Here is an 89,053-nt window from a genome sequence, read left to right as displayed (position 1 = left end):
AGTTAACGTAATGACAAAGTCGCTTGGTAATTAAGGTACGACAGAATCGCTTGGTGATCACAGAACAAATGGACGAGGAAGCGATTGACCGGTTGACAAAAATTGCTCAAAGACAGTGGAAAAGAACACTCGATGACCAAGCTGGCGTATCTTGGATAGAAAAACAACGCGCGGGTGAGCGTCAGCCACTGCCTGTTATGGAGCCGATATTAAGCGATAAAAGAGTTCATGAAATCCCTTGGGCCCAAGGAGAAAGTCCACAAGATATTTGGACAGAAAAATTCATTCTGGAGCCTGGAAAACTAAAATACCATCGTGGCGAGCTTTACAACCTATCCATTCGTTATGGAACCTTGAATGATGAGGAGCGTTTTATGATCAACGACCACATCATCCAAACGATTTCAATGCTAAGTCGTCTCCCCTATCCAGAGCATCTCAAGAATATTCCCGACATCGCAGGAGGGCACCATGAAAGGATTGATGGCAAGGGCTATCCCAGAGGTTTAAGTGAGGAACAACTCTCAGTACCGGCTCGTGTCATGGCCATCGCAGATGTTTTCGAAGCGTTAACATCCAGCGACAGGCCATATAAAAAAGCGAAGAATCTTGCTGAATCACTAAAGATTATGACCCATATGGCAACATCTGGGCATATTGACCCTAAACTCTACCTTTTGTTCCTTGAACACGAAATTGATCAAGAGTATGCACGAAAATTCCTCAAACCAGATCAAATCGTGCCAGTCGAGCGAGAAGATTATATTCACACGGTTAAAACGTATCTGAAATCGTCATTCTAGGTGATGCTTGATAGCAAATTGGGTATTTTTGAGAGAATATACGCGATCATATCTGGTATCGCACATCGAATACGCCAATAATCAGTCAATATTTAATCGATTGCCTTCACAAAGGTTGATGTATGTTCAATAGTCATGGACAATACGCTGCCTAATTGTGATTTATCTCATGGCTCGAAATAATTCATTTCTGGCTATCAGACTTATAGGCATGACCGATTATCAATTTTGAATTGCCGTTGGTAGGGTTGGCTCTCTGAGTTCACTGTATGAACGACATATGATAACTACCTCGTTTCTAAGGGAAAGATGATGGTAATACCAGAAAACAGCAGCATCGTTATTTTTGGTGCTTCGGGAGACTTGACGTATCGTAAGTTGATCCCAGCTTTATATCACCTTTATGCGAGTAAGCAGCTTCCAGAAAACTTCGCCATCTTAGGTGTCAGCCGCACGGAATATAGCGATGAGTCTTACCGTGAAAAACTGAAGCGTTCACTTCAGGAAATGGAAAAAACTGAGCCTGCAACACTCGATGCGTTTATCAACCATCTACATTACCAAGCTATCAACACGTCGGATACTGCAGACTACAGGAAACTGGTCACCCGCCTCGACCAACTTTCACAGCAGTATCATTTTGACCAACGTAATACTCTTTTCTACCTTGCCACTCCGCCTAGCCTATACAGTATTATTCCTGCCAGTTTGGCAGCACATGGCCTCAATAAGGAAGAAGATGGATGGAAACGTCTAATTATCGAAAAACCGTTTGGTTATGATTTAGAGTCGGCCCAGAAGCTCGATAAAGAAATCCACGGACATTTTGAAGAACATCAGATCTACCGCATTGACCACTACTTAGGCAAGGAAACGGTGCAGAATTTATTGGTGTTTCGTTTTTCTAATGCCATGTTCGAGCCATTATGGAATCGCAACTTTATTGACTATGTGGAAATCACTGGCGCAGAATTTCTTGGTGTCGAAGAGCGTGGCGGATACTACGATGGTTCAGGCGCTGTGCGTGATATGTTTCAAAACCATCTACTTCAAGTTCTTGCTATGGTGGGAATGGAACCACCAGCACAGATCAACGCAGACTCAATGCGTGACGAAGTGGTCAAAGTGCTTCAGTGTCTTAAACCTCTCGATGAAACTGCACTCAGAAATGATTTGGTGCTTGGCCAATATACAGAATCAGAAGTTCGCGGCCAGCACTTGGTCGGGTACCGTGAAGAACAAGGTGTGGCGGACGATTCACGCACAGAAACTTACATCGGCCTGAAAGCCTATATTAACAACTGGCGTTGGAATGGCGTTCCTTTTTATGTTCGTACAGGTAAAAGACTGCCGACTCGAGTCACCGAGGTCGTTATTCACTTCAAACAAACGCCGCACCCTGTGTTTGGTCAGAATGCTCCTGAGAATAAACTCATCATTCGCATTCAGCCTGACGAAGGAATCCAGATGAGCTTTGGCCTGAAGGAGCCGGGAGCTGGGTTCAAAGCAAAAGAAGTGTCTATGAACTTCCATTATGCTGATCTGCCTGAGACACAAATGCTAACGGCCTATGAACGTCTTCTTCTGGATGCGCTCAATGGGGATGCCACGCTTTTCGCTCGAAGTGACGCCGTGGAAGCATGTTGGCAATACGTACAGCCAATTCTAGACTTCAAACAGGACCCACAGGCCCTATTTGGTTATGCTTGTGGAACTTGGGGACCGAAAGAATCGGACGACCTTTTGAAACGTGACAATAGAGCTTGGCGTTTCCCTTGTAAGAATTTAACCGATACGGATTACTGTGAACTATGATCAACCATAAGATCTTCGATACAGCACAACAGGTTGTTGAAAGCCTCGCAAACGATGTAAAAGCGCTTAGCGACCTCGACCGTCCAGTGCACATATCACTGTCTGGTGGTAGCACACCCAAGATGTTATTTAAATTATTGGCGACCGACACGTATTCATCGTCAATTAATTGGAAAAATCTTCATTTCTGGTGGGGAGATGAGCGCTGCGTCGCCCCTAGTGACGCAGAAAGCAACTATGGTGAAGCCAACACTCTGCTTTTCAGTAAGGTTGATATCCCCGCTGAAAATATCCACCGTATTCGTGGCGAAGAAAACCCAGAGCAAGAAGTAGAAAGATTTGCCAATGAGATGATCGACGTTATCCCAGTCAAAAATGGCACACCTATTTTTGACTGGATACTACTTGGCGTAGGTGCAGACGGTCATACCGCATCTTTGTTCCCGGGCCAAACCAACTATGAAGATGAAAAGTTAGCAGTGTTAGCTTCTCATCCTGAATCAGGCCAGATCCGCGTTTCTAAAACCGCCAAGGTTTTGCAAGCAGCAAAACGAATTAGCTACCTTGTGCTAGGCGCTGGCAAAGTAGAAATCGTTCATGAAATTCATACCATTCCTGCCGCTAAGCTGCCCTATCCTGCAGCGAAAATCCAGTCACAAGCTGGTGAGACGGAGTGGTACCTAGATTCTGACGCAGCAGACAAAATCGCGTAACGCGAGCGTCCATTAAAAATTGGAGAAAAATAATGAAAGGTGATATCGGTGTTATAGGCCTAGCAGTAATGGGGCAAAACCTTATCTTAAACATGAATGACCACGGCTTTAAAGTCGTGGCTCACAACCGTACTGCTGCTAAAGTAGATGAATTCCTCCAAGGGCCAGCAAAAGATACGAATATTGTTGGTGCATATACACTTGAAGAGTTAGTCGAAAAACTAGAAATGCCTCGCAAAGTCATGCTCATGGTACGAGCCGGCGATGTGGTGGATACCTTCATTGAAGCACTTGTTCCACTTCTGGACAAAGGTGACATCATTATCGACGGTGGTAACACCAACTACCCAGATACTAATCGCAGAGTCGCCACCCTAAGAGAAAAAGGCATCCACTTCATAGGCACAGGTGTTTCAGGTGGTGAAGAAGGCGCGCGCTTTGGTCCTTCAATCATGCCTGGCGGTGCACCTGAAGCTTGGGAAGCCGTCAAACCCATCTTCCAAGGTATTTCTGCAAAAACTGAGGCTGGAGAGCCATGCTGTGACTGGGTTGGTAACGACGGCGCAGGTCACTTTGTTAAGATGGTTCACAACGGTATCGAATACGGTGACATGCAGCTTATCACTGAAGCCTATCAGTTTATGAAAGATGGTTTGGGTATGTCTTCAGACGAGATGCAAGCCGTCTTCTCAGATTGGAACAAAACAGAACTAGATAGCTATCTAGTCGAAATTACAGCCGATATCCTTGGCTATAAAGACGAAGATGGTGAGCCTCTGGTTGAGAAAATCTTAGACACAGCTGGTCAAAAAGGAACCGGAAAATGGACTGGTATCAATGCCCTAGACCTTGGTATCCCACTCACTCTTATTTCTGAGTCTGTGTTCTCGCGCTGTTTGTCGGCACTCAAAGACCAGCGCGTACAAGCAGAAACGCTTTTTGGTAAAACAATTACCCCAGTTCAAGGTGACAAGCAAGAGTGGGTAGACGCACTTCGTCAGGCGTTACTTGCATCTAAAATCATCTCTTACGCTCAAGGCTTTATGTTAATGCGTGAAGCATCTAACGAGAATGGCTGGGAACTGAACTATGGTAACGTCGCTTTGATGTGGCGAGGTGGCTGTATCATACGTTCTGCATTTTTGGGCAACATCCGAGATGCGTATGAAAAAAATCCTGATCTTGCTTTCTTAGGCTCGGATGACTATTTCAAAGATATTCTGCAAAACAGCCTAGCAGCATGGCGTAAAGTAGCCGCAAAATCTCTAGAGACTGGTATCCCTATGCCATGTACGACTTCTGCCCTTACATTTCTTGATGGTTACACAACGGCTCGTCTGCCTGCAAACCTACTTCAGGCCCAACGAGACTATTTCGGTGCTCACACATATGAGCGCATCGATCGTGAACGTGGTGAATTCTTCCATACAAATTGGACAGGGACAGGTGGCGATACGGCGTCTACGACTTACGACGTATAAATTCGCACTCCGACAATACAAACAGCCAGTATCACTGGCTGTTCTTTGTTAGCGTGAGCGCTTAACTTTGTACATTTCTTTATCGGCTCTTTCTATCCGCTCTTCTATCGACAACTCACAATCGTATTTGTGGCAACTGACACCACAACTAAATTCAATATTATAGGGCTTACCACTCTCTTGGTTTACTTTTGCCATATTGTCACTAAATCCAGAGAGGCTAGATTTGACCATTTCTGGAGTCGTATCAGACAAGAGTACAACAAATTCATCTCCACCCCAGCGCCCAACGACATCAGATTCTCGAAACCACCCGATAAGTTCCATGGCAAAAACTTTTAACACATGATCGCCCTCATGGTGCCCATATGTATCATTAATCGGTTTAAACTTGTTTAAATCAAAAACAATAATAGAACTATTGTGCTGCTTGCGCTTACATACCTGAAGAACCTGCTCTGCCAATGAAAGAAAACCTCGACGGTTAGAAATCATGGTCAATTCATCCAAGGTTGCCATCTGGACTGATTTGATCTCCTGCTCAATCATTGCACCTAGGTCTTGTAGAAGCTGACGATCCTCTGAATCCAAGTCCCTAGGCTTGCTGTCAATCAAGCAAAGTGTGCCAATATTGAGCCCCTGTCTAAGCTTAAGTGGGCAGCCCGCGTAAAAACGAATGTTAGGCGTATTCACTACCATAGGGTGATCACAAAACCGCTCATCACAAACAGCATTAGGAATAATAAATAGCCCATCACTATTAATCGCATGAGCACAAAACGACGTTTTTCTCTCTGTTTCTTCGACGTCAATGCCTTGGACAGACTTAAACCATTGGCGGTCTTCATCAATGAGGCTGACTAACGACATAGGGACACCAAACATGCGTTTGGCCATTCTGGTAACACGATCAAATCGCTCTTCATGAGCGGTGTCTAAAATGCCCAATGCTCTGAGCGCATGCAAACGTTCTGCCTCATTGTCCGGTATTTTCGGGGGTTTCATCACGCCTCCTCAGCTACACCTAAAGCAGCAATATGCCCGCAATAACATTAGCCAATTTCTCAAAAACAATAACTAAAGCTTAGTCCATATTGCAAGAAACAGGGGAACAGGGCTTAACCCACAATTGCATGCCTTGTAAAAATACAAAGAGGACAATGCGGCATTGAAACCACTACTTTATCGCATGGGTAATAAAACGCCGAATTTCATCATTTTGTATTGGCGCACGAAAAGAAGGCGTAATCTTAACTGGTGGAACAAAAATTCCTTTGTCCACTAAACGCTTTATCTCTGGAAGATGAATCAAGGCAGTTTTTCCGCAAAGCAAACTCATAAAATCGTCTTCTTTTTCATAAGTGTTCAACACCTCATGAAAACCTTTAAGGTAGAGATAATCCTTGGTGAAACCGCCACCTCGGTAGACTCGTGCTGTGATGGTAAACGCCAAATTATCATCAACACCATACTCCTCTTTCAGCATCATAAAGGTGGTTCTAAATGACTTTTCTTTGATCATTGAGTTCACCGCCAACACCCGAAGAGCAAGTATTTTAAGCCGTTTGATCGAGAGATGCCCTGCGAGATATTCACTAAGAATCGCCATTCCCTCTTGAGTCATGGTATTGACTGGACAGCCAATTGACAAAATCCTTAACGGCTGAGCTCTTGCATTGAGCGACGTTACCAGATGCACGCCTAGTTCATGGTGGGCAAGAGCATTCGCTTCAATCAATGGAACATTTGCTGTGACATTAATCTTTATAGAAGTGCCAGAGACAAGCGCGTTGGCAATCATATTATCATCAAGCACTAACTTATATTCGTAACCTTCATTTTGAGCAAATGTTTCCATAATAGACTGAATACCTTGAGCATCGATCAAAGTATTGTCATCATCCTCTGAATCAGGTAGATGAAGGATAAAGTTAGCGTTACGCATGTCTTTTTCGCTGGGTTCACCAAAGTATCGTAATGAGTTATACAGAAAATCTCTTTGACCTATGGTTTGTAGTTGATCGACTTTGTCAGCATACGATGCGATGACATCTTCATAGATTTTATGCAGATCGGGATCGCTAATGTCTTCAACGGGAAGGTTGTATAACGCACGTTTAAAATGAAACGCATTACACGGAACCTCCTTATACTCAAACTGAGGTTCAACCGAGTAGTTTTGCCTAAAGAAGTTTTCTTTTTCCTGTTTGTAATTCACTGGACTCACAGCATTCAGGATATCAATATCCTTTACCAATTGAGACAGTGATTCATCAACCAAAGCAACCTGTGTGAAGTCTACAGGGTCTGTGTTAGCGCCGTATTTTTTAGTCACTAGAAAGTCCTCTATGGGCCGCTTCGATAAACGAATTAGCTTACTATTTCAGTCAAATAACAATAAATTCAGTATGCTACCATTTCGCAAATTCGACAACCTCAGAGAGCCCAACGAAAAAACACCGACAGTATTTATACCTATACTAACCTTACAATATTGTTCATTTGGACATCTATAATGAAAAAGTCAGAAGCTATGCGAAAAGCTAGCGTAATCTACGGTGTGGATTTTCAAAGTAGTAATACGCATTTTTCAAAGATAAACAAATCACTGCCCGTATGGTGGTTGGAAGTATCACTTAAAAAAGTGAATAGTACAAAAATCCAAAATCTATTTTTTCTGCTGGAAGATGGCGATAGTATACATTTACTAAATATACCCACTAAATTCTTGCGTAAAAATAAGTCTGGTTTCTACACACGCAAAGATAATGACAAGGACCACATCTGCTTTAGGATAGATGTGAAGTCTTATCGGGAGCTTATGGGAACTAAGAGACAAATGATGAAGGAATTTATGGTTCTGCCACCCTCAGCATAAACCACCAAACGTCGTCTTCTTTGCTACTATAAGGATTTTAACATCCAGATGGAGACTTTAAGTAGCTATTATTAAACAATAAATTCAACATACATAAAATCAGTCCTCTAGAATTTTAGTCCGTATATTCAAGGCACACCTTTACTTTTGTGCGAATATTTCATTCTCACATATAATTTAAAGATCACGTATGCAAATGGTGGAATATAAATGGACTTTATCGAACGTATACAAGCACTATCAAAAAAATCTCACAAGTGTCTGATAACCTCGCTACTGAAGAAGCTACAAAAAATGCGTTAGTCATGCCTTTCTTACATTCTGTTCTGGGCTATGATGTTTTCGACCCAAATGAGGTCATTCCTGAGTTCACAGCAGATACGGGAACAAAGAAAGGAGAAAAAGTGGATTATGCTTTAGTAAAAGATGGGGCGATCCAGATACTTATAGAATGTAAAAAATATAGAGAACCACTGTCGACTAAACATGCCAATCAACTTTTCAGATATTTTTCAGTAACCAATGCAAGAATAGGCATATTAACTAACGGAGCAAAGTACCAATTTTATACGGATTTAGATGCCCCCAATAAAATGGATGAAAAACCCTTTTTGACACTAGATCTTGAAAATCTGGATGAGCATCTCGTTCCAGAGATTAAAAAACTAACTAAGTCTTCGTTTGACGTTGGGTCTGTTGTGGACGCAGCTGGAGAGCTCAAATATTTGAATCAAATAAAAAAAGTACTTCACGAACAGTTTAGTGAGCCAGAGGAAGACTTTGTAAAATTCTTCACATCTAAAGTGTACGAAGGCGTTCAAACAGCCAAAGTGAAAAGTCAGTTCTTAGAAATAACAACTAAAGCGTTAAAGCAATTTCTTAATGATAGCATTAACTATCGTCTGAAATCAGCTATTGGTGAAGAATCCAAAAGTTCTGAAAAGGTCGAACTTTCTGACTTTGCACAAGACGTAACCGATGATGTTACAGAAAACTCAAAAATACATACTACCGAGGAAGAAATCGAAGGTTTCAATATAGTTAAAGCGATAGTGAGACAGAAGGTTGAAGTTCATCGTGTGTATGCCAGAGATACGCAAAGTTACTTTGGCATTCTCTTGGATGACAATAATCGTAAGCCATTGTGTCGCCTTTGGTTTAACACTAAACAAAAGTACATTGGTCTTTTTGATGATTCGAAGAACGAAATTCGCCATCCAATAAATAGTGTTGATGATATTTTTAACTATTCACAGCAGTTACAAAATACCCTTACTTTCTATGATTAAATAACTCATAAGGGAGGTAATGTTAAAAAGCCGCCTCTCAATATCTTTATATTATTATATAGATTAATATTTTAAGTAAGACTTAATTGTATTTGTCACATATAATTTAACCAAAAAATGATATAGTCTTTAAATTAATCTATCGTATAGGATATATATGTCACAAAATGTCTCAATGAGGTGCTCAGGATATTATAATAAAAACTCAGACACTCAAAAAGCAGGAATTGATGCATGCTTACCATGGCTTCTCAATTCGATAGATAGCCCTTCATTTATTTGTCAATTTAATAGCAACCACATAAGCATTATGGATATAGGAACTTCAGAAGGGTCTAACTCTATTTATGCTTTTAAAAAAATAGTCCATTCAATAAGGAATAATACTGACAAAACAGTTTCTTTATACTTTTCAGACTTACCAACCAATGACTACAACCAGCTAATTTTGACATTATTTCCTCAAGGAGAAACAACGTTCTCTCAAGACAATATTCATACTTTTGTTAGTGCAGGTAATGCGTTCCAGGCTTTAATGCCTCCTGAGTCAGTACATATCGCAACTACTTACAATGTACTGGGATTTTTGGAAAAGACACCGGAGGCAAAGATACCGAATCATATTTTACCAATGCCACCAAGCACGTTGTCCCAAAATAAAAAAGCCAATCTCACTGAAGAGCAAAGACTGCCATTTAAGCTCGAAGCAGCAAAGAATCTTGCCGACTTCTTACATCATAGATCAATAGAGCTGTCAAAAAACGGAAAACTGTTGATTCAGACTTTTGGTAGAAATGAGAATATATCCTGCAGCGATGGAATTTATGATGTCTTGGCAGATGCTATTCTAGACTGTATTGAAGTCGGTTTTTTACCCTATGAATTCTATCAGTCATTAGTATTTCCTGTATATTTTCGGAGTATCGAAGAGCTACTTGAGCCTATTAAATACGATTCCGTGCTAGGAAAAAAGTTTGAAATCGAACATTTTGAATGTAAGGAAGTTGAAGTCCCATTTAATAGAGAGCTCGATAGAACTGGTGATTATGTTTTATGGGCTAATCGGTACACTTCTATGCTACGAGCTTTTTCCGAAACTTTTCTATATTCAGCCATACAGGGTTATCTTTCCGAGAATGATAAATCCCATGTGATCGACCACATTTATTCTAACGTGACCAAAAGGCTCATATCCTCACCTACTCAATATCCCTTTCGATACATAACCATTGCAGCTCTGCTAACGAGAAAATAACCACCTTGGATGGATTGCAAAAGACTAAAACAAGTAGGCTTTCGTCATTAGCTATCCATCTTAAAAGCTTCCTTGCGTAGGTGGTTTAGCGAGCATGATGTGAGGGGCCCATTATTGAGTTCCAAAAGATGTGAACAAACTACCAAACTCATTACTTGATGTGTTGGCAGTAATTTCGTTAAAGATCGCCTTAGGCTTGCTACTGAAATCTATAAGATTTCAACATTTATCCTCTAAATTTTTACATTCATTGAAGTTAAAAAATCACCCTATTTCTTTTTGACTATATACTTAATAGGTAAATTGGTTAGCTGATATGTTTGCGTAAAAAACTCTAACAGCAGCGACAAACTAGCCACCAACAACGTCGGTCAATTTAATCCTACAAGGAACGGATTGTATGAATATTGACAACACTATGAAACTCGTGTTTGGAGTTATCGCTATTGGCATCATCATAAGTGTCGCTACAGTGTTACAACTCAATGGATTACTGCAAAAAGTGGATGAAATGGCAACGATTCGTTACCAGTCTTATCAGGCAGCAGATGAGCTGCGACAAAGTTCTGATGATTTGACCCGTTTAGGACGAACATATGTGTTAACGGCCGATGAAGCATATGAAAAAATGTATATGGATATTTTGGCAATTCGAAACGGTGAAAAGCCGCGGCCAAAGAACTATCACACCATATATTGGGATCTTGTCATTAACTATGGACAGAAACCTAAAGCCGATGGAGAAAAAATTTCCCTGCAAAAGAGAATGGAAAACCTTGGCTTTACCGAATCCGAATTCAAACTGCTTAAACAGGCTCAGCAAAATTCAGATGCCTTGGTACAAATGGAAGTAAAAGCCATGAATGCAGTCAAAGGGTTATATCCCGATAGCTCAGGCAACTACACTCAAAAGGGAGAACCTGATTTAGCAATGGCAGCAAAGTTACTGCACAGTAAGGACTATCATCGTGAAAAAGCAAAAATCATGGAGCCCATAGAGACCTTTTTCCAACAGCTTGAAACGCGAACCAATCGCCAGTTTCAAACGGCAGCAAAAGAAGTCCAAACTACCGTTCTGATTGGTAACATTTCTTTGGTTGCTGTATTTATTATCGCCATTATTGGCTATGTCACAGTCAACCAAAAAGTCGTAAAACCTATTGATCAGATGGCAAAGTTACTGCAAAAAGTGGATAAAGACTCCGATTTAACATTACGTGTGAGTGAGAATAGTAATAATGAACTTGGTGTTATTGGCAGTACAATCAATAAAGTGTTGGTTAGCTATGCCAAAACCATCAGTAAAATCACTCAGGTTAACTCAACAATAGCGAACATCTCAAAAGCAATTCAGACGGTCACTCAGAAGAACATTGATATGGCTCGCCAACAAAATCAAGAAATGGAAATGGCAGCGACAGCGATGGAGCAGATGACGACAGCGCTCTCCAATGTAGCAGAGAACACCAGCACAGCAGAGCAGTATGCGGGTAGTGCCGAGAAAGAAGTCTCTACAAGCAAGTCTGTGTTTAACAAGACAACCAGTGAATTTACTCAGTTAGAGGGAGAGTTTACAAACACTTCTCAGATCATTCAGCAGTTAGCCGATGAATCAACTAATGTTGGTAACGTCTTGGACGTAATAAAAGCCATCGCAGAGCAAACCAACCTCCTAGCCCTCAACGCCGCAATCGAAGCGGCTCGCGCAGGGGAACAAGGTCGTGGATTTGCGGTGGTCGCCGATGAAGTCCGCTCTCTCGCTCAACGCACTCAAGACTCCACAGGAGAGATTGAAAGCATTGTAATGACATTGCAAGATAAAGCGAAAGAGTCAACGGGCACAATTCATAGTGGCGCAGAAAAAATGCAGTCTACGCGCTCTAACATGAGTATCGCTGACCAAGCCTTAAACACCATTCAAGGATCGGTAATAGAAATTCACAAGTTGAATACATCGATTGCAGCCGCTACGCAAGAGCAGTTGACCGTAAGTGATGAAATCTCCGGTAACTTGGCAACCATTAAAAACCTATCTTCAGACATGAATGACGCAATAAATCAACTAGGGCCAATTGTAGGCGATCTGCAATCTAGCGTTGGAGAACTCAATCAGGTGATAGCCGATATTCGAACATAGCGGTGTCGTGCAGGAGCAACGTAAGCATCTGAGTACCCTATATATTCATACCACTAGAAAGCTACCGCCATGCAAATTTGGCGGTTTTTTTATTGATATTAGGATCTCGGATATATCCTTGGAATATAGCAGCAATACACGTCTGGAAAACTACTCGTCAGTCTCTTGAACAATACAGTTTCTGCCCTTTGCTTTCGCTTGATACAATAACTTGTCTGCCCTATTTATTGTCTGCTCTATCGTTTCGTCTCGGCGATGAAAGGCGATACCAACACTAAGAGTGATAGAAAACTCTTGTTGGCCATGTTGAAAAATATGGCTGTTTACCGCTTGGCAAATTCGTTCGGCTAAAAGAAGGGGGGTGTCCGCATTCGATGACAATGTCACGGCAACAAACTCTTCTCCTCCATAACGAACACAAATATCGTCAGGACGCGCATTTTTTCTTATCTTTAACCCAGTCTGAGCCAACACCAAGTCACCTTGTGCATGTCCAAACTCATCGTTGACCTTCTTAAAATGGTCGATGTCCATAAATATTACCGACACAGATAGGTCTTGCTCTCGTTCAATTTTTAGTTGTAGATCATCTACCGTCTCATTTAAGTATCGACGGGTATATAAAGAGGTAAGTGGGTCTTTTATTGCCCTATCTTTGAGTTCAGCGAAGAGTCTTCGAGTGAGAAACAAAGAGGCGAGCGCAAAGAAAATAGCAAAGGCAAACGCTGCACCGATCACTCGATACCCATAATTTTGGATTTCCTTCTCAAGTTCATCGGTATAGAGACCGGTACCTATCACCCAGCCCCAAGGCTCAAAGGAAGCAACATAAGAAATCTTGGCGACGTTTTCTTCAGAATTCGGCTTAGGCCAGTGATAATGTACTAAGCCCCCTCCTGCGTTACTGACTCTAATAAATTCATTAAACATCTGCACACCATATGGGTCAACAAGGCCGCTGACATTGGTACCAACATACTTATCCGCATACGGATGCATGAGCAATATCCCGTCACCATCATTAATCCAATAATACCCATTGCGACCAAACCTCATGGCGCGTAATATGTCGATTGTTAATGCTTTTGCCTCTTCAACGGACACCAGCCCTTCAACTGAACGAGAATATTGCTGCCTCACGACACCAAGTGCTACATCGGATAGCTGCTTAGATTGACTTTGTTTTAAATCTGTCAGAGAGATGCTCAATCCATTGAAAAATATACCAAGAGATAGTGCTACCCCTAGCAAGCTTAAGGCAAAGATTATCTTTAATCTGCGTCCATGCTTTAAATCATAATATGAATCCATAACCATCAACTACTATCGAGACATTTTCCAGAACACAGGTTCCACAGAGACTTTTTGATAACATCATAAATAAAGAATAGTCGCGCGCTGATTTTCTGCATAAGATGCTGCAAGAAACACGTCCTTTTTCTTGCAATTTGAGTTGGTCTTATATTGGAAGATCGTAATTGTTCTGAGGGCGGTAATGCGGTTTACAAGCACTACTGCCTGAAGAGTTACACTTTAGCTTCCACAATTGCTGTATATATGATGACATCAAAAGCCAATAATCCAACCAAACTGAATCACGCCTTTGATCTCTAACTATTTAATAAAAAAATAAAAATATCATGAATGCCCGTAGCGATTAATAAACATTCAAAATAGCCTTGGTAACATTTTACTTCGTGATTCAGATCACCGTGTTGTATAAATTACGTGATAATTATTAACAAAATATATAGCCTTTGCGACTCCGTGAAAGACAAAGGTAACGAGCAAGTGAACGACATTCAAAATACGTTAACCGCTAAGACCAGACAGTGGACACTCCATGATACACAGTGGGTGCTTAGCCTGTTTGGCACCGCAGTAGGTGCAGGCATCTTATTTTTGCCCATTAATTTAGGCATAGGCGGAATGATTCCACTAATAATCATGACCATACTCGCCTATCCAATGACCTACTTGGCACACCGTGGATTTACCCGTTTTGTGCTCTCATCGCAAAAACCTAACGCGGATTTTACCGATGTAGTGGTTGAACATTTTGGTCCTATCGCCGGACAGTGTATATCGCTGCTCTATTTTCTCTCCATTTTTCCAGTCTTGTTGATTTACGGTGTCGGTCTAACCAATACCGTTGATAGCTTTATGGTTAACCAAGCAGACATGGTTGCTGTGCCACGTGTTTGGCTGTCTGGTATTTTAGTGGCAGGACTGATAGCAATCATGTTGGCAGGTGAAAAAGTCATGCTCCGTGCGTTCTCACTCATGGTTTATCCACTCGTTGCCATTTTGTTATTCTTGTCTGTTTACCTTATCCCCAGTTGGCAAGTTCCTGAATTAACCGTCACTTCAATGTCCTCTTTGACGAGCACTTTATGGTTAGCCACACCCGTCGTCATTTTTGCCTTCAGCCATGTCGCAGCTCTATCGTCATTCGCCCATGTTCAGCGTCGACACTATGGCAAAGAAGCCACACCAAAATCAGAAGAAATCGTGCGTCGCACGAATATAATGCTGATTGTGTTTGTAATGTCATTTGTTATTTCTTGTGTACTTGCACTATCTCCGGAGCAATTAGCGCAAGCTAAAGCACAGAACGTGTCCGTTTTGTCTTATTTGGCCAACGCTACAGATAATCCATTCATCGCAACACTTGGACCAATTGTCGCGTTTATTGCCATCACATCTTCATTCATAGGTCACTTTTTGGGGGCGAGAGAGAGTCTAGTTGGCATGTTGACTAAAAGCACAAAATTGTCTTCACGCCAAGCACACGCATTATGTGTATTGTTACTATTTTCCAGTATTTGGGCCGTCTCCATTATCAACCCAAGTATTTTGGGCATGATGGAAGCATTATCCGGCCCAGTCATTGCGATGATTTTATTTATCATGCCGATGATTGCCGTCTATAAAGTTAAAAGCCTACATGCATACAGAGGTAAGCTATCCACTTTCTTCGTGCTGGCTACCGGCACCATAGCGGTCACTGCGTTAGTCTATAAGTTAGTGCTATAGAACGCTAAAAGACCAATATATTAAATACTAAGTAAATAACGAGAGTCGTCTATTTAGGCGACTTTTTAACATTATAAGGTGTGGTTTTATGTGATTAGACAATCGTAGGCATGCTTAAAAAGCGACCGGAGTAGTTACGTAAAGGCCATTGGGCAAACACTCTTCATGTTGTACGCAAGCGTTGATATAGCGTTAGATAGGTGTATGAGATAATTTAGAAAATTTGGAGCGTGCAGCGGGAATCGAACCCGCATCATCAGCTTGGAAGGCTGAGGTAATAGCCATTATACGATGCACGCTTCATCGCGGAAGCAGGACTAATATGCCACAGTAATATGAAAAGAAAAGACTTTTTTTCGTTATATTGTCTCGTTTGCTTGCTTTGTGCGCAAAGTGGCAATTTTTCAACCTTTAAAATGCCTATAGGCATTGCTCGCGAGCCATATTGCATACAACTGCTCGATCTTTTCCTTGAGCTTTAGCCTGATACATTAGATGGTCAGCATCCGATAACTGGATTTCATTGTGTGCAGAGGGATAGTACGCGCATCCTAAGCTCAGCGTTACCTTGTATGGTGGCTGGCCACCAAAATCGATGTTTCTAACTAAATCACAAATAGCATGAGACAACTCTTGTACCCTGAGCTCATCTTGGTCGTTCATAACAAGCGCAAATTCTTCACCCCCAATGCGCCCTAACAGTTGATCCGAACCGACACACGCTTGAATCGTTTTAGCCACTGTTTTGATCACATCGTCACCAACTTGGTGTCCGTATGTGTCATTGATCATCTTAAAATCGTCAATATCAAAAACCATAACGCAGAGATCACCTGAGTTATCAAGATGCTTTTGAAATTCTGCAACAAAATGTCTCCGATTACTCAAACCCGTCAGATAGTCGGTTTCAGACAATTTTTTTAACTCCTCGTTCGCTTTAGCAAGCTCTCGGGTTTTCATCCGTACCGAATACCTTAATGCAAAGATATATAAAATGACGCCAAATAAGGCAATGACAATAAGGGCTGGGGCCAGAAAAGTAGGATAGACAGTGTTAATATGCATCCAGCGGCTAAGGATTCTTTTCTTTTCACTCTCTGTTATGGCGTCCTGACCTTTTATTACCAATTCCTGTAGTGTTTTGTTGCCCTCTTTAACTGCCGCTCTAAGATCTCCGGAATAGAGATTTCTTACGCCCACAAACGCATTCGTCCTATTACTGGTGAGAAGGTAAAAATTACCCACTTGTAAATCGGCGACAAAGGCTGAAATCTCTCCTTTGAACGCCGCATCAATCATTTTTTGGTTGTTACTAAATACTGCCAGTGTAAGATTTGGGTAATTCTTGCGCGTGAATTCCTCTTCATACCCACCCATAACCACCCCAACTGAGTATTCGTGATTACCCAACATAAAGTTGTTTAGGTCCAAACCTATCAAATCTCGACTAATATACATTTGCGTATCGATTGTGATAATCGAAGGAGTGTAATCAAGGTAAGCTTCTCTGCGCTCAGACCAGAGCAACCCTGCGTGTATGTCTGCTTTTCCTGTTTTAACCGCCTCCAGTGACTCATTCCAATCGAGCAATAAAAATTCAATCTCGATATTGTTGTGCTTGGCAAACAGTTTCCAGTAATCGATAAGAATACCAGCAGGCTGCTGATCATCATCTAAATAAGAAAAAGGTTTCCATGCCTTGGAATTCGTTACAATAAGCGGTCGCAGTTCTGGTTCCGCTTGTTTCGCCAATAAATCTGCCGAAAAGAACAGGATGCATATTAGCAGGGTAACACGTCCCATCAGGTTATCCTTGTGCCATAATTTCTGTGTATTGAGTGACTGAACCCACGTATTTATTCCAAGCCTTTGTACGCTACTTTGTCTCAAATATTGATATTATTAATATTAGACACTAAACACCTATACGCCAGCTCGTTGAATTTCTAATACCGATACCGTTCAGACAAGCACCCAGTTTGGCTGAGCTAACGCCCATCCACTCATGTAAAAAAGTGATTTCAATCACTTCAATATTGGGTATAATCCGCGCCCATTATGCGTTGTGTTGATAAACACAAGCTTAATTTGAACCAAGTAACGATAACGTTGACCTCTCATCGGTAGAGGTAAAATGAGAAGAAAAATGAGCAAGATTGATAAAGCGACACGAATACTATTAGCAGGATTCTGTATCAACCTCTGTCTTGGTATTTTATATGCCTGGAGTGTATTCAACAAAGCCTTAGTGACCAAATCAGGCTGGAGTGCGGCTGAAGCCTCCTCACCCTATGCTATCGCCACCATCACTTTCTCAGCTTGTCTTCTTATCGCCGGGATCCTTCAAGACAAAATGGGGCCACGCAAAATTCTTATTCTTGGAGCAGTACTTACAGGGTTAGGCATGATAGCGTCTGGCTTTGCGAGCTCACCAATGACGTTAAATATCACATTTGGTGTAATAACTGGTGCGGGAATCGGCTTTGGTTATGCCTGTCTTTCTCCGTCAGCAATGAAATGGTTCCACTCGTCGAAAAAAGGGATGGTTAATGGCCTCATCGCTGCGGGTTTTGGTCTTGCCGCTATTTATCTTGCTCCTCTAACTTCAACCTTAATCGAAAGTATGGGTATTCAAACAAGCTTTATTATACTTGGTATTGGCATACTCGCTATTGCAGTCCCTCTTGCGGCCACCATCAATAATCCACCAACTGATTACGTACCAGTATCGCCTAACAGTCGGACTGGACAATCAGCCGTGAGAAATACCGAAACTCGTGACTTATCTTGGAAGTCAATGCTGAAAACTCCCCAATTTTATTCGCTATGGATTATGTATGCTTTTGCCGCATCCGTAGGTTTGATGATCATTGGCAACATCACGACTATCGCAAGTGTACAGGCAAACTTACCTAACGCAGTGTATCTTGCCTCTATCCTTGCGATATTCAACTCCGGTGGCCGAGTTGTCGCAGGCATACTTGCAGACAAAATAGGTGGAATCAGAACCTTACTGATCGCTTTTGTCCTTCAAGGAATCAATATGGTCATGTTTGCCACCTTTGATAGCGAGTTCACATTAATCCTAGGTACAGCAATTGCGGCTGTGGGTTACGGTACCCTGCTGGCGGTGTTCCCAACTCTAACCGCGGAGTTTTATGGCCTTAAAAACTACGGAACTAACTATGGCGTGTTATACACCGCATGGGGAATCGGTGGAGCCATAGGTGCTGCCGTTGTGGGTTTCTCGATGTCCAATGGCGACAGCTATAACCTCGCTTACACCATCTCAGCTTTCATGATGGCTACTTGCATTGTTTTAGCTTTGTTCACAAAGCCATTATCACTAGCTAAACTTGGACGACTAAAGAACATCTGACCTAAGTTTAAATTTTCTATCAAAGGCTTAACTCAATAGTTAAGCCTTTTTTGTTGTCTGAAACAGCATGTAAAATCTGTTCAAAAATACCTAATTGATTGACTTTAAGTGGTGATTTATTTGCTATTTAAGTATCCTTCTGCTGCAATTATCGGACTTGTTTAGGCAGCTATTTTTCTCATGAATATACGTAAACTCCTCATACTTTCTTTTATTACAATATTTGCAGGCTGTGCGACATATGCGGGGTTTAACTATGATCAATTGTTTGGTGATGCCTATCCCAGAGAGAGGCTAGTGGGCACATCTTCACAGTCTAGTGATTTCTATCTTGATGAAGTTAAACCCATTATTGATAACCGCTGCGTGGTATGCCACGCCTGTTACGATGCTCCTTGCCAGCTCAAACTTTCCTCCACTGCAGGTATTGATCGAGGGGCGAGTAAAACACTCATTTACCAAGGTACACGCCTTACAGCGGCTACGCCGACACGGTTATTTGAAGATGCTCAAAACACTGCTCAATGGCGAGATTTTGGTTTTTATCCGGTACTCAATGAGCGTCAACAATCTCCGGTCGCCAATATAGAAGCAGGGTTAATGGCAAAGATGTTGATTCAAAAACAAAAACATCCCTTGCCAGAACAAGCACAACTTGAAGGATTTGATTTCGCTGTTGACCGAGATCAACAATGCCCCACTATCGAGGAATATAGCCAGTATGAAAGCAAGTACCCTGAGTGGGGAATGCCATATGGAATGCCCAACCTAACGCCAGAAGAATATTCAACATTAATATTATGGCTGCAAAACAATGCTCGTATGAATGCACCTTTATCGTTGACCTCAGATCAGGAAACCTTAATCAAAAACTATGAGCAATTCTTGAACCAGAATTCACGTAAAGCTCAGCTAATGGCAAGGTATATCTATGAGCATCTGTTTCTATCGCATTTATACTTTTCCGATCTTAACGAAAGTACACCACGATTCTTTACGTTAATCCGCTCAGCGACACCTCCAGGCCAACCTGTTGAGCGAATCTCAACTCGCCGCCCATATGATGATCCTAAAGTCGAGACAGTTTACTACCGATTAATTCCTGTCGAATCAACCATTGTCGATAAAACGCACATGCCTTTTGCACTCAACAAACAACGCCTATCCAATTGGCAGCAATGGTTTATTGACGCGCAATACGATGTCTCCGCACTCCCCGACTATTCTGTGGAAGTGTCAGCTAACCCCATGACCGCGTTCATCGATTTACCAGTGAAAGCGCGGTTCAAATTTATGCTCGATAACGCGCAAAATACCATCAACGCTTATATCAAAGGCCCCGTATGCCGTGGTCAGTTAGCTTTAAATGTGATTAACGATCGCTTTTGGGTTTTCTTTTTGGACCCTGATAAATCAGATATACCTGAAGTCAATGAGTTTTATCGATCTCAAGCAGACAATTTAAGACTCCCCGGAGAGCTAGAAAGTAACACAGTACCGATTACAAATTGGGTCGTCTATTCACGTCAGCAAGCCCGCTACTTAGAGGCTAAATCGGACTTCATCAACAAGTGGTTTAAAGACGGTCAAAACTTAACAACCGATGTCATTTGGACAGGCAATGGCACCAATCCAAATGCAGCACTAACGGTATTTCGCCATTTTGATAGCGCGTCCGTCGTTCAAGGCCTAGTCGGTAAACCACCTAAAACTGCATGGATACTTGACTATGCGCTTATCGAGCGTATTCACTACCTACTTGTGGCTGGATTTGATGTTTACGGTAACTTTGGTCACCAACTAATGACACGTATGTTCATGGATTTTCTCCGTTTAGAGGGCGAAAGCAATTTTGTCGCTTTGCTCCCCAAAGACATGCGTCATGTTGAACAATCAAGCTGGTACCAAGACCAAAGTACTCAATTGAGTGACTTCCTACAACGCAACGTTAAACCTTTTAATCAACCAAGTCAGGTGCCCTATCAGACCGACCAACCTAAACAAGAGCTGTATGACATACTAAAAACTCAGCTTTCTCCCGTTTTAAACCATCGTTACGCTATAGAACAAACCGGCCTTTCTCTAGAGCATGAAAAACTTCTCAGAACCATTGATGACCTGAGAGGTCGCGGCGTCGCATATTTCCCTCAGATTGTAATATTGCTCATTGAATCGCAATCAGGTGAAAGCCAAGTATTCACATTATTACACAACAACGCTCATACCAATATCTCAAGCCTGTTCGATGAACAAAACAACAGAGACTACGATAATGATGATTTTACCTTGGTGCATGGTGTTATCGGCAGCTACCCTGGCGCATTTTTATCCCTACATGAAAAACAAATTCCTCTACTTGTAAAAATGATCGCGCAAGTCAAAACGGAGCAAGACTACGTTAAGTTATTGGATAAATTTGCAATCCGAAGAAGCTCGGCAAATTTTTGGTCTTTTAGTGACAAAATTCACCAATGGTATAGGAAAGATCAACCTGTAGAATTTGGCCTCCTTGACTATAATCGTTTTGAGAATAGGTAAAACTATTCGGCCAAGCGTTTTAGAACGCAGGAGGTAGGGCATGAGTATTCGAGATAGTATGCGAGCTATCGAGCAGCAGATATATATTGCTTGCTCAGAGGGTGATTACGACACTGTCCAAATGCTTGAGTATCAATTGGAGAGTCTGCGAAGTCAAACTGAGCATCCACTCGACGATGATTCCTATGCACCTGAAGAAAGTAAGATATCCCCCGAAGACCTTTGGTATTGACCACTAAAGCCCCGTAAAGTACGGGGCTTTTTTTGGTAACACTCTCTACCTAAAAACACTGGTCAATATAGAGTTTTTAGAAGAAATCAATATCCGAGCGACCAAGCTTATTCTTCTTTTTGCCTGAGTTTTCTTTTTTAGTTTTATCTTTATCAGCTAGGGTGGCTTGATTTTGAGACTGAACATCAGGTGTGGACGTCTGCCCATCACCGTTTTCTTGCTCAACCAAACCAGCATTGCAGAGCACTACGTAAAACTCTTGGTTAAACTCAAACACATCACCATCGTACATTTTACGCCGCTTACGAGTTTCAAGCTCACCGTTTACTGCAACATAACCTTCAGCAATAAGGTGCTTGGCTTCACCTCCACCTCCGACCAAATTGGCTATTTTAAATACCTTGTACAACTCAATAGGTTGGCTAGATACCTCAACCCCTATCGCTTCAACCTCAATTTCTTCAGGATTTTTGTCGTCTTCTGTCATATTTTGCTTCAATTAAACGGCGAAAAAGCAAAGTCTAATGCCTATCTTGCCATAAATAAACTAAAGTTATTCATAGAAAGAGCGCATCAAAGGGACCCGCTTTGCTCAAATGGACACTGATTACACTTTTGCTTTCGTGGCAAGCGAATGCGTTTGAGCCACCCATCAAAGTGTTGGTTTATGGCGACGACGCATACCCTCCGTATAGCTACGTAGAGGACGGCATTGCCAAAGGCATCTACAGTGACATACTTAGGCGTGTGTTTAGGGACATGCCCGCCTATCAAGTCAAAATTGTTCCCATACCATGGAAACGTGGCTTGAAAATGCTTGAGTCAGGGAGAGGGTTTGCTTTATATCCTCCCTATTACTATGCCGATAAACGACTTTACATATCACCCTATTCAAAACCTATTTTGAATGAAGAAGTCGTTGTTTTTTGTAATACCGACAGTGTTAAAGATAGACCGCTTGGTAAATGGCCTAGCGATTATTTAGGGCTGACTATTGGAGTAAATGAAGCCTTTGCTCTTGGTGGAAACGAATTTTGGGATGCGGTTAAAGCTGGAAAAATCACCATATCCGAAGCCAAGGGCAGCCGACTGAGTTTGATCAAGCTGTACGAAAAGAAAATAGATTGTTATATGAACGATCGGTTATCCATCTTGTGGGAAATAAAACGTATGACCAGCGACGGCTTGCTCCCAGAAGGTTGGCAACTGACATTAGGCGCAGTCGTCAGCGCTGAGCAAGGCTACCTCGGTTTTACCACTATTCAGCCTGAGCAGTATCCCTATAAAGATGATTTCGTTAAAACCTTTAACTCCATACTCACTAAATTGGAAGAGACTGGGGAACTTGAAGGGATTGTAAAAGCCTACCTAGAACAAGACCTGTAATAGTGCCCACCTTCTTCATTTTCTGTCAGACTCTTAAAAACTGGAAAGCTCAACTAATTGTCTCGTGTATGCATGTTGAGGATTTTCAAATAGCTGATCAGTTCTTCCACTCTCTACAACCAATCCGTCTTTCATTACCATTGTATGGTGGCAAAGCGACTTCACAACATTGAGATCATGGCTAATGAACAGATAGGTTAAACAATACTTTTGTTGAAGCGATTTCAAAAGATCAAGTACTTGAGCTTGAACCGTCCGGTCAAGAGATGATGTTGGCTCATCGAGCAAAATGAATTCAGGCCTAAGCACCAAAGCCCTCGCTATTGCAATCCTTTGTCGTTGGCCTCCTGAGAATTCATTGGGATACCGATAACGAGTTTCGGGGTCTAAATCAACATCTTCCATCGCATCACAAATCATTGTATCGACGGTTGTTTCATCGAGTTCACCATGATGAACATACAGACCTTCACCAATCACTTGAGCAACAGACATTCTGGGATTTAGCGCTGAAAATGGGTCCTGAAAGACAACCTGCATTTTGCTACGGTACGGAAGCATGTCTTTTCGCTTAAGCCCTTGCAACTCCTTTTGCTGATAACAGATAGAACCTTCTGAATTCACCAAACGCAAAATCGCCATACCTGTTGTGGATTTTCCAGATCCACTTTCACCCACTATACCTAATGAATGTCCACGTTTAAGATTAAAGTCCATATCAGTTACTGCTTTGATATGTGAGACAACCCTTTTAAACAACCCGCCTGTGACAGGGAACCATACTTTAAGCTTATCGACTTGTATCAAGCTCTCAGAACCTTCAGAAACATCGACAGGTACACCCCGAGGATCGGAATGGATGAGTGTTTGTGTATAAGGATGCGCTGGCTGAGAAAAAAGAGAGTAACAATCGGCCTGCTCAACTAACTCTCCGTTTTGCATGACCGCCACTTTGTCTGCAATCCGGCGAACTATGCTCAAGTCATGCGTAATGAAGAGCATCGCCATACCTAACTCATTTTGTAAGTCTCTCAATAATTCCAATATCTGTGCTTGAACCGATACATCGAGTGCAGTGGTTGGTTCATCAGCAATGAGCAGCTCTGGTTTATTTATCAGGGCCATAGCAATCATTACCCTTTGCCTTTCACCGCCCGATAGCTCGTGAGGATAGGCATTGATCTTCACTTTGGGGTAGCGAATACCCACTTTCTCCAACCACTCAATGGCAACCTCTTCGGCTTGGGTTTGACGGACACCACTGTGTATCGCTAACGTTTCAGTCAATTGCTTGCCCACTTTATGCAGTGGGTTAAGCGACACCATGGGTTCTTGAAAAATCATTCCTATACGCTTACCTCGTATTCCTCTTAGTTGGCGTTCAGAACAATTAAGTATGTCTATACCATCAAAGTTGATCGAACCGTCAAGGTAATGAGAGACTCCTTTAGGAAGCAGTTTGAGAATCGCATTGGCCGTAACGGATTTACCAGAACCACTTTCTCCAACTAACGCCAATGTCTCGCCTTTCGCTATAGTAAAAGAGACCTTTTTTGTCACTTGCTGTATATTTTTCCCAACACCAAAGCCGACCGACACACCATCCAATGCAAGTATTTCTTTCGTCGTCATAGTTATCTACCTTGATGATGAGGGTCAAAGGCATCTCGCACCGCTTCACCAATAAACACTAATAAGGTGAGCATGATTGACAATACCAAGAAAGCGGAGAAGCCAAGCCAAGGCGCCTGCAAGTTAGCTTTCCCTTGTGCTAGCAATTCACCAAGAGAAGGTGAACCTGCAGGGAGACCAAAACCAAGAAAGTCCAATGACGTTAATGTTGTGACTGATCCCGAGAGAATAAAAGGCATCATGGTTAAAGACGCAACCATGGCATTGGGCAGCATATGCCTTCTCATGATTCGGCTATCATTTACACCCATAGCAAGCGCTGCCCTAACGTAGTCGAAGTTTCTGCAGCGCAAAAACTCAGCCCTCACAACACCAACCAAACTCATCCAACTAAATAGCACCATAATACCCAGCAACCACCAAAAGTTCGGTTCCACGAAACTCGATAAAATAATCAGCAAAAACAACGTTGGCATCCCAGACCAAACTTCAATAAATCGCTGACCAAATAAGTCAAGCCAACCGCCATAATAACCCTGTGTTGCCCCCGCAATAACCCCAATTACGCTGGAAACTACTGTAAGAACGATGCCAAACAAAACGGAGATACGAAAACCGTAAATGATACGAGCCAAGACATCACGACCTTTGTCGTCTGTACCAAGCCAATTTACGCTATCAGGCGCTGAGGGCACCGAGCCAGAGATGTTATAGTTTATTGTGCTGTAGCTAAATCGTATGATCGGCCAAATCATGTAACCTTTTTCTTTAATAAGATCTACAACATAGGGGTCTGTGTAGTCAGCTTCCGTTTCAAATTCCCCCCCAAATACGGTTTCGGCGTACTGAGTCGTGATAGGGAAATACCATCCACCATCGTACTCAACCAAGATGGGCTTATCATTGGCGATAAGCTCTGCAAATAAGCTGATAACGAAAAGCACCAAAAAAACACTTAGCGACCAAAAGCCTCGTTTGTTCGCTTTAAACCTTTGCCATCGAGCCTGATTTAACGGATTAGCGACTTTATTTTTTTGCATCTAGCGGGCCTCAAAATCAATTCTGGGGTCGACCCAAGTGTATGTTAGGTCAGAAATAATGCTCAAAATTAGCCCTAGTAAGGTCATGATATAGAGAGAGCTAAACACCACAGGGTAATCTCGCTGTATCGTCGACTCAAACCCCAGCAAACCAATTCCTTCTAATGAAAACATCACTTCTATTAGCATTGAACCTGTGAAGAAAATACTGATAAATGCTGCAGGAAAACCAGCGATAATAATTAACATGGCATTACGGAAAACATGCTTATAAAGAATGCTCCTTTCATCTAGACCTTTCGCTCTTGCCGTCACGACATATTGCTTATTAATTTCATCCAAAAACGAGTTTTTCGTTAACATACTTAAAGTGGCAAACCCACCTATTACCATCGCAAATATCGGCAAGGTTAGGTGCCAAAAATAATCGAGGATCTGCTCGTACCATACCAACTGCGCAAAGTCGCTTGACACTAGCCCTCTCAAAGGGAACCAACTAAAGTAATTACCACTGGCAAATAAAATAATCAGTATGATCGCAAACAGAAAACCAGGAATTGCGTAACCGACAATAACCACTGCACTCGACCATATATCAAATCTTGAACCATGATGAATAGCCTTCAGGACGCCTAGTGGAATGGAGATAAAGTAGATGATCAATGTGCTCCACAGCCCCAAAGAAATAGAGACTGGCAATCGCTCCACAATTAAGTCAATGACATTTCCACCCTTAAAAAGACTCTGGCCAAAATTAAAAGTGGCATAATCTTTAAGCATGTTTATGTAACGCTCAAGAATTGGCTTATCAAAACCAAACTGCTTTTTGATTTCTTCTACTACCTGAGGGTCGAGGCCCCTTGAGCCTTTATACCCACTTGGACTAACGTCCTTACCGAGATCAAGGGACACCTCACTCCCACCGCCAGCAAAGCGTTCCATAATACCAGAGCTATTTCCTTCAAGCTGAGCAATGGCTTGCTCAACAGGACCGCCCGGTGCAATCTGAATAATAAAAAAATTAATCGTTATGATCGCCCACAAAGTCGGGATCACTAACAACAATCGGCGAAAGATATAAGCAGTCATCTATACCTCTCAAATTTAGCGACGTTTTTCAGGTAGCTTGGCAGCTTTGTCTTTAGAAACCCACCAAGTATCAACACCAAGGTCGTACTTTGGTATAGTTTCAGGGCGTTCAAACTTATCCCACATAGCAACACGATATGTACTTACGTGCCATTGGGGAATAATGTAAAAATTCCATTGTAATACTCTGTCGAGAACACGTCCTAATGTAAGCAAAGCATCTGGATCTTGTTGCTTTTGTGCAATTTCTGAAGTGAGACTATCAACCACAGGGTCCATGACTCCAGCATAATTATAAGTTGAATCTATATAATTGGAGTTCCATATGATCATCAAATTAGGGCTTGGATAGGGGTTGGCAGAATACCCCCTAGAGATCATATCAAAATCTCTATCTCTCAATCGCTTTGTGTATTGCGTAGTATCGATAGTGCGGATTTTCATATCAATACCCATTCGCTTCATATTTTTTTGTAGCGGTATGGCAATACGTTCATCGGTTGGGCTGTAAATCATCAATTCAAAACGAAAAGGTTCACCTGTCTTGGTGTTAGTTAACACTTTATCTTTTAGTTCCCAACCCGCTTCTTTTAACAGTTTAAATGCCGTTCTCATCTGAGCACGAATGCGACCAGAACCATCCGTTTTAGGTGGCTGATACTCTTGAGTTAAAGCTCGTGAAGGAATTTGATTTTTAAACCGCTCCAAGACTTTGATTTCTTGCTCTGTCGGCAAACCTTTCGCTTCATAGTCCGTATTTTGAAAATAACTTCTGGTTCTAGAGTACTGACTATAGAACATGTTTTTATTCATCCATTCAAAGTCCATTGCGTAGCTCAATGCTTCACGCACTCGGACGTCTTTAAATAATTCCCGCTGAGTATTAAAAACGAACCCCTGAGTGCTCTCTGGTTTTTGATGTGGAATTTCCTGCTTACTTATGTACCCCTTGTCAAAGTTAGTACCAGTATAGGAATTGGCCCAAAATTTTGCTGATGTTTCAAGACGAAAATCGAATTCACCTGCCTTAAACGCCTCGAGCATAACGGTATCATCACGATAGTAGTCGTATTGAATTTGCTTGAAGTTGTTACGGCCGATATTGACTGGAAGATCCTTCGCCCAATAATCCTCTACCAACCCATAGGTCACACTTTGACCAACCTTATAGTCGATGATTTTATACGCTGAGCTGCCCACTGGAGGAGTAGAGAGTGGCTCTGAAAAGGATTTATCTAGCCAAAAATGCTTGGGTAAAACAGGGGTTGATTGAGCAAAGCTAAACATTTTTTCACGATTTGGGGTTGCCATCTCAATGCGCGCCGTATACTTATCTTTCGCCGTTACTGACTTGATATCTTTGTAGTAGACACGGTATTGAGGCACACCTTCGGTCATGAACTTATCGAAGGTAAAAGCAACGTCTTCAGCAGTAATCGCTACCCCATCATGAAAGCGAGCCTTAGGATTGATGTCTAATTCAAGCCAAGTATAGTCATCAGAGTATCTCACTTTTTCAGCAATTAACGGGTAATAAGCATCAATTTCATCACTGGGAGAATACATTAAAGAGTCATATAACTCCCCTGTTGCTGCTGCAGGAACACCTCGAGATGCATAACGATTAAAGTTGTCGTAAGTCCCAATCTGACCATAGGTAATCTTGCCATATTTGGGGGCATTGGGGTTTACATAATCAAAGTGGGCAAAGTTGTCTGGGTACTTCGCTTTACCAAATCCTACCAAGCTGGTTGTTTCAATAACTTTGGCGTGCCCAACAGAACTTATGCTAGCGAGTATCACTCCTAAAATAAAGCGGCGTATTTGCGTCATAGGCAACATGCTTCCCAACCTTAGCTTATTATTAACAATTCAAACACTTAGATAAGTATAGGCACTTATACAACACCTATCGAAATACTCGCAACAAAAATGTGCTCTCAAGCCAATAATAAAATATGCTAAATGCCCTATGTGGTTTACATCATTTCCTTAGCAATCAAGTGTAGAAGAAATGTTTCTCGTTCAATACTCATGCCTTTTTGGGGGCTGTTAGCAATGGTCTCTTCATTGTGAGCAATCGCTTTGTGAATATTGACCCACATCGCTTCCATACCATTTTTGATCTCGTAGTCTTCATAAGATGGCTTTCCAAGCTTACGATCAACCTTACAGGTGTAACAATATGAGTGCATGTGTATTACGTCAGCCTCAGGTTTGTGCCATGGCCGAAACTCTTCATAAATGCCAAATGGCTTTATATTGTGGATATTTTGAGCGCCAGTTTCTTCCTTTAACTCTCTCACCATCGCAGAAATAATGTCTTCCCCATGATCGATACCACCGCCTGGGATTGTGTAGTCTTGATACCGATGGGTATAAAGAAGTAGAACCTCCTCTCCATCAACTACAATTGCTCTGGCCGCTATTCTCTGGATAATCGTTTTATTACCCAAGTGGTCAAGCTCAGGATGGATAGATGTTTTTAAGTGTCTCATTGTGATCTTAAGTAGTGATCTATTTGAGTCGATTCTACCATAACAATCAAAGCGTTATTTAAGCGAGTTTGAAGCGATGAATCATTGATATCAAATTATCTGAAACACGGTCAAGCTCAGTACTTGCACTCGCCATCTGAGCAGACTCCGCCGAAACCGACGATGCCATATCACTAAGACTAACCATATTTCGGTTCATCTCGTTGACAGTGAGCGATTGTTCTTCTGCTGCAGTCGCAATATGCTGATTCATTTCTTCGATGGTATGCACTTCCTGATTAATCTTGTTAATTGCAGAACCAGCTTGGCTTGATAACTCAGAAGCATTTGTTGCTTGAGCGGTACCATGATCCATGACTTTCACTACATTTTCTGCACCGACTTGGAGCTTCTCTACGATATTCTGAATCTCCAGTGTAGATTCATGTGTTCTTAACGATAGGCTCCTAACTTCATCAGCAACGACAGCAAAACCTCGCCCTTGTTCACCAGCCCTTGCAGCCTCAATAGCCGCGTTTAGCGCCAATAAGTTCGTTTGTTCGGCAACGCCTCGGATTACTTCGAGAACGGTATCAACATTACGAGCGTCTGAAGCCAATTGTTGTACGACTTGACTGGCGGACTGTATTTCCGCAGCGAGCTCATTTGCGCCATTCACGTTCTTATCGATGATTGCATGGCTCAAATTCGCTTCTTTCGCCGCCAGTCGACTCGCGTCATTCGCCTCTACCGTCCGTGCTGCTACTTCCTCAACAGTCGCCAGCATCTCCGTCATCGCACTGGCCAAGGTTTCCACATCGGTTCGTTGCTGATTGAGACTATGGTCGATATGCAGCGCAGACCTTGATAGTTGTCCAGCTGCACTCGATACTTCACTACCGGCATCACTGATATTGAGCATGATATCCTGAACTGATGCGACAAATTGGTTAAAATACTTGGCTAAATCCACCAACTCTTTACAGCCACTTTCCTCTAAGCGCTGCGTCAAATCCCCCTCTCCTTTGGATAAGGTTTGCATGGCTTGTACTGTGCGTTTTAGCGGCGCTGTGATAGTTTGGATAAAAAAGCCGATTGCTATCGACAACAGAATTAGAATACCTATGGCATAACTGATGGACGCTATTTCTGATTTATGCGTATCTTCTTTCAAAGCGAGCATATTCATACCAGAGCCAATCATCCAACCCCATGGTTGAAAAATAGTCGCATAACTTGTTTTAAGATCGGCCGTTGTAGAATCGGGATTTTTCCAATAGTAATCGACGAATCCACCACCTTTTTGAGCCAATGCATACAAATCTTGTACAAAGAAACGTCCTGTACTGTCCTGAAGCCCAATAATGTTTTTGCCGATAAGTGATTCCACGCCCGACGCAAGTTGTACACCTTCTCGACTTACTACAAAGACGTAGTTATTACCATCAAATCGCATCTCTGATATTGTTTTAAGCGTGCGTGACTGCGCCTCACTTTCCGAGATAATACCTGATTGATACTCTTGATAGTGGTGCTTTGCGACACCGGTTGCGGCTTCAACAAGCGTTGATACACCACGCTCGTAGTTCTCCCGCATATGCTCGCGAGATTTTCCGATATTTAGGAATGTATTCGCTAATAGCCCAATAGCAAATAAAACTAATATGGACCATGCACGTGTCGCAATGGACACTTCAGATAGCTTTTGTGTGATCATGCTTCAATACCCTAGCCAAAGATTAAACACTTATAAGCTCCCAACTACGACACTCACATAACTAACTGATAATAAAGCCAAGAGCAATTTTATTAATCTCTAATAATTTAGCAGCAATTTTTGATCTTTACGGGCAATTTGGATGAAATTTATGCGCTTTTTCTATTAGTAACAAAAGCAATATTACAACCATAGGTGGAAACTCACTTTTTATTCGGATTTATGGCTTTTTATCACTAAGGGTTTATGAGACTTTGATCTGATTTTTATTGCCTTTTTTAAGTCTTTGATACGGTAAAATCGGGGCAAAGGATAATATCTTCCTAGGTTAGACGGACAGATATCCATAAGTGTTCACAGCAAAAATCAATTACTTTGCAAAACGCTGGGCCTTGCTGAAAACAACAACACTACTATCTCACCGCGATTAAAGCCCTTTATTCTTCCCAAATAACTCAACAGATGAGAATCCGCTCTTAATTAGTTCTTTAACTTTGTGCAATTTCACGTTTCAATATGGCTAGTTTTTTCCTCACAGAAAATTTCGAGGTTCATATGTTAGATGTCGCCCTATTCAGTGCTAAGTCTTATGACGAAGTATCTTTTAATAAAGCCAACAAACCCTTTGGCTTCAAACTCCATTTTCATGATTTCCCGCTCACGAAGAAAACCGCCAAGATGGCTCATGGCTGTAAAGTTGTCTGCGCTTTTGTCAATGACGATTTGTCAGCGCCAGTACTAAAAGAGCTATCTTTGCAGGGTGTGGAGCTTATTGCCATGCGATGTGCTGGGTTTGATCGCGTCGACCTTACTGCGGCAAAAACCCTTGGCATACAGGTAGTGAGAGTACCTGCTTACTCTCCTGAATCTGTTGCTGAGCATACTGTTGGCTTAATGATGTGTCTGAATCGACGTTTTCACAAAGCATATCAACGAACTCGAGATGCGAATTTTTCTCTTGAGGGCTTGGTTGGTTATAACTTTCACCGCAAAACCGTAGGAGTGATTGGTACTGGCAAGATAGGCATTGCTACCATGCGTATTCTTAAGGGGTTAGGTATGACAATACTCTGCCACGATCCCTTCGAAAATCCCTTAGCGCTGGAACTTGGAGCGACCTATTGCAGTAAAGAAGAACTTTTTGAAAAAAGTGACGTTATCACACTGCATTGCCCAATGTCCGAAGAGAACTATCATCTTTTGGATAGCTCTGCTTTCGATAAGATGAAAGATGGTGTCATGATCATTAACACAAGCAGAGGTGGTCTATTGGATGCGGTAGCAGCTATTGAGGCACTCAAAACGGGCAGAATTGGTGCATTAGGACTTGATGTCTACGAAAATGAAAAAGACCTATTTTTCCGCGATAAATCCAATGACATTATTGTTGATGATGTCTTCCGTCGCCTCTCTGCCTGTCACAACGTTCTCTTCACCGGTCACCAAGCTTTCCTAACTAACGAAGCTCTCGGTAATATTGCCGACACCACTCTCGACAATATTGATACGTTCCACCGCAAGAAAACATCAGGAAATGAGCTAATCAACGGATAAGAAGTTGGGCTTTCAACAGAAAGCCCAGTTCACTTGCGTTTATTATTTTCGTAATGCGTTTAGTTTGGCCTGCGCGATACCAAATATGGTATCAATGGGGTAGCTACCTTCATCACTCGGCTCTCCAGCAGGCCTTCCCATAAACAATTCGATGGCTTCCGTCACATGGTCAATCGCCCATATATGGAATTCTCCACGTTCTATGGCTTTAACAACATCAGGCCTTAACATGAGATTATGCATGTTCGCTCTGGGAATAATAACACCTTGATTATTATCACGCCCCTTGATCCCACACACATCGAAAAAGCCTTCGATTTTTTCGTTCACACCACCAATCGGCTGAGCTTGGCCAAATTGGTTCATAGAGCCTGTAATGGCCATGCTTTGGCAGTTAGGTTGCCGTGAAAATGCTGAAACGACTGCGCAAAACTCAGCCATACTTGCGCTATCTCCATCAACACCACCGTATGATTGCTCAAAAGTGATGGTCGTTTTCAGTGGTACCTTGGCGGTCTTGCCAAAAACAGAGGACAAATAAGCTGTCAGTATCATCACCCCTTTTGAGTGAATACTGCCTCCCAAATCCACGCTACGTTCAATATCAATCACTTCACCATCACCGTAGCAGGTCGTCGCAGTAATCCGGTTAGGCGCTCCAAACATATATTCGCTAGTACTCAGCACTGATAATGCGTTAACTTGACCAACAGCGTTACCATGTGTTTGTAATAGTGTCGTACCGTTGATAAAACCTTCCATCACACTATCTTTCAATCGGCTAACACGAAGTTCTTGGTTGGCAAGCGCTTCTTCAACATGACTCGCACGGATCATGTTTGAATTTGCTTGACGCGCAACATAGTTTGACTCTCTGAGCAAATTGGCAATATTTGCTGAGTGCAAGGATAACTTGGTTTGATCCCCAGATAACCGAGAACTGTGCTCAATGATACGGGCAATGGCCTTTTTGTCACAATGTAGCATGTTGTTATCATTAACCACACTTGAAATAAAACGTGCATAATGCAGCTCGGATTCAGGACTTCGCGCCATTTCATCTTCAAAATCCGCTGTGACACGAAACAATTCGCTAAACTCAGGATCGTAGTGTTGAAGAAGCTGATAAGTTCGATAATCGCCAAATAGGATTATTTTTACATCCAGAGGTATTGCTTCTGGATCAAGCGATACAGTGCCGGTCAGAGTGACCTCTTTTTCTAACGAAGTAAAACTTATCTTTCGTGCTCTTAAAGCACGCTTTAAGCCATCCCATACGTAAGGCTGCTCCAACACTTTCTGGGCATCAATCATCAATACGCCACCGTTGGCTTTATGCAAACTACCTGGACGTATCAATGAAAAATCTGTGAACACTGTGCCTTTAAACGTTGCGGTTTCGATGTAGCCAAACAATCTATGATAATTGGGATTCTCTTCTACCACGATAGGAAATTCATCCGTCTTACGGCTTACAAGAACGTTAACCTTGTAGCGTCTGGGCAATTTTTTATCTAGCGATGCGGTAGCAACTTCGGCCTGCTCACCACTTTGCTCAAGAAAAATATCTGCATTATCGACAATATCTTGCTGCAAATCCGTCAAATACGTTTTGATAGTTGGGTAGCCGGAGTAGTCTTTTTTTAATTGTTTAATGAAATGGGTGATAACATCAAGAGTGACATCATCATTGAGTTTTTTAATCTTTTCACTATACGCCTCTTCCCACTCTGTGAGCTGTCGAACCATATCGCGCAACTTGATTTCAAGTTCGTCAATCGTCGCACCAAAATACTCTTGTTCCTTTTTGGTTAACTCTTCAAACGATTCTTCGGTATGCATCTCTTCACCATTCATAGCAACAAATTGATAGTCACCCTGAGTGGTAATGGTTAAGTTGATTCCTTTCGCTTTTGCTTCTTTTGTAATAGCAGCTAATTCAGCTTCTTGTTTCTGAGCCAACTGATTTTTGAGCTTATCTGCACGACTGTAATAAAGCTCATTATCAAAGGCTAACGGAATAGCATTCACCAACTTTGACATTAACTTTTCAATGTCATGTTTAAGCTGACTGCCAATACCTCGAGGAAGAGCCAGTACCTTAGGTGTCCGAATATCCTCGAAATTGGCGACATAACACCAATCATAAAGCGCTTTTGCGTCATGTTGATGGCGATTTAGATAACGCATAATCATAGTGCGTTTACCTAACCCATTTTGGCCGATAGCATAGATGTTGTAGCCCTTTTCTTTTATGGACATCGCAAATTCTACCGCCTTCTGCGCGCGCTCTTGACCAACAATTTCATCAATAGGAGCCAGCTCTTTCGTTGACTTGCATGGCAGCATTTCTAGCTGAGCAGCATGATACAGCTGGCTTGATTCAAGCCTTTGAATTGCCATCTCTATTTTCCTCATCGTTGTATTTTTTCTTTATAAGTTCCAAGTGTAGGCTAGTTTTATTTATATTTTAGTGACTTAGGCACATTCAGGGTTCAAGTGGCGAAATATCACTCAATTTCTCTCATAAACAACAATTAAATGATAATTATTTGCATTAGCGAATCAATTGCATTTAAATAGTGTCAGTAACAACTTTGGTGGAGTGAATAGAATATGGATCTACAACAGTGCTGGACCAACTATCTAAAAGCGGAACAATTACTCGAGCATGGTCATTGGTCACAAGCCCACCATTTGTACGATCAGGTACTTACCCATTTACCGGGCCATATTCAAAACGCCCTTAATGATGAAAACACTAAGCCATGTCAATTTGGTTGTCTACTGAGAAGCTTAAGAGATTCAGCAATATCACAATCAGAGATATTAAACAAAATGGGGCAGCATCAAAGTGCATTCGACGTTCTCAACCAAAGTTATGCTTTGCTGCAGTTTATATCCATTGAACCCTTTGAACTCATTGAAGCCACTCACACAATACTGGACAAAGGTTGTAGCGATCTTTTGTCACACATGGGGGCCTTTTGCAACGCCCAAAGAAATGCACAATGGATGTTAGAATTTGAGCATGTACAAAAGGCTCATCATCATTTTACCTCATTGAAGAGTTATGGCGGTTCTAAAGGCTACTCTCATTAAAAATATAAATAAAAAGGAATTTACATGTCACCAAGGCCGATTCTTGAGGTGCACAACCTCTCAGTGAATTTTAAAACCAATGATGGTATTGTCGATGCCGTCAAGAATGCCAGTTTCGAACTATTTGAAAGAGAAACTCTCGCGATCGTCGGTGAGTCAGGAAGCGGTAAATCCGTCTCAACAAATGCGGTAATGCAACTGCTGCCAAAAAACGCCATTGTTGATAGCAAATCACAGATTATATTTGAAGGAGAGCCTTTACTGACCAAATCAGAGCAGGCTATGCAAACCATTCGTGGTGACCGTATTGGGATGATATTCCAAGAGCCAATGACCTCACTCAACCCCTTTATGCGAGTAGGTATCCAAGTGGCTGAAGCCATCATGTGCCATCGTCCCGTATCACGCAAACAAGCAAAACAAAAAGTATTAGAGTTATTTAATCTCGTTCACTTACCTAATCCTCAGCAAGGATACAGCAAGTACCCCCATGAATTTTCCGGTGGACAGTTGCAACGCATAATGATCGCCATGGCTTTGATCAATGAGCCAGACATTCTCATTGCGGATGAACCAACCACAGCACTCGATGTCACCGTACAAGCTGAAGTACTCAATTTAATCAAAGAAATACAGGCCAAAATGGGGATGGCAATTTTGTTTATTACCCATGATCTCGGTGTCGTCAAACACCTTGCCGACCGTGTCATCGTCATGTGCAAAGGAGAAGTCGTCGAGCAAGGACAATGTCATCATGTCTTTGCTAACCCCGAACATGACTATACAAAAATGTTAATAGACTCCGTTCCTAAAGGCAACAAAGACCCTATTGAGCTTGGTGCTCCATTACTGCTGAAGGCAGAAGACGTGAGCGTTAAATTTCTCATCAAGAGCCACTTTATTCCAAGCAAAAATCAATATTTTGAAGCAGTAAAAGGCATATCTCTTGAACTCAAGCAAGGTGAAACACTGGGTATCGTTGGCGAATCGGGATCGGGGAAATCCACCCTTGGACGTGCTCTTATCGGGCTCCTACCATCAAAAGGTTATATCACCTTTAAGGGGCAAAATATGGAAACTCTGCTCAGCAAAGAAAAATTTGCCCTCAAAAAAGACATTCAGATGGTCTTTCAAGACCCTTATGGCTCATTGTCTCCGCGTATGACGGTTGGGGATATCATTACTGAAGGGTTAACGGTCCACCAGCCTCAATTAAATCACTCAGAACGAATGCAAAGGGCTCGAAGAGCTTTGGAAGAAGTTAGGCTCGATCCTCACTCAATTAACCGCTATCCACACGAATTTTCAGGTGGTCAACGTCAGAGAATCGCGATCGCTCGCGCGCTGATCTTGGAACCTTCATTTATTTTGTTAGACGAGCCGACTTCGGCTTTGGATAGATCTGTGCAGCTCACCGTCATTGATTTACTCAAGGATATTCAGAAAAAACACAACATTGGTTTTCTGTTTATCAGTCACGATCTCAGTGTTGTGAAAGCGCTATCTGACCGTGTTTTGGTGATGCAAAAAGGAACTGTCATGGAACAAGGAACCGCAGAAGAGATTTTCCACTCACCTAAACACGATTACACCAAAAAGTTGATTGAGGCGTCTTTTGACCTAGACCCAAAAGAGACCGAAGCTGCATAGGCAATAATGGCCTTAATAGTATTGAGCCGAAGTGTTAGCACCTCGGCTTTTCATCCCAAAAGAGAGCCTAAAAGTAATGCGAAATTTCAAGATACCGAGTGCGAATATGTTCTATCAGTAACTTAATCTTGTTTGGAGGCTGCCGAGTATATGGATATATCGCATATATACCCAATCGTTTGCCCACTAATTCAGGGAAGAGATCAATCAGCTGACCATGACGAAGATCATGATAGACCAAGCACCTAGGGACATAAGCAATGCCATGACCACCAATTGCTGCCTTTCTCAATGCTATCGCGTTATCCGTTGAAAAACTCCCCGACACTTTAACAATATAATTTCCCGAAGGGCCTTTGAACGCCCAGTCAGTTGCACCGGTTGTCTGATACGCATATTGCAAACAGTTGTGACCACTTAAGTCTTGTGGTTTGAGCGGTCTTCCACAGCGAGATAGATAAGAAGGTGAAGCACAAACAACCCATTGCGAGTCTATGATGTGGCGCGCAATTAGGCTTGAGTCCTCGAGGTATCCAGTACGAATCACTAAATCATACCCCCCATCGACAAGATCAACAAAGCGATTATCAAGTGACATATCTATCTTTAGATCTGGATACAGATTACAAAATTCGGCCACAGCGTCTGCCAACACCAACTCACCAGATATACAAGGCACAGACATTTTTATCCGACCACTGATGCTTTCTCCAAAACCGGCTACCGAGTCCATGGCTACTCGAGCTGCTTGCTTCACACTTTTTGCATTATGATTCAGAGCCTTACCTGCTTCAGTGAGGGTTAGCTTACGTGTGGTTCTATATAAAAGTTGAGTTCCTGCTTCTTTCTCCAAACGTGCAATTCTTTTGCTAACTACTGAATTTGTAAGGCTATTTACCTCAGCTGCCTTACTAAAGCTACCCAACTCAGCCACTTGAGAGAAGAGAATAATGTCATCGACTTTCATAATATTATGCAACTTTTGGAATAAATTTTTTTCATTATTTCCCTGTATCAGCAAAAAATAAAGCGTTAATTTCACTGGGAATTAACACAAAAATCACATTTCAAAACCCTGGAAGATTCAAAGAGTCCCAAGGCCTGTTTGTACGAGGATGTACTTATGAATGAAACAACACTGGCCTTGGTGGCCTTTTCACCAATAGTGGTCGCTGCACTTTTATTGGTTGGTCTAAATTGGCCAGCCAAACGAGCTATGCCTATTTCTTTTGCTCTCACGGTCGTCATCGCGTTTTTTGTTTGGAACATGTCAACGACGAGAATCCTCGCCTCAGTGCTACAAGGCATCGTCATCACTGTCTCCGTTCTTTGGATTGTCTTTGGCGCCATATTTCTACTCAATACCTTAAAACACACAGGCGCTATTTCTACGATCCGTAACGGCTTTACTAACATCTCTCCCGATCGTCGAATACAGGCCATCATCATAGCGTGGTGTTTTGGCTCCTTCATCGAAGGAGCGTCGGGATTTGGCACCCCTGCCGCCATCGCCGCTCCACTTCTTGTCGCTATCGGTTTTCCCGCGCTAGCGGCAGTACTCATGGGCATGATGATACAATCAACACCGGTATCTTTTGGTGCTGTGGGTACCCCTATAATCGTCGGTGTCAACAAAGGACTCGATAGCCACACTATCACACAATCATTGATTGAGAACGGCTCCAATTGGGAGAGTTACCTACAACAGATCACCTCGAGCGTTGCCATTATTCATGCCTGTGTCGGTACATTCATGCCTGTACTAATGTGTGTCATGCTCACTCGTTTTTTCGGTAAAAACAAAAGTTGGACGGAAGGATTAGATATCGTCCCATTTGCGCTTTTCGCAGGGTTATCTTTCACTATTCCGTACGCATTAACCGGGATTTTTCTTGGCGCTGAATTCCCATCATTAATAGGTGGCATGATTGGCTTATGTATTGTGGTTTATGCTGCGAGAAGAGGTGTTTTGGTACCTCGTTCCACATGGGACTTTGAAGATGAGTCAAACTGGCCCAAAGAATGGTTAGGCGCGCTAAAAATCAAGCTTCATAGTCAAGACCGAAGGCCAATGAACATCTGGCTCGCGTGGTCTCCATACATTTTGCTCGCGCTGGCTTTGGTCTCAAGTCGTATAAGTAGCGATTTTAAAGCTATGCTCACGAGTCTCAACTTATCCTTTGATCAGATTTTAAATCATCCAGATATCAGCGCCTCAATTCAGCCACTCTATTTACCAGGAGGTATTTTGGTTATTGTCGCTATGATAGCGGTGCTCATTCAATCTCAGAGTCCTAGACCTTTAATAAAGGCTTGTGGCGAATCAAGCAAGACCTTAGTCGGGGCTGGCTTCGTACTGTTGTTTACGATTCCCATGGTAAGAGTCTTTGTCAACTCGGGGATTAATGGCGCAGAACTCGCAAGTATGCCAATGACTACAGCCAATTTTGCCGCAAACTTAGTCGGGGATGCCTTTCCTGCTTTGAGCGCTTCAATTGGGGCACTTGGCGCCTTTATTGCTGGTTCAAATACAGTGTCAAATATGATGTTCGGCCAGTTTCAGTTTGAAGTTGCACGAACCCTATCTATATCGAGTGTGATTGTCGTCGCCTTGCAAGCCGTTGGAGCGGCAGCGGGTAACATGATCGCCATCCACAATGTCGTTGCAGCATCCGCAACTGTCGGTTTGCTGGGGCGAGAAGGAGCAACACTGCGTAAGACCATTTTGCCCACGTTATATTACGTTACTCTCACTGGCATTATTGGGCTCGTTGCGATCTATGGCCTTAATGTCACCGATGCACTCATGGTAAAAAATTAATTTTGCTCAAATAATGACCCATTCATATGCCAAGCTAGGACTGCCATTTATGATCATTTCATCTGCAAACGACTACCGAAAAGCCGCCAAAGCGAAACTGCCCCCCTTTTTGTTTCACTACATCGATGGTGGTTCATACAACGAACAGACATTAAGAAGGAATTGCGAAGATTTAGCCACCATTGCACTCAAACAAAGAGTACTGAAAGATATGTCTACGGTGACCTTGGACACTGAGTTGTTTGGTGAATCCTTTTCGCTACCCATTGCCCTTTCTCCGGTCGGATTGACCGGCATGTACTCTAAGCGGGGTGAAGTTCATGCAGCACTTGCTGCGCAGAATAAAGGGATTCCTTTCACCATGTCGACCGTCTCAGTCTGTCCTATCGAAGAAGTCGCCCCCAAACTTCAAAGACCGATGTGGTTTCAGCTTTATGTACTAAAAGATCGTGGATTTATGAAAAACGTCCTTGAACGGGCTATAGACGCAGGTGTCAGCACATTAGTATTTACTGTCGATATGCCAGTTCCTGGCGCTCGTTATCGCGATCTTCATTCAGGAATGAGCGGGCCTAACGCTGCAATGCGCAGAGTCTTTCAGGCGATGCGTCATCCAGACTGGGCATTTAACGTAGGTCTGATGGGAAAACCCCATGACCTTGGCAATATCTCTACCTATAGAGGGAAACCCACCAAGCTTGAAGATTACATAGGATGGTTGGGTGAAAACTTCGATCCATCTATTTGCTGGAAAGACCTAGAATGGATTCGTGACTTTTGGCCAGGACCTATGGTGATAAAAGGTATCCTTGATAAACAAGATGCCAAAGATGCCGTCAGTTTTGGCGCAGACGGCATCGTAGTTTCCAACCATGGTGGACGTCAACTTGACGGCGTTTTGTCGTCTGCCAAAGCGTTGCCATATATCGCCGAAGCGGTGAAAGGTGATGTAAAAATATTCGTCGATTCAGGGATACGTTCGGGGCTTGACGTCGTCAGAATGCTAGCGCTAGGCGCTGATTGCACCATGTTGGGCCGCTCCTACATTTATGCACTCGCTGCCCAAGGCCAAGCTGGTGTTGAACATTTACTCGACCTCTACGAGAAAGAAATGAGGGTCGCTATGACGCTCACTGGCGCAAACCATATCAATCAGTTAAGCCATGATTGCTTAATGCAGATCTAATCATTGAATAATGTTTCAAATACTGGCTGAGGTTATGACTCTCAGCCTTTTATCACGATAATCATAATGAAATAAAAGTATGACTTTAAGCAAAGGCGATCACACTACCAAAATGTAATGCATTACAGGTGCACTAAGGGTACATATGATACTTGTGACAACCCAACAAGAAACAAGGAACTGGATATGGAACTCGAAATGTTCGTCTGCGATGCATTCACCACTCAACGCTTTAAAGGCAATGCTGCTACAGTCGTTCCTGTATGCGAGTGGTTGTGTGATGAAGTAATGCAAAATATTGCCTCAGAGAATAACTTGTCAGAAACCGCATTTATCAAGCCTACGGGTGCAAGCCGATATGCCATCCGTTGGTTTTCACCAAGTTCAGAAGTTGATTTCTGCGGTCACGCAACCCTTGCCGCTGCATTTAGTCTCTACCAATTTTTTGACTTAGAAGGAAAGATTCTATTTGATACCCTCCAAGTCGGTACTTTAGAGGTAGAAAAAGACCTATCGGGCCGAATTCTCATGACTTTCCCTAATCGATTCCCAGTCGAAGCCGAATGTCCAGCCGAAGTCTTTGAAGCCTTATCTATTCATCCTGCTAAGGTACTGAAAACGCCACAGGCCTACTTCGCCATCTACCATAACGAAGAGGACGTCAAACACGTTCAAGTACGCAGAGACTGTTTGGAAAAACTGGCTCCGTTTGACCTCATGGTCAGTGCGAAAAGTCGAGACTATGACTTTATATCTCGTTACTTCTGGCCTGATGTCGGCGACTGCGAAGATCCTGTAACAGGGTCTGCGCATGCATCTCTTGCACCGTTCTGGGCAAAAGAGTTAAAGAAAAACAGTCTAAAAGCCTATCAAGCCTCAAAGCGAGGAGGCGTTGTATATTGTTATGTCGCGGATGATCATGTGATCGTTTCTGGTGACGCAACCCTGTATTCTCGTGGAAAAATTTTTATATAGTTTCAACCGATTAAGCTAAGATAAACCAACGGGGACAGAGACTAAACATCAAAATAGGTCGAATGTCCTCATTGACCGTGTTAACTTCACTCAATGTTTGAGAAATGCAACCAGAGTACACGCCCTCCTCCGGTTATATCGCCAATATCAGGCCAAATACCGATGACTTATACCTCATCCAAGTCGTCAAGTGGTTCATCCGTGTTCTTGTTATAGATATGAGCCTTTTGCTGCTCAATGAGCACGATGGCCGAGAGTGGGCTGACAGAGTGTACTTCGCCTTTTCGATAAGAAACAGGTCGTTTCCAAGCTCCATCTTTATACTCACCCGATTCATCAAATTGAATAAGAACGTTCATGTTTACCTCCAAACCACATGACCACATTTAAAGCTTAGCCACAAAATGAGTGTTTTATCAGCCATCGTTAGTTTATTTCTTCATTAGCGCGCTCAGGTATAAAACTAAAAAGGATATTGGGTAAAATCGCGTTCTATAATTGAATGACAACCTCCGACTCATAGACTCACTCTATGTTTGACCATCAACGAAAATATGGAAAATTTATTCGCGCTCAAGGTGTCGGCCAAAAAGATAACCTTGCCGACTCCGTCAAATCTTATGTCTGTTACCTTAAAGGTGTTCAGAAATATGCCAATATTCAAATTGACTCATCAAAAATAAAAATATTTTATATTCTAAACAAAATAATAATGAGTTATTAAATTTTAGATCCCCATCATTAATTACAACTCTTAAATTCCACTTTAAATATGGGCAATAAGTCATATTTACAATATATATTTCTTTATTAAATTATTGTTTTGTTATTTATTTTAGGAACAAGATTATCTTATCAATATTTTAGTTATCATTACATAATGAAGGGTAAGTTGAATGAAGAAACAAAATCTATTACTTAGCCTAGCGGCACTGTATTCAACAAGTTCGCTAGCCATTATCGATATTACACCTAGCCATATTGAAGTTCAGGGTGAGCAATGCGAAAGTGGCTATAGGCTTCTAAAACCGGCCGAAGCAAGAAAATGGTCTTCGGTACTCTATGACCAGAACAAGATTGATATGTGGGGCCGTTATTTTCTCGATAATGGCAAGACACTGGCGATTACTCAAGATAACAGCATTAACACTGTCCATGATGCTTTTGAGTATCTCACTAATATCGAAGACAACGACCCAAATATTCCAACTGGGCAAAGTCTTTGTACCAAGCAAATAGGGAATTTCTACGCGATTGATACGAGTAGTGAAACCAAATATCAAAAAATTATTTATAATGAACTGGCGATCGATAGAGAACTGAGTGACGGCGTATTACATACTACTACAACAGATCAAGTATCTGATACCAAATATGGCGACAACTTAATTAGTCGCATTAGAGTCCTTATTAAAGTTAATGCCGATAATAGCACCAGTTTTATGATAAGGGCGATAGGAGAAAACGCCACACCGGATTCACAGGTATCCATAGACCGTGATGGGTATTATGGATATGTTGGTCTTACAGGAACCATCAATGGAAACTTCCTTCATATGCGCTACAACGGCACTGGAGACCGAGCACTGGGGCCCACACCGCCACTTTTAGATTCTTATCTTTTTACCCCAGGCTCAGGTAACCCACTGATGAAGTACTGGGAATTTAAGCTAAACCTTGAGGAAAGTATTGAAGAAGGCTACGTTCTAGCAACCCTGAATATTTTTTCTGACAAAGCACAAAAGCAATTAATCGAAAAAACAAATATTTCTTTCGAGCTCAATAATGCTGAGTATTTCCCTGAAACTGGTGTGACCCTTGTCGGTAATTCGCTACTCAGTAGCCCTATCCACTTTAGAACCGATGAGTATTCACAAAATCAGTGGTCATCTTATCACCTTCTCTACAGCACAAGCTCTGAAGCAATTCAGGATCAGTATTTTAGTGGTCAGCATATCGGCGCTGTTTCTCCCCTTACTCAAGAGCATCGCTATGCCAAGGATGTAGATAACCTCATCTTAGCTCAACAAACCACCCTACCACTTGAGCTTCCTACTGCTCATCGTCGCCAAAAGCGGTGTGTTGAAGACTTTATACAAGCAGTGCAAAGCCTTGGCGCTTGGGCGTTAGCAAGATGGTGGGGAGAACCGAGCGTCTGTGGTGTTCAAAATAATCAACCCATCGCCAATGTTCCACCACTTATTGTCGATGAACCTCAATCGACAGGTAACGACAATAATGTGGTTTACGAAGTGATAGAAACACAACCACACAGCGATAACCCCGACGCGTTTAACACAGCCATGAATGTATTCGCGTGTGACGACAATGTGAACACTGACGCCAATGAAGGGACATGCACCACAGAACAAAATGACGCGATAAACCTTATCGGTGACCTCACCCGCGATCAATTGAGCACTGTGATCAATGAGGTCCATGAGCATCTTAATCTTGCAGCGCAAGGAGCAGGCCCTGCACTGTCGGTCAATACTGGTAATCCCAATCTGGACAGTTATATCAATCACCATCCTGACGTTGCGATAGAGCTGTTAAATAGCGCCATGCAAATTGCCGATGCGTCAAATGTGAAACCAGATAAACTGGTGTCACGACGCTCTAAAAAAGGCAAAAAACGCAATGACAACGTGGTGACTGGGTCTTGTGCAAATAGCAGCCCAGAAGTAAGAGAGGATGATGGCTTCCAATGTGTTCAAAAAATACGCAGAAGAGCCAATAGGCAGCCTACAGATTCTGTGGTTAGCCTCCCCCCACTGATGCAAACTGGCGGACAATATTTCACAAGAAGCTCAGATTCAGCAAACTTCCGCACCATGATAAGGGCCTTCAATAACATCGGTGTTAGTTCTCGTATGAACAGAAATGAAGTGGCCACCAATACTTGGGCAATCGCGTACGACGGCGCAGCGCCGGGCAATAATCGCAGATTTGTAGTGTTATCCGATGCCAATAATGGACGACGTGACCGATTCGGTTTTGGATTAGCCCACATCTGGACAAACAGAGATGGAGGCCACCAAAATGACTTCACCAGTGTTGGTATCAATAATAGGGAAATGTTAGCACACATGATTATGGCGGCGTTAACCAGTACTGACGGTAACGTGCGAATTTCAACCAGAACTGGTGAAGGCGGTCAACGTAGAGATTACGCCGAAGTGAGGTTTGTTTATGGCGGCAATCACTACGTATTGACCAATGTTGCTATCGTCGTTGGCAGTGACGGTTATGTGATTACCGCTTTCCCGGTCAAAAAATCGACACTCAGAAGATTAAAAGACGAGTTTTAACCATTAAATTCCAGCCTAATGACTAATATCGATAACCGCCAAGCCTATCTTGGCGGTTTTTAGTTTGGGTGCGATCTTTTGGCCCAACGTTTTATAACGGATTTCTGTGACTCAAATGAACGATTTTTTACTCGGCCGATTTTGGGATTGTACTAATAATTCAAAATGGCATAACATGTATTTTTAATTTTAAGTGTTTGATTTTAGTGATAAAAAGGTATTTTATGCAAAAAAAGCCATCCCATATTTCAAGCTTAGTTGGGTCCGATGCGGGTGTGAAATATAGCAAAAGTGAACAAAGGCCAGAATGTGGTCAGTATTTCGATTTCCATCATGTTGAAATTTGGGTCAGTAATACGTTTCAGGCAAAGATGTTTTACGAGACGCATTTAGGGTTTAAAAGTATTGCGTATAGTGGATTAGAAACGGGTGAAAAAAACTTTACTGCTTATGTTTTGCAAGGCGATCAGACCTATATCGTGGTTAAATCACCATTGAATCCAAACGACGACGTTATAGCGCCTTTTATTAAAGAGCATGGCGATGCCGTTCGCGATGTTGCTTTTTGTGTTGAAGATGTGCAAAAAACCTTTGAGCATGCAAAAGCAAGTGGTGCTGACGTTATCCTAGCGCCGACTTACAGTGAGGATGCTCACGGCCAAGTACTGATGGCGAGTGTCTTAGCCTATGGCGACACTGTTCACTCGTTTATACAGCGGGAACAATATCGAGGGGTGTTTCTTCCCGGTTATCAGCCGATAGCCCCTGATTTAATCAATACATTGGCTGAAAGATTACCTTTAGTACCTATGGGGCGAATTGACCACGTTGTGGCAAATCAACCACAGGGGAAAATGAATGAAGTCGTCGACTTTTATATCAACTCATTATGCTTTCGACGCTTTTGGTCTGTTGACGACAAACTACTGCAAACAGGAACATCTGGGCTCAACTCAATCGTCGTCAGCGATTTTGACGAGCGCATAAAGATCCCCGTGAATCAACCCTCAACTCGATTTGATGGACGCTCACAAACTCAAGAATTTGTTGATTTTCATGGCTGTGGCGGCATTCAGCATATCGCGATTTGTGTCGACAACCTAGAACACACCGTTCGTTCTTTAAAAGCGCGAGGGTGTTATGTCTTACCTGTTCCTCGTGCCTATTATGATGAGCTTCAATCGGCTCTATCCGAGAATGACTTAGATTTAGGCATCAGTATTGATACGATGCGAGAATTAGACATTGTTGTCGACTATGACGACAAAGGATTTATCTTGCAGATATTTACTCGACCGGTGGAAAGCAGACCGACATTATTTTTTGAGTTTATGCAGCGCAATAATCACGATGGCTTTGGCGCAGGTAACTTCAAATCGCTATTTAGTGCGATTGAAGCGCAGCAGAAACTAAGAGGAACTCTGTAACGGATTACAAGAGCTGACGAACCATGATGACAGATAGAGGGCACGGGCTTCAATGTACACACTTTGGTCAAAGTGTGTACATTGAACATCACGTTTGCCATGCCGACTGCCCATAGCTGAAAGGACTAGCAAAGTTTTGCCCCATTGTGATTTAGAGTCACTTTTTATCACACCTGTTTAACTCGTTACTTGCGTCGATTTTGGTAATGAATCAATATGTGCTTAGTTGATTAATAATTAGATTATTCTATGTCTACTGATTTGGTCACTATTCAAAGCAAGATGACACTGAGACGTACCTTCAGTGGAAAGAGCGGGTATATAAGCAGCAAAGGAAATGCGTAGGGCTTACAAATACTAATGTAATTCTTAATGAAAGAGACTTTACTGAATGTGATAGTAGCGAGGACAAAGCCTAACCAACTCATTCTCAGTTAGGAAAACATTTATTCATAAATAATGTGCCAATATGGTTACATAATGATCATAGAGTTGAACATTGGTTGAATGAACCGAAGCTGAGATTAGGCGGACAATGTCAAATAGACACTTTCCACCTAAGAATTGTTAGTAAAAGAAAAAGGCGATCATTCATGAAAATCGGTCAACTGGTTAAGAGTCATATAAAAAAGATATTTCTGTATTGTGATACTGTAAATCACGATGAACTGATAAAGCTAATGGATAAGAAATATTCCAAGAATACTTTTGGTATAAACTATCCGTTCTGCACAGAGTCAACCCTAATTCCCAAGAATGAATCTAAAAGATATTGGACGGATTTATATTTTGTAAGAGGGAAAAAGGTTCGAGTATCAAGTCAATGGGTAATCAATCACACCCAGCAATTCACAAGATACTTGGTCACTAGAGGGATAACTGATCAAGAAAAACTAGAGGGTCTAATGGATTCTCATTATGCACCTAGTGACAATCCAAGAATCAGCACCAGATTAAACTCAAGGTATAGAGGTAATGCAATCGGAAAAGCACAAAACCTCTTGGTTAGAAACATACTAAGCAACCTTGGGGAAGAGTCTTTCAATCAAGATGATTGGGAAAAAACAAAAGCATATTTCGAAAACAAATGTGCTTATTGTGGTTCCGAAGATGAATTAGTAATTGAACATGCAGTTCCAATTAACAAAGTATCACTAGGAGAGCATCGGCTCGGCAACATGATCCCAAGTTGTAAAGCATGTAATTCGAAGAAAGCTGATAAAGATTTCAAAATCTTTTTAGAAGGCAATCAACATCGAATAGGAATAATTGAAGAGTATATGGATAGTAGGGATTACGTGCCGCTGGGTGAAAATGAGCAGGTGGCAAAAATACTGGAAATGGCTTATCAAGAAGTGGCTATCGTTTCGAAAAGATACATTGAAATACTAAATGAACTATTTCCAAACAAGTAGCTACACTGGAAAAATAACCACTGCGCTCACATTCTTCCAGTAAGCTAGGCATTAGCCTCCATAGAAATTCTTATGCGAAATTCAACTTTTGTCGCGGATGACCTAACACGCTCTTGTCCATATTCACTCTCGAACACTGGGGACTAAAAGCGTCACTTTGAGCGTTTAAGTAGTCAAAATAACTATTTGGATGGCTAATGCATCAAAATGTCTTACTAAAGATTATAACTAGTTGAAATTATTGATACCATCGCCCTTATTTTTGTGTGAGTGAAATGCGGTATGAATCTTTCCCGTATGCCCCAGAGAAAGGCAAGAAACCACAAGAGTGTCTACCAATTTGGTGGCTATTCATACTGCAGCTCGGTGTGGCGTTACTCACATTTTAATTAGGAGTAGTAGTCAAATCGACATGCGTAAAAATATCTCTAAACATTCCATTGAAGAAGTAGTTGAAATTCTGTCTGATTTCGAGAATGTAAGCGCTCATCCTGAAGGGCGAAAGATTTTAGTAACTGTAGATAATACTCAAGACTACTATTTGTGGCCCTATGGGAAGCAATGGTGCCATCTAAGAAAAGAAGAGGAGCTTGATAGGTTCTACGGTGAAGCAGAGTGGTTTATTGAACGCTATATAAAAAAAAGTGATCATTGCCCAAAATATAGCGGAAAGACTTGGAACAAAATAGAGAACGAAGAAATTTTGGCCATGTGCAACGAAGGCTTTACCATCACTCAAATATCAGAGTCTATGTTTAGGCACCCTAGTGCCGTAGCGATGCAACTGGAAAAACTAGGTGTATTTCATATAAGACATGATTTCCGTTTCTGGGAAGTCTTATATGATATACCAATTATAGAAATACTTGCTTTTACAGAGCCATATCGAGGGCCAAATACAACCCAAGCATAATAAGTTAGTCAAGTTCGTTGCGGCAGAAAACTATGCTGTTGCAGTCCTTTCGGGGGACTGAAATAACTGGTCAACGCCTTGTTCAAACAGTTATCTTATACCCAAGCGGAAGATAAACAACATGTCACAAGTTAAACTACTAAACCGCTTTTCCCTCGCAGGGTTAGCAGCAACATTGGTGGGAAATGGCATTGGCCGATTTGCCTACATAGCCTTGATGCCTGTGCTCATACAAAGCGGATGGTTTTCAAGCGAAGATGCCTCTGTTTTGGGTGCTGCTACTCTGATTGGCTATATCTTCGGGGTGCCTGTTTCAAGCTTTTTACTGCGATATTATTCTGCAGGTACACTTATACGGACCTCTCTTTTGTTGAGCAGCTTTAGCTATCTTGGTTGCGCTTTAAAATCAGCCCCATTTGAATGGTTTTTAACACTCAGAACCATTGCTGGTGTATCTGGAGCTGTTCTTATGGTGCTCGCACCACCTGTGATCGCTAGCCTTCACCCACAAGAGGTGAAAGCAAGAATTAGCGGTGTTGTCTTTTCAGGGATTGGTCTTGGTGCCATGATGTCAGGAACCATCATACCTCTGCTTATCGGCCAAAGTATTGAAAGCGCATGGTTAGGTATGGGATTGATTGCCTTTCTCGCAACTGTCCTCACATGGAACATTTGGTCTCTTGAAATTAAACCAAAGCAATGCGCTAAAAGCCCATCTACGTTTGATGCGTTATCTAGAAGTGAGCGTGTCAGTGTGGGTTGTGTACTTTTGGCCTATACCTTTGACGCTATTGGATATTTACCTCATACACTCTTTTGGGTTGACTATATTGTCCGAGAACTAGAAATGAGCTTTTCGAGCGGAGGGTTTTACTGGGCGGTGTTTGGTATAGGCGCGGCAATGGGACCAATAGTGACCGGTGTACTGGGTGATAAATTTGGACTTAAAAAAGCACTAATCGCTGCATTTTGTTGCAAAGCGGTGGGAGTTGCACTTCCACTATTAAGCACCAGTGAAATCGCACTTTTTGCTTCATCTTTGCTGGTCGGTATGTTTACACCTGGCACCGTAACACTGGTATCAACTTATACCTTAGAAATTGTTGGGCTACATCTCCATACGAAATCTTGGGGAGCAATGACAATGGCTTTTGCGATAGCACAAGGAGCAGTGGGTTTTGTGATGGCTCACTACGCTCCACAGCTCACCAGTTATAACGCCTTATTTATGATAAGTGCGAGTGCACTCGTTTTATCCGTACTCTGCGTTGCATTTACATCAACTAAGCAGCAGGTGTTAAACACTGCTCAAATAAATTCTTAGCAAGGAATCGCTCATGAAATTGTATTTAAATGATACTTCACCATTCTCTAGAGTAGTGCTAGCGACCGCTTATCTATGTAATGTACCATTAGATCTTGAATGGGTCGATCCATGGCAAACCCCTCAGGCACTGGTCACAATCAATCCATTCAGTACCATCCCAGTTCTAGAAACACCTGATGGCGTAGCGCTTAGCGAAAGTTTAACGATTTGCGAGTTCCTCATGCTAACTTACCCAACAGAGGATCTCTCTGCTACCAAGGCTAACGATACCAAACGCATGTCGTTATTAGGATTAAGTAAAACTCTAATGGAAGTGTCATTTCGCTGCGCCGCATTGAGCCGCTTCAACGCTGAACAAAATGTACTAGTGGACAAAGGAAAACAAGGGATACAAAGATGTGTTCAAACGATTATCGAGCAGTTAAATGGCACTCATGATTTACTCAAACCTGATTTCTCGACATTGTACCTGCATATCGCGTTGGACTACGTTCTATTCAGGCATGCTAGCCTTCTTTCAGAAAAGGAGAGCGACACCCTCAGAACGGCCTTACACGACTCACCTTTCAAAGACACATTGGCAAAGTTGAGCCTTAAGTCGCTTTCCAAAAAACTTTGCTACAGCGAATACAATACAATACCGACAGACGCCGTATAGAAGTAGAAAGTGTTATGCAAATGGGGTCAAAATGAGAATGGTTGAAGCTGACAGTTCGTTGAAAGAAGCGGTAGGTAGATTCTACAAAGAACAGGGTTATCATTGTACATGGTCTGATACTGAAAGAGTGTTAAAGACGGTGAGATTATCGGCTCAAAACCGTGCGGCCCTGTGCTGGATTAATAGCGCGAGAATTGGCACAATGACCTTACTTTAAAAAGTAAGGTTGCCAATGAATATTGTTATTCTTCATGGACTGTATATGCATGGTTTAGTGATGCAACCACTAAGCCAAAAACTGCGCGCGTACGGCTATAACACAAAGACAGTCAGCTATAACAGCTTGGCGATCGATGAAAATAAGGTGTTTAAGACCATTGATCATGCTTTATCACCAACTCAAACAAACGTGCTCGTTGGACACAGCCTTGGCGGCCTAATTATTAAACATTACCTCACTTCACGTTGCCCAAATACAGAGCGTGTTTCTCATGTTTTGGCTTTGGGCTCACCGCTTCAAGGTGCATCGATTGTCAATCGAATTCAAGATTTAGGCATGGGGGCGGTATTGGGAAACGCGCCAAAATTTGGCCTTAAACAGCATAGTGACAGCTGGACTCACCCACAAAAACTGGGCAGCATTGCAGGCACGCTCGCGATTGGGGCACGCACACTGTTGAGAATGGATGACAACACACTCTCAGATGGGACTGTCACCGTTGAAGAAACCAAAATTGAAGGGATGACCGATCACATCGAAATGCGCAGCGCGCATACCAGCATGATATACAGCTCAGCAGTACCAAAACAGATCGATCATTTCATCAAAACAAATAGCTTTATACACCATAAATAGTCGGCAGATTGAAACTCAGCAGGTAAGACAAGCGCTCCTTATTGATACGGAGCGCGAACTGTCAAATTACGCAGCTTGAACCGTATGTTTGCCAAGCAAACCAGAATAAAAGTCGTTGTCGTCCAGCACGCCAACTAACTCGCCGTCTTCTACCAACAAAATAGGTTGCCCACTGAGCTGCTTAAGGCTAATCGCCTCTCGCATACCAATGTCTGGGCTGGCAATCACCACACTTTGATTTGAAATATCATCCAGTGTCACATGTTCATCCCGCCAATCGATAAGGGTAAGTGACGTTTGTCCATCCAAATAAAGCTGCCTATCACGCTCCTCAACCCAAACTTTTTGCACTGGGCAGATCTGCAATCTCGCGGCTTCACGCACTAACTTACTGACAGGCTGCATTAGCGACCGACCTTTCAGTACATTAAGTGGGTTGGTGTGCGCCACGAAGTCTTTCACATAATCATTTTCAGGCGCGATCACTATGTCTTCAGGTTTACCATGTTGAATAAGTTTACCCGACTCCATAATCGCGATGTTGTTGCCAATTTTAAGCGCTTCATCAAGATCGTGACTCACAAACAAAATGGTTTTGTTGAGTTTTTTCTGTAGAGAAATCAATTCATCTTGCAACTGGGCTCGAATGAGAGGATCGAGCGCTGAAAAAGGTTCATCCATTAATAGGATATCGGTATCCATTGCAAAGGCTCTTGCAAGCCCTACCCTTTGTTGCATCCCTCCAGAAAGTTCATGAGGGTATTTATCTGCCCAATCAGAAAGCTCAACCATCGCAAGCTGCTCACGCGCTTTTTCACGCCTTTGAGACTTAGGTATGCCAAGCATCTCCAGTCCAAAGGCAACATTGTCAAGTACGGTCAGCCAAGGCATTAAGGCAAACTGTTGAAACACCATAGACACTCTACGAGTACGAAGATGACGCAAAGCATTCGCATCGCATGAAGACAATTCGACGTGATGATCACCATCTTTCACTTGCAAAGAACCACGAGTAATAGGGTTTAAACCATTGACAGCACGAAGTAAACTCGATTTTCCAGAGCCTGATAGCCCCATCAAGACACAAATCTCACCTTCTTTGACGCTCATGGTGACATTATCAACGCCTACGACTTGCCCAATTTGTTCAATAATTTCGTGACGTTTTTTACCTTGGTCAAGAAGGTCTAAGGCTTTTTGAGGCTGATCGCCAAACACCACATCAAGGTTTTGAATCTTAATTGCATCCATGATCACACTTCCTTTTGATTCGGTGATTTACACAAACGATCAAGAATGATCGCCACCAGCACAATCGCAAGACCAGCTTCAAACCCTTGGGAGATATTGACGGTGTTAAGGGCTCTCACCACGGGCTTACCAAGGCCGTCCGCACCGACTAGCGCAGCAATCACGACCATAGACAATGACAGCATAATGCATTGAGTCACACCGGCCATAATACTTGGCATCGCCGCTGGCAGTTCAACTTTAAACAGCAATTTGCTTTTGCTCGCGCCAAATGCTTGCCCGGCTTCAATCAACTCTTCTGGTACTTTTGTGATCCCTAAATAGGTCAGCCGTATGGGCGCTGCAATGGCAAAAATAACCGTTGAAATCAGCCCTGGCACAATACCTAATCCGAATAAGACAAGCGTCGGGATCAAATAAACAAAGGTAGGCACAGTTTGCATCAAATCCAATATTGGCCGCAGTAAGGTATACAACCAAGGTCTATGTGCTGCCATCACCCCCACGGGAACACCAATTAACACAGACATCGTCGTCGCGGCAAAGACCAACACAAACGTTTCCAGCATTTCCTCCCAGTAGCCAAGATTTAAAATCGTCAACAAAGCCGCTACCACAAACAGAACAAGTGGAATACTTCGATGTAGATACCAAGCTATAGCGGCAGTGGCAACAATTGGCGCTTCGGGAGGCATCCACTTAAAGATATCAACAACAGACAAAATAACAGTTTCAAGAAAAATGGAGATGGCATCGAAAAAACCCGCGGCATTAACCGTCAACCAGTCCACCCCCTGCTCCATCCATTGACCAAAAGGGATTTTGTTATTTGTAATAAAATTCACAATACAGCCTTATTTTGTGGGGCAGACCAAAATCCGCCCAATAACGTTATGCGTTTGAATTGACGTAGTCAGATACGGCCTTGATAGCATCACCGCCTGAGAGAGTTTGAACCCCTTCAAGCCACTTATTACGTTGCTGTGGATGACGTTTGAGCCACTGCTGCGCAGCTTTTGAAGGTTGGACTTTTTTATTGAGTATTGCGTCCATCAGCTCGCTTTCCATATCCAAACTGAACTCAAGGTTTTTCAATAATTGACCGACATTTTTGCATTCATCAAGGTAGTTCGACCTAACATTGGTGTAGATATTCGCACCACCATAATTGGGACCAAAGAATTCATCTCCCCCCGCGAGATATTTCATGTCGACCGTTTGGTTCATTGGATGAGGTTCCCAGCCCAAATACACAATCCATTGATTGCGACGCACAGCCCGCGCCACTTGTGACACCATGCCTGCCTCACTTGACTCAATAAGATTAAAGTCTTTAAGACCAAAGGCATCTTTATCGATCATTGACTGAATGAGACGGTTACCATCGTTACCAGGCTCTATGCCATAAATGCGACCGTTAAACTTGTCGGCATTTTTCATCAGATCCGAAAAGCTTGTGATTCCGGCGTCATAAACATATTTGGGCACTGCTAGGGTGTATTTCGCCCCTTCAAGATTCGCTCTGACGGTTTCAACTGTGCCCGCTTGACGATACTTAGCAATGTCGGCTTCCATCGTCGGCATCCAATTTCCCAAAAACACATCAATATCACCATTTGCCATAGAAGAGTATGTGACGGGTAAAGAGAGTAGATCCGTTCTAGTTTGGTATCCCATTCCTCGGAGTAACTCACTGGCAACGGCGGTGGTGGCGGTAATATCTGTCCAACCTACATCAGCGAATCGAACTGTGCCACACTGATTGGCATAAGCAGTGATTGTACTCGCGCTGAGCGCGATCATAGTCAACGACTTTTTTATCATAGACATAATGGTTTCCTTATCATTACTGGTTCCCTCAAACCTGAGTTTGCAACTCTCGGACAGGGGTATTGATTCTTTGTTTTTCTTCCCAATCTGGCGCTATCCACACTGGAAGATCTTTCGCTGCCATCAGTGGTTTACCTAAGATGAGATCCGCAGCACGCTCTGCTACCATGATGGTGGGAGCATTAAGATTCCCATTCGGAATCGTGGGAAAAATCGAAGAGTCCACCACTCTCAAGCCCTCAATGCCACGCACACGACATTGTGCATCTAGCACCGCCATAGGGTCATCATCCGCCCCCATTTTACAAGAGCATGAAGGATGATAAGCACTCTCGACATTTTGCTTAACCCACTCGTCAATTGCTTGATCGCTGGTGATGTGTTCTCCCGGCTGAATTTCATCACCTCGATACATATCCATTGCAGGTTGAGCTAAAATCTCCCTTGTTAAGCGGATACAATCGCGCCAATCTTGGCGATCTTGTTCAGTTGAAATGTAGTTGAACTCAATTCGGGGGTTGTCTTTAGGATCATTTGACGTAATGGCTACACGACCTCGGCTCTGGGGTTTGTTCGGCCCAACGTGAACCTGAAAGCCGTGACCATCAAAAGCAACCCGCCCATCGTAGCGCATCGCTGCGGGTAGAAAATGATACTGAATATTGGGCCACTTAAGCCCTTTACGCGAGCGAATAAAGGCACACGACTCAAAGTGGTTGGTTGCACCCAATCCTTTACGAGTCAAGATCCACTGTGCGCCAATCATGCCCTTACTGACTAGACCGAGTTTACTATTGAGCGTAATCGGTTGATTGCACTGATATTGAAAATACACTTCAAGGTGATCCTGAAGATTTTCACCGACGCCCGCTAAGTCATGCTCAAGGTTCACGCCTGCCTTTTCAAGCACTGATTTCGGGCCTATGCCGGAGAGCTGAAGAAGCTGTACTGAACCAATGGGGCCTGAACTCAATATGACTTCATGATTTACCAAGCATTGGATCGTTTTGCCTTTGAATTCATATTCAACACCTATCGCCTTTTTGTTTTCAAGCAATACCTTGTGTACCTGAACACCCGTTAACAAGGTCAAATTCGAGCGCTTTAACGCACGCCTTAAGTAGGCATTAGAGGTTGACGCTCTGACACCTTTGTCGACCGTCATGTGCATGGTACCAAAGCCTTCTTGCTGATAGCCATTGTAGTCTGAGGTTGTCGGGTAGCCCGCTTCCTCTCCGGCTTGAATAAAGGCCTCATACAATGGATTGAGCGTCATATTGTTACCGCTGCATGTTCCTAGCGGGCCACCACCACCCCGGTAGTCATCTTCGCCACCAATCCATGTTTCTGCTCGTCTAAAATAAGGTAAGCACGCTTGATAATTCCAGCCTACTGCGCCATGTTCTTCCCATTCATCAAAATCACATGCGTGACCGCGTACATAGACCATACCGTTAATTGAAGAGCTGCCACCTAATACTTTACCGCGCGGGCAATGCAACTTTCGCCCTTCTATGCTTTGTTCGGCAACGGTTTCAAACTGCCATGCGTACTTCTCTGTATTCATTGGGTAGGACAAAGCCGTAGGCATTTGAATAAAAATACTTTTATCGCTGCCACCGGCTTCAAGCAACAGCACTTGGTGTTGGCCACTCTCTGAAAGTCTATCGGCTAATACACAGCCGGCTGAGCCTGCACCAACGATAATATAATCATAGCTCCGTTTCATTTTTACCTCTCAGATAGCACAAACCTAAGAATAAGGACTTTCGTATCGGCCGAGCTCAACCAAGATACTTTTGGTCTGGGTGTAGTGGCGCAATGTTTCCGGACCATTTTCTCGGCCAAGACCTGAATGTTTGTATCCGCCAACAGGCATTTGAGCAGGCGAGTTGCCCCACGTATTCACCCAACAGATCCCAGCTTCAAGCTGATGGATGACTCTATGGGCTTTGGCCAAGTCTTGAGTAAATACCCCTGCAGCTAGGCCATAATCTGTGTCATTCGCTCGTGCAATAACCTCCTGCTCGCCTGAAAACTTAAGCACTGACATAACAGGACCAAAGATTTCATTTTTGACATGTGGCATATCATCTGAACAATCAAAAAAGACTGTCGGAGCAACAAAATTACCTTTCGCTAAGCCATTATCTGAGATTTGGTAGCCGCCAGTAAGAAGCTTGGCACCGCTTCGTTTAGCAACTTCAATGGCTTCTAAAACTTTATCGAGATGCTGACGAGAAATCAGTGAGCCAATTTGAGTATCCCTATCCATAGGGTCGCCGACGACAAGCTTTTCCGTTCTTTGTTTTAACTGGCTCAAAAAAGCTTCATACTGCGATTCATGCACATAGACTCTTGTTCCGTGAGTACACACTTCACCTTGGGTATAAAAGTTGGCCACCATGGCAGCAGACACCGCATCGTCTAAATTCGCATCCTCAAATACCACCATAGGCGATTTGCCACCCAGCTCCATAGTCACGTGTTTGAGCGTTGCAGCGCTATCAGCCATCACAGCCTTACCTGTTCCCGATTCGCCGGTAAAGGACACTTTCGCAATATCAGGATGTGCGGTTAACATTTGTCCAACTCTATGATCCCCTTGCACTACGTTAAATACCCCATCGGGTAAGCCGGCCTCGGTATAAATTTCTGCCAGCTTTAACACCGACAGAGGGGTTTCTTCAGACGGTTTAAAGATCATGGCATTGCCAGCCGCGAGCGCAGGTGCAGATTTCCACATAGCAATCTGAATTGGATAATTCCAAGCTCCGATACCTGCGCATACCCCTAATGGCTCACGCCTAGTATAGAAAAATTGGCTTTCACTCAACGGCTGCTGTTCACCTTGCATCGCGAGCGCAACTCCCGCGTAATATTCAATAACATCGGCACCTGTCGCAATGTCGACCTCGATGGCCTCTTGCAAAGGCTTTCCAGTATCAGCCACTTCCAATGCTGCAAGTTGATCATTACGCTGACGAAGAATTTCAACCGCCTTTAACAGAACTCGGCTTCGCTCGACAGGCGTCATTGCCGACCAAATTTGAAATCCCTTTTTGGCCGACGTTATTGCCAAGTCTAAATCGTCAACACTAGTTTGGCCTATCTCAGCTAGCGGCTCACCATTAGCTGGATTGTAAGTAGTAAAGGTTTCACCTGACGTGGCGTGACATGCACACCCACCAATATATTGAGATTTTATTTTCATGTTGTACTTAGTATCTTTTTGTTTTACATAGTCAATGTGCGAACAACTGCCTAGATTAACGGATGTTGAAACCTACCTTATGGCATCAAGACTAGCGTGAACTCATCTTCTTCGAAGCGGCTTTTTATCGATTAGGACCGCAATACCATACTCCGCTAATTCGCTTTTACATTGACGATTTACGTAAAAATAAAATGCCGCATAATTGATTAGAGTTCAAATCAATTTTCACAAAACTGCTACCTAGCACCATTAAAATGATCTACAGATTAACAACAAACTCATGTCAAAAAATGCGCTTTTCATTGTAAGATATCACTAACCATTGATGTTTACAGAGTTATCAGCAATAATGTGGGCGGTTTGCCAAGTAAACTTACTGAGTATTGTTTTGCTAAAAAGAATAAAATCAATAATTAGAACACTAATGATAGGTTTATTTCTAAATGATGTATGAAGTACTAGAGCTTATTTATCGACAGCGTCTATTTAGCGCTTCTGGCATGATTTTTAGGCCAGTGTCCGTTGTTGATGCTGCATCCTTATTTGATGCAATCAGTGTGCGGGCATTCCATACTGACCTACCACTTTCAAAACTTAAAACGCTGGGTGAAGCCAAGAAATGGTGTCTCGAACGATCTCTCGATTGGCAAACAAATGCATGTTTCGTCTGGACATGCCTAAGTGAGAATGATTTATCACTTATCGGCCAAGTCACACTACTTCCAAGAAGTGACAACTTTGCCCTAGCGTATTGGGTGATGCCAGATCGTAGAGGACAAGGTCATGCCACTAGCATGTGCCGAGAAATACTCAAACAGGTAAGCAAAAGTGGTTACAAAGGAAACATTTGGGCTGGTGTTCATGGCTGGAATGACAAAAGCAAAGCCATTTTACTTAAGCTTGGCTTTGATCCAATCAATACCGAGAATTCAGAGATAGATGAGTATTCTTTAACCATAACTTAAAGCTAGAGCATTCATATCCTTGCAGTACTTTTCACTGCTGCAAAATACAGTGAAATAAGTGCTTAAGTTTGTATCTAGACTATCCTTTCTATTACTGAATTGACCACTTTAAGGTAAGAAAATGAATAGTATGATACGTTACTTTTTGTGCCTATTGCTGCCTCTGCTTACAGCAAATATCGCTCTAGCCAATACTGTTAAACTGGCTAATGGAGAGTGGGCACCCTATCAATCCAAGTCTCTAAAAAACGGCGGCTTTATGACTCAACTAGTCAAAGAAGCGTTCGAAGCTGAAAGGTACCAAGTCGAATTTACGTATATGCCTTGGAAACGAGGCTTTGAAGAAGCCAAGCTAGGCAATTATGATGGCTCACTTATTTGGAGCAAAAACCCAGATAGGGAGCAATTTTTTATTTACTCCGATCCTGTGATTACGCTTAGCACTGGCCTATTCCAGCAAAAAAGTAACCCTGTAAGCTGGAGCACAAAAGATGATCTGAAAAAATACAAAATTGGTGGGGTAACAGGTTACGCTTATGGTATCGAAGACATGGAAAAGGCCGGTCAATTAGAAATTCAACGTATTGCAAGCGCGGAAAATAACTACAAAAAATTAAGTGCCGGACGTTTGGACATTGTGTTAGAAGATATGGACGTTGGGATGGAGACCATCACTAGCCTTAAACTGACTGACAAAATAGAGCCCAATGAGAAGTCACTGTCGGCCCGAGACTACTTCGTCATCATATCCAAACAATCCCCACGCTCAAAAGAGCTGGTTGATGCATTTAATCGCGGGTTAGCAAAGCTCAAATCTGAGGGCAAACTTAAGGCTTATCGTGAAGCTTCAATAAAAGGTGAGTATAAACAATAAAGACAATACTCACCTTTCGACCAAAGGCCCTGTCTGGATATGGGCCTCTATTTAGTCTTTGATTCACCCCAAATCATTGCAACAAACTCAGGGTGATCGACAAATGGGTTGCGATTGTTCTGAAATTGATACACCGCCTCATTTCGGTCTCGCTCTTTTCGGTCTACCGGGTCATCGGCATGCCAACGCTTGAGCATTTCAAGAACCCAAGGCTCAAACACAGAGTCACGAGTGCCATTTAACACAGCATCAGAATTACTGGTATTGCCTTCCCAACTTGCAATCTCATCTTCGTATCGCGTCGCCATATAGAAATACACTCGGGCTAAATCACCTTTAAATTCGTCCACAGGTTCAAATACGATACCGGAGTAATTCAAATAGTTTGCTGCGTAACCCAGTTTAGAGCCGTTTGATGATTGGTATTCAGAGACACCAACTTCACCAAATGGCCAATTCCCTCGCTTTGCATTCACATAACCATCTGATGCAAATAGATGATGACCATCTGAGTTCATCGGCTCGATTTTTCCACCAAACCAGCTTTTAGGAAATGAGTGCTCGCGGTTGTAGCAATCTCCCTCGCGACGATATTGGCCACATTGATCGACCTTAGCGGTATAGTTTATCGAATCGACACCGGATGCGTTTTCCGAGTAGATATCGAGGAGGCTGCCATCCTTTTCGTAATAGCGATCAACGTCTATTGAGCCGACCAAATTCCATACCGCCGAATAACCCTGCGGTTGATGCTGTTTGATGATGTTATGTAAAGCCGTTTTCAGAACAAAACCTGACTTGCCCCGCGCCGATTGGTAGTAGTCTTCCCCCTTGTCTTTGCCAGCACCTAACACAAAGCCATGCTCAATAGAATAACGAAATACGCCTCCCGAAGCTAACACCTGCCCATCAAGGCTGAGACTATAGGAGCCTTCACCATAACCGCAACACATCCCATCGCCTTCAGAATCACGTATCTCAAGCACATAATTACCGGATTCTAAACACATCGTCTTATGTTCGATCTGATTGTTACCATAGCCTGAGCCAGTATACAGCTGCTGATTTTGGCTATTTTTTATCGTCCAACTTGTCTCAGCGCCATAATCATCAGTGCTGAGCTCAAGAGTCACATTGTACAGTGGGCAAGCTCCCTTGAATTGTTGAAAAGAAACATCACTCACTCCAACATTTGATGGGGAAGTGTCAACATTCGCCAAGGCATTAGCAGTGACAAGAAATGAGATATAGAGGTACTTGTTAATCGGTAAAATCACTTTGCATCCTTTTTGGCTTAACAAATTTGCAACACAATCTACGTGATAACCGCTGGATGACAAATAGATAATTTATCGATACCAGTAATACGACCGCCTAAAAACCAGAAATTTGTACATGCATCTCAATTTTATTGCTTATTCTCTGCCACTTCGCCAACAAAGCGATTGATTTGGCCTGCGAAACTAGTGATTTAGCCACTGAAAAATTAAGCGAGTAAACTCTGGATGGATCAAATACCCAATAGAGGCATGAGGATTTGAGCGCCCTTCACTCACCGTAAGGTTATAGATATGGACGTCTTCAATTGGTTGTTCAAGCAAGCCCAATCTAGACATCTCAATGTAATCATTACTGACCTGGGTATCGTGTGAAATAAAGTCATCCTCTGCCGCCAGATTGCACCATCTTCTTATATTGGTGGGGTATTTCTTAAACCCTTGATTTTGACTCCCCTTAAGATGTTTCTTAATATTTTCATCTGCCAAAGGTGAGCCCAATGTGACAAAAAGATCGACTTTTTTCCTAGAGCCATACGTTCGTCGATATTCGCCATAGTGCGAAAGCTTCCATAGATCATCGAAGCAGATCATAGAACCTAAGCTATGTCCCACCAGCATAATGTCATCTCCGCTATCCAGCGCCTGTCTTAAAATTGGAGTTAACCGACTTCTCACATCACTCCCATAGTAGGAATCACTATTCCAGTAGTGAGCCATGTCGGGAGCAACCAGTTTAATCAAAGGTGTGGCAATACCGAGTTTGCCAAGCGGCGCCGAAAAGATGTCTGCCAGTGCTTCTTTGAGAAAGCCGGCTTGGGTCAATGCTTGATAGGACTCTTGATTAAACTGCTCTTTGGTGTAGTTTTTTAAGTTCTCTAATGATAGGAAGCGCAGCGCCGCATTTTCAGTCGGCTTGCGCAAAAACTCATTGGATAGGTCACCGTAGTAAATAAAATCCTTTTTGACTGATCGAAACTGCTCAATAGCCTGTTGACCAAAATCTCTAAAGAGGCCGTGATTTATTGCTTCATACCAGAGCTGTTCTAAGTCCTCTTTGGATGGTTTTTGTGCACGGCCATGCACAAGAATGATCCTTTTTACCATCAATTTACATCCTGTGATATTAAGTGTGAAATCAGTGTTAAAACATAGGTTTTTTATTGATGCCCACCATTACTATTGAGCGCTGCAATAGCCTCAATTTCTATTTTTAAGTCAGAGTGAATCAATGCCGATACCTCAACTAAAGAGCAAGCAGGTAGGTGATTTTGATAGACATCAAACAACTGCTGACGAATTGACGAAAGCTGGGTTATGTCTGTGACAAATATCGTCACCTTGATCAAGTCAGATACCGAACACGCTTCATAATCGAGTATTTTCAATAATTGAGACAGCACTTCCTCAGTTTGCTTACTCAGTTCACCGCACTGAACATCTGTACCAAATGCTGTTAGTCCGGAAATATACAGAGTTTGATTATGCTTTGTCGCATGCACGTAAGGACCTGCGATCACCGGCAAAAAGTCATAGCTACATTTTTGAATCATACATTACTCAGTTGGCTCAAATTTCTTTGTCATTCCTTGGCTAGCTGGAGAAACCAATTTGTATCCCAGCTTTTCATAAAACTTGGGCTCATCGGCTATCATCGAAACATAGGAACCTTCTAAAGCGACCGATGCGAGATAAGTATCAATGTATTGCATCACTTGTTTCCCCAATCCTTGGCCTTGATAATCTGGGTCCACCGCAACATCTACTACCTCAAAGTTACAGGCTCCATCCCCCACAACTCGGCCCATGGCAACCAGTGTCTGATCATCATGAATAGCGATGGCATACAAGCTATTTGGCAGTGCAATCGTGGCAGCCTGCAGTGATTTAGCCGAAAGCCCTGCTTTCACACGCAAATGACAAAATTCACTCGGTGATAGAAAATTTTCTACATAATTCAGGGTCATACAGTTTTATATTTCGATACAAAAAAATACATTGAAATATACTGTAATTATAAACAGGCAATATCAACCATTTTCTTCTTTTTGGTGAGAAAAATTTTCACCAACCCACAAATATTAAACTACTCTCATATACAGATACCATTTGGAGGTTGACATGTACAACAATGTCCAAGACCTACATAAATCGTATACATATATTGTACTCACGGTTATCATTGCCAACTTATTGCTGGGGGGATACGTTTTATTTAAAACACATACCTTATCTGTGCTCAAGCAGCAACTCAGCGAAAACTACGTAAACCAAATTCAAATTAGTCAAACGCTTGCCATGTTACAAACCGACATGGGGTACCTAGGCTTTATTCATCATTTCAAAAACTACGTCATTCGCCGAGATGATCAGTACTTCCAAGAGGCAAAACAAAGCTATCGGAATGTGAAGCAACATATACAAAAACTGTACTTTTTAGTTAGCGATGTGGCATTTTTGAAAGATATCTCGATTGTGGAGTCAACGGCAGATGAATATTATGAAAAGCTATTGATGGCAAAAGAAAAAGGAACCCGTTTGTCCACGGCTGAACTGGATAAACTGGTTAAGGTAGATGATATTCCTGCTCTAAACGCCATTTTGAGAACACATCACAAAGTTTTACCCGAAGTCAATCGAATATTAGACGTAACCGAAGACCAAGTCAGCAAACTGACAGCTTCTATGTGGATCTTTAATATTTTTCTCGTTCCTATCGTGTTCTTTAGCACTTGGTTCATATTACGTGTGGTACGAAAAACCAACGTATACGCAGAAGAATTGGGGGAAATATTTAACTTATCACCTGATGGTATTTTATATATTGATAATGAGGGTAATATATTAGGTGCAAACAAAATGGTCAGTGAGATTTTTGAATATACAAATAAGGAGCTAAAGCGGTTAAAGGTCGAAGACCTAATTGACCCCAACATAAAAGACAAACATATTCAGCTAAGACATCAATTTCAAAGTCAGCAACAATCACGGGTTATGACCGACCGAAAACAGCGCATTCAAGGTAAAACCAAAAGCCAGATTGATGTTGAAGTACAAATTGCTATTTCTTCTACCATCGTCGATGACAAACCTCGCACCATATGTGTTATACGAGACATGAGAGAACATAACGAACTTAAAGAAACCGCTGAACTAGATTATTTAACCAGTTTATATAACAGGCGAAGTATCGATAAAATTGTATTCAATGAAATCACTCGCGCTGATCGGCAAAAGTCACCTGTTTCATTGATATTAATTGACTTAGACAACTTTAAACAGGTCAACGATGAAAAAGGTCATGATGCCGGAGACCAAGTATTAAGTCAGGTCGCCAGATTTCTGCAAGAGCACACACGCAACTATGATTCAGTATGTCGCTGGGGTGGCGACGAGTTTGTTATCGTATCCCCTGGTATGTCAGAAAAGGACGTCACAAATTACGCCAATCGACTCATTGAGTCATTTCAGCGTTCCCCTGTCAGTGATGGCTTAATGAATTTTAGTATCGGAATCTCTACTCATACCCCCAAAAACCCCTACGATGCAGACTCACTATTTAGGCATGCAGACCAAGCGCTATATCACTCCAAAAACGCAGGGAAAGGACAGGCTACTCACATTAATGACATGGACCAAAGTGAAGTTAAAAGCAAGCCTGTCAATTTATAGACTCACTAGCTGCTCTCAGCTTAGTCAAGAATTGAAGAGGCCGTCACTTAAAATTAATCCGACATTGTCCAAATATAGACTTCTTAGCCTACTCTGAATATAAGATAAGTCTCCCTCAGACAAAAAGAAGAATTGGTACAATAAATATGACTGATCCCGTTCAAGCCTTAGTAAGCGATCCACAGAACTTAGTAACGGAAGCACTGAGTGCTTTATCCAACAGTCAAGACCTCACTTATTTAAATAATTTGCAAGATACCGAAATTGCAAACCTTATCGAGTCAGTCAATTTATCCCAACGTATTTCCATTATTGAAGCTTTGCCCGCTGAACGCTATTGGCCAATAGCGAGGCTATTACAATATGATACCGCCAAACACCTTCATCGATCACTGAGTGAAAGCGTTCTCAATGACAGAATGTCTTTTGTCACAGAGAGTGACATTATAAATTACGTGGGCTTTTTATCAGAAAGCTTCGTTGATGAGTTTTTATTATCCCAAAGCGCCGATACCGCGACTCACCTACAACAAGTGCTATCGTATGATGATAACAAAGTTGGCCGCTATACCGAACCTTGCTTTATTGTTGCGAACATACAAAATAGTGCTGGGCTTATAAAGAAAAAGTTATCTGAAAAAGGCGACAACCAGATACAAGTGGTCATTGTCCGTGACCAAAAACAAGTTATCGGAATAGTAAGCCCAAGTGTATTAATGTTATCGGAAGACAATCTTCGCCTACGGGAAATGATGACCCAGACCCCAATAGTTAATGACAACGACAACATTTACGACATAGGTATTCAGCTGCCTATCGACGGGTCAAGCCAATGGTTTCCTGTTATGGCTGAGGGAAAAATATTAGGGGTATTATCCTTGGTCTCTATCATCAGTGCCCTTCGAGAACAAAGCCTCCAAGCCGTAGTTCAAGAAAACGTAAGAAGTGAAGAGGATTTGTTTACTCCACTCCATGTCGCCGCCCGCCTGCGAGCTCTGTGGCTCATCATCAATCTCGCCACCGCTTTCGCTGCCTCGGCTATTATTGGGATATTTGACAAAGCAGTTGAGCAAGTTGTTGCCTTAGCCATTCTTATGCCAGTCGTCGCTAGCATGGGGGGCATCGCAGGCAGTCAAACACTTGCTGTTGCTCTTCGTGGGATCGCACTTAACCATTTACATACAGGAAACATAAGACTACTGGTTAAAAAAGAGCTTAAAATTGCCGCTTTCAACGGCGTAATAATGGGTGCTGCAATAGGAATCATTGTTTACATGGTTTTTCATTCGGCCCTACTATCTATCATCATTTTCATAGCGATAAGCCTCAACAGTTTAGCGGCAGCCGCGTCTGGAACACTGATTCCATTTACGTTGACGAAACTTAAAATTGATCCTGCCGTCGCCGGCTCTGTGGTACTCACAACGGTCACCGATATCGTCGGTTTTTTCGTTTTTCTAGGTTTAGGCGCACTGCTTCTCTTATAACTCAAAGCGCAACCACATTAGGTTACATTTGCATTTTAGGGGCGTGGGTTGTCATAAATATATGTGAAAATACCTTCAGGTAAGATATTGAAAAAACCTGTAATTTCCCAGCCTTGCTTAAGTTCATTGCCAAAACTTGTCAATAACTCGATATTAAAAGTGCCATTGGCGATATCAACGCTAACAACTCTTGCTTCATCAAAGCCAAAAAAGGTTTTAACATGAGGATACACCGCTTTGTAAAAGCTCTCTTTTGCAGAAAAAATCAACGTTATACCCCGCTCAAACGACATCGGACTGCCACAAAGTAACTGTTTTTCATGTTGATCGAGGATCTGATCAGCGAGCTCATCAGCCAACTTGACTGTCATCCAATGCTCAAAATCAATCCCGAGAAATCGATGTCTTCTTTGTTCCGCAACCGCCGCTGCTACCACCCTATCTGAATGTGTAATTGAACCAACCAAACCTTGTGGCCAAATTGGAGAGCGGTCTTTATGTGTACCAATTTGTGGCTTAGTACCATGAATTTGCTCTATTGCTTGGCGAGCAACAATACGACCTGCAAGATATTCCGCACACCGTTTATCAACCGCTTTAGCCAAATTAAACGGGAAATCGACTTGATGATGACCAAACAAACTCTGATGATATGCATTAACATCCAAGCCACTGTGCTGTACTTCAATCGTATCAGGAACGTTTAGCGGACCAATGGCGGATGGACAAAGAAATTTTGATATATTCAAATTACTAACTTTTTAATGATTGATTTAGGAGAGCTTAGACTAACAGCCAAGCTCTATTTATTCATCTATCTATAGGCAATTTAAACGCTAGTACATCTGTTTAAACACCTGCTCTACTCTATCTAGGCCTCTGACCAAAGTTTCTCTTTCTATGGTAAGAGGAGGCAAAAACTTTAACACACTGTCATTGGCACCACAGCACTCCAATAATAACTTTTCCTCAAATAGCTGTTTAGATATAAGCTTAGCGATATTATTTTCCGGAATTTCAAGCCCCCACACCATACCACGCCCTCGAGCAGACATATTTAATGCAGGAAACATTTTAACCCACTCATGTAATCGTCCTCCAATAACTTGGCCTTTACCCTCTACTTCGATAGAAAATTCGGTACTTTTCCAATATTCAAGTAATTCAGTGGCGGCAATAAATGCCAAATTATTGCCACGAAATGTTCCAGTATGCTCGCCGGGTAACCATTGGTCCCATGTCGGCCGAATCAAGTTTAATGCCAATGGCAGCCCACCACCGATAGACTTTGACATACAAATAATATCAGGTGTTATTCCTGCAAATTCAAAACTAAAAAACTTACCCGTTCTTCCGTTTCCGACTTGAATATCATCAATAACGAGCAAAATATCATGCTGCCGACAAACATCCGCTATTTGGTTTAACCATTGCTTAGAAGCCGGGTATATACCTCCCTCACCTTGCACCGTTTCCAAAATAATCGCCGCAGGCAAGGCAACACCACTGCTGCTGTCTTCTATAAGTTGCTTTAAGTATGAGGCAGTGTCCACGTCTGCCCCAAAATATTGGTCATAGGGCGCATGGTAGACATCACTTCTTCCACCATTCGTTGATTGGTGATAATAGTTATTGCCCGTAAGTGCAAGCGCACCTGCGGTCAAACCATGGTAACCGCGCGTAAACGCAATGACATTTCTTCTCCCAGTGACTCTGCGAGCCAGTTTTATTGCAGCTTCTACTGCATTTGTTCCAGTTGGCCCCGTAAACTGAATTTTATATTCCAAACCTCTGGGTTTTAAAATGATATCGTTAAACTTTCTGATAAAGTTTTCTTTAGCAAGCGTTGCTTTATCCAAACTATGTAAAATCCCTTTCTTACGAAGGTACGCAGATATAGCATCTAACATTACATCCGGATTGTGACCATAATTTAATGTGCCAGCACCAGAGAAAAAGTCGATATATTCATTGCCTTCCACATCCCATATATAGGCATTATCAGCAATATCAAATACTGCTGGAAAAGATCGAATATAGCTTCTCACTTCCGATTCCAAACTTTCGAAAATCTTCATAGCATTCCCTTTCAACTACATTAGTTTATTATTTTGATTTTTTATAAAAAGCCATCACACTGATTATTATCATTAATCCACATACACTATATAAAAAAGCAATCCCCCTTCCTGAGCCTGTACCAATAATGCCTCCTATATTATTTGCCAATAAACCTCCATCTTGAAACATGGGTTCAAAGATAAAATCAGCAAGAGGTCCAGCAATTAAAAAAGCCAAAGGTAAAGACATTTGTGTGACTAATGTTTGAACACTCAGTACTCGTCCTTGTAATTCACTCGGTACTGAAGTTTGCCATATCACTTGATTAATACTTTCAACCATGACGAATAATAAAGTAATCATCAACGCGATACCCATTAATAACCATACCGTAATGCTATGATTGATAAAGACAAGTGAAGAACTGATCAAAGTCATACCGATAAACAATAATATCCAACATAGGAAAGCATTTTTGTCTTTGATTTCACTTAGAAACATTAAAGCAACTGAACCTAGTAACGTTCCTACTCCCGCAGCAGTTAACACTGTGCCCAATTCTACAACTGTGGCAAAACTTAGCACTAGGGGTGTGAGTAAAACATGAACAATGCCAATACTGAAGTTAACAAGACCCATAAATATAAGCAGAGATAATAAATACTTGTGGTTAAGCAAATATTGGAAACCAAATTTTATCTGCCTAAATACACCCACCTTCTCTGCTTTATTCTGACTCTCTCTTCCATCATTTCGATTGATTCTTATCACAATGAACGAAAGAAGAAATATGGCACTAATAAAACTTACCACATCAAAAATAAAAATACCTTTTAGACCAATAGTGACAAGAAAAAACGCAGCTAGAGCAGGTACTGATAATTCCACAATACCTAAACCGCCCTGTGAGAAACCTTGATACTTTATCAAGTTTTCTCTTTTGACCAGTACAGGAACCAAAACTATAAAGCTCTGACTAATAAAGCTATTAAAAACTGAACCCAAACTGACAAAAACAAGTATCCACTCCAAATTTAGTATTTCCTTTGTGTATAAAAGCATCATAATCAGTGAACATAAACCAGCACCAAAGTGTCCAGCGATCATGATGCTACCTCGTGGGAAACGATCGAGAAGAGCACCGACTAAAGGGGTAAACACTAGCTGTGGTGCAAGGGCCGCAAAACCTATTATGCCGTATGCTGTTGCGGAGTTAGTTTGCTTGTACACCCATTGTCCTAATGCAAAGTCTGTCATGAGCGTTCCCAAAAGAGAGACAAGCGTAGCGGCAAGCATTAGAAAATAAGCCAGATTACTAAACCGGTTATCAGAGCTTTCCAAAACCGTATTGGTTGGTTGAAACATAGATTTATTCCATATTAGACAAGGCTATCCCCGCTCTAGTCACGAGCGGGGCGCTATCAAAGCATTACTTCTGATTGCTGGCAGCGATAAGTGACAACAGATAGTCCGCAACACCTACTGCATTATTTTTATCCAGCATGGAATTGTGCTCTCCAGCCACCTGCGCGCTCTGAATCATCTGTTCCGAGTAAAGATTATTCACCGCAAGTATCTCTTGCATATGGGGTGAAGTCTCTTCACAGCAAAGCAAATGCAAACTTCCAGTACAACGACCTGAAGGACTGTACGCACGATTCATTATTTCCTGTTGCCTATACACCTGCCAAAAGCCATCTATGGAGAATCCACCTTGTTGACAAAAGCCGCGATCTGACAATGCTTTTGCAACGACCTCTGACGCAATATCAAACTCAAAGGTGTTAGGTTCAGGCGAACTCGGAAGCTCTATGCCTAACCAATTTGAAATGCCCAATAAGAAAGAGGTTTTGATTTCAATTTCACTAGGAACCTCAGTGATTTCCTCAAAGTTCTGATTTGTTAAAATAGTATCAAGAAGAATAAGGCTCACTCTGGAATTCTCGGCTTCCAGCATACGCATCACTTCAAAAGCAACCCTTCCACCAAAAGAATGCCCTACCAGAACTATCGAATCATGGCTGTGATTGGCTCTGATCTCTTGCACATAGTGACTCACCATTTCTTTAAAACAATCAATAGGTTCGCTATTTCCAAACATACCCGGAGCATCAAAAGCATGAACATTCAGTTTTCCTCGTAAAGCATTGGCCAGCGGCGCATAAGCCATCGACATCCCGCCCAGCCCTGGGAAACAATAGATATCGTTCTCTGCACCTTCACTAAAAGACACTATGGTCTGTGCGCCAGCGCAGGACTGAACTTTATTGATTTTATCCGCAATACATGCGGCCAGATCTGACAACACAGGCATTGAAAACACCTCTTTTACCGAAAAGTTTATCGAAAACTTAGCCTTAACTTTATTAACCATCGACACAATCAACAGTGACTGACCACCTATTTCAAAGAACTGAGCATTGCGGCTAATCGGCGTATTAGGCTTGACTAATTGCTGCCAAATTTCGGCCAATTGCAGCTCTATTTCGCCGATTGGTTGCTCATAACTTTCTTGGCCAATATCAAGCGTTGTTTTTAATAAAGATTTACGGTCAACTTTACCATTTGGTGTCAGTGGCATTTCTTTGATCGCCACAATGGTTGAAGGCACCATATAGTGAGGTAGGTCAGCTCGAAGACCTCGATAAATAGCTTGTTTGATTAACGCCCATGGTGTATTCACATTGGAAGGATTCAAGTCATCAATCACAACATAACTCACTAGAGCAGACTCTGTACCAGTGACAGAGTGGACACAGGTAACCGCTTCACTCACCCAAGAACTTTTCAGCAATTGAGACTCTATTTCTCCGAGTTCAACCCTGAAACCACGAATTTTCACTTGGGTATCCAAGCGTCCCATGTAACAAAGTGAATTCTTGTCTAACCAACGAACTTGATCACCCGTCTTATATAAGCGACGATTTTCACCATCAATATCCAGTTGGATAAAAGCTTTTTCAGTAAGGTCTAGACGATTAAGGTACTCTCTAGCAAGCCCCATACCTCCTATATAGAGCTCTCCACCAATACCGATGGGAACCGGCTGGAGATGATGATTTAGGACATAAAATTGGGTGTTACCAATCGGACCACCAATGACGCCCAAACCATCCGATAAGCGTATGCGCCTAACACCTGACCACACGCAGGTTTCCGTTGGGCCGTACATATCATACAGCTGGTGCTTATCCGTAACCAGTAACCCTGCTTTCACCGCAGCGTTCATCGCCTCTCCGCCGCATAACATTTTTAACTTGATGTCAGGTTGCCAGCCATTATTGAGTAACAGTTGCCATGTCGCTGGCGTGGCTTGCATGGCGGTAATACGTTCGTAATCAATAAGGTTGGCTAATATTTCTGCATCCATAGTTGCTTCTGTACTTGCGATAACAACCTGAGCACCAAGGGTTAAGGGTAAGAACAGCTCAAGCGTATGAATATCAAACGACATGGAAGTGACTGCAAGCAAATTATCGGTCTTTTCAAGTCCCGGATTAACAGCCATAGAAGATAGGAAGTTAAGCAAGGCCCCATGTTCAATCGCGATTCCCTTCGGTTTTCCCGTAGAGCCGGATGTATAGATAACATACGCTAGGTCAGTTCGAGTGACATTTGGTAGCGTTTGAGTTGACGCAATCTCATACTTTACGCTGTCTAAGCAAAGCTTGGTTACTGGCGTATTGAGCTGCTCAGAAAGACTTTCAACCGTTAAAATCAAACTTGGTTTTGAGTCGTCCAACATATAGTCGATACGATCGCTTGGATAACGAGGGTCGAGCGGTACATAGCCACAGCCCGCTTTACCGATTGCAAGCATAGAAATCAGCATATCCAAACAGCGATCAAGATAGATACCCACCAATTGCTTAGGCAAAACACCCACCGCAATGATATGCTTTGCGAGACGCTCCGACGCTTGATTCAATTCTTCGTAAGACAGGCATTGATCGTCAAAACGGGCTGCTATTTGGCTAGGATGTAATCGGACTTGTTGCTCAAACAAAGACAAGTAGCTGCCTACGTCTGGAAGCTCCAACTGAGTCTGATTGTATTCACCAAATAAAGCACTGCGCTCAGACTCACTGATAAGAGGTAGTGCATACACGTTTGACCTTGGCGACGCTAGCATTTCTCTTAGCAAGGTATCAAAAGCACGATTGAATTGTTCTATGGTGCTTTTGTTAAACAAGTCTCGGCAAAACTCCCATGCTAATGCAATGTTTCCCTCTTTTTCGATGGCATGTAAAGTGAGATCAAACTTTGCAACAACACTCTCGTCATCAGTCAGATCAATGCTCCTAAACAGATCTGTTTCGTGTCCTTTTTGCTCATAGTCGGTAACAGAAAGCATGATCTGAAATATAGGGTGATGACTCAGACTACGTTCGGGTTGCAACGTATCAACAATTTGTTCAAAAGGTACCTGTTGATGCTCATAGGCTTCTAACGTCACTCTCTTAGATTGCTGGATCACATCGATAAACGTCGTGCCTTCGATAAGCTGGCTTCTTAACGGTAACGTGTTAGCAAAAAAGCCAATAAGAGGTAAGGTTTCAGAGAATTCCCGATTGGCAACAGGTGTTGCAATCACAATATCTTGTTGATGACTCAATCGGCTGATTAAAACACTTAACGCGGCATGCAATCCCATGAACGTCGTTACTCCCTGTGACTTACACAGCGATCTAAATGATGAGGAAAGTTCACTCTCAAGTTCAAACTTAGCTAATTCCCCATGATATGACTGGGACTTTGGTCTTGGCTGATCAAGCGGTAATGAGTGGGTGAGTGGAATCCCTTTAAGCTGGCCACTCCAATATTCTAGATGCTTATTTTCTTGGCTTTTTGCCGCGGGCTGCTGCTGCCAGTTCGCATAGTCACCATATTGAATTGCTAAAGGTGGCAGCTTAGTATCGGTGGCAACATAACAACGTTCAATCTCAGAATGTAAAACCCCAAGTGACCAGCCATCTGATGCAATATGATGCATTGTCAGTATCACAACACTTTTATGCTCAGAGATCTCGACGAGATGTCCTCTGAGCAACGTATCTCGAGTAAGATCAAATGGCGTATTTGCCTCTTGCTGCGCAATTGCCTTAAGCTTAGTTTTCACAGATTCAGTATCTTGGTGGCGTAAATCTGAGTAGCCTAATCCTATGCTTTTCGGACAAGGATTTACTTTTTGCCAAGTCTGGTCACTGTGATCAAGGTAACTAGTACGCAAGATTTCATGCCTATCAACCACGTTAAGCAGCGCATTCTCTAGCCTATTTTTTTCAAGCTTTTCCTTTGCCTCTATCGTGTAGCAGATGTTGTAGTATGCGTTTGCCCCTTCCATTTGATCAATAAACCACAATCTATGCTGCATGTGGGTAAGGGGTAATAATCCGCTGCGCTGACTTGGAGAAATAGCAGCCTTTTCCTGCTCTGAATTAGTCTGTGATATTAATGTGGCAAAATCACTCAGAATTGGAGTCATAAAAAGCTGTTTGACAGAAAATGACACGTCAAACTCTTTCCTGACCAAAGCCAAAGTTTGAATAGCACGAAGTGATTGTCCACCGATATCAAAAAAGTTAGCAGTACGACTAATACTGTCTTCTTTTACCTGTAAAACTTGACTCCAAATGCTGGCTAACTGACTCTCTGTCTCTGAGAGAGGAGCTGAATATTCTATCGTTTCAACTCTAAAATTTGGCTGGGGTAAAGCTTGTCGATTTACCTTTCCATTAGGCGTCAGTGGTAACGACTCAAGCACTATCACTTGACTGGGTATCATATGGGCGGGGAGCACACATGATAGATATTTTGTTAAGCTTTCGGTGAGTTTTTTCTCTTCAAATTTTGATTCTGTTGGGACCACATAGCTCACCAGCTGTTTATCCCAGCTGTTTGCTCCCTCGATATCGACTGTAATTGACTCCGACACATTTTGATGTCTCTGCAGCTGGGAATCAATTTCACCCAATTCAATTCGAAACCCTCGAATTTTAACTTGGTGATCAAGGCGACCCAAATATTCAAGTTCACCTTGGCGATTCCATTTCGCCAAATCACCTGTCTTATATAGCCGCGCATCATTTTGAGATGAGAATGGATTCTCGATAAATCTCTCTTTGGTCAACTCAGGGCGATTTAGATACCCTCTTGCTACGCCATCTCCAGCGATATAGAGCTCTCCAGCGACTCCAATCGGCGCTATTTGCAATTCGTTATTTAGTACATAGAGTTGAATATTATTGATAGGTTTTCCAATCGGTACGCTAATATAATCTGCATCAGCCCGACAAGCATGCCATGACACATCTATGGCAGCTTCCGTTGGCCCATAAAGGTTATGCAATTGTGCGTGATGATTTTTAGTCCATTCTTTTGCCAACTCTGATGGAAGCGCTTCACCACTCGTAAAGATGCGACGAAGATTCGCCGATTGCGTTTGGTATCTACCATCGAACATAAACATTGCCAGCATTGGAGGAACAAAATGCAGAGTAGTAATTTGGCTCTGCTCAATGACATTCAATAAGTAATCAACATCTTTGTGGCCTTCGGGCTTTGCAACCACAAGCTCGGCACCAACCATCAAAGGCCAGAAAAACTCCCACACTGAAACATCAAAACTAAACGGGGTTTTTTGTAACACCTTATCCGTTTCATCAAGGGCAAATTCTTGCTGCATCCATAGAATTCGGTTAACCAAAGCTTTGTGCTCATTCATCACGCCTTTGGGCTTGCCCGTCGATCCAGAAGTATAAATCACATACGCGAGGTTATTGGAAGTCAGCCCCGAACTTGTTGGATTGGGAAAATGATTATCCGAATGAGAAAAATCGAACGTATCCAAATTTATTTGTAAATGATCCGCTGAAACTCTACCTATTGTTGCATCACTGGTCAGTATCACCTGGGGCTGTGCATCTTCAAGCATCATGTCAAGGCGTTCGGTTGGGTAGTCAGGATCTAAGGGTACGTATGCTCCCCCAGATTTGAGTATCGCTAATAAAGCGATAACCATTTCTAGCGAGCGATAGCAGCATAAACCAACTAATTTATCCGGCCCAACATTGGCAGAATGAAGTCGCGCTGCAAGTACATTGGCTTTATGATTAAGTTCTTGGTAAGTGAGCGAATTGCTTTCAAACGTCAACGCGATGCGATTTGGAGTTCGTTCAGCTTGCTGCTCAAACATAGAGTGAATCGTTTCTGAGTCAGGGTAAGGCTTGGCAGTGTCGTTAAATTTTCCTTCTAATAGTGCCTTATCGTCATTAGGAACAATTTCATGCGACATAATGCTTTGATCTGGTGATTGAACCAAGTTAGCGACCAAAGTAACAAATATCTCGTTTATTCGCTTAACCGAGTCATGGGTCAAGAGCGCTGTCGCATATTCCCAACCAAGGCTAGCGCCGCCCTGCTCTTCAACAAAATGTAAGGTCAGGTCAAACTTAGACGTGTGATGAGTTTGGCTTTGGTCTAGCGGTACAAAATACGGATGGCTATCTTGTTGAGAATCACCACTTGCATAAGTTAGCATGATCTGAAATAACGGCGAATATGCCAGACTACGCTCTGGATTAATTAGCTCCACCAGTTGTTCAAACGGCATTTGTTGATGCTCATAGGCATCCAAGGCTTTCTGTTTCGACTGAGAAAGCAGTTCGAGATAGGTTGGGTTTGCACTCAAATCACTGCGAAGCACCAATGTATTAGCGAAAAAGCCGATGTTACTTGCAACATCGAGATGTTCACGATTCGCAATTGGTGTGCCGACGACAATATCATTTTCACCGCTTAAACGGCCAATCAAGGTCGAGAATGCCGCATGAATAGCCATAAAGGGCGTAACGCCTTGGGAGTGGCAAAGCTGCGTTAACTTATCAAAAACCTTAAGCGGAAGCTTACCAACAAGTAGTCCTCCATCAAATTTTTGCTGGGGAGGGCGAGGGTAATCTAGGGGTAGTCGGTGTACCATGGGCAGTGAGTGCAGCTCCTGTTGCCAGTACAAACGAAGCCTTTCAATATTGTCACCCGAGAGCCACGTTCTTTGCCAAACCGCATAATCCCCATATTGTAATGACAAAGGAGCCAAACCATGGCTTTTCCCTTGTAAAAAAGCGTCATAAATAATGTTCAGTTCATTGATCAACACTTCAAGTGACCAGCCATCAGCCGCAATATGATGCAAAGTGACCAGCAGTACATAGGCTTGGTCATGTTCAATGACAATGCGGGATCGAATCATTAGATCTTCACTTAAATCAAAGCCTGTCTTCGCCTCTTGAGCAAACAATTGCGATATGACGTGTTCTTGATACTCGGTACTGTGACCGCGAAGATCATCAATGCCTAGAGGGAAAGTTGAGATATTCGGTCCAACTTTCTGCACAGACTCGCCCTGAGATAATGCAAACCGTGTGCGCAAAATCTCATGGCGATTGACCATCTCGGTTAACGCCCGATTAAGCGCTTTAATATCAACAGCTTGATTACATCGAAATACCAAAGGCATATTATAGTGACTGCTGTCATCCTCCAACCGATCGATAATCCAAAGTCTTTGCTGCATATCCGTCAGTGGTAAAGGCTGGCTTCGATCAACAGGTAAGCATGGATATTTGGTTGTTACAGCAGCGGCTGATTGGCTCTCAATATATTTAGCGAGATCGTTTAGTACAGGAGAGATGAAAATGTTCTTCATCGTTATATCAACACTGAATACCTTATTTATCCCGTTCAATAGTTGGATCGCTTTAAGAGACTGCCCTCCGACTTCAAAGAAATTCGCCTCACGACTGATGGTCGATGCATCCAGCTTGAGCACCTCTGACCAAAGCTGACACAAACGCGCTTCTACCTCACCCTGCGGCGCTTGGTAACTCACGCCCATGCATAGCGACGTTGGCTCTGGTAGCCCCTTACGGTTTATCTTGCCATTCGGTGTCAGTGGCATCGCCTCTAATACTTGAATAATCGATGGCACCATATAGTGTGGCAACTGCCCTTTTAGATGCTCATACAAACTGCTTCGCGCTTCATCGATTCGCTCAACCCACTCGGAGTTCAGAACGACGTAGGTCACCAGCTGACTTTCACCACTCCCATTGCCTTGGTAAACCACGCTCACCACTTGATTGACGCTCTCATGGCTTTGCGCCGCCGCATCAACGGCGCCCAGCTCTACCCTAAACCCGCGCAGCTTAACTTGATGGTCAGTGCGGCCTAAATATTCCAGCTCACCCTCTGCTAGCCGGCGTACTCGGTCACCCGTTTTGTACATCCTTTCACCGAATACAAAGGGATTAGCCACAAACGCCGCATCGGTTAAATCATCACGATGCAAGTAGCCTCGCGCTAACCCTTCACCCGCGATATACAGCTCTCCCGCGACACCGGTTGGCACCAGCTGATGCTGCTCATTGAGCACATACAACTGAGTATTGCCAATCGGGTGACCCAAGGTGATGGCCGACGCTTTCTCAATCCGTTTCACCGATGACCAAACGGTGGTTTCGGTTGGACCATACACATTCCAAAGCTCAATGGCATCATGAGAGAGTAATGATGATTTCAAACTCTCTGGCATGGCTTCCCCACCGCATATGGCGCGAAGAGGCTGAGCGGGTTGCCAGTTGTCATTGACCAACATCTGCCATGTCGAAGGCGTCGCCTGCATCACACTCACTTGTTGCTCGCTCAGCAAACCCGCTAACTGGGAAGGATTCAGTGCATCATCACTCGATGCCACCACCACATGTCCGCCCATAACCAAGGGCAAATACAGCTCTAACACATGGATATCAAACGACATCGACGTCACCGCGAGTAACGTATCTTCTGCCCTCAAACCGGGCTGTTTCGCCATCGACCACAAGAAGTTCACCACTGATTGATGCTCAACCGCAATGCCTTTTGGCTCACCCGTCGAGCCTGAGGTGTAAATCACATACGCCAAGTCACGAGAAGTCGCATCCCGACGGGCAATCGGCTCGCTCTCTACGTTTGCCCACTGGTGATGCTCCACCACCAATACCGCCTCCGTATAGGACGTCATCACTTGCTCAGAGTCCTTATCACACAGCACCAAACTCGGTTGACTGTGCGACAGCATGCCTTGTATCCGCTCTTTTGGGTAATTCGGGTCGAGAGGTACATAAGCACCGCCCGATTTCAATACCGCAAGCAAAGACACCAGCATCGACATCGAGCGATGAAGGTGAACGCCCACCAAATCATCTCTGCCAATACCCCGAGATTGAAGCTCATGCGCTAACGCATTGGCTCGTTTATCCAACTCTCGATAGCTTAAGGTTTCTCCATTAAAGGTGGCCGCAGGCGCATCGGGTGTCAGTAAAGCTTGGGCTTCAAATAAGTCTGCAACCGACTTCTCCCTTGGATAGTCTTGCTTGGTTTGGTTGTGCGCATAGAGCTCGGTCTCTCGCGTCTTTGAATCAACCAAGGGCACTGAGAACGCGCTGCGCTCAGGGTTTTCAGCCATGGCTTCAAGCAAGAGCGTAAAGCTGTTTGCCAAGTTCTCAATGCTGGCACGGTGAAAGAGATCTGTGCTGTATTCCCAACTCAAACAAAGGCCTGATTCATTTTCTTCAACATTGAGTGATAAGTCGAACTTAGCGTTATTCGAATTTATCTCTACATCACTAAAGCTCAGTCCATCAAGTTGTAAATCACTAGATTGATTATTTTGTACCGCCAACATGATTTGAAACAGAGGATGGTAGCGGATATCTCGAGTAGGATTGATTCTCTCAACCACCTTCTCAAAAGGGGTTTGTTGATGGTTAAATGCATCCAATGCAATGCGCTTGCTCTGAGTAAGAAGATCGATAAAGCTTGCGCTATCATCGTGCTGCTGGCGAAGTACCAACATGTTCACAAAAAAGCCAATCAGGTTTTCGACTTGTGTCTGATCTCGATTGGCAGCGGTTGTGCCAATGACAATATCTTGTTCACCGCTATAACGAGAAAGCAGGGCACTTAAAACGCCATACACACCCATAAACAGAGTGGCATCATAATCATTGCATAACGCTTTAAAAGATGACGCTAAGTTCATCGGTACATTAGTGGTTACAGTATCTCCCTGATAACTCGGTAGCCTAGGCCTTGCGCTATCAAGTGGTAAATTATGCATACTGGGCATGTCAGAAAGTTGTTGTTGCCAATAGGTAAGCTGGCGTTCAAGAACCTCCCCAGTCAAATATTCATGTTGCCACTGTGCATAATCGAGATATTGAACGTCAATGGGTTTTAGTGTGTCTCCCCCCCCCATAGCAGCCTGCCGATAAAGTTGGTTAAGCTCCTCAGTGAGCACTCCCATAGACCAACCATCTGCGGCAATATGGTGCACTAATATCAAAAGTATTGAGTTGTCTTCATCCAACTGCCATAAATGACAACGCAGCGCAGTATCTCGCTCCAAATCAAAAACGTATTCCGTTCGCAATTCAAGCTCTGCTCTTACTGCCGAAATAGCCGCTTCTATACCGCATTCCTGAATAACCTCTGCAAGTTTTTGCTTACTATCGATCACTTCAAAACAAAACTCGACGGGCATAGACATGACAACTTGCTGAGCCTCATCATCCTTTTTTACATACCGAGTTCGCAAAACACGGTGTCGTTCGATAATTTGCAAAAAGGCAGACTTCAGCGCTTCAAGATCGAGTTTTCCATGAATATGCAATGCAGAGGGAATATTATAATGAGCGCTCCCCCCTTCCAACTGATCGAGTAACCAAAGTCGCTGCTGAGAAAAAGAGAGTCTCCCTTTGGTCCGCATCTTATCTGGAATCGCAATTTTACTGGCTTGTCTCTGAGCCAACTTTTGTTGTTTTTTCTTGGCAAGCAGCTTTTCTACCAAGGCACGTTTTTCAGGAGATAGATTATCAAGTTTATTATTATTTTGAGTAGTCATACTCTTTCATTCCATTGTGTTTTGGGTAAAGAAAGCCCTACTCCTGCAGAGCTTTCTCTTATACTTTCAGAGGGATTAAAACCAACTTAGTGCTGATATGTCCTTGTTATCTTTATTACTCAAGAAGCGATTCCAAATCGTCCAAGTCGAGAGATTCCAAGTCTTCAATATCGAGGTCTTCTACTTGTTTGAGAATGTCATCCAGCATGCTCGACTCTTCCAATTCACGACGCTGATCAATCATGTGTGCAATACCTTGGATTGTTGGAGACGCAAACAGAGATTCAATAGTAAGGTCAACACTAAATCTATCTTTGATCAGTGCATTCATCCGCATCAATAGCAGCGAATTTCCTCCCACTTGTAGGAAACTACTTACAACACTCATCTCGGTATCGTTTTGTAACAATTCGCACCAAAGCTTGGATACCCTATGTTCCGTGTCCGTTTTTGGTGTGACAAAATCACTATCGACCAACACCTCAGGCTCTGGTAGCGCATGGCGATCAACCTTACCATTGGCATTAAGAGGGAATTGTTCCATCAATATAATATGATCTGGCAGCATAAAGCTTGGTAGGTTTTGAGCGAGTATCGCCTTGATATGCTTTGAACTAACATCCATTTCGGCATGTCCTATCACATACGCGAGCAGCTGTTTATCTCTCGATTGCCCTATCTGCCTCTCTCTAACCACGACTAGAGCAATATCAACCTCATCAATTGACATGAGCTGTGCTTCTATCTCACCAAGCTCAATGCGATAACCACGAACTTTGACTTGGCTGTCAGCACGACCGACAAACATCAAAGTCCCGTCTTGTTGCCAACGCACTAAGTCCCCTGTCCGATACAAGTAACCAGAACTCTCTCCATTTGGAATAAATGGATTCGAGATAAAGCGCTCTTTGGTCGTCTTGTCCAGATTTAAATAGCCTTTGGCGACCCCTTCACCACCTGTATACAATTCACCAACAGCGCCAACTGGCACGGGCTTTTGATTGCGATCCAATACATACACTGAGGTATTTGAGATGGGTTTTCCTATTGGAATAGGCAGGGTAACATCCAGCTCCCTTGGTATTGGGTAACACGTCGTAAAGGTCGTATTCTCTGTTGGGCCATAACCATTGATCACAGTTACACCTGTTTGCTGCTGATAAAAACGAGCCACTGAATACGGATTAACCACATCACCTCCCGTCAGAAGGTATTTTAAGCTAGGTAAACTGTGCTTGTTTATCGCAGCAAATTGGTCGAACAAACCAGATGTTAACCAAAGCATGTTAACCTGATAGTCATCAACTATGCGGCCTAACTGTCCAGCGTCGACCAAGCTCTCTGGGTAGACAACCAAAGTCCCACCATTGAGTAAAGGCCCCCAGATTTCTAATGTTGCCGCATCAAAGGTAATAGAAGCACACTGCAGCATAACGGTGTCTTGGGTAAGGGGTAGCGCCAAGTTATTTTTTACTAGGCGAATCACACCTTGTTGAGTCACTTCCACACCTTTAGGCATACCTGTTGACCCTGATGTATACATCACATAGGCAGACAACTCTTTCGTATTGGCTAACTTCTTGCGATCAGGATTTGTTGAAGGGGCTTCAGCCAACATTGGCTGAAGCCTAGCATCATCAATATTGATTCTGGTGTAGCGCCCTTCAATAACGGAGTTCGCCATACTATGCTGCGTCAGCAGATATTGAACCCCAGTATCTTGCAAAATATGCGCTTGACGCTCAGCAGGATAACTCGCGTCAATCGGTACGTAGGCTGCATTGAGCTTAACAATCGCTAGCAAGGCAGTAATTAACTCAACACCCGAAGGCAGACAAACACCAATACGTTGCCGAGCCTCAATACCTTGAGTAGACAGATAATGCGCCAAGCGGTTTGCTGCGACATTTAGATCATGGTAAATGACATTATGATCCCCATGAACAAGAGCCAGAGCATCTGGTGTTTTAGCAACACAAGACTCAAACCACTGTGCTATATCCCAGCTGCGATCATAGTGACTATGAGTTTGATTCCATTCAACTAAGGTTAAGTGTTTTTCCTCTTCACTGAGCAAAGTCAGACGTTCAAGTGCTTGATCACCTGAGTCGAGCATCATGGTCAATAAACGCTCAAAATCAGCCGCGACTTGCTCCATTTGCTGTGATGATATGCTTGAGCCTTGATACAACCATTTTATTTCTGTTTGATGATCGGGAACGACGACTAAAGTGACGGGGAAGTTAGTTTGTTCTTCACCCTTAGATTCAATCAAGCGCGGTCGCTTATCATTCACGACTTGTTCACTTTGACTTATCGGATAGTTTTCTACCACCACTAACGAGTCAAACAAGCTCTCTCCACTGGCTATACCACTCCATTCCTGAATATCGCTTAGAGGGCTATATGCAAAGTTATCGTGACCGCTTTGTGCTTTGTTGAGTTCCTGCAACCACTGTCCTAGATGACACTGCATATCAGCAAAATCTACTCGAACAGGCAACGTATTGATAAATAAGCCAACCATTGTTTCGACACCGGACAGAGGTATGTTTCGGCCAGAGCGAGTCGAACCAAATACGATAGTCTCTTCTCCGCTGTATCGATGAAGAAGCAGAGCCCAAGCACCTTGCACAACCGTATTGATCGTCACCTGATTATGCTTAGCAAAATGGTTCAACCGAGCTGTTGTTTGCTCATCGAGCAGTTTCTCTATACATCCATCGCTCTGTTCGCTATTGCAAAGCTTAGTCTTAAAGTCTAATTTGCATGGTTCAGTCACATCAGACAAGTAGCTTTGCCAATAGGCTTTCGCCTCTGATTTCGGTTGCTTCTGAAGCCATTTCACATAACTAGAATAAGGTTTCACCGCAGGTAGCGGGCCGAGATCAACACCTAAGTCTGCCTGATACAATTTCATCACTTCGTCAAAGACAATGGGTAAACACCAACCGTCCAATAGAGCATGGTGATTGGTCCAGATAAAGCGTTGTCGTTTATCAGGCAATGTTACCATTGCAAAGCGCATTAATGGTGCACGAGTGAGGTCGAGCGGTTTAATTCTTTGCTCATTGGTAAGATCGCTAAAGCGAGCTTCCTGCTGATCTTCAGCAAGACTTCTCCAGTCAAATTCTTGCCATTCAATATCTGCTTGTTTGGTGACCACTTGCAGCAGCTCACCACGGCTTGACTCAACAAACGCGGTACGGAATATATCATGCCTTTCGATAACCCTTTGCCACGCCAGCTTGAAAGCCGGAACGCTTAATTCCTCAAACAACATATCCATCTGACACATATACATGCCTGTGCCTGCTGCCATTTGGCTATGCATAAGTAACCCTTGTTGCATTGGGGTACTCGGATAGATATCGGTAATTTCAGAGTATTGTGATTCAAACAAGGTAATATCATCAGCGGTCACATCCACCAGAGAGAAATCCGATGGTGTATGCCCACCCTTATTAGAGGTACAGTGCTCGATGATATTGATCAAACTGACCTGATATTGCTCAGCAATCTCGGATACCTGCGGATAAACCTCGGCATCATAGTCAAAGGTAAATTCCAACAAGCCATCGACAACAATACCGGTAATTTCAATGCCATGAGTTCTCTGTCTACGTTTGCTGACTTCATCTCCCAATTGCTTGAATGTCTCTTTCTCTTCGCAGTCTGTGTTAAATTGACCTAGATAGTTAAACACCATTTCAGAAGGTCGATCTGCTCGGATAATATCCTCATCTTTCGCGAGATAACGAAGAGCGCCAAATCCAAGCCCTTTATTCGGCGTCGCTCTTAGCTGCTCTTTTATGCCCTTTATTAGAGTTGCAAGACCGGACTCTGGTTGAGTAGTGAGTAATACAGGATAAACGTGAGTAAACCAACCGACCGTTTGGCTCAAATCAAGCTCATCCATCATTGGGCAAGCATCAGCAATCACTCCTGATTCACGGCCATGACCTTCCAAATCAATTTTGAGCGTATGTTGGCCAGATATCTGCCTATAACTATCCGCTAAAGCCGCCAATAGGAGATCGTTGATTTGAGTGTGATAGCATTCATTGGACTTTGAAAGTAGCGCTTTGGTCTCCGCGTCACTAAACTTCAAGGTCACACGCCTTCTATTGGCATTCATTGAAGCATCGGATTTCTTCAAATTACTACAGGCTAAGCTGCCACTTGAAGCATTGAGCACCGATAGCCAATGCACTTTCTCGCGGTTTACAACCTCAGAGCTCGCAAATTCATCCATAGCCGATGCCCAGGCTTGATAGCTATCAGATTTAGCCGCAAGTGAGACAGGCACACCTTGTATCACTTGTTCTAGCGCTAATTGAAGATCTTGCACAAGAATACGCCAAGAAACACCATCAACCATTAGGTGATGCATAATCCAAAGTAGCTTGTCACTTTGGCCTGAGGGTGTTTTACACCAAACCCACCGAATCATAGACCCTTTCGCTTGGTCAATCATTAAGCTTGCTTGTGCCTTATTCGACACTTCAAGCATATGCTCTGCCCATTGGCTTTCGTCGATAACAGTGAGGTCTTCAATCCATAGGCTCTGCGCGAACGCATTGTCAGCACTGCGTTCATCTATGGCGAGATAATCTGCGTTCCACTGTGCATTTTTCTGTGTAAAGCTCAATCGCATCGCATCATGACGCTGATACAAGGAAGCGAAGACAGCGCCAAGAGACTCTAGATCGATTGACTCTGATAACGTACACCACTGTGACTGGTTAAAGTGATGGCGATCGGTTTCATCTCCTGCAAAGAAATAGTGATCAATAGGGAGTAATTTTTGACTGCCTATACTCTTTTGGCTGCGTTGATTTGTGTCTATCAATTGTGCAACTTGTGCTAATTCTTTTACCGTTTGATATTCAAATAAATCACGCGTTGAAATTTTATAACCCACTAACTTAGCTTGCGATACCACTTGCATCGCTAATATCGAATCGCCACCTAAGCTGAAGAAATTGTCACTGATACCCACTTGGTCGATGACTAAAACCTGTTTCCATACTTCGCACAATACAAGCTCAATGTCGTTACTTGCTGCCTCAAACACAGTGCTAAGTAAGGAATAATCGGGTTCTGGCAACTGCCTACGCTCAACTTTGCCATTGGCGTTTATCGGCAGTTTGTCCATTTTTACGATAGCTGAAGGTAACATGTATCCCGGTAATAAATCCTTGATACGTTCTCTTAACTCATTTGACTCGATAGTCTCTCCAGCATTTGCTGACCAATAGGCGACCAAACGCTTGTCTCCTTGGTCCTCACGCACCAATACAAAAGCTTCGTTGACCTCAGGCTGCTGTAGAATCACAGCCGTAATCTCACCCAGTTCAACTCTAAATCCGCGCAATTTAACTTGGTGATCAACACGGCCTTGGAATTCCAATTTTCCTTGATTATTCCAGCGCACTTTATCCCCAGTGCGATACATCATCTCCCCTTTAACAAACGGGTTCTGGATAAACCGTTCCTCGGTTAAGTCAGGTTTATGAAGATAGCCACGTGCTGTTCCAGTACCACCAATATAAAGCTCTCCTGTCACACCAATAGGAACAAGATTGCGTTCACTATCTAATACATAGAGACGCTTACCTGGTATAGCAGTACCTATATCAATCGTCTGAGTATGTTCTCTTATGTCCCCTACTGTGGCACAAACTGTTGACTCCGAGGGACCATAAGCATTCATCAGTTGGCGGCCTTGCGCCCACTTTTGTGCAAGCGGCAGCGGACAAGAATCTCCTGCGAGTATAAGATGCTTAACTCCCTGCCACTTTTGAGCATCTAAAGCAGATAAAAGAGCTGGCGGCAAAATAGTGTGGTTGACTCGATGACGGTTAACCACTTCAGTGAGTAACTCAGCAGAATGAACGTGTTCTTGGCTAATTAATATCAAAGAACCTCCAGCATTGAGCACACCCACCCAATCGGCTACTGCGCCGTCAAAGCTGAAAGAGGCAAACTGAAGTACCCTTGAGGACTCGCTGACCATAAAGCACTGTTGCTCTGAGATAGCCAAGTCAACTAGACCATCATGCTGCAGCATCACACCTTTAGGTTTGCCTGTCGATCCCGATGTATAAATCACGTAAGCCAAATTACTAGGGCTAACACCCAGATGATGAGCCGAGAGATTATCGACACTTTGTCCATCAGCGTCTTCCATCAACTCTGTAAGCTCGATGAATTGCGCGTCTTGAGGCAACTTATCTTGAACATTTTTGTCGCCGACGATCAAACTTAATCGACTGTCTTGCACCATATACGCCAAACGTTCTTCTGGATAGGTAGGATCAAGCGGCAAATACGCACCACCCGCTTTTAGGACAGCAAGCATCACCTCAATAAGTTCGATTGAACGTTCACAGCTAATACCCACTAGCTGGTCTGGTCCAACACCTAATTCCACTAAACGATGAGCTAATTGGTTTGAGCGGTGATTAAGCTCTTGATAAGTCACTTGCCTATCTTCAAATATCAAAGCAATGGAGTTTGGCGAAGCAGATGCCTGACGCTCAAATAGCTCATGTATACATAGCCCTTTCACTTCATTGTGTTGGGAGGACAAAGGCTCGTTCCCCAAGTCTAAGAGCGTGCCTATCTCAGCATCTGTAAGGCCATGTATCTCACTCATTTTCTCATCAGGAGACAGAGTTACGCCACGTAGCAATCCAACCAGATGTTTGGCCATACGAACAATCGTTGCTTTTTCAAATAAACTGGTGTTGAACTCCCATTGCATCTCCAATCCATTCGCCTGTTGCTCAACGTTGAGCGTCAGATCAAAGGATGTGGTTGAGGTTTGCTTGTTAACGCTGCTTGTTTGCACACCATCAAAAGCAAAACCGTCTTCAGGCGTATTTTGCAGCACCAACATCACTTGGAAGATTGGATGATGGCTGAGATCACGTGCAGGCTTTAACTCTTCAACTAAGTGCTCAAAAGACACATTTTGATGTTCATAGGCTGCCAACGCAGTATCACGAGATTGCTCGAGCAACTGTTGGAAGCTCTGACTCATATCCACATGGTTACGCAGAACCAAGTTGTTCACAAAGAAACCAATTGTCTGAGCAAGCTCAGACTGAGCACGGTTAGCGATTGGAGTGCCGACAACAATATCTTGCTCACCGCTGTATCGGCTGAGCAGCATGGAGAAAACCGCATTCAACCCCATAAACAGCGAGGCATTGTTAGCATTGCATAGCTCGAGAAGTGAACGCAGATCTTGAATTTCAAGATGCTCTATCACAACGTCCCCTGAATAACACTGCTTGGCGGGGCGAGGTTTATCAAGAGGCAAACTATGTACTTCGGGAATATCTCTAAGCTTCTTAGCCCAGTAGTTCAATTGTGAGGTGAGATGATCACCCTGTAGCCACTGTCTTTGCCAGATTGCATAATCACTATACTGAATATCCAGAGGCGACAACTTTGCCTGTTGACCTCGAACCAATTGGTTATATGCGTTACTTAATTCACCAATAAAGACATTGGCTGACCAACCATCACTGGCGATGTGATGCATAACTATTGTCAGCTGATACTCATGTTCCGCCAGTTTGTATAAGGCCGCACGCAGCATAATATCGTTACTAAGATCAAACTCTTGCTCAGTAAACTTGTGTTGCAGATCATCTAACTTCTCTCCTTGCTCCTCTTTAGCTAAACCAGATAAATCATGCATAACTAGATCAAAGGTTTGAACAACGGGTTCAATATGCTGGTAAGCATGTCCTCTTTGATCATTATGATAGGTGGTTCTCAGCACTTCATGTTTGGCAATCACAGCAAAGAATGCACCTTGGAGCGCTTGATAATTAACCTCACCCTGCAATGAAAGCGTCGCTGGCATATGGTATTGACTGCTACGTCCTTCCATTTGGTCAATAAACCACAAACGTTGCTGCGCATAAGACAAAGGCAGTAGCGCTGGTTTGTTAACTTGTTTTTCGATGCTTGTCGAATCTAGCCCCGTTAGAGTGGCGTTTGTGCATGACAAGGCCTGTTGATGAAGCACAGGTGCTCGGAATACGTTTGTTAGTGGCAAGCTTACCGAGAAGTTTTGCTTTATTTTGTTTACCAGCTCAATCGCAAGCAGTGAATGCCCTCCAACTTCAAAGAAATTCGCCTCACGACTGATGGTCGATACATCCAGCTTGAGCACCTCTGACCAAAGTTGACACAAACGCGCTTCTACCTCACCCTGCGGCGCCTGATAACTCACGCCCATGCTTAGCGACGTTGGCTCTGGCAATCCCTTGCGGTTTATTTTGCCATTCGGTGTCAATGGCATGGCCTCTACCACTTGGATAATCGATGGCACCATATAATGCGGCAACTGCCCTTTTAGATGCTCATA

General features: G+C 42.9%; 56 protein-coding genes, 1 tRNA gene and 3 pseudogenes (1 of these 60 running past the window's edge). 31 read left to right on the top strand and 29 right to left on the bottom strand.

Annotation, left to right across the window (positions count from 1 at the left end; genetic code table 11):
* Positions 1 to 62: 62 nt before the first annotated feature.
* The 4 genes and pseudogenes from QQK21_RS04310 to gnd form a co-directional block, all read left to right on the top strand.
* Positions 63 to 803: pseudogene (locus tag QQK21_RS04310) on the top strand (HD-GYP domain-containing protein); the annotation flags it as partial.
* A 312-nt stretch (positions 804 to 1,115) separates the two neighbouring features.
* Complete coding sequence (zwf, locus tag QQK21_RS04305; protein WP_284190973.1) at positions 1,116 to 2,618, top strand: glucose-6-phosphate dehydrogenase; 1,503 nt, start codon at positions 1,116 to 1,118, stop codon at positions 2,616 to 2,618.
* Positions 2,615 to 3,331 carry a 6-phosphogluconolactonase gene (pgl, locus tag QQK21_RS04300; RefSeq protein WP_284190970.1) on the top strand — a complete coding sequence of 239 codons (717 nt, stop codon included), beginning with the start codon at positions 2,615 to 2,617 and terminating at the stop codon, positions 3,329 to 3,331. Before zwf ends, pgl begins: the two co-directional genes overlap by 4 nt.
* Before the next feature lie 32 nt (positions 3,332 to 3,363).
* A complete protein-coding gene (gnd, locus tag QQK21_RS04295) occupies positions 3,364 to 4,812 on the top strand; it encodes a decarboxylating NADP(+)-dependent phosphogluconate dehydrogenase (protein ID WP_284190969.1) in 1,449 nt (482 codons plus the stop codon).
* A 48-nt stretch (positions 4,813 to 4,860) separates the two neighbouring features.
* On the opposite strand, the gene QQK21_RS04290 is transcribed toward gnd, so the two are convergent.
* Positions 4,861 to 5,817 carry a sensor domain-containing diguanylate cyclase gene (locus QQK21_RS04290; protein ID WP_284190968.1) on the bottom strand — a complete coding sequence of 319 codons (957 nt, stop codon included), beginning with the start codon at positions 5,815 to 5,817 and terminating at the stop codon, positions 4,861 to 4,863.
* A gap of 172 nt (positions 5,818 to 5,989) precedes the next feature.
* Positions 5,990 to 7,147 carry a flavohemoglobin expression-modulating QEGLA motif protein gene (locus tag QQK21_RS04285; RefSeq protein ID WP_284190967.1) on the bottom strand — a complete coding sequence of 386 codons (1,158 nt, stop codon included), beginning with the start codon at positions 7,145 to 7,147 and terminating at the stop codon, positions 5,990 to 5,992.
* Positions 7,148 to 7,327: 180 nt separating this feature from the next.
* Here QQK21_RS04285 and QQK21_RS04280 point away from each other — a divergent pair, with 180 nt between their 5' ends.
* The 4 genes and pseudogenes from QQK21_RS04280 (at position 7,328) to QQK21_RS04265 (ending at position 12,371) form a co-directional block, all read left to right on the top strand.
* A complete protein-coding gene (locus QQK21_RS04280; protein ID WP_284190966.1) occupies positions 7,328 to 7,690 on the top strand; it encodes a hypothetical protein in 363 nt (120 codons plus the stop codon).
* Positions 7,691 to 7,900: 210 nt separating this feature from the next.
* Positions 7,901 to 8,979 (top strand): annotated as a pseudogene (locus tag QQK21_RS04275) (type I restriction endonuclease).
* 157 nt (positions 8,980 to 9,136) lie between these two features.
* Positions 9,137 to 10,234 carry a class I SAM-dependent methyltransferase gene (locus QQK21_RS04270; protein ID WP_284190964.1) on the top strand — a complete coding sequence of 366 codons (1,098 nt, stop codon included), beginning with the start codon at positions 9,137 to 9,139 and terminating at the stop codon, positions 10,232 to 10,234.
* A 400-nt stretch (positions 10,235 to 10,634) separates the two neighbouring features.
* Positions 10,635 to 12,371: a methyl-accepting chemotaxis protein gene (locus tag QQK21_RS04265; protein ID WP_284190963.1), complete on the top strand. Its 1,737-nt coding sequence runs from the start codon at positions 10,635 to 10,637 to the stop codon at positions 12,369 to 12,371.
* Between the two features lie 150 nt (positions 12,372 to 12,521).
* Here the strand turns inward: QQK21_RS04265 and QQK21_RS04260 are convergent, their stop codons facing one another.
* Entirely contained in the window at positions 12,522 to 13,682 is a 1,161-nt protein-coding gene (locus tag QQK21_RS04260; protein WP_284190962.1) for a diguanylate cyclase, read from the bottom strand.
* 480 nt (positions 13,683 to 14,162) lie between these two features.
* On the opposite strand from QQK21_RS04260, the gene QQK21_RS04255 reads away from it, so the two are divergent.
* Positions 14,163 to 15,407, top strand: a complete 1,245-nt coding sequence (locus QQK21_RS04255; RefSeq protein ID WP_284190961.1) for an aromatic amino acid transport family protein — start codon at positions 14,163 to 14,165, stop codon at positions 15,405 to 15,407.
* Between the two features lie 224 nt (positions 15,408 to 15,631).
* On the opposite strand, the gene QQK21_RS04250 is transcribed toward QQK21_RS04255, so the two are convergent.
* Positions 15,632 to 15,706: transfer RNA gene (locus tag QQK21_RS04250), tRNA-Gly, on the bottom strand.
* Between the two features lie 121 nt (positions 15,707 to 15,827).
* Positions 15,828 to 17,210 carry a transporter substrate-binding domain-containing diguanylate cyclase gene (locus QQK21_RS04245; protein WP_284190960.1) on the bottom strand — a complete coding sequence of 461 codons (1,383 nt, stop codon included), beginning with the start codon at positions 17,208 to 17,210 and terminating at the stop codon, positions 15,828 to 15,830.
* A gap of 343 nt (positions 17,211 to 17,553) precedes the next feature.
* On the opposite strand from QQK21_RS04245, the gene QQK21_RS04240 reads away from it, so the two are divergent.
* The 3 genes from QQK21_RS04240 (at position 17,554) to QQK21_RS04230 (ending at position 21,556) form a co-directional block, all read left to right on the top strand.
* Entirely contained in the window at positions 17,554 to 18,786 is a 1,233-nt protein-coding gene (locus tag QQK21_RS04240) for an L-lactate MFS transporter (protein ID WP_284190959.1), read from the top strand.
* Between the two features lie 180 nt (positions 18,787 to 18,966).
* Entirely contained in the window at positions 18,967 to 21,324 is a 2,358-nt protein-coding gene (locus QQK21_RS04235; protein ID WP_284190958.1) for a fatty acid cis/trans isomerase, read from the top strand.
* 40 nt (positions 21,325 to 21,364) lie between these two features.
* Positions 21,365 to 21,556, top strand: coding sequence for a hypothetical protein (locus QQK21_RS04230; protein WP_284190957.1), 192 nt, complete (start codon positions 21,365 to 21,367; stop codon positions 21,554 to 21,556).
* Positions 21,557 to 21,632: 76 nt separating this feature from the next.
* Here QQK21_RS04230 and QQK21_RS04225 read toward each other — a convergent pair whose 3' ends face one another.
* Positions 21,633 to 22,043: an RNA-binding S4 domain-containing protein gene (locus QQK21_RS04225; protein ID WP_284190956.1), complete on the bottom strand. Its 411-nt coding sequence runs from the start codon at positions 22,041 to 22,043 to the stop codon at positions 21,633 to 21,635.
* A gap of 101 nt (positions 22,044 to 22,144) precedes the next feature.
* On the opposite strand from QQK21_RS04225, the gene QQK21_RS04220 reads away from it, so the two are divergent.
* Entirely contained in the window at positions 22,145 to 22,942 is a 798-nt protein-coding gene (locus QQK21_RS04220) for a substrate-binding periplasmic protein (protein ID WP_284190955.1), read from the top strand.
* A 33-nt stretch (positions 22,943 to 22,975) separates the two neighbouring features.
* Here QQK21_RS04220 and QQK21_RS04215 read toward each other — a convergent pair whose 3' ends face one another.
* The 6 genes from QQK21_RS04215 to QQK21_RS04190 all read right to left on the bottom strand — a co-directional run bounded on the left by QQK21_RS04215 (position 22,976) and on the right by QQK21_RS04190 (position 30,897).
* Positions 22,976 to 24,574 (bottom strand): ABC transporter ATP-binding protein, encoded by a 1,599-nt coding sequence (locus tag QQK21_RS04215; protein WP_284190954.1) that lies wholly within the window; start codon positions 24,572 to 24,574, stop codon positions 22,976 to 22,978.
* Between the two features lie 2 nt (positions 24,575 to 24,576).
* On the bottom strand, positions 24,577 to 25,614 hold the full coding sequence (locus tag QQK21_RS04210) for an ABC transporter permease (RefSeq protein ID WP_284190953.1): 1,038 nt from the start codon (positions 25,612 to 25,614) through the stop codon (positions 24,577 to 24,579).
* The gene (locus tag QQK21_RS04205; RefSeq protein WP_284190952.1) at positions 25,615 to 26,703 is read right to left on the bottom strand and encodes a microcin C ABC transporter permease YejB; all 1,089 of its coding nucleotides are present in this window, start codon (positions 26,701 to 26,703) and stop codon (positions 25,615 to 25,617) included.
* 15 nt (positions 26,704 to 26,718) lie between these two features.
* Positions 26,719 to 28,536 carry an extracellular solute-binding protein gene (locus QQK21_RS04200; RefSeq protein ID WP_284190972.1) on the bottom strand — a complete coding sequence of 606 codons (1,818 nt, stop codon included), beginning with the start codon at positions 28,534 to 28,536 and terminating at the stop codon, positions 26,719 to 26,721.
* A 146-nt stretch (positions 28,537 to 28,682) separates the two neighbouring features.
* Positions 28,683 to 29,201 carry an NUDIX hydrolase gene (locus tag QQK21_RS04195; protein ID WP_284190951.1) on the bottom strand — a complete coding sequence of 173 codons (519 nt, stop codon included), beginning with the start codon at positions 29,199 to 29,201 and terminating at the stop codon, positions 28,683 to 28,685.
* 58 nt (positions 29,202 to 29,259) lie between these two features.
* Positions 29,260 to 30,897: a methyl-accepting chemotaxis protein gene (locus QQK21_RS04190; RefSeq protein ID WP_284190950.1), complete on the bottom strand. Its 1,638-nt coding sequence runs from the start codon at positions 30,895 to 30,897 to the stop codon at positions 29,260 to 29,262.
* Between the two features lie 555 nt (positions 30,898 to 31,452).
* Here QQK21_RS04190 and QQK21_RS04185 point away from each other — a divergent pair.
* Entirely contained in the window at positions 31,453 to 32,451 is a 999-nt protein-coding gene (locus QQK21_RS04185; RefSeq protein WP_284190949.1) for a 2-hydroxyacid dehydrogenase, read from the top strand.
* A gap of 42 nt (positions 32,452 to 32,493) precedes the next feature.
* Here the strand turns inward: QQK21_RS04185 and QQK21_RS04180 are convergent, their stop codons facing one another.
* Positions 32,494 to 34,854 carry a Lon protease family protein gene (locus QQK21_RS04180; RefSeq protein ID WP_284190948.1) on the bottom strand — a complete coding sequence of 787 codons (2,361 nt, stop codon included), beginning with the start codon at positions 34,852 to 34,854 and terminating at the stop codon, positions 32,494 to 32,496.
* Between the two features lie 213 nt (positions 34,855 to 35,067).
* On the opposite strand from QQK21_RS04180, the gene QQK21_RS04175 reads away from it, so the two are divergent.
* Positions 35,068 to 35,553 (top strand): hypothetical protein, encoded by a 486-nt coding sequence (locus QQK21_RS04175; protein ID WP_284190947.1) that lies wholly within the window; start codon positions 35,068 to 35,070, stop codon positions 35,551 to 35,553.
* A 24-nt stretch (positions 35,554 to 35,577) separates the two neighbouring features.
* Positions 35,578 to 37,203, top strand: a complete 1,626-nt coding sequence (locus tag QQK21_RS04170) for an ABC transporter ATP-binding protein (protein ID WP_284190946.1) — start codon at positions 35,578 to 35,580, stop codon at positions 37,201 to 37,203.
* A 67-nt stretch (positions 37,204 to 37,270) separates the two neighbouring features.
* Here QQK21_RS04170 and QQK21_RS04165 read toward each other — a convergent pair whose 3' ends face one another.
* On the bottom strand, positions 37,271 to 38,170 hold the full coding sequence (locus QQK21_RS04165; RefSeq protein ID WP_284190945.1) for a LysR family transcriptional regulator: 900 nt from the start codon (positions 38,168 to 38,170) through the stop codon (positions 37,271 to 37,273).
* A gap of 156 nt (positions 38,171 to 38,326) precedes the next feature.
* Here QQK21_RS04165 and QQK21_RS04160 point away from each other — a divergent pair, with 156 nt between their 5' ends.
* From QQK21_RS04160 to QQK21_RS04150, 3 genes are all read left to right on the top strand, one after another.
* Positions 38,327 to 40,024: an L-lactate permease gene (locus QQK21_RS04160; RefSeq protein ID WP_284190944.1), complete on the top strand. Its 1,698-nt coding sequence runs from the start codon at positions 38,327 to 38,329 to the stop codon at positions 40,022 to 40,024.
* 49 nt (positions 40,025 to 40,073) lie between these two features.
* Entirely contained in the window at positions 40,074 to 41,210 is a 1,137-nt protein-coding gene (gene lldD, locus QQK21_RS04155) for an FMN-dependent L-lactate dehydrogenase LldD (RefSeq protein WP_284190943.1), read from the top strand.
* A 186-nt stretch (positions 41,211 to 41,396) separates the two neighbouring features.
* A complete protein-coding gene (locus QQK21_RS04150) occupies positions 41,397 to 42,185 on the top strand; it encodes a PhzF family phenazine biosynthesis protein (RefSeq protein WP_284190942.1) in 789 nt (262 codons plus the stop codon).
* Positions 42,186 to 42,352: 167 nt separating this feature from the next.
* Here the strand turns inward: QQK21_RS04150 and QQK21_RS04145 are convergent, their stop codons facing one another.
* On the bottom strand, positions 42,353 to 42,544 hold the full coding sequence (locus QQK21_RS04145) for a hypothetical protein (protein ID WP_284190941.1): 192 nt from the start codon (positions 42,542 to 42,544) through the stop codon (positions 42,353 to 42,355).
* 537 nt (positions 42,545 to 43,081) lie between these two features.
* Here QQK21_RS04145 and QQK21_RS04140 point away from each other — a divergent pair.
* From QQK21_RS04140 to QQK21_RS04105, 8 genes are all read left to right on the top strand, one after another.
* Positions 43,082 to 45,496, top strand: a complete 2,415-nt coding sequence (locus QQK21_RS04140; protein ID WP_284190940.1) for a hypothetical protein — start codon at positions 43,082 to 43,084, stop codon at positions 45,494 to 45,496.
* Positions 45,497 to 45,720: 224 nt separating this feature from the next.
* Positions 45,721 to 46,923 carry a 4-hydroxyphenylpyruvate dioxygenase gene (gene hppD, locus QQK21_RS04135; RefSeq protein WP_284190939.1) on the top strand — a complete coding sequence of 401 codons (1,203 nt, stop codon included), beginning with the start codon at positions 45,721 to 45,723 and terminating at the stop codon, positions 46,921 to 46,923.
* A 593-nt stretch (positions 46,924 to 47,516) separates the two neighbouring features.
* On the top strand, positions 47,517 to 48,338 hold the full coding sequence (locus QQK21_RS04130; RefSeq protein ID WP_284190938.1) for an HNH endonuclease: 822 nt from the start codon (positions 47,517 to 47,519) through the stop codon (positions 48,336 to 48,338).
* A gap of 412 nt (positions 48,339 to 48,750) precedes the next feature.
* Positions 48,751 to 49,251, top strand: coding sequence for a hypothetical protein (locus QQK21_RS04125; RefSeq protein ID WP_284190937.1), 501 nt, complete (start codon positions 48,751 to 48,753; stop codon positions 49,249 to 49,251).
* Between the two features lie 121 nt (positions 49,252 to 49,372).
* Entirely contained in the window at positions 49,373 to 50,575 is a 1,203-nt protein-coding gene (locus tag QQK21_RS04120) for a YbfB/YjiJ family MFS transporter (protein WP_284190936.1), read from the top strand.
* A 13-nt stretch (positions 50,576 to 50,588) separates the two neighbouring features.
* Entirely contained in the window at positions 50,589 to 51,236 is a 648-nt protein-coding gene (locus QQK21_RS04115; protein ID WP_284190935.1) for a glutathione S-transferase N-terminal domain-containing protein, read from the top strand.
* Positions 51,237 to 51,267: 31 nt separating this feature from the next.
* Positions 51,268 to 51,453, top strand: a complete 186-nt coding sequence (locus QQK21_RS04110; RefSeq protein ID WP_284190934.1) for a hypothetical protein — start codon at positions 51,268 to 51,270, stop codon at positions 51,451 to 51,453.
* 15 nt (positions 51,454 to 51,468) lie between these two features.
* Entirely contained in the window at positions 51,469 to 52,092 is a 624-nt protein-coding gene (locus QQK21_RS04105; protein WP_284190933.1) for an esterase/lipase family protein, read from the top strand.
* 66 nt (positions 52,093 to 52,158) lie between these two features.
* On the opposite strand, the gene choV is transcribed toward QQK21_RS04105, so the two are convergent.
* The 5 genes from choV to betB are packed head-to-tail and all read right to left on the bottom strand — an operon-like array spanning position 52,159 to position 58,387.
* Positions 52,159 to 53,343 carry a choline ABC transporter ATP-binding protein gene (choV, locus tag QQK21_RS04100; protein ID WP_284190932.1) on the bottom strand — a complete coding sequence of 395 codons (1,185 nt, stop codon included), beginning with the start codon at positions 53,341 to 53,343 and terminating at the stop codon, positions 52,159 to 52,161.
* A gap of 2 nt (positions 53,344 to 53,345) precedes the next feature.
* Entirely contained in the window at positions 53,346 to 54,188 is an 843-nt protein-coding gene (gene choW / locus QQK21_RS04095) for a choline ABC transporter permease subunit (RefSeq protein ID WP_284190931.1), read from the bottom strand.
* 46 nt (positions 54,189 to 54,234) lie between these two features.
* Positions 54,235 to 55,173: a choline ABC transporter substrate-binding protein gene (locus QQK21_RS04090; protein WP_284190930.1), complete on the bottom strand. Its 939-nt coding sequence runs from the start codon at positions 55,171 to 55,173 to the stop codon at positions 54,235 to 54,237.
* 28 nt (positions 55,174 to 55,201) lie between these two features.
* On the bottom strand, positions 55,202 to 56,902 hold the full coding sequence (gene betA / locus QQK21_RS04085; RefSeq protein WP_284190929.1) for a choline dehydrogenase: 1,701 nt from the start codon (positions 56,900 to 56,902) through the stop codon (positions 55,202 to 55,204).
* Positions 56,903 to 56,926: 24 nt separating this feature from the next.
* Positions 56,927 to 58,387, bottom strand: a complete 1,461-nt coding sequence (gene betB, locus QQK21_RS04080) for a betaine-aldehyde dehydrogenase (protein ID WP_284190928.1) — start codon at positions 58,385 to 58,387, stop codon at positions 56,927 to 56,929.
* A gap of 446 nt (positions 58,388 to 58,833) precedes the next feature.
* On the opposite strand from betB, the gene QQK21_RS04075 reads away from it, so the two are divergent.
* Together QQK21_RS04075 and QQK21_RS04070 are read left to right on the top strand one after the other, a co-directional pair.
* Complete coding sequence (locus tag QQK21_RS04075) at positions 58,834 to 59,355, top strand: GNAT family N-acetyltransferase (protein WP_284190927.1); 522 nt, start codon at positions 58,834 to 58,836, stop codon at positions 59,353 to 59,355.
* A gap of 121 nt (positions 59,356 to 59,476) precedes the next feature.
* Complete coding sequence (locus QQK21_RS04070; protein WP_284190926.1) at positions 59,477 to 60,229, top strand: substrate-binding periplasmic protein; 753 nt, start codon at positions 59,477 to 59,479, stop codon at positions 60,227 to 60,229.
* A gap of 47 nt (positions 60,230 to 60,276) precedes the next feature.
* Here QQK21_RS04070 and QQK21_RS04065 read toward each other — a convergent pair.
* The 4 genes and pseudogenes from QQK21_RS04065 to QQK21_RS04050 form a co-directional block, all read right to left on the bottom strand.
* Positions 60,277 to 61,380: pseudogene (locus tag QQK21_RS04065) on the bottom strand (HNH endonuclease signature motif containing protein); the annotation flags it as partial.
* Positions 61,381 to 61,692: 312 nt separating this feature from the next.
* Positions 61,693 to 62,613 (bottom strand): hypothetical protein, encoded by a 921-nt coding sequence (locus QQK21_RS04060; protein WP_284190924.1) that lies wholly within the window; start codon positions 62,611 to 62,613, stop codon positions 61,693 to 61,695.
* Positions 62,614 to 62,666: 53 nt separating this feature from the next.
* Positions 62,667 to 63,059: a RidA family protein gene (locus QQK21_RS04055; protein ID WP_284190923.1), complete on the bottom strand. Its 393-nt coding sequence runs from the start codon at positions 63,057 to 63,059 to the stop codon at positions 62,667 to 62,669.
* A 3-nt stretch (positions 63,060 to 63,062) separates the two neighbouring features.
* On the bottom strand, positions 63,063 to 63,473 hold the full coding sequence (locus QQK21_RS04050) for a GNAT family N-acetyltransferase (RefSeq protein WP_284190922.1): 411 nt from the start codon (positions 63,471 to 63,473) through the stop codon (positions 63,063 to 63,065).
* Positions 63,474 to 63,627: 154 nt separating this feature from the next.
* On the opposite strand from QQK21_RS04050, the gene QQK21_RS04045 reads away from it, so the two are divergent.
* Together QQK21_RS04045 and QQK21_RS04040 are read left to right on the top strand one after the other, a co-directional pair.
* Positions 63,628 to 65,178 carry a GGDEF domain-containing protein gene (locus QQK21_RS04045; protein WP_284190921.1) on the top strand — a complete coding sequence of 517 codons (1,551 nt, stop codon included), beginning with the start codon at positions 63,628 to 63,630 and terminating at the stop codon, positions 65,176 to 65,178.
* Between the two features lie 146 nt (positions 65,179 to 65,324).
* A complete protein-coding gene (locus tag QQK21_RS04040) occupies positions 65,325 to 66,665 on the top strand; it encodes a magnesium transporter (RefSeq protein ID WP_284190920.1) in 1,341 nt (446 codons plus the stop codon).
* Between the two features lie 35 nt (positions 66,666 to 66,700).
* Here the strand turns inward: QQK21_RS04040 and QQK21_RS04035 are convergent, their stop codons facing one another.
* The 5 genes from QQK21_RS04035 to QQK21_RS04015 all read right to left on the bottom strand — a co-directional run.
* Positions 66,701 to 67,414 (bottom strand): 4'-phosphopantetheinyl transferase family protein, encoded by a 714-nt coding sequence (locus QQK21_RS04035; protein ID WP_284190919.1) that lies wholly within the window; start codon positions 67,412 to 67,414, stop codon positions 66,701 to 66,703.
* 87 nt (positions 67,415 to 67,501) lie between these two features.
* Positions 67,502 to 68,743 carry a diaminobutyrate--2-oxoglutarate transaminase gene (gene ectB, locus QQK21_RS04030; RefSeq protein ID WP_284190918.1) on the bottom strand — a complete coding sequence of 414 codons (1,242 nt, stop codon included), beginning with the start codon at positions 68,741 to 68,743 and terminating at the stop codon, positions 67,502 to 67,504.
* Between the two features lie 28 nt (positions 68,744 to 68,771).
* Positions 68,772 to 70,091 carry an MFS transporter gene (locus QQK21_RS04025; protein WP_284190917.1) on the bottom strand — a complete coding sequence of 440 codons (1,320 nt, stop codon included), beginning with the start codon at positions 70,089 to 70,091 and terminating at the stop codon, positions 68,772 to 68,774.
* A gap of 64 nt (positions 70,092 to 70,155) precedes the next feature.
* Positions 70,156 to 80,664 (bottom strand): non-ribosomal peptide synthetase, encoded by a 10,509-nt coding sequence (locus QQK21_RS04020; RefSeq protein ID WP_284190916.1) that lies wholly within the window; start codon positions 80,662 to 80,664, stop codon positions 70,156 to 70,158.
* A 115-nt stretch (positions 80,665 to 80,779) separates the two neighbouring features.
* Positions 80,780 to 89,053, bottom strand: the 3' portion of a protein-coding gene (locus QQK21_RS04015) for a non-ribosomal peptide synthase/polyketide synthase (RefSeq protein WP_284190915.1). The gene runs 19,419 nt beyond the window's last position; only the last 8,274 of its 27,693 coding nucleotides appear in the window; the start codon falls outside the window, past its right edge; it ends in the stop codon at positions 80,780 to 80,782.

It is taken from the genome of Vibrio zhanjiangensis, assembly GCF_030161235.1.
Classification (GTDB): domain Bacteria; phylum Pseudomonadota; class Gammaproteobacteria; order Enterobacterales; family Vibrionaceae; genus Vibrio; species Vibrio zhanjiangensis.
The sequence above is the reverse complement of the archived record's forward strand: the minus strand, read 5'-3'. Positions and strand labels throughout refer to the sequence as shown.

What these genes read in the sequence shown, in the direction of transcription:
- QQK21_RS04150 (WP_284190942.1), top strand. Translation starts at nt 41,397, where the DNA reads ATGGAACTCGAAATGTTCGTCTGCGATGCATTCACCACTCAACGCTTT.
- QQK21_RS04055 (WP_284190923.1), bottom strand. Translation starts at nt 63,059, where the DNA reads ATGATTCAAAAATGTAGCTATGACTTTTTGCCGGTGATCGCAGGTCCT.
- zwf (WP_284190973.1), top strand. Translation starts at nt 1,116, where the DNA reads ATGGTAATACCAGAAAACAGCAGCATCGTTATTTTTGGTGCTTCGGGA.
- QQK21_RS04195 (WP_284190951.1), bottom strand. Translation starts at nt 29,201, where the DNA reads ATGAGACACTTAAAAACATCTATCCATCCTGAGCTTGACCACTTGGGT.
- QQK21_RS04075 (WP_284190927.1), top strand. Translation starts at nt 58,834, where the DNA reads ATGATGTATGAAGTACTAGAGCTTATTTATCGACAGCGTCTATTTAGC.
- QQK21_RS04045 (WP_284190921.1), top strand. Translation starts at nt 63,628, where the DNA reads ATGTACAACAATGTCCAAGACCTACATAAATCGTATACATATATTGTA.
- QQK21_RS04245 (WP_284190960.1), bottom strand. Translation starts at nt 17,210, where the DNA reads ATGGGACGTGTTACCCTGCTAATATGCATCCTGTTCTTTTCGGCAGAT.
- QQK21_RS04140 (WP_284190940.1), top strand. Translation starts at nt 43,082, where the DNA reads ATGAAGAAACAAAATCTATTACTTAGCCTAGCGGCACTGTATTCAACA.
- QQK21_RS04205 (WP_284190952.1), bottom strand. Translation starts at nt 26,703, where the DNA reads ATGACTGCTTATATCTTTCGCCGATTGTTGTTAGTGATCCCGACTTTG.
- hppD (WP_284190939.1), top strand. Translation starts at nt 45,721, where the DNA reads ATGCAAAAAAAGCCATCCCATATTTCAAGCTTAGTTGGGTCCGATGCG.
- QQK21_RS04040 (WP_284190920.1), top strand. Translation starts at nt 65,325, where the DNA reads ATGACTGATCCCGTTCAAGCCTTAGTAAGCGATCCACAGAACTTAGTA.
- QQK21_RS04160 (WP_284190944.1), top strand. Translation starts at nt 38,327, where the DNA reads ATGAATGAAACAACACTGGCCTTGGTGGCCTTTTCACCAATAGTGGTC.
- QQK21_RS04170 (WP_284190946.1), top strand. Translation starts at nt 35,578, where the DNA reads ATGTCACCAAGGCCGATTCTTGAGGTGCACAACCTCTCAGTGAATTTT.
- QQK21_RS04060 (WP_284190924.1), bottom strand. Translation starts at nt 62,613, where the DNA reads ATGGTAAAAAGGATCATTCTTGTGCATGGCCGTGCACAAAAACCATCC.
- QQK21_RS04070 (WP_284190926.1), top strand. Translation starts at nt 59,477, where the DNA reads ATGAATAGTATGATACGTTACTTTTTGTGCCTATTGCTGCCTCTGCTT.
- QQK21_RS04125 (WP_284190937.1), top strand. Translation starts at nt 48,751, where the DNA reads ATGCGTAAAAATATCTCTAAACATTCCATTGAAGAAGTAGTTGAAATT.
- QQK21_RS04180 (WP_284190948.1), bottom strand. Translation starts at nt 34,854, where the DNA reads ATGGCAATTCAAAGGCTTGAATCAAGCCAGCTGTATCATGCTGCTCAG.
- QQK21_RS04025 (WP_284190917.1), bottom strand. Translation starts at nt 70,091, where the DNA reads ATGTTTCAACCAACCAATACGGTTTTGGAAAGCTCTGATAACCGGTTT.
- QQK21_RS04225 (WP_284190956.1), bottom strand. Translation starts at nt 22,043, where the DNA reads ATGACAGAAGACGACAAAAATCCTGAAGAAATTGAGGTTGAAGCGATA.
- QQK21_RS04105 (WP_284190933.1), top strand. Translation starts at nt 51,469, where the DNA reads ATGAATATTGTTATTCTTCATGGACTGTATATGCATGGTTTAGTGATG.
- ectB (WP_284190918.1), bottom strand. Translation starts at nt 68,743, where the DNA reads ATGAAGATTTTCGAAAGTTTGGAATCGGAAGTGAGAAGCTATATTCGA.
- QQK21_RS04090 (WP_284190930.1), bottom strand. Translation starts at nt 55,173, where the DNA reads ATGTCTATGATAAAAAAGTCGTTGACTATGATCGCGCTCAGCGCGAGT.
- QQK21_RS04265 (WP_284190963.1), top strand. Translation starts at nt 10,635, where the DNA reads ATGAATATTGACAACACTATGAAACTCGTGTTTGGAGTTATCGCTATT.
- QQK21_RS04115 (WP_284190935.1), top strand. Translation starts at nt 50,589, where the DNA reads ATGAAATTGTATTTAAATGATACTTCACCATTCTCTAGAGTAGTGCTA.
- QQK21_RS04200 (WP_284190972.1), bottom strand. Translation starts at nt 28,536, where the DNA reads ATGACGCAAATACGCCGCTTTATTTTAGGAGTGATACTCGCTAGCATA.
- QQK21_RS04190 (WP_284190950.1), bottom strand. Translation starts at nt 30,897, where the DNA reads ATGATCACACAAAAGCTATCTGAAGTGTCCATTGCGACACGTGCATGG.
- QQK21_RS04165 (WP_284190945.1), bottom strand. Translation starts at nt 38,170, where the DNA reads ATGAAAGTCGATGACATTATTCTCTTCTCTCAAGTGGCTGAGTTGGGT.
- lldD (WP_284190943.1), top strand. Translation starts at nt 40,074, where the DNA reads ATGATCATTTCATCTGCAAACGACTACCGAAAAGCCGCCAAAGCGAAA.
- QQK21_RS04260 (WP_284190962.1), bottom strand. Translation starts at nt 13,682, where the DNA reads ATGGATTCATATTATGATTTAAAGCATGGACGCAGATTAAAGATAATC.
- QQK21_RS04050 (WP_284190922.1), bottom strand. Translation starts at nt 63,473, where the DNA reads ATGACCCTGAATTATGTAGAAAATTTTCTATCACCGAGTGAATTTTGT.
- QQK21_RS04210 (WP_284190953.1), bottom strand. Translation starts at nt 25,614, where the DNA reads ATGCAAAAAAATAAAGTCGCTAATCCGTTAAATCAGGCTCGATGGCAA.
- QQK21_RS04290 (WP_284190968.1), bottom strand. Translation starts at nt 5,817, where the DNA reads ATGAAACCCCCGAAAATACCGGACAATGAGGCAGAACGTTTGCATGCG.
- QQK21_RS04145 (WP_284190941.1), bottom strand. Translation starts at nt 42,544, where the DNA reads ATGAACGTTCTTATTCAATTTGATGAATCGGGTGAGTATAAAGATGGA.
- betB (WP_284190928.1), bottom strand. Translation starts at nt 58,387, where the DNA reads ATGAAAATAAAATCTCAATATATTGGTGGGTGTGCATGTCACGCCACG.
- QQK21_RS04020 (WP_284190916.1), bottom strand. Translation starts at nt 80,664, where the DNA reads ATGACTACTCAAAATAATAATAAACTTGATAATCTATCTCCTGAAAAA.
- QQK21_RS04240 (WP_284190959.1), top strand. Translation starts at nt 17,554, where the DNA reads ATGAGCAAGATTGATAAAGCGACACGAATACTATTAGCAGGATTCTGT.
- choV (WP_284190932.1), bottom strand. Translation starts at nt 53,343, where the DNA reads ATGGATGCAATTAAGATTCAAAACCTTGATGTGGTGTTTGGCGATCAG.
- QQK21_RS04110 (WP_284190934.1), top strand. Translation starts at nt 51,268, where the DNA reads ATGAGAATGGTTGAAGCTGACAGTTCGTTGAAAGAAGCGGTAGGTAGA.
- QQK21_RS04215 (WP_284190954.1), bottom strand. Translation starts at nt 24,574, where the DNA reads ATGACGACGAAAGAAATACTTGCATTGGATGGTGTGTCGGTCGGCTTT.
- QQK21_RS04130 (WP_284190938.1), top strand. Translation starts at nt 47,517, where the DNA reads ATGAAAATCGGTCAACTGGTTAAGAGTCATATAAAAAAGATATTTCTG.
- QQK21_RS04230 (WP_284190957.1), top strand. Translation starts at nt 21,365, where the DNA reads ATGAGTATTCGAGATAGTATGCGAGCTATCGAGCAGCAGATATATATT.
- pgl (WP_284190970.1), top strand. Translation starts at nt 2,615, where the DNA reads ATGATCAACCATAAGATCTTCGATACAGCACAACAGGTTGTTGAAAGC.
- betA (WP_284190929.1), bottom strand. Translation starts at nt 56,902, where the DNA reads ATGAAACGGAGCTATGATTATATTATCGTTGGTGCAGGCTCAGCCGGC.
- QQK21_RS04280 (WP_284190966.1), top strand. Translation starts at nt 7,328, where the DNA reads ATGAAAAAGTCAGAAGCTATGCGAAAAGCTAGCGTAATCTACGGTGTG.
- QQK21_RS04120 (WP_284190936.1), top strand. Translation starts at nt 49,373, where the DNA reads ATGTCACAAGTTAAACTACTAAACCGCTTTTCCCTCGCAGGGTTAGCA.
- QQK21_RS04175 (WP_284190947.1), top strand. Translation starts at nt 35,068, where the DNA reads ATGGATCTACAACAGTGCTGGACCAACTATCTAAAAGCGGAACAATTA.
- QQK21_RS04235 (WP_284190958.1), top strand. Translation starts at nt 18,967, where the DNA reads ATGAATATACGTAAACTCCTCATACTTTCTTTTATTACAATATTTGCA.
- QQK21_RS04185 (WP_284190949.1), top strand. Translation starts at nt 31,453, where the DNA reads ATGTTAGATGTCGCCCTATTCAGTGCTAAGTCTTATGACGAAGTATCT.
- gnd (WP_284190969.1), top strand. Translation starts at nt 3,364, where the DNA reads ATGAAAGGTGATATCGGTGTTATAGGCCTAGCAGTAATGGGGCAAAAC.
- QQK21_RS04270 (WP_284190964.1), top strand. Translation starts at nt 9,137, where the DNA reads ATGTCACAAAATGTCTCAATGAGGTGCTCAGGATATTATAATAAAAAC.